We start from the raw sequence: 115343 nt of genomic DNA on the forward strand, positions 1-115343 counted from the left end.
GTGTCACTTTCGCTTTGGCAGCAGTGTCTTGCCCGATTGCAGGATGAGTTACCAGCCACAGAATTCAGTATGTGGATCCGCCCGTTGCAGGCGGAACTGAGCGATAACACGCTGGCTTTGTATGCGCCAAACCGTTTTGTGCTCGATTGGGTAAGGGACAAGTACCTTAATAACATCAATGGACTGCTGAACGATTTCTGCGGGTCAGATGCCCCACAGCTGCGCTTTGAAGTGGGTACAAAGCCGGTCACCCAAACCGTTCGTGAAACCGTGAACGTCGCAGCGCCTGCTCAGGCCGCTCCTGCTCCGGCCCCTCGCGTCGTCCCCGCTCGTCAGGGCTGGGATAATGTTCCCGCACCGGCTGAGCCAACCTACCGCTCTAACGTTAACGTGAAACACACGTTCGATAACTTCGTTGAAGGTAAGTCGAACCAGCTGGCGCGCGCGGCGGCTCGCCAGGTTGCTGATAACCCCGGTGGGGCCTACAACCCGCTGTTCCTTTATGGCGGCACGGGTCTGGGTAAAACGCACCTGCTGCATGCGGTGGGCAACGGCATTATGGCGCGCAAGCCCAATGCCAAAGTGGTGTATATGCACTCCGAGCGCTTCGTTCAGGACATGGTAAAAGCCCTGCAAAACAATGCGATCGAAGAGTTTAAACGCTACTATCGTTCCGTTGACGCGCTGCTGATCGATGACATTCAGTTCTTTGCCAATAAAGAACGATCGCAGGAAGAATTTTTCCACACCTTCAATGCCCTGCTGGAAGGTAATCAGCAGATCATTTTGACCTCGGATCGCTATCCAAAAGAGATCAACGGCGTTGAAGATCGTCTGAAATCCCGCTTCGGCTGGGGCCTGACCGTGGCGATCGAGCCACCGGAGCTGGAAACCCGCGTCGCGATCCTGATGAAGAAAGCCGATGAAAACGACATTCGCCTGCCGGGCGAAGTGGCGTTCTTCATTGCCAAGCGTCTGCGCTCCAACGTGCGTGAGCTGGAGGGGGCACTGAACCGCGTTATCGCCAATGCCAACTTCACCGGTCGTGCGATCACCATCGATTTTGTGCGTGAAGCGCTGCGCGATTTGCTGGCATTGCAGGAAAAACTGGTCACTATCGACAATATTCAAAAGACAGTGGCTGAGTACTACAAGATCAAAGTGGCAGATTTACTGTCTAAACGTCGTTCCCGCTCGGTGGCGCGTCCGCGTCAGATGGCGATGGCGCTGGCAAAGGAGTTAACCAACCACAGTCTGCCGGAAATCGGGGATGCGTTTGGTGGCCGTGACCATACGACCGTGTTGCACGCTTGTCGCAAGATTGAGCAGTTACGCGAAGAAAGCCACGACATAAAAGAAGATTTTTCCAATCTAATCAGAACATTATCATCGTGACGCTATGAAATTTACCGTTGAACGTGAACATTTATTAAAACCGCTGCAACAGGTGAGTGGCCCATTAGGTGGCCGCCCAACGCTGCCTATTCTCGGAAACCTGCTGCTTCAGGTCGCGGACGGTACGCTGTCGCTGACCGGTACAGATCTGGAAATGGAAATGATCGCGCGCGTTACGCTGACGCAGCCGCACGACGCGGGCGCGACCACGGTTCCGGCACGTAAATTCTTTGATATCTGCCGCGGGCTGCCGGAAGGCGCTGAAATCGCCGTGCAGCTGGAAGGCGACCGTATGCTGGTGCGCTCTGGCCGCAGCCGTTTCTCGCTCTCCACGCTGCCTGCTGCGGACTTCCCGAACCTGGACGACTGGCAGAGCGAAGTTGAATTCACTCTGCCACAGGCGACGATGAAGCGTCTGATTGAAGCCACGCAGTTCTCCATGGCGCATCAGGACGTTCGTTACTACTTAAACGGCATGCTGTTCGAAACCGAAGGTGAAGAGCTGCGTACCGTGGCCACCGACGGCCACCGTCTGGCGGTCTGTTCTATGCCGATTGGCGATTCACTGCCAAACCATTCGGTGATCGTGCCGCGTAAAGGGGTGATTGAGCTGATGCGTATGCTCGACGGTGGCGACACGCCGCTGCGCGTGCAGATCGGCAGCAATAACATCCGCGCCCACGTGGGCGATTTTGTCTTCACATCGAAGCTGGTTGACGGTCGTTTCCCGGATTATCGCCGCGTATTGCCGAAGAACCCGGACAAAACGCTGGAAGCAGGCTGCGACAGCCTCAAGCAGGCCTTTGCCCGTGCCGCGATCCTCTCTAACGAGAAATTCCGCGGCGTGCGCCTGTACGTGAGTGAAAACCAGATCAAAATCACCGCTAACAACCCGGAGCAGGAAGAGGCAGAAGAGATTCTGGACGTCACCTACGCCGGGGCTGAGATGGAAATCGGCTTCAACGTCAGCTACGTGCTGGATGTGCTGAACGCGCTGAAATGCGAGAACGTGCGCATCCTGCTGACCGACTCCGTTTCGAGCGTACAGATTGAAGATGCCGCATCACAGTCGGCTGCCTATGTTGTCATGCCAATGAGACTGTAATGTCGCTCACCCGTCTGTTGATCCGCGACTTTCGCAATATCGAAAGCGCGGATCTCGCTTTATCCCCTGGCTTTAACTTCCTGGTTGGCGCGAACGGCAGCGGCAAAACCAGCGTGCTTGAGGCCATCTATACGCTCGGCCATGGCCGGGCGTTTCGCAGTTTGCAGATTGGTCGCGTCATCCGCCACGAACAGGAATCTTTTGTTCTGCACGGGCGTTTGCAGGGGGCGGAGCGGGAAACCGCCATCGGCCTGACCAAAGACAAGCAGGGCGACAGTAAGGTGCGCATCGACGGTACCGACGGCCATAAGGTGGCGGAGCTGGCGCTGCTGATGCCAATGCAGCTGATAACGCCGGAGGGGTTTACTTTACTCAACGGCGGCCCCAAATACAGAAGAGCGTTCCTCGACTGGGGATGCTTTCACAACGAAGCCGGATTTTTTAACGCCTGGAGCAACCTGAAGCGTCTGCTCAAGCAGCGTAACGCCGCGCTGCGCCAGGTGACGCGCTACGCTCAGCTGCGTCCGTGGGACATGGAGTTAATTCCTCTTGCGGAACAGATCAGCCGCTGGCGTGCCGAATACAGCGCAGGTATCGCCGAAGACATGGCCGACACCTGCAAACAGTTTTTACCCGAATTCTCTCTCACCTTCTCCTTCCAGCGCGGCTGGGAGAAAGAGACGGATTATGCCGAGGTGTTAGAGAGAAACTTCGAGCGCGACCGCATGTTGACCTACACCGCGCACGGCCCGCACAAGGCGGATTTCCGCATTCGTGCCGACGGCGCGCCGGTGGAAGACACGCTGTCGCGCGGGCAGCTCAAGCTCCTGATGTGTGCGCTACGTCTGGCACAGGGGGAGTTTCTCACCCGCGAGAGCGGGCGGCGCTGCCTGTACCTGATAGATGATTTTGCCTCGGAACTTGACGACGCGCGGCGCGGGCTGCTTGCCAGCCGCTTAAAAGCCACGCAGTCGCAGGTTTTCGTCAGCGCCATTAGCGCTGAACACGTTATAGACATGTCGGACGAAAATTCGAAGATGTTTACCGTGGAAAAGGGTAAAATAACGGATTAACCCAAGTTGAAATGAGCGAGAAACGTTGATGTCGAATTCTTATGACTCCTCCAGTATCAAAGTCCTGAAAGGGCTGGATGCGGTGCGTAAGCGCCCGGGTATGTATATCGGCGACACGGATGACGGCACCGGTCTGCACCACATGGTATTCGAGGTGGTAGATAACGCTATCGACGAAGCGCTCGCGGGTCACTGTAAAGACATCGTGGTCACCATCCATGCGGATAACTCCGTCTCCGTCACCGATGACGGTCGTGGCATACCAACCGGTATTCACCCGGAAGAGGGCGTCTCCGCGGCGGAAGTGATCATGACCGTCCTGCACGCAGGCGGTAAGTTCGACGATAACTCCTATAAAGTATCCGGCGGCCTGCACGGCGTAGGTGTTTCGGTAGTAAACGCCCTGTCGCAGAAGCTGGAGCTGGTTATCCAGCGCGAAGGCAAAATCCACCGTCAGCTCTATACGCACGGCGTGCCGCAGGCACCGCTGGCCGTTACGGGCGACACCGACAAAACCGGTACCATGGTGCGTTTCTGGCCGAGCCTCGAAACCTTCACCAACGTCACCGAGTTCGAGTACGACATCCTGGCGAAACGCCTGCGTGAACTGTCGTTCCTGAACTCCGGCGTCTCGATTCGCCTGCGCGACAAGCGTGACAACAAAGAAGACCACTTTCACTACGAAGGCGGTATCAAGGCGTTCGTTGAGTATCTGAACAAGAACAAAACGCCTATTCACCCGAATATCTTCTACTTCTCCACCGAAAAAGACGGTATCGGCGTGGAAGTGGCGCTGCAGTGGAACGACGGTTTCCAGGAAAACATCTACTGCTTCACCAACAACATTCCACAGCGTGACGGTGGTACTCACCTTGCAGGCTTCCGTGCGGCGATGACCCGTACCCTGAACGCCTACATGGACAAAGAAGGCTACAGCAAGAAAGCGAAAGTCAGCGCCACCGGTGACGATGCCCGTGAAGGCCTGATTGCCGTTGTCTCCGTGAAGGTGCCGGATCCGAAGTTCTCCTCACAGACCAAAGACAAGCTGGTCTCTTCTGAGGTGAAATCAGCGGTTGAGCAGCAGATGAACGAACTGCTGAGCGAATACCTGCTGGAAAACCCGTCCGACGCGAAAATCGTGGTGGGCAAAATTATCGATGCGGCGCGTGCCCGTGAAGCGGCGCGTAAAGCCCGTGAAATGACCCGTCGTAAAGGCGCGCTGGACTTAGCCGGCCTGCCGGGCAAGCTGGCTGACTGCCAGGAACGCGACCCGGCGCTGTCCGAACTGTACCTCGTGGAAGGGGACTCCGCGGGCGGCTCTGCGAAGCAGGGCCGTAACCGTAAGAACCAGGCTATCCTGCCGCTGAAGGGTAAAATCCTCAACGTTGAGAAAGCCCGTTTCGACAAGATGCTCTCTTCTCAGGAAGTGGCGACGCTAATCACCGCGCTGGGCTGCGGCATTGGCCGTGACGAGTACAACCCGGACAAACTGCGCTACCACAGCATCATCATCATGACCGATGCGGACGTCGACGGCTCGCACATTCGTACGCTGCTGTTGACCTTCTTCTATCGTCAGATGCCTGAAATCGTTGAACGTGGCCACGTCTACATTGCCCAGCCGCCGCTGTACAAAGTGAAGAAAGGCAAGCAGGAACAGTACATCAAAGACGATGAAGCGATGGATCAGTACCAAATCGCAATTGCGCTTGATGGCGCGACCCTGCACGCAAACTCGCACGCCCCTGCGCTGGCCGGTGAGCCGCTGGAGCGTCTGGTGTCCGAGTTCAACGCCACGCAGAAAATGATCACGCGTATGGAACGCCGTTATCCGAAAACGCTGCTGAAGGAGCTGGTTTATCAGCCAACCCTGACCGAAGCCGATCTGAGCGACGAGCAGACCGTGACCCGCTGGGTGAACGCTCTGGTGACCGATCTGAACGAGAAAGAGCAGCACGGCAGCCAGTGGAAATGCGATGTTCAGCAGAACGCCGATAAGCAGTTCGAGCCTATTATTCGCGTGCGCACCCACGGCGTTGATACCGACTACCCGCTGGAGCACGAGTTTGTCACCGGTCCGGAATACCGTCGTATCTGCACGCTCGGCGAGACGCTGCGCGACCTGATCGAAGACGATGCGTTCATCGAACGTGGCGAACGTCGTCAGCCGGTAGCCAGCTTCGAGCAGGCGCTGGACTGGCTGGTGAAAGAGTCCCGTCGTGGCCTCGCGATCCAGCGCTATAAAGGTCTGGGCGAAATGAACCCGGAGCAGCTGTGGGAAACCACCATGGATCCGGAAAGCCGCCGCATGCTGCGTGTCACTGTTAAAGACGCGATTGCTGCAGACCAGCTGTTCACGACCCTGATGGGTGATGCGGTTGAACCACGTCGTGCCTTCATCGAAGAGAACGCCCTGAAAGCGGCAAATATCGATATTTAATCGGTTTGAAACCGCACGATAACTGGCCGCGCTTTTAGCGCGGCTTTTTTATGGGCGCAGGCATATTCAGCGACATTGCGGACGGTAAACGGCTCGCCAGCGTATCTATCGCCATTCTTACCCTCAGCGGCAGATGCGGCGTCTGCTGCCACACCGCATGAACGTCGAAATGCACGTCCGGTGCCTGCTTCAGGAGCGGGACGAGTTTACCCTGGTGAATATCTTTAACGACCATCCAGCAGGGCAGCCATGCAATGCCGTGTCCGGCCAGCGCAGCGTCGCAGATCGCCTGCAAATCATCCATATTAAGTGATGACCGGGGAGTAAAGGTGTGCGACGTTCCTTCGTTATCCATCAACTGCCAGGACAGCACTCTGCCTGCGCGCAGATAGTTAATCGCCGTATGCTGGGGTAAATCAGCTACGCTTTGCGGTTGGCCTTTCTTCTGCAGATAATCCGGCGCGGCGCATAGCACCATGCGGTGTTCTCCCAGCCTTCTGGCGACCAGCACGCTGCTGTCCTGAAGCGTGCCGTTACGCACCGCCATATCAAACCCTTCCTCGACGAGATCCACCACCCGGTCGCTGAATGACATTTCCAGTTCAAGCCCGGGGTGTTCCTGCGCCAGCGCTATCAGCAGCGGGGCGACACACTGGCGACCAAACAGCACCGGCATGGCAACGCGCAGGCGGCCACTGACCTGCTGTTTCCCTGTTTCAAGCAGCGATTCCGCGCCCCGAATCTCCTCCAGCGCGCGCAGGCAGCGTTCATAAAAAAGAGCGCCGTTATCGGTCAGCCTCTGGCTACGGGTGGTGCGGTGAAAAAGACGTACCCCCAGCCGCTCTTCAAGGCGAGCGATGCTTTTCCCTACCGCCGAGCGTGACAAATGCAGGCGAATTGCGGCCTGAGCGAAACTTCCCGCCTCAACGGCGGCCACAAAAACAGGAATATCCTTCAGCGTATCGGTCATGGATTGTATCGATTATGGCGTCAATAAAGAGAAAACTTATCGCCACTGGTGACCTTTAGTCAACGGTAGACTGTCAGGACTAAAGCTCATCTGATGGCAGGAGAAATAAAATGACAGAGACAATGCAACGCTGGTCCATGGACGCCCTCGGGCGCGAGAACCTCAAGCTGACTCAGGCACCCGCTCCACAGCCAGGCCCGGGTGAAGTGCGCGTGCGGGTGAATGCCGTTGCGCTTAACTATCGCGATAAAATGGTTGTTGAAGGCACAATGCCAATCCCGCTTTCCTTCCCGTTTACCCCGGCGTCTGACATGGCGGGCGTCGTAGACTGCGTGGGTGAAGGCGTCACGCGCTTCCAGCCCGGCGCTCGCGTTATCTCAACCTTCTTCCCGGAATGGATCGACGGTAAACCGCAGGCGGACGCGCGCAATTTGCCCTATAAAACATCCGGCGGATACTTCCAGGGAATGCTGGCCGAGTATGTGATTGTGAAGGAAGACGCGCTGGTGGCCTCCCCGGAGACCCTGGATGACGCCGAGGCCAGTACCTTACCCTGCGCAGGGCTTACCGCCTGGTTCGCGCTGGTGGAACGCGGACAGCTGCGCCCCGGGCAATCGGTCCTGGTGCAGGGCACGGGCGGGGTGGCGATTTTCGCCCTGCAAATTGCAAAAGCGCACGGCGCAGAGGTATTTGTCACGTCCGGGAGCGATGAAAAGCTGGCGCTCGCCAAAAAACTGGGGGCCAGCCAGGGCATCAACCGCCTGAAAGGCGACTGGGCTGAAAATACGCTGGCGCTCACGCAGGATCGCGGCATCGACCATATTATTGAAACCGTGGGGGGAGAGAACCTGAAGCACTCCCTGCGTGCCGTTGCCGTTCACGGACGTATCTCCGTTATTGGCGTGCTGGCCGGGACGGAGATTACCCTCTCTGCTGGCGAGCTGTTGCTGAAATCCCCCGTCATTCAGGGGATCGGCGTGGGACACCGCCGGGCGCTGGAAGATTTCGTCCGCGCTGTTGACGTCACCGGACTGAAACCCGTGATTGAGCATCGCTACCGTTTTAACGAGCTTGAACAGGCGTTTGAACATCTCGATCGCGGCGCGTTCGGTAAAATCGTTCTCACCCGCGAGTAGGTCTTTGTTCTCCGGGATAAGCGTAAAAGGGGGCTTTTGTTGCGCAATGTAGCTCTATTTTTGTGTGCTTAATCGCGTTAGCATGAGGCAGCACTCATTTATCCCGGGGAACTCATGGCTATCAAACTTATTGCAATCGATATGGACGGCACGCTGTTGCTGCCAGACCACACTATCTCTCCAGCCGTTAAGAACGCGATCGCTGCGGCACGCGCAAAGGGCGTGAATGTGGTCCTGACCACGGGGCGTCCGTATGCGGGCGTGCACAGCTACCTGAAAGAGCTGCACATGAATCAGCCTGGCGACTACTGCATCACCTATAACGGTGCGCTGGTGCAAAAAGCCGCGGATGGCAGTACGGTTGCGCAAACCGCGCTGAGCTACGATGACTATCTGTTCCTGGAAAAACTGTCCCGGGAAGTGGGGTCCCACTTCCACGCCCTCGATCGCAATACGCTTTACACCGCCAACCGTGATATCAGCTACTACACGGTGCATGAATCCTACGTTGCGACCATTCCGCTGGTGTTCTGTGAAGCGGAGAAAATGGACCCTGCCACCCAGTTCCTGAAAGTGATGATGATCGACGAGCCGGAGATCCTGGATAAAGCGATTGCACGCATTCCGGCCGAGGTGAAAGAGAAATACACCGTGCTGAAAAGTGCGCCGTACTTCCTCGAAATCCTTGATAAACGCGTCAATAAAGGCACCGGTGTGAAATCGCTCGCTGATGCGCTGGGGATTAAACAGGAAGAGATCATGGCGCTGGGCGACCAGGAAAACGACATCGCGATGATTGAATTCGCGGGCATGGGCGTGGCGATGGATAACGCCATTCCGTCGGTGAAAGAAGTGGCCAACTTCGTGACCAAATCCAACCTGGAAGACGGCGTTGCCTACGCGATCGAGAAGTTTGTGCTGCAGTAACGCTTATTTCTAATCATCGGCCTCGGTTATCAACCGGGGCTTTTTTTTGCGCTGAATTTATCGAATTGTTCTTTTTGTGATCTTGATTGTAGTACAACAATTATTAATTGTACTACATTTTCACTACAGCAAAGTCGAACGCCCTCACGTTTGTACTGCAAAAGTGAGGTGAAATTCAGCGGTCGCGGTAAAGTAGTGATGGACATACAGAGCACAAGGACTCTCCATGACTCTCAATAAAACCGATCGCATCGTCATTACGCTGGGTACCCAGATTGTGGGTGGCAAATACGTTCCCGGTTCGCCGCTGCCTGCAGAGGCCGAACTGTGTGAGGAGTTTGAAACCTCGCGCAACATCATCCGGGAAGTCTTCCGCTCGCTGATGGCGAAGCGGCTGATTGAAATGAAGCGCTATCGCGGCGCGTTTGTTGCCCCGCGCAATCAGTGGAACTACCTCGATACCGACGTACTGCAGTGGGTGCTGGAAAACGATTACGACCCAAGGCTTATCGGTGCGATGAGCGAAGTCCGAAACCTGGTTGAACCGGCCATCGCCCGCTGGGCGGCGGAGCGCGCAACCTCTGGCGATTTGGCGCAGATTGAGTCGGCTTTAAACGACATGATCGCCAATAACCAGAACCGGGAGGCGTTTAACGAGGCGGATATTCGCTACCACGAAGCGGTGCTGCAGTCGGTGCATAACCCGGTATTACAGCAGCTTAGCGTGGCGATCAGCTCGCTACAGCGAGCAGTATTTGAACGTACCTGGATGGGCGATGAGGCCAACATGCCGAAAACGCTCCAGGAACATAAAGCGCTGTTCGATGCGATACGGCATCAGGACGGCGATGCGGCAGAGCAGGCGGCGCTTACCATGATTGCCAGCTCGACACGAAGGCTGAAGGAAATCACATGACATCTCGCTACATCGCAATTGACTGGGGATCGACCAATCTGCGCGCCTGGCTGTACCAGGGCGAGCAATGCCTGGAGAGCAGGCAATCAGAAGCAGGCGTGACGCGCCTGAACGGTAAATCCCCCGAGGCGGTGTTAGCAGAGGTCACACAAAACTGGCGCGATAGCGCCACGCCGGTGGTCATGGCGGGAATGGTCGGCAGCAACGTTGGCTGGAAGATAGCGCCTTATCTACCGGTTCCTGCCCATTTCTCCGCGATTGGCGAGCAGTTAACGTCCGTTGGCGACAATATCTGGATTATTCCCGGTTTGTGCGTCTCTCGCGACGATAACCACAACGTGATGCGCGGCGAAGAGACGCAGCTGCTTGGCGCGCGCACGCTTTCTCCTTCTTCTGTCTACGTCATGCCCGGAACGCACTGCAAGTGGGTCCAGGCCGACGCTGAGCAAATCCACGATTTTCGCACCGTGATGACCGGCGAGCTGCACCATTTGCTGCTCAATCATTCACTGGTGGGAGCCGGTTTGCCGGAGCAGGAAGCCTCGTCAGAGGCGTTTGCTGCCGGGCTTGAACGTGGGATCGCTTCTCCTGATGTTTTGCCGCAGCTTTTTGAGGTTCGCGCCTCGCACGTGCTGGGAAATCTCCCGCGCGAGCAGGTCAGCGAGTTTCTCTCCGGCCTGCTGATTGGCGCAGAGGTCGCCAGCATGCGTGATTTCGTCGCGCACGGGCAGGCCATCACCCTTGTCGCTGGCACATCGCTAACGTCGCGCTATGAGCAGGCGTTTCGCGCCGTTGGACGTAACGTTTCAACGGTATCCGGCGACACGGCATTTCAGGCAGGAATAAGGAGCATCGCTCATGCAGTGGCAAACTGATCTTCCCCTTATCGCGATTTTGCGCGGCATCACGCCCGACGAGGCGTTAGCCCACGTCGGCGCGGTTATCGACGCCGGGTTCGACGCTGTGGAAATCCCGCTTAACTCTCCGGAGTGGGAAAAAAGCATTCCGGCCGTGGTGGAGTCCTTCGGCGATAGGGCGCTGATTGGCGCAGGCACCGTGTTACGGCCTGAGCAGGTAGATCGGCTGGCAAAGATGGGCTGTAAGCTTATCGTCACGCCCAACATTCAGCCTGAGGTGATCCGCCGCGCGGTGGGTTACGGCATGACCGTCTGCCCTGGATGCGCCACCGCCACGGAAGCCTTTACTGCTCTGGACGCGGGCGCACAGTCGCTCAAAATTTTCCCGTCATCGGCTTTTGGAGCGGACTACATCAAAGCGCTGAAAGCGGTATTACCCGCCAGCGTGCCGGTCTTTGCCGTGGGCGGCGTAACGCCAGAAAACCTGGGCCAGTGGATGAGCGCGGGCTGTGTGGGCGCGGGGCTGGGCAGCGATCTGTATCGCGCCGGTCAGTCCGTGGAACGTACCGCACAGCAGGCGGCAGCATTTGTGAAAGCGTATCGAGAGGCAGTGAAATGAAAATAACCAAACTCACCACGTACCGTTTACCCCCGCGCTGGATGTTCCTGAAAATCGAAACCGATGAAGGGGTCGTGGGCTGGGGCGAACCGGTAATTGAAGGACGTGCGCGCACCGTAGAAGCCGCGGTGCACGAGCTGGGGGAATACCTGATTGGCCAGGATCCGGCTCGCATCAACGACCTGTGGCAGGTGATGTACCGCGCGGGCTTCTACCGCGGGGGGCCGATCCTGATGAGCGCCATCGCCGGTATCGACCAGGCGCTGTGGGATATCAAAGGCAAAGTGCTGAACGCGCCGGTCTGGCAGCTGATGGGCGGCCTGGTGCGCGACAAAATTAAAGCCTACAGCTGGGTCGGCGGCGACCGTCCTGCGGAAGTGATCGACGGCATCACGCAACTGCGCAACATCGGTTTTGACACCTTCAAACTCAACGGCTGCGAAGAGATGGGCGTTATCGACAACTCGCGCGCGGTGGATCGCGCGGTGAATACTGTCGCGCAAATCCGTGAAGCCTTCGGCAACGAGATCGAATTTGGCCTGGACTTTCATGGCCGCGTTAGCGCGCCGATGGCCAAAGTGCTGATCAAAGAGCTGGAGCCGTATCGTCCGCTGTTTATCGAAGAGCCGGTGCTGGCCGAACAGGCCGAGTACTATCCGAAACTGGCTGAACAGACGCACATTCCCATCGCAGCGGGTGAACGCATGTTCTCGCGCTTCGAGTTTAAACGCGTGCTGGAAGCGGGCGGCATTGCCATCCTGCAGCCGGACCTCTCTCACGCGGGCGGCATCACCGAATGCTACAAAATTGCCGGGATGGCCGAAGCCTACGATGTGGCGCTGGCGCCGCACTGTCCGCTTGGACCGATTGCGCTGGCGGCCTGCCTGCACGTCGACTTTGTCTCCCGCAACGCGGTGTTCCAGGAACAGAGCATGGGGATTCACTATAACAAGGGCGCGGAACTGCTCGATTTTGTGAAAAATAAAGAAGACTTCAGCATGGAAGGCGGTTTCTTTAAACCGTTAACGAAGCCGGGCCTTGGCGTTGAGATTGATGAAGCCAAAGTCATTGAGCTGAGTAAACATGCGCCGGACTGGCGTAATCCACTGTGGCGTCATGAAGACGGTTCCGTAGCCGAGTGGTAACTCTCCGGCTGGCGCTTCGCCACCGGGCAAAAATCGTTAATACAAAAATATAACCCTCTGTAAATTACAGGGCATGGTGAGCGGCTTCGCTATGCCCAAAATCTGGAGACAGATTGCGATGGATATTCCAGTTACCGCTACAAAAACCGGGCGTCGCCGCTACCTGACGCTGATTATGATCTTTATTACCGTGGTCATTTGCTATGTCGACCGCGCCAACCTTGCCGTGGCATCGGCCCATATTCAGGAAGAGTTTGGCATCACCAAAGCGGAAATGGGTTACGTCTTCTCGGCGTTTGCCTGGCTGTATACGCTCTGCCAGATCCCCGGCGGCTGGTTCCTTGACCGCGTGGGTTCACGTCTGACCTACTTTATCGCCATTTTCGGTTGGTCCGTGGCGACCCTTTTCCAGGGCTTCGCGACCGGGCTGATGTCGCTGATTGGCCTGCGCGCCATTACCGGGGTTTTCGAAGCGCCCGCGTTTCCGACCAATAACCGCATGGTGACCAGCTGGTTCCCGGAACACGAGCGCGCTTCCGCCGTTGGCTTTTACACCTCCGGGCAGTTTGTTGGTCTGGCGTTCCTGACGCCGCTGCTGATTTGGATTCAGGAGCTGCTGAGCTGGCACTGGGTGTTCATCGTCACAGGGGGGATTGGCATTATCTGGTCGCTGATCTGGTTCAAGGTCTACCAGCCGCCGCGTCTGACCAAAAGCATCACCAAAGCCGAGCTGGACTACATCCGCGACGGCGGTGGCCTGGTGGACGGTGATGCGCCGGTGAAAAAAGAGGCGCGCCAGCCGCTGACCAAAGCGGACTGGAAGCTGGTCTTCCACCGTAAGCTGGTGGGCGTTTATCTGGGCCAGTTCGCGGTGACCTCCACGCTGTGGTTCTTCCTGACCTGGTTCCCGAACTATCTGACCCAGGAAAAGGGCATCACGGCGCTGAAGGCGGGCTTTATGACCACCGTGCCGTTCCTCGCGGCGTTTTTCGGCGTACTGCTCTCCGGCTGGCTGGCCGATAAGCTGGTGAAAAAAGGCTATTCGCTGGGCGTGGCGCGTAAAACGCCGATTATCTGCGGGCTGCTGATCTCCACCTGCATCATGGGCGCCAACTACACCAACGATCCGGTGTGGATTATGGCCCTGATGGCGGTGGCGTTCTTCGGTAACGGTTTCGCCTCTATCACCTGGTCGCTGGTGTCTTCCCTCGCGCCGATGCGGCTGATTGGCCTGACCGGCGGCGTGTTCAACTTTGTCGGCGGGCTGGGTGGGATCACCGTACCGCTGGTCATCGGCTACCTGGCGCAGGACTACGGCTTCGGCCCGGCGCTGGTCTATATCTCTGCCGTGGCGCTGATCGGCGCGCTTTCCTACATCCTGCTGGTGGGTGATGTGAAACGAGTAGGCTAATCCCTGCGGATGTTTTACCCTGATGCACTCACCGTGCATCAGGGTATCCTCATGAAACAAATCACCTTCGCTTCCCGCAACCACCAGCTGACCAACATCAATACCTGGACGCCAGACAGCCAGTGGCTGGTCTATGACGTGCGCCCGTCCGGTGCATCGTTCACCGGTGAAACCATTGAGCGGGTCAACGTCGCGACGGGTGAGGTGGAGGTGATCTATCGCGCCACCGATGGCGCGCACGTTGGCGTGGTGACCGTTCATCCTGCACAGGACAAATACGTCTTTATCCACGGCCCGAAAAACCCGGATGCAGACTGGCACTATGATTTTCATCATCGTCAGGGAGTCATTGCCTGTAACGGTCAGGTGAGCAATCTTGACGCGATGAATATCACTGCGCCCTACACCGCAGGCGCGCTGCGCGGCGGCAGCCACGTCCATGTCTTCAGCCCGAATGGCCGGCTCGTCAGCTTTACCTATAACGACCATGTCCTGCACGAGCGCGATCCGAAGCTCGATTTACGCAACGTCGGCGTGGCGGCGCCTTACGGCCCGGTGAACCCGCAGGGGAACCATCCCCGCGAATACCCGGGCGCTTACTGGAGCGTGCTGGTCAGCCGCACGACGCCCGACCCGCAGCCGGGCAGCGACGAGATTAACCGCGCCTATGAAGAGGGCTGGGTGGGCAACACCAGGCTGGCGTTTATCGGCGATACCCTCTCTGCGCAGGGCGAAAAAGTCCCGGAACTGTTTATCGTCGACCTGCCGGAAGACGAGCAGGGCTGGAAGCGTGCGGGCGATGCGCCGCTGCAGGGCACGGCAGAGACCCTGCCAGCTCCGCCTGCCGGGGTGATGCAGCGTCGTCTGACCTTTACGCATCAGAGGGCCTATCCGGGCCTGGTGAACGTGCCGCGTCACTGGGTTCGCAGCAACCCGCAGGGGACGCAGCTCGCGTTTCTGATGCGCGACGATAACGGCATTGTGCAGCTGTGGCTGATCTCGCTTGAGGGCGGTGAGCCTCGGCAGCTGACGCGTAACGGGAGCGATATTCAGTCTGCGTTTAACTGGCATCCGGCGGGTGACCGACTGGGATTTGTGCTCGAAAACCGGATCGCCTGCTGCGACGCGCAGACCGGAGAGGTGACGTTTTTGACGTCCGATCACGGCAATCCGCCGTCTGCTGATGCCGTCGTGTTTTCCCCGGACGGGCGCTTTATTGCGTGGATGGAAGAGACAGGGGGTTTCCGTCAACTTTGGTTAACGGAAACCGCGCAGAACTAGCGTGGAGGCATCTCTGCGGGCGGGATAACGGCGTTTGTCGCCAGATTCTCCTGCTCGCTTTTTTCTACCCGTGAGCGCACGGAGTTGTCCTTACGAAACATATCCCACGGCAGCAAAAGCGTATCCGCCACGGCCGTAAACGGCATATCCAGGATAACCAGGGATTTGGTGCCCCAGTTTGTATCGTCATCGGAGATCATCGCCGCGCTGGCGCGCGTCCCCGGATATGTTCCTTCTTTACCGCCGGTGTGAGACATCACGCTCGAACACCCGCAAAGTAAAACAACCCCGCTGAACGTCGTCAGCTTTATCAGAACATTTTTCATCATCACTCAGTCATCGTTAATGGCACTGCATAGACCTGCAACTCAGGGTTATAACGAGCCTTAACCAAAATGGATAGCCCGATAACCCCGCACTGTGGCAGCCATCGCAATTTAACCCTTTGTGCTGTTGTCCCAGTCTAAGCGAGATGCAGGAAAGTGCAAAAAAAAGTGCAGTCGTCGCGCTTGAAAAGCCCGGTTGCAGACCCATTTTAAGAATACGACCCGATAACGAACTCGCCTGATGGGTGTTCGGGGGGCGCAAAGGCCTGTCCATGGTGGAAGGCTACATTTTCTCGCTGATTTCAGGAGTTTTATTTATGCGTAACTTCGATCTTTCTCCGCTATACCGTTCTGCAATTGGTTTTGACCGCCTGTTTAACCATTTAGAAAATAACCAAAGCCAGAGCAACGGCTACCCTCCATACAATGTTGAGCTGGTTGACGAAAACCACTACCGCATTGCCATTGCCGTCGCCGGTTTTGCAGAAAACGAACTGGAGATCACCGCGCAGGACAACCTGCTGGTGGTGAAAGGTTCCCATACGGCCGAGCAGAAAGAGCGTACTTACCTTTACCAGGGCATCGCTGAGCGCAACTTTGAACGTAAGTTCCAGTTAGCCGAGAACATTCACGTGAAAGGCGCGAACCTGGTCAACGGCCTGCTGTTTATCGAACTGGAACGTGTGATTCCGGAAGAGAAAAAACCGCGTCGTATCGAAATTAACTAATTATGCGGGTCGCGCGAGCGGCCCACCCAGACTAGCTTGCCGTAACGGGAGCATATGCGAATCCATCAGGATTTGCAGGAACAACTGCGCACAAAATTAAACTGTGCCGAACTCGCTTCTCAGAAGGAGATTTAGTATGCGTAACTACGATTTATCCCCCCTGCTGCGTCAGTGGATTGGTTTTGACAAACTGGCTAATGCCCTGCAAAACACCGCTGAGCAACAGACGTTCCCGCCGTACAACATCGAAAAAAGCGACGATAACCACTATCGTATCACCCTGGCGCTGGCTGGCTTCCGTCAGGAGGATCTGGATATCCAGCTCGAAGGCACGCGTCTGACCGTAAAAGGTACGCCGGAGAAACAAGAGACCGAGACCAAATGGTTGCATCAGGGGCTGGTTAATCAGCCGTTTAGCCTGAGCTTTACCCTGGCAGACCATATGGAGGTGTCCGGGGCCACGTTTACCAACGGGCTGCTGCATATTGACCTGACCCGCAACGTGCCGGAAACCATCCCGCCGCAGCGTATCGCCATTAGCGACCGGCCGGCGTTAAACAGTTAACAGTGTGCGGGTTGATGCCCTCACCCCGGCCCTCTCCCATAGGGAGAGGGTGAAAAGATAAAGCCCTGCCCCGGCAGGGCTTTTTTGTGCGCCATCGCCCATACAACCGCCCACGGCTCTGAGAGAATCCTTAGCATAACTAAGGTTATGCCAAGGAAGTGGATCATGAGTGATATCGCGTTAACCGTCAGCGTGTTGGCCCTGGTCGCTGTTGTTGGCCTGTGGATAGGGAATATCAAAATCCGCGGCGTCGGGTTTGGGATAGGCGGGGTGCTGTTTGGCGGCATTTTTGTCGGCCACTTCGCCGACCAGCTCGGGCTGGTGCTGAGCGCCGAGATGCTCCACTTTACTCAGGAGTTCGGCCTGATCCTCTTCGTCTATACCATCGGGATTCAGGTGGGGCCGGGGTTTTTCGCCTCACTTCGGGTTTCCGGATTGCGGCTCAACCTGTTTGCCCTCGGCATTGTGGTGATGGGCGGGCTGGTCACCGCCATTCTGCATAAAATCTTTGCTATCCCGCTGCCCGTGGTGCTGGGCATTTTCTCCGGGGCGGTCACCAACACGCCCGCGCTCGGTGCCGGACAGCAAATCCTGCGCGATTTGGGCATCGAACCCGGCATCGTCGATCAGATGGGGATGAGCTACGCCATGGCCTATCCGTTTGGCATTTGCGGCATTCTGCTCTCCATGTGGCTGGTCCGCGTCCTGTTTCGCATTAACGTTGATAAAGAGGCGAAAGACCACGAAACCACGCTCACCAACGGCCATATGCCGATCAAAACCATCAATATTCGGGTTGATAACCCCAACCTGAACAATATGGCGATTCAGGACGTACCGATCCTGAACAGCGCCAATATCATCTGCTCGCGCCTTAAGCGCGACGATACGCTGATGGTGCCCGCGCCTGGCACCATCATTCAGCAGGGCGATCTGCTGCATCTGGTCGGCCAGCCCGGCGATTTAAACAACGCGCGGCTGGTGATTGGTCAGGAAGTGGATACTTCGCTCTCAACCCGCGGTACCGATATGCGCGTGGAACGCGTTGTGGTGACTAACGAGCATGTTCTTGGCAAGAAAATACGCGATCTGCAGGTAAAAGAGCGCTACGACGTGGTGATCTCCCGTCTCAACCGTGCGGGCGTTGAACTGGTCGCCAGCCCGGAGGCCAGCCTGCAGTTCGGGGATATCCTCAACCTGGTTGGGCGCCCGTCGTCCATCGACGCCGTGGCGGATATGGTGGGTAACGCCCAGCAAAAACTGCAGCAGGTGCAGATGCTGCCGGTGTTTATCGGTATCGGGCTTGGCGTACTCCTTGGCTCCATCCCGCTGTACGTGCCGGGCTTCCCGGTGGCGCTCAAGCTGGGCCTGGCGGGCGGGCCGCTGATTATGGCGCTGATCCTCGGGCGTATCGGCTGCATCGGTAAGCTCTACTGGTTTATGCCGCCGAGCGCCAACCTGGCGCTGCGCGAGCTGGGCATCGTCCTGTTCCTGGCGGTGGTCGGGCTGAAGTCCGGCGGGGATTTTGTCGATACCCTGGTCAAAGGGGAAGGGATGAGCTGGGTCGGCTACGGCATCTTTATCACGGCGATTCCGTTGCTGACGGTGGGCATACTGGCGCGGATGTTCGCCAAAATGAACTACCTGACGCTGTGCGGCATGCTGGCGGGCTCCATGACAGATCCGCCCGCGCTGGCCTTTGCCAACAACCTGCACGCCACCAGCGGCGCGGCCGCGCTCTCCTATGCCACCGTCTACCCGCTGGTGATGTTCCTGCGCATCATTACGCCGCAGCTACTGGCGGTGCTGTTCTGGGGGATGGGCTAGCAGGTCGTCCGGGTGGATGCGCCGCAGATGGTAGTCCACCTGGTAATCGCTGGTATTTCGGAACATCACGGAATAATTGAGGAACTCGCCGCTGTCGCTGTAGGAGAGGGACGTAATGCGCAGCAGCGGCGTCTGTTCCGGCAGGTTCATATAACCGGCCAGCGTTTTATCTGCCAGCACCGGCGTCAGGCTCTCGTAGTTCCCGCTGATGGTAATCCCGCACTCCTTCTCGATGTAATCAAACTTTGACCCTTCAAGATGCGCCAGCGACAGATTGCGAAACAGCTTCACCGGCATAAAACTGTCCTCCAGCATCAGCGGCTTCCCGTCCACGTAGCGCACCCGTCGGGAAAAGTAGATCCGCTCATCCACCTGAATTCGCAGCTGGCTGGCGATGGCGGGTGGGGCGGGCATCACTTCGAACTGCAGCACCTTGCTCTGCACCTCTTTTCCCTGCTGGCGCAGCACCTCCACCAGCCCGGTCAGGTTGGTGGTTTCGTGGTGAACGTCTTTACGTGACACAAACGTGCCGCTGCCGTGCCGCCGCTCAACCAGCCCCCAGCTCACCAGCAGATCCAGCGCCTTGCGGATGGTCATTCGCGCCACACCGAACTCCTGCGCCAGCGCTTTTTCGCCGGGCAGCGGGCTGCCGATGTTGTAGTCCGACGAATTCAGCCGCAGCCGCAATCTGTCGGCAATAGATTTGTAGATCACTGGTAGACCTCTCTGCCCTTATCAGGGCGTGGGTGGCGTCCTGACATGTCTATATTTACCGCAAAAAGTAGACCTGATTGGTCAAAATAAAACCATGAATGCGATCACGAATCGCAGCGGCACGCCATGTTCGCGCATCAGTAAGTTCTTATGCTCACCTCAGGCCAGCAAAAAATCATAAAGGCCTCTACCCCTACAGGTTGTTTCATGAGGATTTAAAAATGCTCAGTCAAATACAACGTTTTGGCGGTGCCATGTTTACCCCGGTGTTGCTGTTTCCGTTCGCCGGGATCGTGGTGGGAATCGCCATCATGCTTCGCAACCCGCTGTTTGTCGGCGAAGCCTTAACGGCCCCCGATCATCTTTTCGCGCAGATTGTTCACATCATTGAAGAGGGCGGCTGGGCGGTGTTTCGCAATATGCCGCTGATTTTTGCCGTCGGCCTGCCGATTGGCCTGGCGAAGCAGGCCCAGGGCCGCGCCTGTCTGGCGGTGCTGATTAGCTTCCTGACCTGGAACTACTTCATCAACGCGATGGGGATGACCTGGGGCCACTTCTTCGGCGTCGACTTCTCCGCCGAACCGACGGCGGGAAGCGGGCTGGCGATGATTGCCGGCATCAAAACGCTCGATACCAGCATCATCGGCGCTATCGTGATTTCAGGCATCGTTACCGCCATCCACAACCGCTATTTTGACAAGCCGCTGCCGGTGTTTCTGGGGATTTTCCAGGGCAGCTCGTTTGTCGTTATCCTCGCATTCTTCGTAATGATCCCCTGCGCCTGGCTGACGCTGCTGGGCTGGCCGAAAGTGCAGATGGGCATTGAGTCCCTGCAGGCGTTCCTGCGCTCTGCCGGGGCGCTGGGCGTGTGGGTCTATACCTTCCTGGAACGCATTCTGATCCCAACCGGATTGCACCACTTCGTCTACGGTCCGTTTATCTTCGGCCCGGCGGCGGTTGAGGGTGGGATTCAGGTCTACTGGGCGCAGCACCTGCAGGAATTCAGTCAGAGCACCCTGCCGCTGAAAACCCTCTTCCCGGAAGGCGGCTTCGCTCTGCACGGTAACTCAAAAGTGTTTGGTTCGGTCGGGATTGCGCTGGCGATCTGGTACACCGCGTCGCCGGAAAACCGCGTCAAGGTCGCGGGGCTGCTGGTCCCGGCCACGCTTACCGCGGTGCTGGTGGGCATTACCGAACCGCTCGAATTCACCTTCCTGTTTATCTCGCCGCTGCTGTTTGCCGTTCACGCCGTGCTGGCGGCGACCATGGCGACGGTGATGTACACCTTTGGCGTGGTCGGGAACATGGGCGGCGGCCTGCTGGATCAGTTCCTGCCGCAAAACTGGATCCCGATGTTCCATAACCACGCCGCGACGGTCTTCACCCAGATCGGCATTGGCGTCTGCTTCACCGGAATTTACTTCGTGGTCTTCAAAACGCTGATTGCACGTCTGAACCTGAAAACCCCGGGCCGGGAGAAGAGCGAAATCAAGCTCTACAGCAAGGCCGACTATAAGGCGGCGCGTGGGCAAACTACAGCTCCGGCTGCGGCCAGCCAGCAGGTCGGGCAGGCCGCCGGATTCCTGCAGGCGCTGGGCGGTGCGGCCAACATCGAAAGCATCAACAACTGCGCCACCCGCCTGCGCATCGCCCTGGTCGATATGGCGAAAACGCAAAGCGATGACGTCTTCAAAGCCCTCGGCGCCCACGGCGTGGTGCGACGCGGCAATGGCATTCAGGTGATTGTCGGCCTGCACGTTCCTCAGGTGCGCGACCAGCTGGAATCGCTGATGAAAACCCCCTTAACGAATGAACAAACCACCTTGACAGAGGCTATATCATGAAAAAATTCTCAGTTGTCATTGCAGGCGGCGGCAGCACCTTTACGCCTGGTATCGTCCTGATGTTGTTAGCCAACCGTGACCGTTTCCCGCTGCGCGCCCTGAAGTTCTATGACAACGACGGCGCGCGTCAGGAGACCATCGCCGAAGCGTGCAAAATCATCCTTAAGGAGCAGGCGCCGGAGATTGAGTTCAGCTACACCACCGACCCGAAAGCGGCCTTTAGCGATGTCGATTTCGTGATGGCGCATATCCGCGTGGGTAAATACCCGATGCGCGAAAAAGATGAAAAAATCCCGCTGCGCCACGGCGTGCTGGGTCAGGAAACCTGCGGTCCGGGCGGGATTTCCTATGGCATGCGCTCTATCGGCGGCGTGCTGGAGCTGGTGGATTATATGGAGCAGTACTCTCCAAACGCGTGGATGCTGAACTACTCCAACCCGGCGGCGATTGTCGCGGAAGCCACGCGCCGCCTGCGTCCGAACGCCAAAATCCTCAACATCTGCGATATGCCGATCGGCATTGAAGGGCGCATGGCGCAGATCGTCGGCCTGAAAGACCGCAAAGAGATGCGCGTGCGCTACTACGGCCTGAACCACTTCGGCTGGTGGACGTCGATTGAAGATCTGAACGGCAACGATTTGATGCCGAAACTGCGCGAATACGTGGCGAAAAAGGGCTATGTTCCGCCTTCAGAAGATGCGCATACCGAAGCGAGCTGGAACGATACGTTCGCTAAAGCAAAAGACGTGCAGGCGCTGGATCCGGACACCATGCCGAACACCTACCTGAAGTATTACCTGTTCCCGGACTACGTGGTCGCGCATTCCAACCCGGAACGCACCCGCGCCAATGAGGTCATGGATCACCGTGAGAAGCACGTGTTCAGTTCCTGCCGGGCGATTATCGAGGCGGGTAAATCCTCTGCCGGTGAGCTGGAAATCGACGAACATGCGTCGTACATCGTCGATCTGGCGACGGCAATCGCCTTCAACACCCAGGAGCGGATGCTGCTGATTGTGCCCAACAACGGCGCCATCCATAACTTCGATGCCGACGCGATGGTGGAGATCCCGTGTCTGGTGGGCCATAACGGGCCGGAGCCGCTCACGGTGGGAGATATTCCGCACTTCCAGAAAGGGCTGATGAGCCAGCAGGTGGCGGTGGAAAAACTGGTGGTGGATGCCTGGGAACAGCGCTCGTACCAGAAACTCTGGCAGGCGATTACCCTGTCAAAAACCGTGCCGAGCGCGTCCGTCGCGAAGGCGATTCTGGATGACCTGATCGAGGCCAATAAGGGGTTCTGGCCAGAGCTGCACTGATCGTCCTGACCGGCATCGCCCGATGCCGGTCTCCTTGTCCTTGTCGATTTACGCTATGCTGAAGCCTGCCCGTAGCACGACAAGGAACCTTCATGAAAATTTCCCGCCTCGGCGAAGCACCGGACTACCGCTTCTCGCTGGCTAATGAACGCACGTTTTTAGCGTGGATCCGCACCGCGCTGGGATTCCTTGCCGCCGGGGTGGGGCTCGACCAGCTCGCGCCTGATTTCGCCACGCCGCTGATCCGCGAGGTGCTGGCGCTGCTGCTGTGCCTGTTCGCGGGCGTGCTGGCGATTTACGGCTACCTGCGCTGGCTGCGCAATGAGAAGGCGATGCGTCTGAAGCAGGATCTGCCCTATACCCGCGGGCTGCTTATCATCAGCGGGATTTTGCTGGCGGTGGCGGGCGTAGTGATGGTGCTGGTGTTCTATGGCGGATAGCCGCAAAGCGCGACGCGAAGCGGACCCCGGCCTGCAGCCGGAGCGGACGTCACTCGCCTGGCTGCGCACGCTGCTGGGGTATGGCGCGCTGATTGCCCTGGCGATTAAGCACAACTGGCACCGCACCGGGATGCCGTTCTGGATCTCGCTTGTCGTGCTGGCGCTGGTGGCGATTATTTTATGGCGCTATACCCGCAGTCGAAACCTGATGGACGTGGCGCAGAACGATTTTGTGCAGCCGAAGGCGGTGAGGGATAAGTTCCTGATCGCCCTGGCTGTTCTCTCATTGTCATTGTTGTTTGCGGTAACCCACATTCAACAAATTTTGCAGTTGTAGGCCGGGTAAGGCGTAGCCGCCACCCGGCATAATTACTTCCCTTTCGCCAGATACTTCGCCATCTCGTCTTCCGGCACCATCCCGCCGCCGGTCGCCCACACCAGGTGGGTAACGTTGGTATGCGAATGAACGCGCACCGGCCCGGCCATACCCGCCAGCGCCGACGGCTCCAGGCGGATCCCTTCCTCCTGCGCCAGCCAGCCGAGCATGTCGTACATGCTCTGATCGGAAAGCGTATAGAACCCGTCAAGCAGGCGTTCCATCGCACGCCCCACGAAGCCGGACGCGCGCCCTACCGCCAGACCGTCCGCTGCCGTGACGTTATCAATGCCCAGATCCTGCACGGCAATCTCATCGTGCAGGCCGGTGTAAACACCCAGCAGCATGCACGGGGAGTGCGTTGGCTCCGCGAAGAAGCAGTGGACGTTATCGCCAAAGGCCAACTTCAGGCCAAACGCCACGCCGCCAGGGCCGCCGCCGACGCCGCACGGCAGATAGACGAACAGGGGATGATCCGCATCCACCACGCGGCCCTGTGCGGCAAACTGCGCCTTCAGTCGCTCGCCTGCCACCGCGTAGCCCAGGAACAGTGTGCGGGAGTTTTCATCGTCAATGAAGAAACAGTTCGGATCGCTTTCCGCCGCTTTTCGTCCCTGCTCCACCGCCACGCCGTAATCCTGCTCATATTCCACGACGATGACGCCGTGGCTGCGCAGTTTGGCTTTCTTCCACTCGCGGGCGTCGGCGGACATATGTACCGTCACCTTAAAGCCGATGCGTGCGCTCATAATGCCGATGGACATCCCGAGGTTGCCGGTTGAGCCCACCGCAATGCTGTACTGGCTGAAGAAGTCCTTAAAGCGCGGCTCCAGCAGGATGCTGTAGTCGTCTTCAACGCTCAGCAACCCGGCTTCCAGCGCCAGTTTCTCCGCGTGGGCCAGCACCTCATAGATACCGCCGCGCGCTTTAATCGAGCCGGAAATCGGCAGATGGCTGTCTTTTTTCAGCAGCAGGGTGCCGGGAATAGACTTAGCAGATTCTTTCTCCAGCCGCGCCTGCATTGCCGGGATCGCGACCAGCTCGGATTCGATAATCCCGCCCGTGGCGGCCGTCTCCGGGAATGCTTTCGCCAGATACGGCGCGAAGCGTTTCAGGCGAGCGTGCGCGTCGTCCACGTCGGCTTTAGTCAGCCCGACATAGGGCAGTCCTTCCGCCAGCGTGGTGGTACGCGGGTTAAGCCAGGTGGTTTCTTTCAGGGCAATCAGATCCTCAACCAGAGGAAACTGTGCGGTTAAAGTAGTGATAGTTGCGTTTTCCATAATACGTCTCTTCGCGCTCAGATAATGAAGGAAAGCAGGAATGTGCTGCCAAGTGCAAGCACCGAGGCGATAAACGTCGCCGTCGTATAGTATTTGAAGGTCTCATTCAGGGTCGCGCCGCAGTACTGCTTCACCAGCCAGAAGAGGGAATCTGTCACGATCGTGCAGCCAATGGCGCCGGAACCGATGGCAATGGTGATGATCTCCGGGCTGACGTTCGGGTAGAGCGGCAGCATCGGCGCGACTATCGCCGTCGCCCCCATCATCGCGACCGTGGCGGAGCCGACAGCGGCATGCAGCACCAGCGCCACCAGCCAGGCAAGCAGGATAGGGTGCATGTGCAGGTTCGAGAGAATATGCGCCAGTGAGTCCGCCAGCCCGCTGGTTTTCAGGATGGCGTTAAACGCGCCGCCTGCGCCGATAATCAGCAAAATGTTGGCGATAGAGCCGAAGCCGTGCTCGGTGTGCGTCAGCATCGCGCCCATGCCCATATGCTGGCGGATCCCCAGCAGGTAATAAGCGACAAACACGGCGATAAACATCGCGGTGATCGGGTTGCCGATAAACTCCAGCAGCGTATACAGCGTGCCTTCTTTTGCCATATTCAGCTCGGCGATGGTTTTCACCAGCATCAGGGCAATCGGCAGCAGTACCGTGAACAGCGTGGCGCCCAGCGACGGCAGGGTGTGCTCTTCCCGCACCTTCAGGTCTGAAAATTCCGCCGGAACCGGTTTAAACGGCAGACGATTGCCGAGCAGTTTCAGGAACAGCGGGCCGCCGATCAGCGAGGCCATCAGGCCTACCATCAAACCGTAGACAATGACCGTCCCGACGTCCGCACCTAATTTATTGGTCACAAACAGGGCAGCAGGATGCGGCGGCACCACGCAGTGCACCGCCATCAGCGCGGTACAGAGCGGAATGGCCAGCTTGAGCAGCGACGTGTGGGTCTTTTTGGCGATGGAAAACGCCAGCGGGATGAGCAGGACTACGCCCACTTCCACGAACAGCGTGATGCCGCAGATCAGGCCCACCAGCACCATAATCACGTCTGCTGACAGCCAGCGGCAGCGCTGTAAGGTGATCCCGATGCGCTCTGCCGCGCCGGAGACTTCCATCATCTTGCCGAGAATGGTGCCCAGACCGATCACCGCCGCCAGGAAGCCCAGCGTGCCGCCAATCCCGCTCTCAATGGCGTTCACCATATCCAGCGGGCTCATCCCCATCATCGTGCCGACGAAAAAGCTCGCCAGCAGCAGCGCGAGGAACGGGTGAAACTTCAGTTTTACGATGGTTAAAACAATCAACACAATGCTGACCAGCAGCGTTGCCACAACCCAGACCTGAGATCCCATATCTCACCTCACCCTTATGTCATCTGAGGGTATTGGACGAAAAATCGGCGTGGGCTGACAAACGATATAAATTGGCGTTCAGGTGAGCCAGATTGGATCAACTGAGTGACTGCGCTCTAAAAAGCGCACTTAATTCGTATTAGGTTCACATAAATTCACCCTTAAACGGTATGCTGAGCGCAGCAACCACGCGTGAGAATTGTGATGACCGATGCAAATGAAGCCAGAAACCGGCTGTTAAACGGCTGGCAACTGTCGAAAATGTACACCTTTGAAGTGGCCGCCCGGCATGAGTCCTTCGCGCTGGCGGCGGAGGAACTGTCGCTTAGCCCCAGCGCGGTGAGCCACCGCATCAACCTGCTGGAAGAGGAGTTGGGCATTCAGCTGTTCGTCCGCTCGCACCGTAAAGTCGAGCTGACGCAGGAGGGAAAGCGCGTCTACTGGACGCTAAAATCATCCCTCGACACCCTGAATCAGGAGATCCTGGATATCAAAAACCAGGCGCTCTCCGGCACGCTGACGGTCTACTCCCGGCCGTCGATCGCCCAGTGCTGGCTGGTACCCATGCTGGGTGATTTTACCCGCCGCTATCCATCGATTTCGCTCACCATCCTGACCGGCAATGATTACGTCAATATGCAGCGAACGGGTATCGATCTGGCACTTTATTTCGACGATACGCCGCCTAACCATCTCTCTCATCACTTCCTGATGGACGAGGAAATTTTGCCCGTCTGTTCACCACAATATGCCCGTGAGCATGAACTGTTGAAAAACCCCGATAACCTCAGCCACTGCACGCTGCTGCATGACCGTCAGGCCTGGAGCAATGATTCCGGTACGGATGAGTGGCTGAGCTGGGCGCAGCACTTTGCGGTGAACATGCCGCCATCGTCTGGTATTGGTTTCGATCGTTCTGATTTGGCGATTATTGCGGCCATCAACCACGTCGGCGTCGCGATGGGGAGAAAGCGGCTTGTGCAGAAACGGCTGGAACGAGGCGAGCTGATCGCCCCGTTTGGCGAAAAGACCCTGAAATGCCATCAGCACTACTATATTTCGACGCTTTCTGGCCGTCAGTGGCCGAAAATTGACGCCTTTATCGGCTGGCTGAGAGAACTGGCAGGTTGAAGAATTATTACGCTTTCGCTCTACACCAAATATGAAAAAGCGTGCTAAATACAGGTAATGCTTTCGATTTATCCAGGGTAAACCGTGTTAAAGCCTTTTATTGTCTCTGCATTACTGATCTCTTCCGGCTGGGCGATTGCCGCTGAGCCGCCGCTGACGGCTGCCCATTATGCGCAGCAGCTTGGCGTCGGGATGGATGTGGACTGGGCGCGAACCGAGCGCGGCATACGCGAATTCGACCCGCTGGTGGTCCGCGATTTTCGTGCAAAAGGCATTACTCACGTGCGCATCCGCGTGGCCGATGAGCCGACGGAAGCGCGGCTGATTCACCTGCGCAAGCTGGTGGAAGCCTGCGAGCAGTATGGCGTGATCCCGATAATCGCTTATCAGGCTGATGAATATAAAAACGACCCAAAAGCCGACAACGAAAAAGAGACGATCAACTGGTGGATTGCCGTTGCGCACTATTTCGGTCAGAGCTACCCGCTGCTGGGTTTTGATCTCATTTATGAGCCAGCCGACAAGCTTAACCACAACCTCGCGTCGCTAAACCGCGTGTATGAAAAAACCATTAAAGCGATCCACGACATGGACCCGCAGCGCATGATCTTTATTGCGCCGCGCCTGCGTGCCGCACCGGAGGATTTATCCAGCCTGAAGCTGCCTGCGCACAGCCAGAACTACCTGCTGGCGGAGTGGCATATTTTCCCGTGGGGGCCGCTGAAAAATAGCGGTAAATACCCGTGGACGTCCGGCACGGCGGCGGAGAAAGCGGCTATCCATAACCGCATCAACGCCGCGCTGCACTGGCAGCAAAAAACCGGGCACGTTAGCTGGGTCGGGGGCTGGGGCGTGGGAGAATCAAGCCGCTTTACGCCAACCGCTTCGCAGCTGGCCTTCGCCACCTTTATGGCCTGCGAGCTGCAAAAGGCGAAAATCCCGTATGCGCTTAACGCGGATTTCCAGTTTTACGACGGAGAAGAGGGCGCCTGGCGGCCAGCGCCAGAGCCGTTATTACAGGCGATGATCGCCCCTGTCTGTGAAAAGCCCGGCGAGAAGCCGGGCCATCATGCGGTTAAACCGGCTGCTCGTGATGCGGGACACGCGACGCCAGCGGCAGCCAGCACAGTAAAATCAGCAGCCCCATCAGCGTCATCAGCAGGCCCAAACTAGCCTGCCCGGTCTGCGGCATCATCGCCGAGAGCCAGGCCAGCGCGCCGGAGCCGATATTCTGCAAGCCGCCCACCAGTGCGCCAGCCGTACCTGCAAGGAACGGGAACGGCTCCATCGCGCCGCTGGTGGCGAGCGGGAACAGCATCCCCGCGCCGAAGAAGAACAGCGCTGCCGGGATGAGCAGCGTCCAGACCGACATCACGTCAAACAGCCCCGGGATCCACATCATCAGACCCGCCAGCAGACAGCTGATCACCGACTGCCACATCAGGGTGGAGAAGCGCTTGTTTGGTCGCCCGGCAAACCACGCGCCGAAGAACGCCGCCGGGATCGGCAGAATAAACAGAATACTCACCACCATGCTGCTCAGGCCCAGCCCCGCGCCCAGCAGCACGCCGGAACAGGCTTCGAACACCGCAATGCCCGCCAGGCCGCCGATCAGCATCAGCAGATAGCAGGTAAACGCGCCGTTGCCGAACAGCGTTTTATAGCTGGTGATAAGCTTCGTGCGCGGCGCGTCCTGCGGGCGCGTTTCGGGCATCCAGCGCGCCATGCTGAAGGTGACAATCACGCAGAGCACCAGCAGGAAGGCGTAGCAGGCGCGCCAGGACCACATCGTGTCCAGCAGGCCGCCGATCAGCGGGGCCAGCAGCGGGCTGACCAGAATACCCATGTTTAACAGGCTGTTGGCATGGCGCAGCTGGGTACCCTGATACATATCGCGCGGTAAGGTACGCGCCATCACCCCGCCGACGCCGGTCCCGACGCCCTGAAGGGCGCTGGCGGCAATCAATACGGTCAGGCTGTGGGTGGTAATGGCAATTACCGTCGCCACCATGAAAATGCTCATGCCCACCAGGATCACCGGGCGACGCCCGACGCGGTCGGACAGCGGGCCGTAGAAGAGCTGCGAAACGCCATAGGTCAGCAGATAGGCTGCCATTACGCTCTGTACCGCGCCCTCGCGGACGTTTAATTCCTTTGCCATGTCGGCAATCGCCGGAATGTAGATGGTTTGCGCCATCTGACCGACGGCCACCAGTAACACCAGCATCAACAATAAGTTAACGTTCCGTTGCTTTTTCATGTCGCTGAATACTTTTGCCAAAAGAGAAAAATGAAGAATAAGTGACTGCGCATTCCCATAAATGCGCGAGGAATCTACCACAGAGAGATGACAATTTAAGCATTGTCTTGGTGAATGAAAAAACCGGCAAAGGCAGGATTTGTAAACAAGAACGGCAACTAATGTTGCCAGTGCTTTACGCCAGGCGCAGCAGAATGGCGCCGCCGGCAATGCCCAGCGCCGCCGCGATGCGCAGGCCCGCAACCTTCTCTTTTAAAAGCAAAAAAGCGATCAGCGCGCCAAAGAGTATGGAGGTTTCCCGCAGAGCCGCGACCACCGCCAGCGGTGCCTGCGTCATTGCCCACAGCGCCAGACCATATGAGCCCATCGTGCCAACGCCGCCGAGCAACCCCTTTTTCCAGTGCAGACGCAGGTAGCCGGACGCCTCGCGCCGACGCGCCACCATCGCCCAGCTCAGCAGGCAGAAACCGTTCATAAAGAAGGTCCATAGCGTATAGCCCAGCGCGGTGTCCGACAGCCGTACGCCGGTGCCGTCCACCAGCGTATATCCGGCAATAAAACAGGCGTTCAGCAGCGCCAGCCAGATCCCTTTCCGCGACTGCGTGCGCCCGTTCATCGCCATCGCCAGAATCGACAGGCAAATTACCCCGATCCCGGACCAGGCGAGCCACGAAAGGCTATCGCCGAGCGCCAGCACGCTGATCAGCGCCACCAGCAGCGGGGCGGTGCCGCGCATCAGCGGGTAGGTCTGGCTCATGTCGGAGACCTGATAGGTTTTCGCTACCAGCACGGTGTACACCACCTGCAAGGCGCAGGAGACAATCAAAAACGGCCAGCTTGCGGCAGAGGGCTGTGGAGAAAACGGCAGTAAGACCAGAGCGATAACCGTGGCGGAGCCGCTGACGCTTATGGCGGAATAGAGCTTGTCCGTTCCGGCCTTAACGATGGCGTTCCAGCTGGCATGCAGCAGTGCGGCGAACAGCAAAATGCAGAAAACGGTGATGGTCATGGCGTATCGGGTGATGAATTGTCACTCAACTGTAACATTCACACCCTGATGCTGCCAGCCGCTTACACCGCACAAAAAAGGCGGTGCGTCACCCGCGGTTCGTCCGAGACCAGCGTAAAACCTGCCCGGCGATAAAACCCATAGGCAGCGTCCGGTGCATGGGTATTGAGGAAATCAAACCAGATGCTGGCATCGGCCATCACGACGGTTAAAAGCTGCTTGCCAATGCCCAGCCCGCGGCACTTCTCGCTGACGTAGAGATGGCGAATACGTCCGGCGCGCGGCTGCTGGCTGAACGGATCGCGGTTGAGGCCGCACACGCCGACCAGCTTGCCGTTGAGAAACGCACCCAGCAGCTTTTCACCCGGTGCGTTAAAGCGGTTCTCACCACGCTGCCAGTTCTCTTCCAGCCTGCGCAGCATGTTGAAATTCAATGCGATACTTTCCGCCTTCAGGGCGATATAACCCGGCTCATCCGGTGTGACAGGCTCAATCAACAGACGCGACATAGCATTCCCTCGTTATTAAAGAGGGGCGGTTGCCCGCCCCTCTCAGGTGCGACTTGAACCTGAATTACCGAAGGAATTTCAGGACAGCATCAAGCAGTTGCAGTACAGCAACAATGAGTTTGAGGATAAGTATCACCATATCCACTACGCTCATACGCGTCTCCTTTTGGTTAAAAGGAGCACGATGCTGGCGTACCTTTCCGCCGCCTGTTGCCAGCACCTGGATTGACGTAACACAGTGTGCTCACTTCAGGGGTTAAGGCACTGACGGCACCACCCGTTTCAGCCAGGACTTCGTTGCGCCGGTAGAACTGCGGCCCCCTCGCTCACTGCGAACACCCTCAGTATAGATAAATACTGTATGTATGAACAGTATTTTTTGGACAAAAATCGAAAGGCGATCCATACTCAAAAACGTCAAAATCCGTGCCGGAATTGCGCGTTCGTCTTCGATCGCGTATACTTTTTGCGTTGACGTAACACAGTGTGTTCTGCGGCGACCAACCGCAAAACCCTGATAAAAACCTCGCTCCCGCGGGGTTTTTTGTTTTCACCACCCAACAAACGAAACGTGATCTCTGACGCATTTTTGCGCAGATGAAAATTTTTCCATTGTCACGCTCGAAAACCTGTGTTTGTATAAATTCAATCAATGAATCCAAACACAGGTCCCCAATGACTTCATCCATCTTCACTTCGACTCTACTAAAAACTGCGCAACCAGCCGCAGTGGTCGTCGTGCGTGTGGTGGTGGTCGTCGGCAATGCGCCGTAGGGACTGGATCAACACACGAATCCAAAACCCCGCCGGCGCAAACCGGGCGGGGTTTTTCGTTTAAGAGCCTCCCCGGAAAGTCGGCCCAGAAGAAAAGGACTGGAGCATGGCAAGTTCGGGCATAACATCCAACAAGACGCGTTTTACTGGCGCGCAGCTGATCGTTCATCTGCTGGAGCGACAGGGCATCACCACGGTTGCGGGCATCCCCGGCGGCACGGTGCTGCCGCTGTACGATGCGTTAAGCCAAAGCACGCAGATCCGCCACGTGCTGGCGCGTCACGAGCAGGGGGCAGGCTTTATCGCTCAGGGCATGGCGCGTACCCAGGGTAAACCGGCGGTCTGTATGGCCTGTAGCGGGCCGGGCGCAACCAACCTGGTGACCGCCATCGCCGACGCGCGCCTCGACTCCATTCCGCTGATCTGCATTACCGGCCAGGTGCCGTCCTCGATGATCGGCACCGATGCGTTCCAGGAAGTGGATACCTACGGCATCTCTATCCCCATCACCAAACATAACTATTTAGTTCGCGATATCAGCGAACTTCCTCAGGTTATCAGCGATGCGTTCCGCATTGCGCAGTCCGGCCGCCCGGGCCCGGTGTGGATAGACATTCCTAAGGATGTCCAGACCGCAGAGATCGAGATCGACGTGCTGCCGGAGCCGGGCGACCGTGCCCCCGCGCCAGCATTCAGCGCTGAGAGCGTGCGCGATGCCGCAGCCATGATCAACGCCGCCAAACGTCCGGTGCTCTATCTGGGCGGCGGGGCGATTAATGCTGCGGATGAAATCCGTGAGTTTGCGGAAAAAGCCAACCTGCCGACCACCATGACCCTGATGGCGCTGGGCATGCTGCCAAAAGCGCACCCGCTGTCCCTGGGGATGCTGGGCATGCACGGCGCGCGCAGCACCAACTACATCCTGCAAGAGGCGGATTTGCTGATTGTTATGGGCGCGCGTTTTGATGACCGGGCGATCGGCAAAACCGAGCAGTTCTGCCCGAATGCCAAAATCATTCACGTGGATATCGACCGCGCCGAGCTGGGTAAAATCAAGCAGCCGCACGTGGCGATTCAGGGCGACGTGGCCGAAGTGCTGGCGCAGCTGATCCCGCAGACGGACGCAACCGACCGCGCCGACTGGCGTCAGCTGGTGACCGATCTGCAGCGCGAGTTCCCGGGCGCCATCCCAACCGAAGGCAATCCGCTGAGCCACTATGGTCTTATCAACGCCGTCGCCGCCTGCGTGGACGACAGCGCGATTATCACCACCGACGTCGGCCAGCATCAGATGTGGACCGCCCAGGCCTACCCGCTGAACCGTCCGCGCCAGTGGCTGACCTCCGGCGGTCTGGGTACTATGGGCTTTGGTCTGCCTGCAGCAGTAGGTGCGGCGCTGGCGAATCCGGACCGCAAGGTCATCTGCTTCTCCGGCGATGGCAGCCTGATGATGAACATTCAGGAGATGGCGACCGCGGCCGAAAACCAGTTAGACGTGAAAATCATCCTGATGAATAACGAGGCGCTGGGGCTGGTGCATCAGCAGCAGAGCCTGTTCTACAAGCAGGGCGTGTTTGCGGCGACCTACCCGGGAATGATTAACTTTATGCAGATTGCCGCCGGTTTTGGCCTGCATACCTGCGATCTGAACGCCGAAGAAGACGCGCAGGCGGCGCTGCAGGCGGCGATTTCTCGCCCCGGCCCGGCGCTGATCCACGTGCGTATCGACCCTGAACAAAAAGTGTATCCGATGGTGCCGCCGGGTGCGGCAAATACTGAGATGGTGGGAGAATAAGCCATGCAGAAACAACATGATAACGTCATTCTGGAACTCACCGTCCGCAACCACCCTGGCGTCATGACCCACGTCTGCGGGCTGTTTGCCCGCCGGGCGTTTAACGTGGAAGGCATTCTCTGTCTGCCGATTCAGGGCAGCGAGCACAGCCGCATCTGGCTACTGGTCAACGATGACCAGCGTCTGGAGCAGATGATGGCGCAGATCGACAAGCTGGAAGATGTCACCAACGTGGCGCGTAACCAGTCCGATCCCACCATGTTTAACAAAATTGCGGTGTTTTTCGAATAGATCGCTTAAGGTAAGCGTCTTTCGCTCTTGTAGGCCGGATAAGCGCAGCGCCATCCGGCGTTTTCAGACCGCAGGAAGACACATGACCACCATCGCCCTTATCGACGACCACCTTATCGTCCGCTCTGGCTTTGCCCAGCTTCTCAACCTCGAACCAGATTTCCAGGTCGTGGCCGAGTTTGGCTCCGGTCGCGAGGCGCTGGCGGGCCTGCCGGGGCGCGGGGTGCAGGTCTGTATCTGCGACATCTCGATGCCGGATCTCTCCGGGCTGGAGCTGCTAAGCCAGCTGCCGAAAGGAATGTCGACGATTATGCTGTCTGTCCACGACAGCCCGGCGCTGGTCGAGCAGGCACTCAACGCGGGGGCGCGCGGGTTCCTCTCCAAACGCTGTAGCCCGGACGAGCTGATTGCCGCGGTGCGCACCGTCTCCACCGGCGGCTGCTACTTAACGCCGGATATCGCCATCAAGCTGGCGGCCGGACGTCAGGATCCGCTCACCAAACGCGAGCGCCAGGTTGCGGAAAAACTCGCGCAGGGAATGTCGGTAAAAGAGATTGCCGCCGAGCTGGAACTGTCCCCGAAAACCGTACACGTTCACCGCGCCAACCTGATGGAAAAACTTAACGTCAGCAACGACGTCGAACTGGCGCGCCGCATGTTCGACAGCTGGCAATGAGTCCCGTCTTTTCGCGGCTGATCGCCGTCGTTGCCAGCTTTTTTATCTTCTCCGCCGCATGGTTCTGCTTATGGAGCATCAGCCTGCACCTGGTGGAACGCCCCGAGCTGGCGGTGCTGCTGTTTCCCTTCGGCCTGCGACTGGGGCTCATGCTCCAGTGCCCGCGCGGATACTGGCCGGTTTTGCTGGGCGCAGAGTGGCTGCTGCTGGTCTGGCTGGCGCAGGAAGTCGCTCTGGCGCACCTGCCATTATTGATGACCGGAAGCCTGCTCACGCTGCTCCCTGTTGCCCTCATTTCCCGCTACCGTCACCAGCGCGACTGGCGCACGCTGCTGCGACAGGGGGCGGCGCTGATTGCCGCCGCGCTGCTGCAGTCCCTGCCGTGGGCGGGTGATAAGGAGATGCTCAACGCGCTGCTGCTGACCCTGACAGGCGGCCTGACCCTCGCGCCGACCTGCCTCGTCATCTGGCATTACCTCACCAGTACCGTCTGGCAGCCGCTCGGCCCGGCGCTGGTTTCCCAACCGGTGAACTGGCGCGCCCGGCATCTCATCTGGTATCTGCTGCTGTTCGTGGTAAGCCTCTGGCTTCAACTGGGTCTACCTGCCGAGCTTTCACGCTTTACCCCATTTTGCCTTGCGCTGCCGATTATCGCCCTGGCCTGGCACTACGGCTGGCAGGGGGCGCTGATCGCCACCCTAATGAACGCCATCGCGCTGATCGCCAGCCAGACCTGGCACGACCATCCGGTGGACCTGCTGCTTTCCCTGCTGGCCCAGAGCCTGACCGGGCTGCTGCTCGGCGCAGGCATTCAGCGCCTGCGCGAGCTGAACCAGTCCCTGCAAACCGAGCTGGCGCGCAACCGGCGTCTGGCTGAACGCCTGCTGGAGACCGAAGAGAGCGTGCGGCAGGAGGTCGCCCGCGAGCTGCACGATGATATCGGCCAGACGATCACCGCCATCCGCACCCAGGCGGGCATTGTCCAGCGTCTGGCGGCGGAAAACGCGGGCGTGAAGCAGGGCGGAGCGCATATCGAGCAGCTTTCGCTGGGCGTGTATGACTCGGTGCGACGCCTCCTCGGCAGGCTGCGTCCGCGCCAGCTCGACGACCTGTCGCTGGAGCAGGCGGTGCGTTCCCTGATGCGCGAGATGGAGCTGGAAAGCCGCGGCATTGTCAGCCATCTCGACTGGCGAATTAACGAATCTGTCCTGAGCGAAGGCCAGCGCGTGACGCTGTTCCGCGTCTGTCAGGAGGGGCTGAACAATATCGTCAAACACGCCAGTGCCAGCGCGGTCACGATGCAGGGCTGGGAGCAGGACGAGCGCCTGATGCTGGTAATTGAAGACGACGGCTGCGGCCTGCCGCCGGGCTCCGGCCAGCAGGGCTTTGGCCTGGCGGGCATGCGCGAGCGCGTGAAGGCGCTCGGCGGCACGCTGAACCTCTCCTGCACCCACGGGACGCGCGTCAGCGTCAGCCTGCCGCTAAGGAGCCACCATGTTTAAGACCCCCGCGAACGCCGCACCGATAGGTAACAAAGCGGAAATCGACGCCCGCTACCGCTACTGGCGTCGCCATATTCTGATCGCTATCTGGCTCGGCTACGCGCTTTTCTACTTTACCCGCAAAAGCTTCAACGCCGCCGCGCCGGAGATCCTCGCCAGCGGCGTGATGACGCGCACCGATATCGGCCTGCTGGCGACGCTGTTTTACATCACCTACGGCCTGTCGAAGTTCTTCTCCGGCATCGTCAGCGACCGCTCTAACGCGCGCTATTTTATGGGCGTTGGGCTGATCGCCACCGGCGTGGTGAACATTCTGTTTGGCTTCTCCACCTCGCTGTGGGCCTTCGCCCTGCTGTGGGCGCTGAACGCCTTTTTCCAGGGCTGGGGCGCGCCGGTCTGCGCCCGCCTGCTCACCGCCTGGTATTCGCGCAACGAGCGCGGCGGCTGGTGGGCAATCTGGAACACCGCGCATAATGTCGGCGGGGCGCTGATCCCGATGGTGGTGGGTGCCGCAGCGCTGCACTACGGCTGGCGCACGGGGATGATGATTGCCGGTGGCCTCGCGATTGTCGCCGGGCTGTTCCTCTGCTGGCGCCTGCGCGACAGGCCGCAAACCGTTGGCTTGCCCGCGGTGGGCGACTGGCGGCACGACGAGATGGAAATGGCGCAACAGCAGGAGGGGGCAGGGCTGACGCGCAAAGAGATCCTCACCAAATATGTGCTGAAAAACCCGTATATCTGGCTGCTGTCGCTCTGCTACGTACTGGTTTACGTGGTGCGTGCGGCCATCAACGACTGGGGTAATCTGTACATGTCCGAGACGCTCGGCGTGGACCTGGTGACCGCCAACTCGGCGGTGACGATGTTCGAACTGGGCGGGTTTATCGGCGCGCTGGTGGCGGGCTGGGGCTCGGACAAGCTGTTCAACGGCAACCGCGGCCCGATGAACCTGATCTTCGCCGCCGGGATTTTGCTCTCCGTCGGCTCGCTGTGGCTGATGCCGTTTGCCAGCTATGTGATGCAGGCGGCGTGCTTCTTCACCACCGGCTTCTTCGTGTTCGGCCCGCAGATGCTGATCGGCATGGCGGCGGCAGAGTGCTCGCACAAAGAGGCTGCTGGTGCGGCGACGGGCTTTGTCGGGCTGTTTGCCTACCTTGGCGCATCGCTCTCCGGCTGGCCGCTGGCGCGGGTGATCGACATCTGGCACTGGAGCGGTTTCTTCGCGGCGATCGCCATCGCGGCGGGGATCTCCGCCCTGCTGCTGCTGCCGTTTTTGAACGCGCAGGCGCCGCGCGAAGCGTGACGCGCCTCACCTTTTGCTGCCGAGTGGCGCAAAACTAAGAAATTTTCCCGGTTTCACCTGGACGCTGTCTCAGGCATCTCTCCCGGCTGGTTTTTACAATGCTGCAAAAATCAGCTCAGGAGTAACTCAGTCATGCTGGCCTTCTTAAATCAGGTGCGCAAGCCGACCCTGGATCTGCCGCTCGACGTGCGGCGCAAAATGTGGTTCAAACCGTTCATGCAGTCTTATCTGGTGGTCTTCATCGGCTACCTGACCATGTACCTGATCCGTAAAAACTTTAACATCGCGCAGAACGACATGATCTCCACCTACGGGCTGAGCATGACGCAGCTGGGGATGATTGGCCTGGGCTTCTCCATCACCTACGGCGTGGGTAAAACCGTCGTTTCCTACTACGCGGACGGCAAAAACACCAAGCAGTTCCTGCCGTTTATGCTGATCCTCTCCGCCATCTGTATGCTCGGCTTCAGCGCCAGCATGGGCGCAGGGTCCGTTAGCCTGTTCCTGATGATCGCCTTCTACGCCCTGAGCGGTTTCTTCCAGAGTACCGGCGGGTCCTGCAGCTACTCCACCATCACCAAATGGACGCCGCGCCGCAAGCGTGGTTCGTACCTCGGCATGTGGAACATCTCCCACAACCTCGGCGGTGCCGGTGCGGCTGGCGTGGCGCTGTTTGGCGCTAACTACCTGTTCGACGGCCACGTGATCGGCATGTTTATCTTCCCGTCGATTATCGCCCTGATTGTCGGCTTTATCGGCCTGCGCTACGGCAGTGACTCCCCGGAATCGTACGGCCTCGGCAAAGCCGAAGAGCTGTTCGGCGAGGAGATCAGCGAAGAGGACAAAGAGACCGAAGAAAACGAGATGTCCAAATGGCAGATCTTTGTTGAGTACGTGCTGAAAAACAAAGTGATCTGGCTGCTTTGCTTCTCGAACATCTTCCTCTACGTCGTGCGTATCGGCATCGACCAGTGGTCGACCGTGTATGCCTTCCAGGAGCTGAAGCTTTCTAAAGAGGTGGCGATTCAGGGCTTCACCCTGTTCGAAGTGGGCGCGCTGGTTGGTACCCTGCTATGGGGCTGGCTCTCCGACCTCGCCAATGGCCGTCGCGCGCTGGTGGCCTGCGTCGCGCTGGCGCTGATTATCGCCACGCTCGGCGTCTACCAGCACGCCAGCAACCAGTACGTTTACCTGGCGTCACTGTTCGCGCTCGGCTTCCTGGTGTTTGGTCCGCAGCTGCTGATTGGCGTGGCAGCAGTGGGCTTCGTCCCGAAAAAAGCGATCGGCGCCGCCGATGGGATTAAGGGCACCTTCGCCTACCTGATCGGTGACAGCTTCGCCAAGCTGGGTCTGGGGATGATTGCTGACGGCACGCCGATTTTCGGCCTCACCGGCTGGGCGGGCACCTTCGCGGCGCTGGATGCAGCAGCGATTGGCTGTATCGTCCTGATGGCGATGGTAGCCGTGCTGGAAGAACGTAAAATTCGCCGTGAGAATCGTGCGCAGAAATTAAAAACAGCCTGAGTGTGCAGGTAACTTCTTTGCCCGGTGTGTGATGCCGGGCTTTTTTATTAGCTGAGTTAAGACCTACCCCAGAACAAAAATATCCCCTGTTGCCGGGGTAACCGCGTCCGGCAACCACAAATTGCCCCATTTACCCGTACAATGGCAGCCCATTATTTTGTCGGGTTGTAGGCCGTGCAGAAACTGCCTGAGTGCCCAGAGCTTACGCGGTGACGCACAGCGAAGATGGAAACCACCGAAAATTGCATGAATATGGTTGATGCCGGTTATTCTCTGACAGTGACGCACAATATCGATCAGACCTCGGTGCCCACAGCCGATAAAAATGACCAGGCCACGGTCAGATTTATAAATTAGAACCCCTTCATCTTTCACATAATCCACATTCGCATTTTTACTACCGATAACACCGTATGCGTGCGGTTTGGCGACAGGGATCTCCCCTGACCATATAAAGCGCTTCCCAATCTGGAGCGGGGTGCTGCTGTATTCCATGCGATAGTGTGAATAATCATTTTTCAGCGACAACTTTTTTAATCTGGCGGTATACCCTGAAAACTGTATTGCCGAGTAGCGCTCGCAGGCCACGTGGGGATGGCAGACGATCCGGCAATTATCCGGTAACCACGGAACGCCGCCGCAATGGTCATAGTGCCCGTGAGAAAGTACAGCTGCGGTCAGGCGGGTCAAATCGACTCCCATCAGAGCTGCGTTATGTATGAAGCTATCATCCGGACCGGTATCAAACAGAATGGAATCATTTTCATCCTGTATAAACAGGCTGAGTCCTGCTTTAGCTCGCAGTAAATTTTTAGCGCCGGGATTAGGTCTGTTCTCCAGCAGGACACTGATTGTTATGGACATGTTCGCTCTTTCCCTGAAGTGAAGATTCGTTACCGCCAGGCATTGACCATACACCGTGTATATATAATCGTCCCCATAAAAACTAAAACGACTTTCCTGCCGTTTTTCCAGCGCTTTTCCATTCACTATTATGCTTCTACCCGCTGTCGACGCCGTGCGTTTCCCGCTATGATGAGCGGCTAGTCTAAGGAGAACGCATGGTCTGGATAATGCTGGCAACGCTTGCCGTGGTGTTTGTGGTGGGATTTCGCGTCCTGACCTCAGATTCCCGCCGCGCCATCAAACGTTTAAGCGAGCGTCTTGGGATCACCCCGATGCCGGTTGAGTCGATGATCGACCAGTTTGGTAAAACGTCGGGCAATGAGTTTATCCGCTACCTTGAGCGCCCGGACGAAGCGCATCTGCAAAACGCCGCACAGGTGCTGCTCATCTGGCAGGTCTGCATTGTCGACGGCAGTGAAGAGAACCTGCACACGTGGCACCGCCTGCTGCGTAAAGCCCGCCTGGCTGCGCCTATCACCGATGCACAAATTCGTCTCGCGCTTGGCTTTATGCGCGAGATGGAACCCGATCCGCAGGAGCTGAACGCCTTCCAGCTGCGCTATAACCAGCTCTTCCTGCCGGAAGAGGGCGTGTTTTACCTGCACTGATCCCCTGTAAAAACGACAAAAGTTGTCTAAACGTTAAATTCGTCACACTTTTGATGATAAACTGCGCGACTTTTCCGCACGTTTTTATCTTCAGGTGACGCCATGACAGAACATATCCAGCCCACGACCAGACCGCAGACCAACGAGGTTTCACGCCCCAACTGGTCGGCCGTTTTCGCCGTGGCGTTCTGCGTCGCTTGCCTGATTACCGTTGAGTTTCTGCCGGTCAGCCTCCTGACGCCGATGGCGCAGGATCTGGGTATTTCCGAGGGCGTGGCGGGTCAGTCCGTTACTGTCACCGCCTTCGTGGCGATGTTCGCCAGCCTGTTTATCACCCAGGTGATTGGCACCATCGACCGCCGTAAAGTGGTCATCCTGTTCAGCGTGCTGCTGACGCTCTCCTGCCTGCTGGTCTCCTTCGCGGAAAGCTTCACCCTGCTGCTGCTGGGGCGCGCCTGTCTGGGGCTGGGATTAGGCGGCTTCTGGGCGATGTCGGCCTCGCTCACCATGCGCCTGGTGCCCGAGCGTACGGTGCCAAAAGCGCTTTCCGTTATCTTCGGTGCGGTCTCTATCGCGCTGGTGATTGCCGCGCCGCTGGGCAGTTTCCTGGGCGGGATTATCGGCTGGCGTAACGTCTTCAACGCGGCGGCAGTGATGGGCCTGCTCTGCATTATCTGGGTGTGGAAGGCGCTGCCGTCCCTGCCGGGCGAAGCGGCGCATCATAAGCAGAACATGTTCAGCCTGCTGAAGCGCCCCGGCGTGCTGGCAGGGATGACCGCGATCTTTATGTCCTTTGCCGGGCAGTTTGCCTTCTTCACCTATATACGCCCGGTGTATATGACCATGGCGGGCTTTGACGTCGACGGCCTGACGCTGGTGCTCCTGAGCTTCGGTATCGCCAGCTTTGTCGGCACGTCGCTGTCGTCACAGTTCCTGAAGCGCTCCCTGAAGGTGGCGCTGGCGGGTGCGCCGCTGGTGCTGGCAGTGAGCGCCACGGTGCTGGTGCTGTGGGGCAGCGATAAGTGGGTTGCGTCAGCCATTGCGATTATCTGGGGCTTTGCCTTTGCGCTGGTGCCGGTGGGCTGGTCGACGTGGATCACCCGCTCGCTTGCCGATCAGGCGGAAAAAGCCGGGTCGATTCAGGTGGCGGTGATCCAGCTGGCAAACACCTGCGGTGCGGCCATTGGCGGCGTGGCGCTCGACCATCTGGGGCTGACGTCACCGCTGGTGATTTCCGGCACGCTGATGCTGCTGACGGCACTGCTGGTGGCGGGGAAGGTGAAGGCGAAGTAGTGTTTTTCTCCCTCTCCCGTGGGAGAGGGTTGGGGTGAGGGCATCAGGCTACGCCGATGTCCTCACCCGTCTTCTTGAATCCATCGAAATCAGCACCACCGACGACACAATCAGCAGCGTTCCCAGCCAGTCCGGCAGGGTGAACGCCACGCCCAGCAACATCACCGACAGCAACGCGCTGCTCAGCGGCTCGGCGCAGCTCAGAATGCTCGCCTTCGGCCCGCCGATCATCTGTGCGCCTTTCAGGTACAGACTGAACGTCAGCGCCGTGCCAATCACCACCAGGTAGAAAAACGCCAGCAGCAGGCTGCCGTCAATTACGAAGGTCGTCCCGCGTCCGGCGTAGAACGGCGTCAGCATTAACCCGGCAATTAACATACTCCAGCCGACAATCGGCAATGTGCCGTAGCGGGCAATCAGCGTTGACGGATAGGTGGTGTAAAACGCGGCGGCAAACGCCGAGGCGATGCCGAAGAACAGTGCGGCAGGCGAGATGGAGAGCGAGGTTGGGTCGCCGTGGGTCACCAACAGGAAGGTGCCAACAAGCGACGTCATGATGGCCGACAGCACAAACACGCCGGGACGCTTTTTCCGCGCCAGGGCAAACCACGCCACAATGATGGTCGGTGACAGAAACTGCAGCACGGTAGCGGTCGCTGCGTTGGATTTTTCAATCGTCAGCAGGAAGGTGAGCTGCACGGTGAGCGCGCCGACAAGTGAGAATATCAGCAGGCTGAGGGCGTCTTTGCGATGTTTGATGACCGAGAAAATCTTGTCGCCGTGAACGAAGGAGAGCGTCAGCAGGATCACGCCGGTAAACAGCAGGCGAACCATGGTCAGGTAAGGCGAAGAAATGTGGCTTTTCTCCATGATGTACTGCGCGCAAACGCCTGAACTGCCCCATAAAACGGCGGCGATCAGAACGTTCAGCATCCCTTTACGTGTGGAACCCATGTTCTCCCCTGCTATGTTGTCGTTAATCCGGCCAACAGCATAGCATGGTTGTGTGCGGGCTGGTGCCCTCACCCCGGCCCTCTCCCACGGGGAGAGGGAGCAAACACTAAAAACGGCAACTCTCGTTGCCGTTTTGCTTCTACCTTGCTTAGAACCACGCCTCCCACATCGCGCCAACGTTGAAGTCGTCGAGCGTTTCGTCTTTGGTGTTGTTCACGCGCGCGGTGCGTGCGTTATCCACTTTGCCGCCGGTCACGTAGAAGCGCAGCATCGGACGGAACTCTGGCCCCATGGCGATAGACATGTTCTGCGACAGGGTCAGCTTCCAGCCCTTGTTGTCGCCGCCGTTATCGTAGTCAACGTGCTGCCAGCCTGCTTCCAGCCAGGTGGAGTGAACGTCGTTCCACCAGTGCATCGGGCGCACGATGGCGTTGTAGTTCTTACGGTTGTCGGTCTTATCGCGGCTGTTGTCATAATCGTGGAAGGCGAGAATGTACTCCACCTGCGTCGCCTGGGTGAATTTGTACAGCCCTTCGAAGCTGGCGTAGACCGTGGTCAGATCCTCGGTTTTGTTGAACACGCTGTTGTCCGCGTTATCGGAGTAGCGGGCAATCACCTTGTTCACGCCGCTGTCGTTGGTGTGGCTCAGCACCACGCCGCCCTGCCAGGCGTTCAGACGCTCGTCGCTCTCCACCGCTTTCGAGTCAAAGCCGTAGTTGGCGTACAGCTCCAGATCCAGCGGACCGAGCTTCATGCCATGGATTTTTGAGGTCGCAGCGTAGTTACCTTTGTCGCCCGTGCCGGAACCGCCGGTACAGGTGATGCGCGACGGGTTCGCTTCGTCCTCCATCACTTCCGGGCTACAGGATTCCACAGCCGCCACGGCGGCCACGTCGAACTGCACGCCGCCGATGTTGAAGTTCTTCACCCCGGCGCCCTGGCCGTCGTGGTTCATCCAGAAGTAATCGTTGATGCCCTGCTGCGGACGCTGGTGGAAGTCACGACCGGCCCAGAAATAGGCGTTCGGGTTGGAGGCCATAATGTTGGTCACGCCCGCGTAGGCTTTTTTCAGGTTAACTTCGTCGCCCCAGTGGTCGATCATCACGTTGATGTCCCAGATGGCACCGTTTTCACCCTTGAAGGCCTTGGAGAGCTGGAATTCCCCGCCGTTGCCTTCGTTACCCAGGCGACCAATGGCGGACGCGCCGTTGTAGGAGCCATCGACAGCCACGTATTTCTGATCGGCGGCCTGGAAGTGCGCGCCGTAGCGGGCGTAGCCGGTAAATTTAATCCCGAACGGGATCGCCATATCCGGGGATTGCGCCGCGCTTTGCGGCTCGGTCACCACGTCGGCTTTTTTCGCAACCGCCGCATCCATTTTGGCCTGACGTTCGGCCAGGGCTTTATCCACCGCTTTCGCCACAATGGCGTCGATTTGCTCCTGGGTGAATTCTTGTGCGAGCACGGAAATTGGGCAAAGCGCGGCGATAACCGCCATGGTTAATGGAAGTTTTTTAATCGTATTCATGGTTATCTCAATATAGTTTAATTTTATTCAGACAATAACCATCCCGCTCCGATCTGACAGAATATGTCGCTATCATCAGAACAAGTGGAATTCTATTTAAGGTACAGAGGTATTACATTAGTTTATTTCGCCATAGACTATCTCTGATATAAATGAATAATTTCTTCGGATAATTCACGCGCTAATAACGAATTCATTAAATGATCCTGCGCGTGCACCATAATTAAGGTCATCGGCTGGCGGGCTTCACCCGCGTCCTGCTCGATCAGTTTGGTCTGCATCTTGTGCGCCTGGCGCGCATAGCCGTCGGCTTCGCGCAGCAGGCTTTTGGCTTCGTCAATGTTGCCCTGGCGAGCCGCATGCAGCGCCTCAAAGCACAGGCTGCGGGACTGGCCAGCATTGACGATAATTTCCATAACGGCTTCTTCTAGTGCGATCATTATCATTACTCTTTTTCAAAACTATTATTTAAGGCGGTGGAGGCAAACCACTCTCCGCTTTTCTTAATGGTGCGCTGCTGCGTCTCCAGATCGAGCTGGATAAATCCGTAGCGATTTTTATAGGCATTGCACCACGACCAGTTATCGATAAATGTCCACATATGGTAGCCAAGACAATTACACCCTTCGCTAATGCCTTTATGCAGCCAGGTTAAATGCTCAGAAATAAACTCAATGCGGTATTGATCGTTAATCTGGCCATTTTCAATAAAGCGCTGCTCGTTTTCGACGCCCATCCCGTTTTCAGAAATAAAGCAGCGGGGGTTACCGTAATTGTCGCGCAGGTTAATCAGAATATCGTAGATACCTGGCGCGTAGATTTCCCAGCCGCGGTACGGATTCATCTTGCGGCCCGGCATCTCGTAGTTATCAAAGAACCACTCCGGCATAAACGGCGCCTGCGGGTTCACCGCGTTGTCACGACACTTCACGCGGCGCGGCTGATAGTAGTTCACCCCAAGCAGGTCGATTTTCCCTTCCGCAATCAGGAAACCGTCTTCCGGCTTGCAGGCGGGCAGCTGGTCGTAAGATTTCAGAAGCGCTACCAGATCCGCCGGGTATTCGCCGCGCAGGACCGGGTCAAGGAAGCTGCGGTTAAACATCAGGTCCGCAACGTGCGCCGCCTTCACGTCCGCCGGGTTTTGCGAGCGCGGATACGACGGCGTCAGGTTCAGCACGATGCCGATCTCCCCCGCGTAATGTCCGGCGCGGTAGGCCTGAACCGCCTTCGCATGCGCCAGCACCGTGTGATACGCCACGGTGGCCGCCCGGCGGAAATCCACCACGTTCGGATAGTGGAAGTCGTACAGATAACCGCCTTCCACCGGCACAATCGGCTCGTTGAAGGTAAACCAGTGCAGCACGCGGTCGCCGAACAGCTCGAAGCAAATCTGCGCATAGCGGGCGTACGCGTCCACCACGTCACGGTTTTCCCAGCCGCCTATCTCCTGCATCGCCATCGGCATGTCGAAATGGAACAGGGTGATAAACGGCGTGATGCCCTGTTCATTCAGTTCATCAATGACCTGATTATAAAAATCGACCGCTTCCGGGTTCACTTCACCGATACCGTCGGGGATCAGGCGCGCCCAGCTAATCGAGGTGCGAAAGCTGTTGTGGTTCAGCTGCTTTAACAGCTGAATGTCCGTTTTCCAGTTCTGATAAAACGTGGAGGTCTGCTGCGGCCCCACGCCGTTGTAAAAACGGTTTAGCTCGCGGGCAAACCAGTAATCCCATGTGGTTTCCCCCTCTCTTGCCCCTTCGGTCTGGAGAGCGGAGCTTGCGCTGCCCCACCAGAAGTTATCGGGAAATGCGTATTTCATGACTCTTCCTCTTTGACTTAATTGCTGGCGGCTTCAGCGTTGCCGACGGTTGCCTGGGCCTTCTGCTCTTCGTTTTTGATGAGCGTACGCTCATAGGCGCGCAGGAAAGGCAGGTACATCAGCGCGGACATCACCATGCAGACCAGGCACATCACCACCGGGCTGAGCGCCCAGTTGGCCGCCCATGACGCGCCAATCGGTGCAGGGGTGGTCCACGGGGTCAATGACACGACCTGTGCCAGCCAGCCGAGTTTAGTTGCGCCGTACGCCAGGCAGGCGTTGACCAGCGGAACGCACACGAACGGGATAAACAGCATCGGGTTCATGATGATCGGCGCGCCGAACAGAATCGGTTCGTTGATGTTAAAGAAGCTTGGCACCACGCCCATTTTGCCGATGGTGCGCAGATGGGTCACGCGGCTGCGCAGCAGCAGGAACGCCAGCGGCAGGGTCGAGCCTACGCCGCCAATCAGCAGATAGTGATCCCAGAAGCCCTGCAGATAAACGTGCGGCAGCGCCGCGCCAGCCGCCAGCGCCGCCTGGTTTGCCGATAGGTTCGCCATCCAGAACGGGTTCATGATGCCGGTGACAATCAGCGAGCCGTGGATACCCGCAAACCAGAAGATCTGGCACAGCAGCACGGAGAGCAGAATGGCGGGCAGGGAGTCAGAGGCGGACACCAGCGGCTCCAGCAGGTGCATGATCGCCTGCGGGATAATCATCCCGGTCTGCGCTTCAATGAACAGGTTCAGCGGGTGCAGGGTACCGATCACCACCATCACCGGGATCAGGATCTCAAACGAACGCGCCACGCCGGTGGGCACTTCTTTCGGCAGGCGAATGGTGACGTTGTTCTGCTTCAACCACGCATAGACGCGGGTGGAGTAGATGGCGGTGATAAGCGCGGTGAAGATGCCCTGGCCGGAGAGATACTGGGTCGAGATTTTGCCGTCGGCATAGGGCGCGGCGACCAGCAGGAAGGCCATAAAGGCCAGCAGGCCGGACATTACCGGGTCAAGGTTGAACTGACGCCCCAGGCTCGCTCCAATCCCCACCGAGATGAAGAAGGTCATCACGCCCATGCTGAGGTTAAACGGCAGCATCAGCTGCTCGCGGTAGGTCTGGGAGAAATCCAGCCAGCCGCGGGCGAAGCTGTTGGTGGTATCCGCCGAGAACGGCGGGAAGATGAACACCAGCATAAACGAGCCGATGATCATAAACGGCAGCGCGGCGGTAAAGCCGTCGCGGATGGCAATCACGTACTTTTGCTGGCCCAGCTTTGCGGCCAGCGGGGTAATTGACTGCTCAATCACCGCGACCATGGATTGATATAACGAACTCATGTGAACACCTTTTAGTGTGCCGCTTCGATGAGCGACAGAGCATAGTCCAGTACCTTATCGCCACGCTGCATGCCGTAGTCCATCATGTCGATGGGCTGCACCGGAATGCCATGCGTCGCCGCCTTGTCTGAGAGTGTCTGTAACATGTATTTCACTTGCGGTCCGAGAAGTACCACCTGGTATTGCGGAAACTGCGTATCAAATTCGGAAACACCGTACGCATCAATCTTCACCGGCAAACCACGTTCTTTCGCGACATCGACCATTTTGCTGACCAGCAGGCTGGTGGACATCCCGGCAGAGCAGCACAGCATAATCTTGAACATCGACAACCATCCTCTAAATGTAAATAGTTATTGCGAGGATGATTGGACATGATACGGAAACCGGTTTCCATTCATAAAAGACAGAAGTGTGATACCCATCAAGATCCATTACTTATGAGGCTAATTAACCGGATGTGCATCACATAATTTGGCTGTTTTGACATCATTTTGAGTGGAAACGGAAAATCGGTTTCCATGAAAAGGGGAAACGGATATACTCCGTTCTGGCTATAATCTGAGCCGTAGCGGTGATGGAATTTGCAGGCGCGAGGTAAGCCTGTCAGGGGAAAGAGATGTCGACAATCAATGATGTATCACGTCTTGCCGGGGTGTCGAAAGCCACGGTATCGCGAGTGTTGAGTGGGTCGCGCGGCGTTAAAGAAGCCAGCCGTCAGGCCGTTCTGAAGGCCGTGGATGAGCTGAATTACCGGCCTAACGTAATTGCCCAGTCGCTGCTGAGCCAGTCGACGGGCTGTATCGGGGTGATTTGCGCACAGGAAAACATTAACCAGACCACCGGTTATCTGTACGCGCTGGAAAAACAGCTCAGCCAGCATCAAAAACACCTGCTGCTGCGCTTCGCGCACAGCAAAGCGGAAGTGATGCACGCCCTTGAAGAACTCTCTCGCGGGCTTTGCGATGACATCCTGGTGATTGGCGCGCGTTTCCCGCTGGACGTCGATATGGACAACGTCATCCTGGTTGACTGCATGGAGTCTGATAATTCCAACAGCATTCAGTTCGATCACGCCTTTGCCGCCGAAACCGCCTGTAACTACCTGACCAGCCAGGGTCGACGCCAGATTGCCCTAATCCATCCGCACGGCAGCGGGTTTGCCGACCAGGTGCTGCTTGGCTACAAGCACGCGCTGGAGAAAAATTTCCTGCCCTTTAATCGCAACCTTGTTTTTATGGACGCGACCTCCTCCTCCGTTGCGCTGCAGGAGCTGCTTAACAACGCCAGCACCCTGAATTTCAACGCGCTGCTGGTGGCGGACGAGCAGGAAGCCCAGCGGGTGATCCCGCAGCTGCAGGCGTTTAATAAATCGGTGCCTGAGGACATTATGGTCTTCAGCCTTGCCGGATCGCTGCACCTGCCGGGTATTCCGGTGATCCCTGCGATTGAATATTCAATGGATGCGATGGCGGCGCGTATCGTGAGTTGGCTGACGGAGAAAACGCAGATGCTGGGCTCGTATGTGCTGCGCGGGGATTTGATCATTCCCGACGTGCGTAAGCGTTAAAAATGTTGTGTAGGCCGGGTAAGGCGCAGCCGCCACCCGGCGAGAAGCACGTTTCCAGCCCTCAATAATCTTCCATACAATCCACCTGACCAATCGCCGCCCAGTAGGCGTCCAGGTTGTCGCGCTTTACGGCGGTAACGGCATTTTTGATCAGCAACTGATTGGCCTCTGACGACAAAATCATCGCCTGCCAGGCCTTATCGCTCTGCTTTTTCTGTGGCGTACAGGTTTTCTTTATATCTTTCAGGACCTGCTGCTTAATCTGCGCCTCTTTCGCCGGATCCTCCTTTTCCTGAGCATGGGCAAACGCGGCGAAGAGCAGACAAACCAGCAGGCAGACCAGATGCGCAGCTTTCATCAACAACCCCCTTTAGAAGTCACAGGCTTCCCATGAAATATATCGTTACATTCAGTGTAGCGACTCCAGTCGAAAGTATGAATTTTCTCCACGATGCGTGTGTGAGATAGTGAAACGGCACAGATAACAAGGAGAAAAATATGCACCTGAGTATTACTCATGCGGTTACGGCGCCCGAAAAAGAAGAGTTGCTTGTCGGCCTGAGAGCGTATAACGGACAGTTTCTCGATCTGACAAACTTTAGCGGCGACATTGGCGTTTACGTGCGCGACGATAAAGGCGTCATGCTCGGCGGGCTCATTGGGGTGCGTAAAGGCGACTGGTTGAATATCGACTTTCTCTGGGTGAGCGATGCCGTGCGCGGATCCGGCGTGGGCAGCCAGCTCATCAAAACGGCTGAAGATGAAGCCAGACGCAAAGGCTGCAAGCACGCGCTGGTCGATACCGCCAGCTTCCAGGCGCGTCCGTTCTATGAAAAGCAGGGGTACCAGCTGCAGATGTCTTTGCAGGATTATCCGTACCCGGGCATGCAGCGGCATTATCTGGCGAAAGCCCTTTAAGCCCTGAATCTGTAGGCCGGGTAAGCGCAGCGCCACCCGGCAACAGACCGCATATAACTTATCCTTCTTATTGATTCTTTTTCGGTTTTTATTTCCCCGCCTCGTTGTCGATATAGTCACTACAACATTCAGCAAAAGGAACTGTCTTGTGAAACGTCGATTGGGTGCTCTGGTACTGGCTGGCCTGCTGCTGGCAGGGTGCGATCAAAGTGGCAGCGATGCCAAACACATTAAAGTCGGCGTCATCAACGGCGCCGAACAGGACGTAGCGGAAGTCGCCAAAAAGGTGGCAAAAGAGAAATATGGCCTGGACGTGGAGCTGGTGGGCTTCAGCGGCTCGCTGTTGCCTAACGATGCCACCAACCAGGGGGAACTGGATGCCAACGTCTTCCAGCATCGCCCGTTCCTTGCAGAGGATAACAAGGCGCATGGCTACAAGCTGGTGGCCGTGGCGAACACCTTTGTTTTCCCGATGGCCGGCTATTCCCGCAAAATCAAATCCGTGTCTGACCTGAAGGACGGGGCAACCATTGCCATTCCAAACGACCCGACCAACCTGGGCCGCGCGCTGCTGCTGTTGCAAAAAGAGAAGCTCATTACCCTGAAGCCGAATACCGGGCTGCTGCCGACCGCGCTGGATATTACCGCCAACCCTAAGCAGCTGAAAATTATGGAGCTGGAAGGGGCGCAGCTGCCGCGCGTGTTGGACGACCCGAAAGTGGATGTCGCCATCATCAGCACCACCTATATCCAGCAAACCGGGCTGTCACCGGTGCATGACAGCGTCTTTATTGAAGACAAAAACTCGCCGTACGTGAACATCGTGGTTACGCGCGAAGACAACAAAGACGCGGAGAATGTGAAGGCGTTTATCGAGTCGTATCAGTCACCTGAAGTGGCAAAAGCGGCTGAGACGATCTTTAACGGCGGGGCAGTGCCGGGCTGGTAAACGATGTGACAGAAAACGGGTTGCTTATCTTGGCCCGATTCCATCGGTAATCGCCCTTTAGCCCACAGCGTCAATTGCGACGGCTGGCTATCCTCCTTATCACACCAACAGGAGGATAGCCCATGAACATTACCCACATTCGCAACGCCACCCAGCTGATTTCCTACGCCGGAAAACGTCTTTTAATCGACCCGATGCTGGCCCCAAAGGGTGCTTATCCGGGCTTCCCCGGCACGGCGTATGCCGAACGCCGTAACCCGACGGTTGAACTCCCCGTTGACGTCAACACGCTGCTGGACGCCGACGCGGTGATCGTCACCCATACCCATGACGATCACTGGGATCGCGCCGCGGTGGAGCTGATCGCCAAAGATAAACCGATCTACGTGCAAAACGACCGTGACGCAGCGCTGCTGCGCAGTCAGGGATTTAACAACCTGACGGTCATGACCGACGCGACCACCTTCGGCGATATTCAGATTACGAAAACCCGCGGCGGCCAGCACGGGACCGATCGCGCTTATGCCGTGCCGGAGCTGGCAGAACGGCTGGGCGAGGCCTGTGGCGTGGTGCTGCGTCATCCTGATGAGAAGACGCTCTATCTTGCAGGGGATACCGTCTGGCGTGACGAGGTGGCGGCCGATCTGCAAAAACACCAGCCGGACGTGGTGGTACTGAACGCCGGCTATGCCCACGTCATTGGTTTTGGGCCCATTATTATGGGGCAGGAGGACGTGCTTAACGTTCATTTCCTGCTGCCGCAGGCCAACATTGTGGCGAGCCATATGGAGGCCATTAACCACTGCCTGTTGACCCGCAGCGCGCTGCGTGAGTACGTTGAAGCTAATCAGGTGAGTGACGCAGTGAGCATTCCCCAGGATGGCGAAACCGTTATATTCTGAGTGCGTTAAAGGGAAAGGAGAGACAGATGTCGCTAATCAACGTCGCGATTGTCGCGGTAGACGGGTTCAGCCCGTTTCACTACTCCGTTCCCTGCATTCTGTTTGGCGATTCGGTCTCCGGCGAAAAGCGCTTTAACGTGACGATTTGCGCCGAAACGCCGGGGTTACTTACCTCAAAAGACGGATTTGCTCTCAACGCCACGCAGGATTTTACCGCCATTGGGCAGGCCGATATTGTTGTCGTTCCCTACTGGCAGCACGTTCTGGAACGCCCGCCGCAGGTGCTGCTCGAGAGCCTGGTGCAGGCGAGAGACCACGGTGCAGAAATCGTCGGGCTGTGTCTGGGATCGTTTGTGCTGGCCTGGGCGGGGATCCTCGACGGCAAACGTGCGGCCACCCACTGGGAGTTCGAACGTCAGTTTCAGTCGCTCTTCCCGAACGTTCAGCTGGATATTAATGCCCTTTACGTGGATGACGGCAATATCATCACCTCCGCCGGTACTGCCGCTGCCCTCGACTGCTGCCTGTATATCATTCGCCAGCGCTTTGGCAGCGTGGTTGCTAATCAGATTGCCCGTCGGATGATTGTTCCGCCCCACCGCGAGGGCGGGCAGGCGCAGTTCATCGCCCAGCCGGTACCCAAAGATACCCGCGACGGACGCATTAACTGCCTCATCGACTACCTACAGCAGCACATCACCGAACCGCATAGCCTGGACTCCCTGGCGGAGGTGGTTTCGATGAGCCGCCGCACCCTGACCAGTCATTTTATTAAAGCCACGGGATTGAGCGTCGCCGACTGGCTTACCGCCGAGCGCCTGCGGCGCAGCCAGATCCTGCTTGAAGCCGGAAATATGCCGATTGAGCGCGTTGCTGAGCTGGTGGGATTTAATTCCGCCGTCACCTGGCGACAGCAGTTTAAGGCGCGTTTTGGGGTGAGCCCTGCTGAGTGGCGAAAAACGTTTCGGCTTCATGCCTAGTGTATTACGACTAACTCAAGATTTAAGGGTGAGTTAAATCATTTCTCATATTTTCTTAATCAACCTCTCACTTTTCTGAAAAAGTATTTTCTTTGATGTCCCTTAAAGCAAATTAGATATACTCGCATTAAGAATGGTCCTATATTTCGGAAATATTAATTGCGAATAAATTTTGTGGCATGGATGAATAGCAATAAAATAAAAAAAATAATAATTTCATTAGCAAATTATATTGTTTTTATCTTATCTTTTGCGCTTTTTTCAGCGAGCGTGAACGCTGCCCCCTTGTCACCAGCCGATCGCGATTCCATTCAACAGCAACAGCAGCAGCTTTTATTACAGAACCAGCAACAGCGTGAAGAGCTGGAGCGCAGTATTCCTCGCCCCGCGCCTGCCAGACCGCTGCCTGTTACCGGCTCCGGACCCTGTTTCACCATTCATACCATTACCCTTTCCGGTGCGACCTTAATCTCCCCGAAAACCCGGCAGACCCTTGTCGCGCCGTGGCAGGGCCGCTGTCTGGATATGGCGAAAATAACGGAACTTCTCGCCCATATTTCTGACTGGTATATCAGCCGGGGCTATATCACCAGCCGCGCTTTTCTTACCGAGCAGGATCTCTCCGGCGGCCAGCTGAATATTGTTGTGCTGGAAGGTCGGCTGGAAGCGATCCGTCTGGAAGGCGAAACGCCGCGCATGCTGAAAATGGCGTTTCCGGGACGGGTGGGCGGCATTCTTAATTTACGCGACATCGAACAGGGCATGGAGCAAATTAACCGTTTGCGTACAGAGCCGGTTCAGATTGAAATTCTTCCGGGGACGCAGGCCGGATATTCCATCGTTAATCTCACGGCAAAACCGGAATTTCCCTTAAGTGCATCCGTAAGCCTGGATAATAGCGGGCAGAAGAGTACCGGGGAAGATCAGCTGAGTGGCGTGCTCACCGCCAATAATATGCTGGGGCTGGCGGATAAATGGTTTGTCAGCGGCGGGCGCAGCAGTGATTTTGCCAGCGCGTACGATGCGCAGAATTTCCAGGCGGGCGTCAGCGTGCCGTTTGGTTACGGATTACTGGACTACAGCTACGCCTGGAGTAACTACCGGACCACCATCAGTAACCAGGGGTTCAACTGGCTCTCCACGGGCGATACCAAAACCCACCGTGTTAACGCGTCCTGGGTGGTCTTCCGCAACGGGGATGTCAAAACCGGCATTGCGGCAGGCGTGGTTCAGCGCTCCAGCCGCAACTGGCTTAACGACGCGCCGCTTCAGAGCAGCACGCGCAACCTCTCCAGCCTGGTCCTGGGCATTACGCATACGCAAAAAATGCTGGGCGGCGTGGCGACCTTCAACCCGACCTGGAGCCACGGCATGCCGTGGTTCAATGCCGAAACCGACGAAGATAAGTCCGGGGATATGCCGCGGGCGGAATTCCGCAAATGGAGTCTGAACGCCAGCTTCCAGCGTCCTGTCACCCGTAACGCGTGGTGGCTGACCAGCGCCTACGGCCAGTGGTCGCCCGACCGGCTGTACGGCTCCGAGCGCCTGACGCTCGGCGGCGAAAGCTCCGTGCGCGGTTTTAAAGAGCAGTACCTGTCCGGGGACAACGGCGGCTACTGGCGTAACGAGCTGGGGTATTCCCTCTTCACCCTCCCGGTGATTGGTGCGGTGAGCGCAACGGTCGCCGTTGACGGTGGCTGGCTGGAAAAAGACCGTCAGGACCGCTTTGCCTCCGGCACGTTATGGGGAGGCTCGGTGGGGCTGAGCAGCGCAGGGCGCTGGTACAGCAGCCAGATTTCGGTCGGTACGCCTTTGCACTACCCCGACTGGCTCGGCCCGGATCATGTGAGCGTTAACTGGCGCATTGCCTTCATGCTTTAAGAGACTCTACGACTATGGATACCCGCCACCCACCCGTTCGTTTCTCGCAGCGTCTGATCAGCTGGATTGTCTGCGGCCTGATGGTCTGGCAGCCGATGGCACCTGCCGTCGCGGCGGCGCTTACGCCGACCGGGCAGACCACGGTCGATCGGGCGGGGAACGGGGTTCCGGTCGTCAACATCGCCACGCCGAACGGGGCGGGTATTTCGCATAACCAGTTCGGTGAGTATAACGTCGGCAAAGAGGGGCTTATCCTCAACAACGGCACGGACCGTTTAACCCAGACCCAGCTGGGCGGGCTTATCCAGAACAACCCCAACCTGCAGGCCGGGCAGGAAGCGAAAGGCATCATCAACGAAGTCACGGGGGCAAACCGCTCGCAGCTGCAGGGCTATACGGAAGTCGCCGGCAAGGCGGCAAACGTTATGGTGGCCAACCCGTACGGCATCACCTGTAACGGGTGCGGATTTATCAACACCCCGAACGTCACCCTGACCACGGGGAAACCGCAGTTCGACGCCAGTGGTAACCTGCAGGCGCTGGAGGTGACGAAAGGCGCCATCACGGTTGAAGGCCAGGGGCTGGATGCCAGCAAGAGCGACGCGCTGTCGATCATTGCGCGCGCGACGGAAGTGAACGCCGCGATACATGCGAACGACCTGACGGTAACGGCAGGGGCGAACCGCGTGGGCGCAGACGGCAGCGTCAAACCGATTGCCGGTGAGGGCGCCGCGCCCGTGGTGGCCGTGGATACCGGCGCGCTCGGCGGGATGTATGCCAACCGTATCCGCCTGGTCTCCAGCGAGACGGGCGTGGGGGTGAACCTCGGCAACCTCACCGCGCGCCAGGGCGACATTCAGCTGGATGCGGGCGGCAAACTGACGGTCACGAACAGCCTGGCCAGCGGTTCGATTACCGCGAATGGCGCGGGGGTGGCCCTCAGCGGCAGCCATCAGGCCGGGGGCGCGCTAAATGTGACCAGCTCGCAGGATGTGGAACTCAATAACAGCACGCTCGCCAGCCAGGGCGATATGCGCCTTTCCGCTGCGGGGAAAGTGCAGACGACGGGCGGCGGGACAAACAGCGCGGGCGCACTGTCGGTGAGCAGTGGGCAGGGGATGACGCTCAGCAATACCTCCCTGGTCTCCCGCGGCGCGGCGACGCTGGACAGTAAAGATACCCTGACCGTCAACGGCGGCGGCGTGTCGGCACAGGGCGGGGCGCTGACCGTCACGAGCAATCAGGGAATGGCGCTTTCGGATGCAACGCTGACGGGTCAGGCCGACACTGCGCTGTCCACCGACGGCAGCCTGACGCAGCGCGGCGGCAGCGTCACCAGCAAGGGCGCGCTCAGCGTGGCGGCCGGAAAAGATATCACGCTGACGAATACCCGCAGCGGTAACGATGCCCGGGCGACCCTCAGCAGCGGCGGTACGCTGACATCCACGGGCAGTGCGGTCTCGGCAGGAGAGAGCCTGGCCCTGAGCGGCGGACAGCTGGTGCTGGACGGCCAGAGCCGGGCCGATGCCACGGGCGATATCCGCCTGACGGGCAGCACCGTCAGTAACCTGGGCCAGGTGAATGCGGGGCGCGACGTTGCGCTCTCCGGCGACAGGGTGTCCAACAGCGGCCAGCTGGCGGCGAAAGGCCATCTGGATGTGAAGGCCGGAGACCTGACAAACGACGGCACGGCGCAGGGTAACGAAGTCACCCTCAGGGGGCAGACGGTCACCAATAACGGCACCCTGCAGAGCGCCGGTAACCTGGCATTAAGCGCCGGAACCCTGGAACAGCGGGGCACGCTGAGCGCGAAAGGCAATGCAAACGTCACGGCGCAGCAGACCCTGCGTAACAGCGGCAGCTTGCTGGCTGACGGCGCGATGTACGTGACCGCAGGCTCGCTTGAACAGAACGGCACCCTGTCCGGCGCGACGGCGCTGACGGCGCAGGTCGGCACCCTGACCAGCGGTGAGGCGTCCCGCACCACCAGCCAGGGCAATGTACAGCTTACCGCGACCCGCAGCGCCAGCCTGAACGGGCAAACGGACGCGGCGGGGGTATTAACCGTCAGCACCGGCAACCTGACCACCGGCCAGGATGCGCATCTGCAGAGCGGGCAGGGGCTTACCCTGCAGGCGCAGAATGCCGCGCTGAACGGCACGCAGGCGGCGAAGGGGGCCCTGTCGGTGACGGCGGGCACGATTGCGCACGCCGGGAAATCCACCGGTAACACGCTGAGTTTTAACGCGACCGGCGACCTGACCAGCGACGGAGAGCTTACCGCCAGCGCCATCGCGCTCAGCGGACAGAACATCCTTCAGTCCGGCGTCGCAAAAGCGGACCGCATGACCCTGACGGCCCCCGGGCGCATCACCAGCAGCGGTACGCTGGTTGCCGGTACGCTGGCGCTGGACGCTGCCTCGGTGGAGAACAGTGGACTGCTGCAGGGGACCACCCTGCTCGGCCTGAAGACCGGGTCACTCACAAACCTCGCGGGCGGATCGGTCTACAGCACGCAGGATTTAACGCTGAACGTTCCGGTGCTGGCTAACAGCGGGCTTATCACCACTGACGGCACATTGCGCCTCCGGGGTGACACGCTGACAAACCAGGGCGAAATCAACGGCGTCAGCCTGAGCAGCGACTACCTCAGCATGACCAACACCGATACCGGACGCCTGCTGGCGGACGACCGGCTCACCCTGAACGGCACTGCGTTTGCTAACGCGGGCAATATTACGGCCAGCGACCTGCACATCACGGCGGACAGCCTGCAAAACCAGGGCACCGTTGAAGGGGACTCGGCGCTGACGCTCGGCGTGGCAGACCTCATTAACCGTGGCGCGCTGCGCAGCAGCGGAACGCTGACGCTCGGCGGTGAAACGCTGGTCAACAGCGGCGAGCTCAGCGCCACCGCGCTGCTGCTGAACCTGACCCGCCAGGCCAGCAACGATGCCGGTGGGCGAGTGATTGCCCGGAACGGCCTGACGCTGACCACCGCCAGCCTGACGAACAGCGGGCTGATGGCCGGTACCGACGCGCAGTTTAACAGCGCATCGGTGACCAACGGCGGCACGCTGCAGGGGACACATTCCCTCACGGCGACCGGGGCACAGCTCAGCAACCAGCAGGCGGGCATGCTGCTCTCCGGCGGCGCGCTCGACCTGCACCACACCACCCTGAACAACGCCGGGCTGCTGCAGGGCAACACCCTGAACCTGGCCACCGGCGAGTGGATCAACACCGGTAATGCGCTGGGGGAAGCAGGCGTGACGGCGGCGGTGACCGGCAAGCTGACCAGCAGCGGTAAGGTACTCAGCCAGCAGGCGCTGGACGTCCAGGCCGGCAGGACCGATAACCGGGGCCAGCTGCTGGCAAAAGTGCTGACCCTGCGGGGCGACCTGCAGAACAGCGGTCTGCTTCAGGGGAGCAGCACGCTTGCCTGGTCCGGGAACACCTTCACGAACCAGGCTCAGGGCCAGGTAACGGGCGGCGATACCCTGACCCTGAGCGGACAAACCCTCAGCAACGCGGGCAGCCTTCAGGGGCGCAGCGCGACGCTTGACGCCGGGAGCCTGAATAACCAGGGCAGCATTCAGACGCTGGATGCCCTGACGCTTTCCACGACCGGCAGGCTGGATAACACGGGCGCCCTGCTCAGCCAGAACCTGTTCACGCTGACGGCGGCGCAGCTGTTCAACGACGGCCAGCTGGCCGGGAAAGCGCTCACGGTGAAGGCCGCGCAGCTTAACAACACCGGGATTCTTCAGGGCAACGACACGCTGGCGCTGACCACCCGCGCGCTGAGCAACGGCGCCACCGGGCAGCTGGTGAGCGGCAGTCCTCTGGACTTATCCCTCGACACGCTCGATAACGCCGGTCTGCTGCTGGTGAATGGCGGGTTCACCCTGCGGGGCAGCGACCTGACGAACCGGGGCGATATTCAGGCGCAGAGCCTGGATTTGGGCCTGAGCAATGCCCTGACCAATACCGGGAACATCGTTGCCACCGACGATGCCGTGCTTAACGCGACGACGCTGACCAGCAGCGGCACGGTGGCGGGCAAAACGCTGACAGCAGGCGGTACTGAGCTGCGCAACAGCGGCCTGATGCAGGGCAGCAACGCAGTTAACGCCTCCGCCGACCGCTTTATCAACGAGCTGAACGGTAAATGGCTCTCCGGCGGCGGCTTCACGCTGACGGGCGGACAGCTGACCAACGCCGGTACGCTGCAGGGTGCGACGCTGGGCATGACCGGCACCGCCCTCACCAACAGCGGCACGGTGAACGGGCAGACGGGACTCAGCGGCACGCTCAGCGGGGCGTTAACGAATACCGGACTATTGCAGAGCGGCGGCGCGACCGCCTTCACCGCGGATACCCTGGCGAACCCGGGGCGCATCACAGGCGGTACGCTGTCCCTCACTGCCCGCGATATGAACAACGGCGGGCTGATGCAGGGAACGAACGGCCTGGCGCTCACCGGCACCACGCTAACCACGGGCGCGACCTCGCGCACCCTCTCCGGCGGCATGCTGACGCTGGATGCAGGCCAGCTGACCACGCAGGGCACGCTGCAGGGGAACGGTGCAGACATCCGCGCCACCGACTGGACGCACGGGGGGTCTCTGCTCAGCCAGGGAACGCTGACGGCCACGACCGGCGGCACGCTGACCTCAACCGGCTCGCTGATGAGCCAGGGCCGGGCGGATATCACCGCTCAGACGCTGGATAACCGCGGGCAGCTCCTCAGCGAGGGTGATGTGACGCTCGGCGGCAGCACGCTTAAAAACAGCGGCACCGTGCAGGGGAGCACCCTCGCGCTGCATCAGAGCAGCATTAACAACCAGGGCACCTTAACCGGTCTGCAGAGCCTGACCGTTCAGGGTCGGCAGCGGCTGATGGCGCGCATGGCAATGGCCGCGCCGCAGCAGGAGCTGATTAACGGCGCAGGCGGCAAGCTTCTCACCCAGGGTACTCTGACGATTGCGTCCGGCGCGGTGACCAACGCCGGCAGCTGGCAGGCACAGAACATCCTGCTTAACGCCCGGTCACTCACCAACAGCGGGGCGGTGCAGAGCGCCGACGCGCTGCAGATGACGCTGGCCGACACGCTCACCGGAACCGCAGGCAGCAGGATCATCGCGCTGGGTGCGGCAACGCTGCAGGCCGCGACGCTGGCGAACCAGGGCCATTGGGCGGCGAAAAACCTGACGCTGACAGGCGGCACGCTCAGCAACAGCGGCGCCATCAGCGGCGTGAATGGCCTGACCCTCAGCCAGACCGGCGCGGTCAGCCAGCAGTCTGGCGGGACCCTGCTGTCCGGCGGGGCGCTGAACGTCACGGCGGCCTCCGTCACCAGCGACGGCAAAATGCAGGGGGGCACGCTCGGCATCACCACCGGGGCGCTCACCAACAACGGACGTCTGCAGGGCGATAACGGCGCGACGCTGGCCCTCAGCGGGACGCTGACCAACAACAGCGGAGGCGAAATCGTCAGCCGCGATGCGCTGACGCTGACCACGCCCGCGTTGTTTAACTACGGCCTGATCCAGGGCGGCGGCGAGACGCGCGTGACCGCCTCCTCCCAGGCGCGTAACGACGGCAGGCTGCTTTCCGGCGCGCGCCTGACGCTCGGCACCCCGCAATTCACCGGCACTGGCTGGCTGCAGGCCACCGACCTGATACTCAATGCGGCAAACGCCACCAACGGCGGCACGTGGGTGGCCGATCGCGCCACCCTGACCGGCACCAACTTCGCCAGCCAGGGCACCACCCAGGCGGGACAGCTGACGGTTAACTACGGCCAGCTGAACAACAGCGGCACGCTGCTCGGCAACACGCAGCTGAATATTGGCGCGGACCAGGTAACCCAGAGCGCGGGCGGCAAGCTGCTGAGCGGCGGCAACCTGTGGCTGCAGAGCCGGGGGCTGGACCTGACCGGCCAGCTGGTGTCCTTGGGGGACTTAACGCTGCAGCTGACGAACGCGTTTACCAGCCGGACCGCCGTGGCGGCAGGCAGAACCCTGACCATCAACAGCGGCGGCGACATCGATAACCGCAGCGTGCTGCAGGGGCAGGCGGTCAACCTGAATGCGGGCGGGCAGCTCAGCAACAACGGACAAATCACCACCGGCGGCGGCGCGAGTACGCTCTCCGGCAGCAGCGTGGCGCTGAACGCCGCGGGCTCGGTGCAGGGCGGGGGCGACATCACCGTTGCCAGCCGGAGCAACATTACCGTCGACGGCTTCACCGGCACGCGCGGCTCGCTGACCCTGAGCGCGCCGGGCACCATCGTCAACACCGCGCTACTGTACGCGGCGAATAACCTGGCGCTGTTTGCCGACAGCATCACCAATCAGCGCGGCGACATCATGGCGGGGAACAACCTGTGGATGCAGCGGGATGCGGCGGGGAATGCGAACAGCCAGGTGGTAAATACGTCGGGGAATATTGAGACGCAGAATGGTGATATTACGATCAGAACGGGGCATTTGCTGAATACCCGTGATGGACTTTCGGTAAATAGCTGGACGGAGACTTCACAACTGGCTGAAAACGTCGGTGATGCAACGATTGAACTTCTTGTCCTGAGTCTTCCTTCAACGTCTTACAGCATTAGCAATACGAAAAGCAAAGGGTATCGCAACTGTACATGTGCAATTGAATACGATATTTACAGTTCATCATTTGTTCCTACTGCAGAGAGCAGCCAAATGCGCTTTGCTGGCTCAGTGGTGCATCTTGATGTGAGTGCGAGCGGTGGTGCGGGGCGCATCGCTTCGGGACGCGATTTGGTTATCAATGCTGGTACTCTGGAAAATAAATCAAGTCAAATACTGAGTGAACGTAACGCATCTCTTTCAGGGTCACAGCTGAACAATGAGAGCTATCAATCAGGAACCTCGGGGACTTTTTATAATTACAAATATCTCAGGTCTACGGGGGGAGCATCTTCGGAATCGGGATATCCGGGACCAAAAGCTAACTCGACCTTTATTTATGAGTTACAAGGTCTGACGACTGAATCGGTGGAAGGCGAAACCTTACGTGCCGTCATCCAGGCGGGCGGTAACGTCACCGCAAACTTCACCAGTAACATCAGCAACACCAATACCACCGCTAACGCGGGCGGCGTCAGCAACGTCATCTCCACCCCGTCGCTTAACACCCTCAGCAACCAGAGTGTCGGCAGCGGCGTACAAAAACAGGGGTTGAGCAATACCGGCACCGTGGCGGTGAACTCGCCGCAGTGGAACGATCAGCTCCAGGGTGCGCTGCAGCAGATTAACGGCGGCGGCGCTCTGGAAAACGGCGGCGCGTCCGGCACGCCTCTCAGCAACATTGGCACCACGCAGAAAGGCAACGCCAACCTCGGCCAGCTGGGCGCGCTGGCGAACGCGGGGGTCACCACCGCCGATCTCAGAACCGCTCAGGGCGGAGCCGTCGGGCATTATCAGGGACAGCGCGTCGATACCAGCGCTTACCCGCTGCCGTCGGGCAACAACGGCTATTTTGTTTTCTCCGACAATCCGAAAAGTCCGTACCTGATCAGCATCAACCCGAAACTGAACGGTCTCGGGCAGCTTGATCCCGCCCTGTTTGCCGACCTGAACGCGATGCTCGGGGTCAAACCGTCGTCCACGGCGCCGCAGGAGACGCGGCTGGCGTTTACCGACGAGAAGCAGTTCCTCGGCTCATCCTACATGCTCGGCCGCCTCAACCTGAACCCGGATTACGACTACCGCTTCCTCGGCGATGCGGCGTTCGATACCCGCTATGTCTCCAACGTGGTGCTCAACCAGACCGGTAACCGCTACCTGAACGGCATCGGCTCCGATCTGGATCAGATGCGCTATCTGATGGACAACGCCGCGGCGGCGCAGCAGTCGCTGGGCCTGCAGTTTGGCGTCTCGCTGACCGCCGATCAGATTGCCGCGCTCGACCACAGCCTGCTGTGGTGGGAGAAAGCCACCGTCAACGGCGAAACCGTGATGGTGCCGAAACTCTACCTGTCGCCGAAGGACGTCACCGTCAATAACGGCAGCGTAATCGCGGGTAACAACGTCACCCTGAAGGGCGGCGACATCACCAACAGCGGCAGCTCGCTGCTGGCGAAAAACAGCCTGACGCTCGACAGCCAGAACAGCATCAGCAACCTCAACAACGGCCTGATGAAAGCGGGCGGCGACCTGAACCTGAGCGCCATCGGCGATATCAATAACATCAGCTCAACCATCAGCGGCAAAACGGTCGCGCTGGAGAGCCTGGACGGCAGCATCAACAACCTGACCCAGGTTGAGCAGATTGATATCAACGCCGGAGGGAAGTACGGCAAGATCGGCCTGAAAGACACGCTGCTGGGCAACACGGCGTCGATTACCGCGCAGGATGGCCTGTCGCTTGAGGCGGGGAAAAACATCACCGTCACCGGGGCGAACCTGGCCTCCGGCGGCGATATGCTGCTGAACGCGTGGGGCGATATTGCCGTCAACGCGAATCAGATCAACGACGCATTCAGCTCCAGCCGGGCGAAAACCAGCCGTTCGTCCGTCACGTATCAGGGCAGTAACGTCACCGCGGGCGGCAACCTGCTGGTGAATGCCGGGCACAACCTTGACGTGACCGCCAGCGACCTGAAGGCGGGCGGCAGCGCGGGGCTGAGCGCGGGCAACGATCTCAATCTGAACGCGGCACAGACCAGCGAAAGCAGCCGTAAAGGGAAAAGCGAATCCCACAGCACCGGGCTCGACCGCACCACGATTTCCGCAGGCGATAACCTGGTCCTGAAGGCCGGACAGGATATCAACGCTCAGGCCGCCGCGCTGGCAGCGGAGAAAAGCGTCGGGCTGCAGGCGGGTCGCGACGTGAATCTGGCGGCGGAAGAGACCACGCAGGGCGACAGCTATAAGTCAGGCAAGAAAACCGTTATTAACGAGTCCGTACGCCAGCAGGGAACCGAGATCGCCAGCGGGGCGAATACTCAAATCCTCGCCGGGCGCGATGTCACCACCGAAGCCGCGCAGGTGACGGCGAAGGGCGATATCGGCGTGGCGGCAGGCCGCGACGTCAATCTTAATACCGCAACCGAAAGCGATTATCACTACAAAGAGCAGACCAAAACCAAAAAAGGGTTCCTGAGCAAGAAAACCACCCACACCATCGAGGAGGACAGCGCGACGCGTGAATCCGGCTCTTTGCTGAGCGGCGATGACGTGCAGGTCGTTGCGGGCAATAACCTGCTGGTGAACGGTTCCGCCGTGGCGGGCGACGGCGACGTGAAGCTTAAGGCGGGCAACAACGTCGATATCGTGGCAGCGACGAACAGCGACACCTCCTGGCGCTTTAAGGAAGAGAAAAAATCCGGCCTGATGGGCTCAGGCGGGATTGGTTTCACCATCGGCAGCAGCAAAAGCACGCACGATCTTCGTGAGAAGGGCACCACCCAGAGCCAGAGCTTCAGTACGGTGGGTTCGACGGGCGGTAACGTCGCGATTTCTGCAGGAAACCAGGCCCACATCGGCGGCGCGGATCTTATCGCCGGGAAGGATTTAAGCCTCAGCGGCGACAGCGTCATCATCGAGCCGGGGCACGACAAGCGCACCCGGGATGAGAAGTTCGAACAAAAATCTACTGGCCTGACGGTTGCACTGTCTGGCGCGGTAGGTAGCGCAATCAACAGCGCCGTTACCACCGCGCAGGAGGCGACCAAAGAGAGTGACGGGCGCCTGGCGGCACTGCAGGCAACGAAAACTGCACTCTCTGGCGTGCAGGCGGCGCAGGGCGCGGTTGTTGCGCAGCAGACGGGCGATCCAGCGAACGGGTTTGGCGTCAGCCTCTCTTTAACCAGTCAGAAATCGAAATCTCAGCAGCATGCTGAAAGCGACACGGTAGCGGGTAGCACGCTTAATGCAGGAAACGATCTTTCCATTAACGCTACGGGCAAAGGCAAAAGCAAAAGCGCAAACAGCGGGGATATCCTGATCGGCGGTAGTCAACTGAAGGCGGGAGGCGACACTGCGCTGAATGCGGCAAACGACATCCTGCTGACGGGAGCGGCCAACACGCAGAAAACCACCGGCAAAAACAGCAGCAGCGGTGGTGGTGTGGGTGTAAGTATTGGGGGCGGCAGCGGCGGGATGGGGATCAGTGTTTTCGCCAATGTGAATGCGTCTAAAGGTAATGAAAAAGGTAACGGCACCGCCTGGACCGAAACCACGCTGGACAGCGGCGGTACGGTCTCCATGACCAGCGGTAGAGATGCCATTCTGAACGGGGCGCAGGTCAACGGTGAGAAGATTGTCGCTGATATTGGCCGCGATCTTTTGATGAGTAGTCAGCAGGACAATAATGATTACAAATCTAAGCAGACCAGCGTAGCGGCGGGCGGCAGCTTCACGTTCGGAAGTATGACTGGCTCCGGCTACATCAGTGCCAGTCAGGATAAGATGAAGAGCACGTACGACTCCGTTCAAGAGCAGACGGGGTTGTTTGCCGGTAATGGTGGATTTGACGTCACGGTTGGCCGTCACACACAGCTGGATGGCGCGGTTATTGCCTCCACGGCGACGGCTGACAAAAATTCGTTAGACACGGGAACGCTGGGCTTTAGCGACCTTCACAACGAGGCGGATTATAAGGTCAGCCATACGGGTGTGAGCCTGAGTGGGAGCGGTAGTTTTGGCGATACCTTTAAAGGCAAAATGCCGGGCGGCATGATTTCAGGCGCAAGCCACGGCGGCCATGCGGAAGGCACCAGCCAGGCGGCGGTGGCAGACGGCACCATTATCGTTCGCGATCGGGATAATCAGAAGCAGGATGTGGCAAACCTGAGCCGGGATACCGAACATGCCAACGACAGCATCAGCCCAATCTTCGACAAGGAGAAAGAGCAAAATCGCCTGAAAGCGGTCGGGCTTATCAGTGATATCGGCAGCCAGGCGGCGGATATCGCGCGGACGCAGGGTGAGATAGCGGCACGGAACGCCATGACCGATCCGGAGGCGCTTAAGGCGGCCAAAGAGAAGCTGAAATCGGAAGGTAATGCTAACCCAAGTGATAAGCAAATCGTGAATCAGGCTGGCCAGACGGCAATGGCGAAGTACGGTACAGGCAGCGATATTCAGCGCGGTATTCAGGCGGCAACGGCGGCACTTCAGGGACTGGCGGGAGGTAATATTGCGGGTGCGTTGGCAGGCGCGTCGGCGCCTGAGCTGGCGCATCTGCTTAAATCAACCGAAGGCGATCCTACCGTTAATACCGTTGCGCACGCTATTCTGGGCGGCGCGGTGGCGGCTCTTCAGGGTAACAGCGCCGCTGCGGGAGCTGCAGGGGCGGCAACGGGCGAGCTAGCTGCGCATGCTATAGCCAGCCTGCTCTATCCGGATGTTAAAGACTTGTCGAAACTGAGCGAAGATCAAAAGCAGACGGTCATTACTTTGGCATCAATATCGGCGGGGATGGCTGGAGGAATTGCGGGGAATAAGACGGTCTCGGCAGCAACGGGTGCGCAAAGCGGGAAGAATGCGGCTGAGAATAATGCCAATTCTTTCCCTCTACCTGATGGTCTGGCCAAATATATGACTTCTGCAGGCTCATTGAACAATTATGCGGAAGACAAAGGTGCATCTGCGGATGAAAAGCAGGCCATGTTGAATAAGCTGGCAAAAGGAGACTTGCCTGAAAATCAGCAACCCGCTACAGGGCTAGTTAAAGCATGGGGTGCGGGAATGTCAAGTGTAGTTGCTCCCGCACTATTACCTGGAGCGGCAACGGCAGGATCCGTCGTGGCTTCTGGAATGATTGGTGGCACAGCAAATGTGTGGTCTCAATTAAACAGTAATGATCCCTTCAGCGTAACCGACGCACTTGTAGCAACAGGGGTTAGTGGATTAACGCAAGGGCGTGGATTCTGGTTTACCGAAGGTGCAAGCATGGCTGGTGCTTATGCGGGGGCTGTGTTGCAAGGGAAAGATCCACTTGCTCCCACCATTGGTGCAGGAATAGGAACAGCGGGAGGGGTATTAACAGGCAAGGGTTATGAGAAAGTACAAGAAATGCTCCCGCAATATGTGATTCCGAAATTTACAGGAACGGTTCTGGAGTCATTGAGTTCTGAATATTTAGGAAGCAAAGGACAGGCTGCCACTGAGGCTATACAAAACAAATTAAGCGAGAAAAAATAATGTTTACTACGAGGATAAAATTATTCCTATTGCTGGTAGCTGTTTGGATCGCTGGCATTTTTGCCACGCTTTTGTGCGGCCGTTTGCTGATAGCCTTTGTTACCTATTTTTTCATCGGGCAATTTGATTTTCCAATGAGTGATCTTGTTGAAGCCGTTAACCTTTCCATTAGTGGTGGGGTAATCATTGGAGGAATACAATGCTTTATGTCGAAAGAAAAGAATCCACCCCGGTGAGTAAGAGATGAGGATATAGAGCTACCCCAGCCTCTCCACCCTCGTCTCCCCCTCCGCCATCGACAGCTGATACAGCGAAAACGATCGCTGCTTCTCAATCAATGTCGCCAGCTCCGGCGAGTGGCTGGTGAGCCAGATCTGCGAGTAGCGGCTGGCCTCGGCGATTAAGCTCGCCAGCGCGGGCAGCATCTGCGGGTGCAGGCTGTTTTCCGGTTCGTTCAACGCGATAAACGCCGGTGGGCGCGGGCTGAGCAGCGCTACCGCCAGGCACAGGAAGCGCAGGGTGCCGTCGGAGAACTCCGCCGGTTCCAGCGGCCTGCTCAGCCCCTCCCGCTGCATCATCATGCGAAAACGTCCGCCGGTGTTGTCGCTGTAAAACACGCAGCCGGGGAAGGCCTGGTCGAGGATGCGCATCAGCAGCAGCTCGTCGCCAATCTCGATGATAGTCTGAAACGCGGCAGCCAGGTTGGCACCGTCGCTGGCCAGCACCGGGGAGCGGAAACCGACCTGCGGAGCCCGCATCGCCGAGCCGGATGAAACAGAAAACTCATGATAAAAGCGCCAGTTACGCAGGGATTCGCGCATCTGGGACACTTCCGGGTAAAGGTGCGGTTCGCCGAGCTGTCCGAATACCGATTCGTTCTCGTACAGCGTGCCGCTGTGGGTCACCTTCTCGTGATGCACGTTGTTCAGAAACACCGCCTGATTTTTACGCTTCATCAATTGCGACGAAGGCCGACGGTGCTGGCCGCTCAGCCAGATGGACTCCTCTTTGATCACCGGGTCGAGCTGAAACTGCGAGGGATAGGGCAGCTTCTCCACAAACCCGACCTGCAGCTCGTATTCGTAGGTCTCTGTTTCCACCGCGAGGTTCATCCGCCGCAGCTGGTCGCTGCGGGTTTTGCCTGCCCAGAACACCTTCAGAATGCCGCCCTCGTTCGCCAGCGCCTGGGAAAACTGCCCCTGGGCGGCGCTGTGCATCAGGTGTATCGCCTTGTAGATATTCGATTTCCCGGTACCGTTCGGCCCGAAGACGATGTTGAGCTGCTCCAGCTCCAGCGACATCTCGCGGATGGAGCGATAGTTTTGAATGTGCAGGGTGTTGATCACAGGCAGGCCCCTTTTGCAGAATAGGCCTGTATATAATCACAGCCTTTGAGATAAAATGCAAAAAAGAGACGACAGTGAGGATGTCGTCTAAACGGGGTACTGCTTTGGGCCTCTATGGGTCAATGGGGCCTTCGCATTTTTATGATCACTTGACTGCCAGACGCAGACCCAAATCATCAGGATAGGGATCAAAGTAGTTTTGCGTCATCAGATATCGGTCGGGGTATTCGGCCAGGTAGTGCTTCAGCAGCGTGATCGGGGCGAGAATAGGCAACTGCCCGTTGCGATAGTGCAGGATCACGTCGCGCAGCTCGCCGCGCTGGCGGGTGTTCAGCTGGCTACGGAAATACCCCTGAATATGCATCAGCACGTTGGTGTGATTTTTCCGCGAGGCGGGTTTTTTCAGGATGGTCATCAGCTTTTCCCGATACGCCACGAAGAAGGCGTCCAGGTCTTCCCACTCGTGCAGCGAGGCAACGAACGGGCCTATTTCACGGTAGCCTGCCTGATGGTGCGCCAGCAGCTGAAGTTTGTAACGGCTGTGGAAGTCCAGCAGCGCGCGGCGCGTGAGGCCATTTTTACGCAGCGCGTTCAGTTCGTGCAGGGCAAAAACACGTTCGACAAAGTTTTCCCGCAGCACCGGATCGTGCAGACGTCCATCCTCTTCCACGGGCAGCCACGGCCAGGTTTCAAGGAGGGCGGCGGTGAACAGCCCGACCCCCTCCTTGCGGCCCCGGTTGCCGTTTTCATCATACAGACGCACGCGTTCCATGCCGCAGCTTGGGGATTTAGCGCAGACGATAAAACCAGCGAGATCGCCGATTTTCGGCAAAAAATCTGCCGTAAAGTCCGCCATTTTCTGCGTAACGTCTTCGTGAGGCGCATGGCTAAAACGCATCTGCGTTTCACCGTGTTCCGTCACGATCAGACGCAGCGCCGGGCGAGGGGTCGGCAGGCCGATGGCCATTTCCGGGCAGACGGGCCTGAAATTCACCCACTGGGCCAGCTCATCCATGACGAAGCCCATACGCTTGTGTCCGCCGTCAAAGCGAACGGCGGATCCGGTCAAACATCCGCTAATACCGAGCACAGGTTTCGTTGTCATGGTGTTGTCCTCCCGTTCATATAACTAAAACTTACACAACATGACTAATTTGTCCAAGTATTCGCGGAACTATTTTTTATAATCCTTTAAAATCAATGCGTCTTAACTGCCCTTGTAGGTCGAGTAACCGTACTGGCTGAGCAGAGGGGCAGGTTTTTTCATGGTGTTTTCCTGTGGAATTATTCGTCACTGGAAAACGTTAGCATCTGCGGCGCGGGAAAATATTCAACTTTTCGTGAAGATCCCCGCAGGAGAAAATGATTAGAGGATAATCACTTCAAGCGATACCTGCTGCTGCCACTGCTCCAGCTGCTTTTTCCGCCCGGCGGTGAGTTTGCCGCTGGTGACCAGCATCCATTTGCGCTCCGGGAAAATTTCCGGTGCCAGCGCGTCAGGCGGAACCGGCAGGATGTCGATCCGATGGCCCTGTCCGGTGCGCGTCAGGGCTTCGAGCCAGATCTCGCACGGGTCGTTGAGGTGCCAGCCGCTGAGCAGAATATTATCGCCCGGCGCTTTTTTATCGCCTTCGAGGCAAAACGAGGTGTAGGCGATGATGATGCCGTCGAGGATCGCGCGCAGGGTCATGGCGGCGGCGACGTTGGCCGAGACCTGGCTGCGCAGCGGGCGCAGCACGTTCGCGACCAGCTCCGGCCTTGGGTACTCGCGTCCGGCGTCGTAAATCATCTGGCGCAGGGACTCGACTTTGCCGTCCTGCAGGCGTTGCAGCATGTTCTGCTGCAGGGTTTGCCAGTTGTTGGTCCGTCCCGGCGTCGGGCGTTCCAGCAGCGGTTTGACCTGGCCAATCGGAACGCCTTTTTTTACCCAGTCGAGGATTTTGAGCGCCTGCTGGACGTCCTCATCGCTGTACTGGCGGTGTCCGCCTTCCGTGCGCTGTGGCTTGAGTAAACCATAGCGACGCTGCCACGCCCGCAGGGTGGTGGCGGTGATGCCGCTGAGTCGGGCGAATTCGCCGATGGAGTAAGCCATGTCCGTGTCCAGAGTGGAGGAATACTCTCAATATACTACGAATTTTCCCGAACGGGATGAAGCGCCGAAACGGTGCACTACACTTAACGTCCAACCGTGCAAATGAAAGGAATTCTCATGAAGCTATGGCCTGTTGTGACCGGTGTTGCCATTGCGCTGACGCTGGTCGCCTGTAAATCCCCCACCCCGCCGAAGGGCGTGCAGCCTATTTCCGGTTTTGACGCCAGCCGCTATCTCGGTAAATGGTATGAGGTCGCCCGTCTGGAAAACCGCTTTGAACGCGGGCTGGAGCAGGTAACCGCCACCTACGGCAAACGCAGCGACGGCGGCATCAGCGTCCTCAACCGGGGTTACGATCCGGTGAAGAACAAATGGAATGAGAGCGAGGGGAAAGCGTACTTTACCGGCGAACCGACCACGGCCGCGCTCAAGGTGTCGTTCTTCGGCCCGTTCTATGGCGGCTATAACGTGATCAAACTGGATGAGAAGTACCAGTACGCGCTGGTCAGCGGCCCGAACCGCGATTACCTGTGGATCCTGTCGCGCACGCCGACCATCCCGGATGCGGTGAAGCAGGATTACCTGAACACCGCGCGCAGCCTGGGCTTCCGGGTTGACCAGCTGGTGTGGGTGAAGCAATAAAAATCGTGCTTTCTTCCTGGGGCATTACTGGCTCGCCTGGATAGACTTCCGTTAAAAGCCTAACGGAGGGAAGACGACATGAACTGGCAGCCTTTTCGTGGCGATGCGCCGGAAAATATGACGATTTTTAGCGCGTCATTTCCCGACGTCAGCGACCAGTGGCCGATGAAAGACGACGCTGCCCGTGAGATCGCCTCCCTTGACCGCGCCCTGAAAGCCGAGCCAGCGCTCCGGCCGCCGCGGGTGGAGTACGACGAAGGGGGGCAGGCCGTGCTTGTCCCGCAGAACCGCTATTCCGAACAGGCCTTTCGCAACCGCCCGGCGCTCACCGCGTGGCGCACCCGGCTGGTGCCCTCGGCGCTGGCGCTGTTTGTGGTGCAAAACCCGCTGGAAGATCGCCTGCCTGACGGCACTAAAATGGACAGCGACAGCCGCCAGTGGTTTATCCACGCGAACGATGCGGTTGGCGTGCGTTCCCGCGCCAGGGTGCTGGCCGCGCTGGTGGATAAGTACATTCACAATGAGAGCGAGAACAACTGGGTCAGCCTCGCGAGCGGTGCCGCCATTCCGGTGCTGGAGGCGCTGCGTGAAGCAAAGCTCGACGGCCAGCAGGTCTATCTCACGCTGGTGGACAAAGACCCGGTGGCGCTCAGCTGGGCCGAAACCATGGCGGCGCAGGAAGGCATTGTGGTGGGTGAACAGCTGACGCTGCTCAGGCGTAACCTGCTCCATACGCTGGTGCGTAACGAGGACCTGCTGCTGGAGCTGGGCGAGCATCAGGCCGAACTGGTCGACGCGCTGGGGATTTTCGAATACTTCAACGATACCGACGCGGTGATTTTTCTCCAGCGCGCGCTGCGGCTGGTCAAGCCCGGCGGGGCGGTGATTGTGTCGAACATGCTCACCAGTAGCCCGCACATTGACTTTGTGCTGCGTGGTATCGGCTGGGAGGATATTCACCCGAGAACGCTGCAGCAGCTGCAGGATATCCACCTCGCGGCGGGCGTGCCGGTGGAAAACGTCACCGTGGTCGTGCCTAAGGACGGGGTGTACGCGGTGATGGAGATTAGGGTTTAGCGCGATCTGTTCCCTCTCCCTTGAGGGAGAGGGCTAGGGTGAGGGGGTAATAGCCAGCAAAGCGTGGCTTGAAATAATTCGGTTTTCCAATCATGATCCCGCCCATGAAAATAGAAACCGCACTCCCCACACACTTCGAACGTCTGGTCGCGATCTGGGAATCCTCCGTCCGCGCCACCCACCACTTTTTACAGGAAAGCGATATTGCGGCGCTGCGCCCGTTATTGCTTAACGCGTATTTACCAAACCTCACCGTCATGATGGCCCGCGATGATGCAGGCGTTATTCACGGCTTTTTAGGCGTGGATGAAAACCGCATTGAAATGCTGTTTGTTGACGATGCGAGCCGCGGGAAGGGTGTCGGGAAATTGCTGTTGCAACACGCCATCGCAGCGTTCGGCGCGAACGAAGTGGACGTGAATGAGCAAAATCCGCAGGGCGTCGCGTTTTATCGCCATATGGGGTTTGAGCGGGTCGGACGCTCGGAACTGGATGGGCAGGGGAATCCGTTTCCGCTGTTGCATATGAAGCTGAGCAGGAATACTGGGATTAGCGCTTAGCCTGCTTATCCCATTTTAATAAGCCGATGATATCTTTCTCACCTTCGGCTTCTTTCAGCAGGCGCTGCTTTTTTTCAAACTCAATGTATTCTGAGCACGCCTTTTCATCAGCCGCTTTCTTGCTGATTTTTCCTGCTCCTTCTAATACGTCCCGGTCGTTAAATTGCAGGAACTGATCGAGCTTAGTTTGCCAGTCTCGTAAAAATACCTGCTTGCGGCGTTTGGCCTGATCTTCGGCAAAATCGAGCCACATATTAACGACGCGATTTAGTTCGCTGACTTCATCCTGAGACAGATAATTTTTTGCGGTGGTGACATCGCTTTTACGGACTTCTTCGCCTTTATAGCTGGTCAGCCCCATATGCGGTTGAGTGGCGTCCGCACGCTGGTGAATCAACTCAGCAGCGGTGTGGCCCGTACAGGCAAAATGCAGTTTATTCTGGATGGTCTGGAAGAATTGCGTGGTTTCTTTGAGTGACGGCTGATAGTCAGCGGCTAATGCAAAAATTTCCCTTATGCGAAGGTAGACCCGGCGTTCGCTGGCCCGTATATCGCGAATGCGTTCCAGCATTTCATCGAAATAGTCAGGTACGGCGGATGATCCGACAGGTGGATTTTTCAGGCGCTCGTCGTCCATAACGAAGCCTTTTACCAGATATTCCTGCAGCGTTTGGGTGGCCCACTGGCGGAACTGTGTCCCTCGCGTGGAGCGGACGCGATAGCCTATGGCGAGAATGACGGGCAGGCTAAAGTATTGAACGTTATATACTTTACCATCGCTGGCAGTTGTTCGGTAAAACCGAACAACTGAATTTTCGGCCAGCTCACCCTCATCAAAAATATTCTTGATATGCCCGCTGATCGTGGCTTTGGCTTTGCCGTATAACTCACAGATTGTGGCCTGTGAGAGCCACAACGTATCGCTTTCGAAGCGGCATTCAATGCGAACTTTTCCATCTTTGCTGGCAAACATGACAAACTCACCGGCTGGTGAATTTATTAATTCTTCATATGTCATGCTGCCTCCGCGTCATAAGGTTGATGCCTGTAAGCTCGTAGTATGCCAGAAACAGCCGCTAAGCCAGGTGGTTTGTATTTGATTTTGCGAGGCGCTTTCCAGCATGCGGAATTTGGATCGCTGCAAGCGCGTTCTCTATCTCAACGAGCTTTGCTTTGGTCCGTTTATAATCATCCTGCAACCTCTGCTCCTGCTCGTTATACGCCACCAGAACGATGCAACCTTTCATGACTTTTATCGTGACCTGTTGTCCGGTATCAAAACCCGCCGCGCGCAGCCACTTGCCTGAAAGGATGATTTTCGGCGTGGATTTGTCGAAAACATTCGGGCGGTATCCCACAATTAACGAACGCTCGGTTCCGGATTGGTCGGTGTCTGGGGTAGAATGCGAGTCAGCCATAATCAACTCCTTGATAGTTGGTGAGGTTAGACGCCCTTTAGTGCTCCAACACTGCTGGGCGTTGTCAGAATTCCAAATCCATGTGGTAGGTACCATATGCAGATAAATTAACCGAAGTGGTACCTACCATGCAAGAGAAAAAGAAACCAAATTTTGACCGTACCAAAAGCACTATGAAGAACATCCGGTTCGAGGATGAGCTTTTGGAACAGATTGAAAAGGCTGCGGGAAAAGGGAATTTTAGTAAGTGGGTGAAGGAAGCCTGTAAAATGAGATTAAAGAATGAGCATTAATTTATCTACTCACGTAGCATAGAATAATGCTCGAAATAAAACGCGTCTAAAAACATTCTCTAAAAAAATGTTATTAATCTCATTTTTTTGTCATGAGGCATGTATTCCATTGCTGCAAGCAGTTTAACTGCCTTATTATCTTTGTTAAACTCTAACATAATATTAAACTTTGCGACATTATAGGTTGCATTATATGACATAGAATATATGTAGCTTGAATTAATTCTCGTTTTTATCTCATTTGCTAGTTCTTGTGCGGTTAAGTTACTTAATCCTGCGACTTCTAAAGATCCTGCTTTATTGCTTTGAATATATCCGAGTTTTGCATCTTCTACTTGAATATCCATAGAATCTAATTCATGAATGTCTAAATGAATTGTATTCAAAGCGAAATGAGTATCATCTTTGAAACCATCAATAACTGGCCTCTCTATTTTATACGATAAAAATAACCCAAAAAGATCTGAGCTTATACTCAAGCAGTTAAATCCATAACTCTCAAATGGATATCCATAAATATTAATGTTTTCTAAATTGTCGCGATCTGGTTCATGACCTTGTATTATCTTATTCTCATACTTTATGCAGCAATTTACTAACATTGTAGATAAAATTGTTTTTAAAGTAGAATTATACGACATATCAGCGAACCCAATGTATGGGGTATAATTTATCAGTTCAGCATCTAATTGGTTGAACATTTCATCAGATAAATTATTAATATATATAATGTAATATTGAGAGCTGTGCTTATATTCTGTCTTATGTCGGATTGTTAATTTTTTAAGGAGTGATTTTTGTAAAATTGTCTGTGCGAAATTTGATCCTATATAATCACCCGCTAATATACTGTGGCTGCTTTCTTTTTTTAAAAGAGGTATGAGTTTATTAAAAGATTCGTAACCATACCAATCACTTTCAATTTGTAAAGTGTCAAAGAATAAAGCTATTTCTTTTTTCTTTTTATCTGGTGTTAAGGCATTTTTAAGATTGTTATAATTTATTCCTTTTTTTAAAAGATAGTGTTCAAGTACTTTTTTTTGATTGATAATTTCAGCATGCATTTGTTTTGGTGATAAATTGAAGTAATCACGCATAACTTCTAGCATTATATTTCCCCTAGCGTCTAGGGTGTGAATGATTGTATCCATCTTATTCCTAAGCTGTTTTTAATACAGAAAGAATTTAAGTAAAGCTAACGATGTTATTTCAAGAGAGATAATAAGGATTTATTACAAAAATTAAAAAAAGATTTGATGAATTTTGGCGGAAGATCACAGGAGTCGAACCTGCCCGGGAACGCTGGCGTCCCCAACTGGATTTGAAGTCCAGCCACCTCACCGGAGATGACGATCTTCCGCGCCTCGATTGCTACATGGAGGCGGGGCGCATTATAGCTACTTTCAGGCATTTACCACATACCCCACACCACTTTTTTCACCTCTCTTTTGACCTGTACACCCCTGTTTCAGGTAATTCCTAAGAAAATCCTCATGTTAGCCCTTCTGCTTCCCAACATTTACCGTGATCACAAAAAACAAGAAACGTAATCTGCTAATCAGAAAACGCAATACCCGCTCCTGAAACAATGGTTTAAAACTCTGTAACCGGTCTCAGCGCCCCCTACAGCGTGAAGGATAAAAAAGATGAGCGAAGTATTGTCAGTAAAAGAGAAGATTGGCTACGGCATGGGTGACGCCGCCAGCCACATCATTTTTGATAACGTTATGTTGTACATGATGTTTTTCTACACCGATATTTTCGGCATTCCCGCCGGGTTTGTCGGCACCATGTTCCTGCTGGCGCGCGCGCTGGATGCGATCTCCGACCCGTGCATGGGCCTGATTGCCGACCGCACCCGCAGCCGCTGGGGCAAGTTCCGTCCGTGGATTTTGTTTGGCGCCATCCCGTTTGGCATCGTCTGCGTGCTGGCATACACCACGCCGGACCTCAGCCTCAACGGCAAAATGGTGTATGCCGCCATTACTTACACCCTGCTGACCCTGCTTTATACTGTGGTCAACATCCCCTACTGCGCGCTGGGCGGCGTGATCACTAACGACCCGACGCAGCGTATCTCCCTTCAGTCCTGGCGCTTTGTGCTGGCGACCGCGGGCGGCATGCTCTCCACGGTGCTGATGATGCCGCTGGTGAAGCTGATTGGCGGCGACGATAAGGCGTTCGGCTTCCAGGGCGGCATCGCCGTACTGTCGGTGGTTGCTTTCCTGATGCTGGCGTTCTGCTTCTTTACCACCAAAGAGCGCATCCAGGTGCCGCCGAGCACCACCTCCATGCGGGAAGACTTGCGCGACATCTGGCAAAACGACCAGTGGCGCATCGTTGGCGTGCTCACCATCCTCAACATCCTCGCCGTCTGCGTGCGCGGCGGCGCGATGATGTACTACTGCACCTGGATCATGGGATCGCCGGAAGTGTTCGTCGCGTTCCTTACCACCTACTGCGTCGGCAATCTGATTGGCTCCGCGCTGGCGAAACCGCTTACCGACTGGAAGTGCAAGGTCAGCATCTTCTGGTGGACCAACGCCGCGCTGGCGGTAGTCAGCGTGGCGATGTTCTTCGTCCCGATGCATGCCACCGTGCTGATGTTCGCCTTTATCTTCGTCATTGGCGTGCTGCACCAGCTGGTGACGCCGATTCAGTGGGTGATGATGTCAGATACCGTCGACTACGGCGAATGGACCAACGGCAAACGCCTGACCGGCATCAGCTTTGCGGGCACGCTGTTCGTGCTGAAGCTCGGTCTGGCGCTGGGCGGGGCGATGATCGGCTGGATGCTGGCAGGCGGAGGCTACGACGCGGCAGCTAAAACCCAGAACAGCGCGACCATCAGCATCATTATCGGTCTGTTTACCCTGGCCCCGGCGGTCTGCTACGTGCTGAGCGCCATCATCGCCAAACGCTACTACACGCTGAAAACGCCATTCCTGACCAAAATCATGGGCGAGCTGGCGCAGGGCGCGCGCCGCAATCAGCAGGAGTTTGAAAACCTGCCGGTCAGCAAAGAATTGCAGAACTAAGAGGACGAGAGTATGAAAATCAGTGATGGAAACTGGCTTATTCAACCGGGCCTGAACGTGACCTGTCCGGTTCAGGTGTTCGACGTGGAGCAGCAGGGTAATGACCTGGTGGTCTTTGTTGCCCCGCGTGACGTGCGTGAACGCACCTGGCAGCTCGACACGTTGATGTTCACGGTGCGCCTGTTTGCCCCGCAGGAAGGGATTGTCGGGGTGCGCATCGAGCATTTCCAGGGCGCGCTGAACAACGGCCCGCACTATCCGCTGAACGTTCTGAAGGACGTGAAGGTAGAGATTGAAAACAACGCCGAGTTTGCCGAGCTGAAAAGCGGCAGCGTCAGCGTGCGCGTCACCAAAGGCGAGTTCTGGGCGCTGGATTTCCTGCGCAACGGCCAGCGCATTACCGGCAGCCAGCTGAAAAACAACGGCTACGTGCAGGATGCCAACGCCGACCGCAATTACGTGTTCGAACGTCTGGATCTGGGCGTGGGGGAAACGGTCTACGGCCTGGGCGAGCGCTTTACCGCGCTGGTGCGCAACGGCCAGACGGTCGAAACCTGGAACCGCGACGGCGGCACCAGCACCGAGCAGTCCTACAAAAATATCCCGTTCTACCTGACCAACCGCGGCTACGGCGTGCTGGTGAATCATCCCGAGAACGTCTCGTTTGAAGTCGGCTCCGAGAAGGTCTCCAAAGTGCAGTTCAGCGTGGAAGGCGAATATCTTGAGTACTTCGTGATCGACGGCCCGATGCCAAAAGAGGTATTAAACCGCTATACCCGTTTCACCGGGCGTCCGGCGATGCCGCCTGCCTGGTCGTTCGGCCTGTGGCTGACCACCTCGTTTACCACTAACTACGACGAAGCGACGGTAAACAGCTTTATCGACGGCATGGCCAAGCGCGACCTGCCGCTGCACGTCTTCCACTTCGACTGCTTCTGGATGAAGGCCTTCCAGTGGTGCGATTTCGAGTGGGACCCGGTGACCTTCCCGGATCCGGAAGGCATGATCCGCCGCCTGAAAGAGAAAGGGCTGAAGGTCTGCGTGTGGATTAACCCGTACATCGGCCAGAAATCCCCGATCTTCCAGGAGCTGAAAGCGAAGGGCTACCTGCTCAAGCGCCCGGACGGCTCCCTGTGGCAGTGGGACAAATGGCAGCCGGGGCTGGCGATTTATGACTTTACCAACCCGGACGCGTGCCGGTGGTATGCCGACAGGCTGAAAGGCCTGGTGGATATCGGCGTCGACTGCTTCAAGACCGATTTCGGCGAGCGTATCCCGACGGACGTGCAGTGGTTTGACGGGTCCGATCCGCAGAAGATGCACAACCACTACGCCTACATCTATAACGAGCTGGTGTGGAACGTGCTGAAAGAGACGGTGGGGGAAGAAGAAGCGGTGCTGTTCGCCCGCTCCGCATCCGTCGGGGCGCAGCAGTTCCCGGTGCACTGGGGCGGCGACTGCTACGCCAACTATGAATCCATGGCCGAGAGCCTACGCGGCGGGCTGTCGATTGGCCTGTCCGGCTTCGGGTTCTGGAGCCACGATATTGGCGGGTTCGAAAACACCGCCCCGGCGCACGTCTACAAACGCTGGTGCGCGTTCGGGCTGTTCTCTAGCCACAGCCGCCTGCACGGCAGTAAATCCTACCGCGTGCCGTGGGCCTACGATGACGAGTCCTGCGACGTGGTGCGCCACTTCACGCAGCTGAAGTGCCAACTAATGCCGTACCTGTACCGTCAGGCGGCGCTGGCCCGCGAGTTCGGCACGCCGATGCTGCGCGCGATGATGCTGGAGTTCCCGGACGATCCGGCGTGCGATTACCTCGATCGTCAGTACATGCTGGGGGATGCAATGATGGTGGCACCGGTGTTCTCCGAGGCGGGCGACGTGCAGTTCTACCTGCCGGAAGGCCGCTGGACGCACCTGTGGCACAACGACGAAATTCAGGGCAGCCGCTGGCATAAGCAGCAGCACGATTTCATGAGCCTGCCGGTCTACGTGCGCGACAATACGCTGCTGGCGCTGGGCAGCAACAACCAGAAGCCGGACTACGCGTGGAATGAGGGGACGGCCTTCCAGTTGTTTAACCTGAGCGACGGCGCAACGGCGGTGAGCGAAGTGCCTGCGGCGGACGGCGCGGTGGCGTTTACGCTGAAGGCATCGCGTCAGGGCGATATCGTGACCTTTACCGGCGCGGGAGACGCGAAAAACTGGTCGGTGTGCTTGCGCAACGTGCAGAAGGTGAATGGCGTGAAAGGCGGCTCACAGGCGGGTAGCGAGTGGGGCGTATTGGTGAAAGCGGAGGGGAATGAGGTGGTGGTTCACCTCTGAGCCGTAAAAATGCCCGGTGGCGCTTCGCTTACCGGGCCTACATGGGATCGTAGGCCGGGTAAGGCATAGCCGCCACCCGGCTATTTACTGTGCCGGAGCCACCGTCGACACCACGCCACCCGTCATCGTCTGCTGCACCTGCTGTTTATCCATATTCACCGCGTTCAGCTTGCCGTTCACCGTCGGCTTAAGCGGGGTATTCGCCTGCACGCTGCCGCTGGCGGTGAGCTGAATATTGCCGTCGCCCGTAATCGGCAATGCGGGCCAGCCCCACTGCTGCAGTACGTTGAGCGGCACGCCGCGCCCGTTCAGGCTCACCGTAGTCTGCCGCTGCGGAAGCTGCGAAACCGTCGCCGTTGCTTCCAGAATACCTTTCTCGGTAAACGCGCTCAGGTCGGTAATGTTCAACGTGGCGGCGTTGGCATTCAGCGCCAGCGACGGACGGCGCACGTCCACGCGGTTAAAGGTCGCCGCCGCGCCGTTCAGGGTTGCGCTGCCGCCCCAGACGCCCCACTGGCGATCTTTCACCAGCTGCAGGTTTGCACCATAGCCGTCCAGAGAGGTGATCTGCCACGGGAAGGCGGGATCGATGTCGATCACCAGGTTGCGGCTCAGGCCGAATTTTTGCAGCGTGACGCTGTTCAGCCATTCCGGCAGAGGCTCCATCCACAGCGTCTTCCAGTTCTGCGGCAGGGTGTATTCCAGCCCGGCGATGGCGACATCGTCCAGCACCAGCGCTTTACCGTCGCGCAGCCAGTTACCGGAGGTGCGCACCATGCCGCCCTCCCAGCGGGAAGTGAACTGACGCAGCGCCATGCCCTGCGGGGAAAACTCTGCATTCAGAATCGGGTCGAAAAGATGCAGCGAGCCGTAGATAAACTCGCTGGCGTTCATCGACAGGCGGCCCTCCTGGCTCTGCCAGTCGCCTTTGCTGAGAGTCAGGTTGCGCAGGCTTAAATCGAGATCGGTCACCGCCCAGTCCGGGCCCTGAAGCCGGGCGTCGGTCACGTCCAGACGACCAATCTGCAGAGAGGGAATGGTGGCCAGCGGCGCGAAGAACGCCATCAGCGTTTTATCGCTCTGCAGGCGGATTTCGTTCAGACGCATGGTGTCGATAATCCAGCTCCCGTCGGCGTTGCGCAGGGCGGAGCCGGTGAGTGACCCGCGGGCCATATCGGCGCCAATCGTGTTCAGCACCACCTCCTTGCCGTTAAGCTGGCCCTCGATCAGCACGTTGGTGGCCGGTACGCCGTTCAGGGTCAGCGAGCCTGCGCTCATCTGAATCTGCGCGTTGTTCCCCAGCACGTTGCCGGCTTCCGGCTGCCACGGGCTGACACCGCCCGTCACCTTCTGCGCGCTCAGGTCCCATTCGGTATTCGGGCTGTTAAAGGCCATGTTGTTCAGCTGCAGGCGATCCGCCTGGAAAGGCAGCGGCGCCGTCTGCGGCGAGAGATTCAGCGTGCCGTCGAACAGGGTGATGGTGTCCATATGCAGCGGATCGGTTACCTGGCGGCTGCTCAGGCCAATATCGACTTTTTTGGCGACCAGCGTGGCGGGTTTACCGTCCCGACCAAAGATGACGTTTTCCAGAATAATGTGGGAAGGCGACGAAAAGCGGTGATTCATCTTGTCGAAACTGAGTTCGTAATCGGTATTCACCGTCACCCAGCTGCTGACCTGAGACGCGCCCCAGCGGGTCTGGAGCAGAATGTAGAGCGCCAGCATCACAATGAGCAGGGCTACCAGAAGATAGATGAGGAGCTTTCCAATAAATTTCATGGCCTTCCATCCCGCAAAACGCACATAAGGGAGTTATGCACGATTTATGCGCAATCCTCAAGGCGGGAATGGTGTAATTAGATGTCACGGCAGGCATTGACTGCCTGCCGTGAGAGAAATCAATTTTTCTCAGGCGGGAAAACGAGGTTCAACACGATAGCGGTGATACCGCCTGCGGCAATGCCGGAAGAGAGCAGGTTTTTCACCCAGTCAGGTGCAAACTGCAGGATCAGCGGCTGCTGGGAAACGCCCAGACCGACGGCCAGCGACAGGGCGATAATCATGATCGCGCGGCGGTTCAGCGGCTCGCGGGAGACGATACGCACGCCGGAGGCCGCGATCGTCCCGAACATCACCAGCGTTGCGCCGCCCAGCACCGGCTCAGGGATGTGCTGCACAAAGCCGCTCACCGCCGGGAACAGGCCGAGGACGATCAGCATCAGCGCCACCACGAAGCCAACGTAGCGGCTGGCCACGCCGGTCAGCTGGATCACGCCGTTGTTCTGACCGAAGCAGGAGTTCGGGAAGGTGTTGAATACCGCAGAGACAAACGAGTTCAGGCCATTCGCCAGCACGCCGCCTTTCAGGCGCTTCATGTACAGCGGGCCGGACACCGGCTGCTCGGAGACGTCGGAGGTGGCGGTGATATCACCGATGGTCTCCAGAGAGGTGATCATAAAGACCAGCATCAGCGGCAGGAGCAGACCCCAGTCAATGCCCAGACCGTAGTACAGCGGCGTAGGAACGGTGATCAGCGCGCTGTTGGTCGGCGCGGTGTTCTCCGGCAGCATGCCCAGCGCCCACGCCAGCAGGTAACCCGCCGCCATGGCGATCACCAGCGAGGCCACGCGCAGGTAAGGGTTACGCTGACGGTTAAGCAGAATAATGATCGCCAGCACGACGCCTGCCAGCAGCAGGTTTTTCGGCGCGCCGAAGGTGTGGTCGCTCATTGCGGCATAGCCGCCGCCGATGGAGGTAAGACCCACCTGAATCAGCGACAGGCCGATAATCATCACGACGACGCCGGAAACCAGCGGGGTGATAACGCGGCGAGCCAGATGCAGAACGCGGGATATCACCATCTCCGTACAGCTGGCCAGCATCAGCGTGCCGAACAGCGCCGCCATCATGGTCGGGACATCCGCACCGCCGGTTTTCAGCGCCGTACCGCCCATGATCAGGGGCGCCACGAAGTTAAAGCTGGTGCCCTGAATCGACAATAATCCCGACCCCACCGGCCCCCATGCTTTAATTTGAATAATCGAGGCCACGCCGGAGGCAAAAAGAGACATGCTGATAATGTGCTGCGTGTCCTGCGCCGGTAAACCGAGCGCCTGGCAAATCAGCAGCGCCGGGGTGATCACCGCAACAAACATCGCCAGAAGATGCTGGCAGGCGGCGAACAGCGTTTGCGGCAGCGGCGGGCGGTCTTCAAGGCGGTAAATCAGTTCGCTATTTTGCTTCTGCGCAATCGGTTGCGCATCAGGCGACTCTATGGTGTTAACGGACATCGGCGGCAATCCCACGGTGGAAAAGCGGGCATTTTATCTGACCACCTGGTAAAAGCAAACGATTGCCAGCAAAAAAAGGGAAGAAAATCTGCCGCTGTGAGCAGGTTTTCTACAACGCATCGGGAAAAAAAATTACACTTTTTCGCGCCGGGAGCTCATGAAGAGCGCAAACCGGCCCAGGATAACGCCGCGTGTGTATGGAACACGCGCAAAACAGGAGCCTTCTATGATTCATCTCGATACGTTGTCGACACTTGTTGCCGCAACGCTGGTCTTACTGCTTGGCCGTAAGCTGGTACATAGCGTTTCCCTTCTGAAGAAATACACCATTCCTGAACCTGTCGCCGGTGGCCTGCTGGTGGCGCTGGCCCTGCTGATACTGAAAAAAAGCATGGGCTGGGAAATCGATTTTGATATGTCCCTGAAGGACCCGCTGATGCTGGCCTTCTTTGCCACCATCGGCCTGAACGCCAACCTGGCGAGCCTGCGGGCGGGCGGTAAAGTGCTCGGCGTATTCCTGATTGTGGTGGTGGGGCTGCTGCTGATGCAAAACGCTATCGGCATCGGGATGGCGACACTGCTGGGACTGGATCCGCTGATGGGGCTGCTGGCGGGGTCAATTACCCTTTCGGGCGGCCACGGTACCGGGGCCGCATGGAGCAAGCTGTTTATCGAGCGCTACGGGTTTGAAAACGCGACGGAGGTGGCGATGGCCTGCGCGACCTTTGGGCTGGTGCTGGGTGGCCTGATTGGCGGCCCGGTGGCACGCTATCTGGTGAAGCACTCCACCACACCGGACGGCAGGCCGGACGATGAGCTGGTGCCGACCGCATTTGAAAAGCCGGACGTCGGGCGCAGCATTACCTCGCTGGTGCTGATTGAAACCATCGCGACGATCGCCATCTGCCTGACCGTGGGCAAAGTGGTTGCGCAATGGCTGGCGGGCTCAGCGTTTGAACTGCCGACGTTTGTCTGCGTGCTGTTTATCGGGGTGATCCTGAGCAACGGCCTGGCGCTGATGGGCTTCTATCGCGTGTTTGAACGGGCGGTGTCGGTGCTCGGCAACGTCTGCCTGTCGCTGTTCCTGGCGATGGCGCTGATGAGCCTCAAGCTGTGGGAGCTGGCCTCGCTGGCGCTGCCGATGGTGGCGATTCTGGCGGTGCAGGCCCTGTTTATGGCGCTGTATGCCATGTTCGTGACCTGGCGCATGATGGGTAAAAACTACGATGCGGCGGTGCTGGCGGCGGGTCACTGCGGGTTTGGTCTGGGGGCTACCCCAACGGCTATCGCCAACATGCAGGCGATCACCGAACGCTTCGGGCCTTCGCACATGGCGTTTCTGGTGGTCCCAATGGTCGGGGCGTTCTTTATTGATATTGTCAACGCGCTGGTGATTAAGCTGTACCTGATGCTGCCGATGTTTGCCTGAATCAGGCGTTGGAATAGCGTTCGGTTTCCGGCATCCAGCGCTCAATTAACGCTGCCGCCTGTTCGGGGTAGCGTTCATGAATGTGGCGGGCGAGGCGCTGAACCTCGGGGATCATGGCCTGATCGCGCAGCAAATCCGCCACTTTGAATTCCGCGTTCCCCGTCTGACGCGTGCCCAGCAGTTCGCCCGGGCCGCGGATCTCCAGGTCTTTTTGCGCAATCACAAAACCGTCGTTGCTGTCGCGCAGCACCTGCAACCGCATCTGGGCTGTTTTTGAGAGCGGGGCTTTGTAGAGCAGGACGCAGTGGGACGCTACCGCGCCACGGCCAACGCGCCCGCGCAGCTGGTGGAGCTGGGCAAGGCCCAGGCGCTCCGGGTTTTCGATGATCATCAGGCTGGAGTTCGGGACGTCCACGCCCACTTCAATGACCGTCGTGGCGACCAGCAAATGCAGCTCGCCCTGCTTAAACGACTGCATCACCGCCTGTTTTTCGGCAGGCTTCATGCGTCCATGAACCAGGCCCACGTTCAGCTCCGGCAGTGCCAGCTTAAGCTCTTCCCACGTGGCTTCGGCAGCCTGCGCTTCCAGCAGTTCCGACTCCTCAATCAGCGTACAGACCCAGTAGGCCTGACGGCCTTCGTGGGTGCAGGCGTTGCGCACGCGGTCGATGATATCGCTGCGGCGCGTGTCGGGAATGGCGACCGTTGTGACCGGGGTACGGCCCGGCGGCAGTTCGTCGATGGTGGAGGTATCCAGATCGGCGTAGGCGGTCATCGCCAGGGTGCGCGGGATCGGCGTAGCGGTCATGATCAGCTGATGCGGGTGGAAGCCCTGCTGCAGGCCTTTCTCCCATAATGCCAGACGCTGGTGCACGCCGAAGCGGTGCTGCTCGTCGATAATCACCAGCGCAAGGCCGTTAAACTGCACCTGCTCCTGGAAGATGGCGTGCGTGCCGACAATCATCTGCACCTGCCCGCTGGCAATAGCCTCCTGTTGCGCAAGGCGCGCTTTGCCTTTTTGCTTCCCGGCAAGCCAGCCCACTTCAATGCCCAGCGGCGCGAACCAGGCGCGGAAATTGTTGGCGTGCTGTTCCGCCAGCAGTTCGGTCGGTGCCATCAGCGCGACCTGTTTGCCGTGGGCAATCGCACGCAGGGCGGCCAGCGCGGCAACCAGCGTTTTGCCGGAACCCACGTCGCCCTGCACCAGGCGCATCATCGGCACGTCGAGCGCCATATCGCGTTCGATTTCGGCGGTGACGCGCGCCTGCGCGCCGGTGGGCTTAAACGGCAGCGAGGCCAGCAGCTTATCTTTGAGTTCATCATTCTGGCTTAAGGGCTGGGCGTGGAAACGCTGCGCGCCGGCGCGAAGCGCCAGCATGCTCAGGTTATGGGCCAGTAATTCCTCAAGGATAAGACGCCGTTGGGCGGGGTGTTTGCCGCTTTCTAAATCGCTGAGCTGTAGCGTTGGCGGCGGGCGGTGCAGGGTGCGCAGCGCCTCGGGCAGGCTCATCATGCCCTGCGCCAGCTCGGGCGGCAGCAGCTCGGTAATGGCGCAGGTATCCAGCAGCTCCAGCGCCTGATCGGTGAGCTTACGCAGCGTCGCCTGCTTGATGCCTTCCGTCGTCGGGTAAACCGGGGTGAGCGTCTCCTGCAGCTCCGGCGTGCTGAGATCGCCCTGCACGCGGTACTCCGGGTGGATCATCTCTGCGCCGTATTTCCCGCGTTTGGCTTCGCCATAGGCCAGCACCCTGCGGCCCGTCGCCAGGCTGTTTTTCATCGCCGCGCTGAAGTTGAAAAAACGCATGGTGAGAATGCCGGTGCCGTCGCTGATCTGGCAGGTCATCATCCGGCGCCCGCCGAAGGTGATGTTGCAGTTCAGGACTTCGCCTTCAACGGTGGCGTAAATGGCAGGAAGGAGATCGCCAATCTTGTATAGCTGGGTGCGGTCTTCGTAACGCAGGGGGAGGTGAAGCAGGAGATCCTGCACCGTGTGCAGGCCAATTTTTGCCAGCTTATTGCTTTGCGCCGCGCCCACGCCCGTCAGGCTGTTGAGCGGGATGGCATCCAGCAGGCGGCCTTTCATCGCTTACCCGGCGTACTGCATGGTGGCCCACCACTCGGCATCGGCTTCAATTTCGCCCTGCGCGTTGACGTGGGGGTAAGGCAATTTTTTCTGCTTCGCAACGCGAGCCAGCACCGGATAGCCACCTTCAAACAGCAGGCGCTGCTGTTCCTCTTCCGGCAGCATGCTGTTGCTGCGCTCGTACATCCCGGCGTTCTGACGCTGGCGCTGCGCTTCATACAGAATGAGCGCGGACGCCACGGAGACGTTAAGAGACTGGACCATGCCGATCATCGGAATGATGATGTCCCGATCCGCCAGATCCAGCGCTTCGTTGGTGATCCCGGTTTTCTCCTGACCCATCAAAATGCAGGTCGGGCGGGTGTAGTCGATCTCGCGGAAATCTACGGCTTTAGCGGACAGGTTAGTGGCCAGGATCTGCATCCCGCGCCCTTTCAGGTGCGATACGGCTTCGCCAATGGTGTGATGATTTTTAACAGACACCCAGCTGTTGCTGCCTGCCGCCGCCGAGACCGTATTTCGCATACGGCCGTCCGGCCAGACGGCGTGCACTTCATGCACGCCGACGGCATCTGCGGTACGAACGATAGCAGAGACGTTATGAGGTTTATGCACCTGCTCCATGCAGACCGTCAGGTCAGGCTGACGCCTGGCGAGCATTTCGCAGATACGTGCATAACGTTGTGAATTCATAAACCTAGTTTCGGTTTCGGGTGACTTTAATCACGTCCGGCATGACGCGGATCTTGCGCATAATATTCGCCAGATGTACGCGGTCGCGAGCGGTCAGACGAATAAAGGCGCTATACACGCGGCCATCTTTCTCTTCCGTATTCAGGCTCTGAATGTTGGACGAAGCCGTGTTGATCGCTGCCGTCAGATTCGCCAGGGCACCCTGGTGGTTGAACATATCCACCTTAATTTCGGTGATAAATTCCTGCGCGGTCTCTTTATCCCACTCGACCGCCATAAACTTCTCGGCTTCTTTCTGATAGCCGCGAATGTTACGGCAGGATTCGTGGTGGATAACCAGCCCTTTGCCCGGGCTGACGTGCGCAATAATCGGATCGCCAGGAATTGGACGACAGCATTTTGCGAAGGTGATCAGCACGCCGTCCGCGCCTTTAATCGGCAGGTGTCCGTGGCTTTGCGTGGTTGCAGGCACCGCTGTTGTATCGCCTTGCTGCAGGTTCTTCGCCACCACCACGCTCATGGCGTTGCCGAGGCCAATCTCTGCCAGCAGGTCGTCAAGCGACGTAAGCTTCATGCGCTCCAGCTCACGCTGGACGTTCTCCTGCGGAATTTCAGCCAGCTTGCGACTGCCGCCCAACGCGTGGTTGAGAAGACGACGCCCAAGGCTGACGGAATCATCACGCTTGAGGTTTTTCAGCAGCTGGCGAATTTTGGCGCGTGCTTTGGAGCTCACGACAAAGTTCAGCCAGGCCGCGTTCGGACGTGCGCCCGGCGCGGTAATAATTTCTACCGTCTGGCCGCTGGAAAGCGGCTGAGACAGCGGATAAGGCTGTCTGTCGACGCGCGCGCCGACGCAGGCATGTCCGATATCGGTATGCACGGCGTAAGCGAAGTCGACCGGCGTTGCGCCCGCAGGCAGTTCGACAATGCGACCTTCTGGGGTGAAAACGTAAATCTCATCCGGGAAGAGATCGGATTTAACGCTCTCGATAAATTCAAACGAGCTGCCCGCACTCTGCTGAAGCTCCAGCAGGCTCTGCATCCAGCGCTGGGCGCGGATTTGTGCGGTCGTGCTGCTTTCGCCACCGTGCTCTTTATACGCCCAGTGTGCGGCAACCCCCATCTCTGCCATCTGGTCCATGTCTTCGGTGCGGATCTGCACCTCAACAGGTACACCGTGCGGACCAATCATCGAGGTGTGCAAAGATTGATAGCCGTTCGCTTTTGGAATGGCGATGTAATCTTTCATGCGCCCCGGACGCGGTTTATAGAGGCTGTGCATCTGCCCCAGCACGCGATAACAGGTGTCCGAGTCATGGACAATGACGCGGAAGGCGTAGATATCCATGATCGAGTGAAAACGCTGCTCTTTGAGCACCATTTTGCAGTAGATGGAGTAAAGGTGTTTCTCGCGACCGCTGACGCGGCACGGGATCCCCGCTTCCTGTAAGCGCCCTTCGATTTCAGAGAGGATCTTTTGAATCATCTCTTTACGGTTACCGCGTGCGGCTTTCACCACCTCTTTAATCACGCGATAGCGGTTCGGATACAACGCTTCAAAACCCAGCTCTTCCAGCTCGGTTTTAATGTGATGAATACCTAAACGGTGCGCCAGCGGACTGTAGATTTCGAGGGTTTCACGGGCAATGCGGCGACGTTTATCCGGGCGAAGTGAGCCCAGCGTGCGCATGTTGTGGGTACGGTCAGCGAGTTTGATGAGAATGACGCGGATATCCTGCACCATCGCCATAATCATCTTGCGGAAGTTTTCGGCTTGCGCCTCTTTCTTGTCGCGGAAATTCAGCTTATCAAGCTTAGAGACCCCTTCCACCAGTTCGGCAACGCTTTTGCCAAACAGCTGTTCCATGTCCTGGTAAGTGGCAGGGGTATCTTCGATCACGTCGTGCAGCAGAGCGGCCATGAGCGTTTCGTAGTCGAGTTTCATCTCGGCCAGAATACAGGCCACCGCTACCGGGTGCGTGATATAGGGTTCACCGCTTGAACGTGTCTGGCCCTCGTGAGCGTCACGTGCAACGAGATACGCCTGCTGAAGACGCTTAATCTGGTCTTCAGGCAGGTAGGTTTGAATCAGTTGATTCAGGCTTTCAAACAGATACAAGGGCGACCCGCAGGTTTAATTAACGACGACCTTCAGCAATAGCGGTTACGGCCTGCAGTTCTGCGGCTTCCTGCTCTTGCTGCTCCTGGCGCTCACGCACGTCGAGGATCTGGTTGTTGATCAGACCTTCTTCGATTTCGCGAAGTGCAATAACGGTGGTTTTATCGTTTTCTTCCGGTACCAGCGGATCTTTACCGCCTACCTGCATCTGACGAGCGCGACGCGCGGCGACCAGCACCAGGTCAAAACGGTTACCAATTTTCTCTACAGCGTCCTGAACAGTTACGCGTGCCATACTTAAAATGCTCCACAGGTGAAGAAATGACTGGGCATGATACTGAAAGTGGGTTCAGTCTGCCAACAGTTTGGTGATTAATGCGTCATGTCGCTGCTTCTGGCGGCTCATACGCAGACGTTCTGCACGAAGAATGGTTTTGAGATCGCTCAGTGCGGCATCAAAATCATCATTCACAATAAGGTAATCATATTCAGCGTAATGGCTCATTTCTGCAACAGCCTGTTCCATACGCTTTGCGATCACTTCTTCGCTGTCCTGACCGCGGCCACGCAGACGGCGATCCAGCTCATCTTTCGATGGCGGTAAAATAAAGATACTGCGCGAGTCAGGCATTTTCTTGCGAATTTGCTGTGCGCCCTGCCAGTCGATATCCAGGAACACATTCACGCCCGTGGCCAGAACCTGCTCAATGGTTTCCCGCGAAGTACCGTAGTAATTACCGAATACTTCAGCGTGTTCAAGAAACGCGTCTCTGCCGATCATCGCTCTGAATTCGTCGTGATCCACAAAGAAATAGTGTTCACCGTGCACTTCACCCGGACGCGGTTGGCGCGTGGTGTGAGAAACAGAAACCTGTGTGTCGTACAACGGTTGGGTTTTTAACAGTGCCTGAATAAGGCTGGATTTACCCGCGCCACTAGGGGCAGAAACAATATAAAGCGTGCCTTGAGCCATGAGAGTCTTTTGTATGTGTTAACGAAGAAGTCCTACATACGGGCTTATTATACACGTCACCGCCGTGTGACGTAGCCTTTGTCACACTTTTTCCCCTCGATTATTGAATTTTGCGTGCCGTTTTCAGGTTTTATCTGTGGTTTTCAGCAACCAAAAGAAATACCGGATAGCGTCTCGCATTGCGAAACGTTGCCGTTAGCGTTGTTTCAGGCATCCGGGTATACCTCCTGCAACGCAAAGGAGGGGTAGCGATGTTGCGATGGATAAGCGGGTTAATGCTGTTGTGGTGCGGTTATGGCGCGGCGATGTGTCCGGTGTGGTCGCAGGCAAAAGCAGAGAAAGAGATGGCGTCGTTAAGCACGCAAATCAAACGCTGGGATGAGGCTTACTGGAAGCAGGGCGTGAGCGAGATCAACGACGAGGTTTACGACCAGCTTCACGGGCGTTTAACGCAGTGGCAGCGCTGTTTTGGCAGTGAGCCTTCAGAAGAGAGACTCCCCGCGCTGACGGGGAGCGTAAAACATCCTGTTGCCCACACGGGCGTGCATAAGGTGGCCAGCAAAGAGGAACTGAGACAGTGGATGCGTGCGCGCCAACATCTGTGGTTGCAGCCGAAAGTTGACGGTGTGGCGGTGACGCTGGTCTATCGTGACGGGAAGTTAACCCAGGCCATCAGTCGCGGTGATGGCCTGAAAGGGGAAGACTGGACCGGGAAGGTGCGTTTAGTCCCGTCTGTTCCGCAAAAGCTCACCGGCAAGCTGGCGAACAGCGTCTTACAGGGCGAGCTCTTCTGGCTGCGCGACAACCACATTCAGCAGCAGATGGGCGGAATGAACGTTCGTGCAAAGGTGGCGGGGGCGATGATGCGGCAAAAGGATAACTCGCTATTGAGCAAGATCGGCGTATTCATCTGGGCCTGGCCGGACGGACCGAAAGATATGCAGACCTCTTTAGCTGAACTGTCTCAGGCTGGTTTTACGCTGTCGGCACGGTATACGCTTCCCGCCGAATCTGTTGATGGCGTCGAGAAACAGCGCGCGGCCTGGCACGCGACCGCATTACCCTTTGCCACGGATGGCATTGTGGTGCGTTCGGAGGATGAACCCGCGGGCGAAGATTGGTTGCCGGGAGAAGGCAACTGGGTTGTTGCGTGGAAATATGCGCCTACAGCCCAGGTTGCTGAGGTGATTAATATTCATTTTTCCGTGGGGCGAACGGGCAAAATTTCCGTTGTAGCCGCGCTGGAACCCGTGCAACTGGATGATAAACAGGTGCAGCGGGTGAGCCTGGGCTCGGTTGGGCGCTGGCAGAGAATGGATATTGCCCCGGGGGATCAGATACAGATCAGCCTGGCCGGGCAGGGTATCCCCCGGTTTGATAAAGTGCTCTGGCGCGGGACGGACAGACATAAACCAGAGCCTCCGGCCTCGCGTTATCATTCGCTTAGCTGTTTCTACGCTTCCCCGGAGTGTATGGAGCAGTTCTTTGCCCGGCTGACCTGGCTCAGTTCAAAGCAGGTACTTGATATTGAAGGATTAGGTGAGTCAGGCTGGCGTACCCTCTGGCAGGCACATCATTTTGAACATCTCTTTTCATGGCTGTTATTAACTCAGGCGCAGTTGCAGTCTACACCGGGGTTTTCCTCAGCACGCGGGCTGGCGCTCTGGCACCGATTTAATCTGGTGCGCGAGAAGCCGTTTATCCGCTGGCTCATGGCATTGGGTGTGCCAATGACGCAGGCTTCGCTGAAGGCGATGGGAGACATATCGTGGCAGAAGATGAGCGGGCGCAACGCAAAGGACTGGCAGGCCCTGCCGGGAACGGGAGAGGAAAAAGCGCGACAAATCGTTAACTGGATGCTCGCGCCTCAGATTGATGTGCTGGCGAAATGGCTCGCTGAACAGCACATCAACGGGTTCTGAAACTAGTGTGTGCTGTGTTTGTAATGAAAAACGGGCAGCCCGAGCTTCAGACGCAGCGCCAGCATGCGGGCCGTAAAGCCAAACAGTAGCGTCGAGATGACCACCACATCATGGTTAGAAACGTAATGCTGCAGGGCGATATAAAGCACCGCTGCCGCAAAGGAGATGCCGGCATACAGTTCTTTTTGAAAGACCAGAGGAATGCGCTTGCAGAACATATCGCGCAGCACACCGCCGAATACGCCTGTGACCACGGCGGCAATGGTAGCGATAACCGGTCCTTCCCCCATATCGAGCGCGATTTGCGCACCGATGATCGAAAAGACGATCAGCCCCAGCGCATCAAGCACCAGGAACAGGCGGCGAAGATGGGGCATAACGGGCGCCACGATGGTGGTTAACACGGCAGCAGTCGCCACAATAATCACGTATTCAGGGTGTTTAACCCAGCCGAGCGGGTAATGGCCAAGCAGGATATCGCGCACGGAACCACCGCCAAGCGCGGTCGCGGTAGCAATAATGATTACGCCGAAGGTGTCCATACGGCGACGTCCGGCGGCAAGCGCGCCGGTCATGGCTTCTGCGGTGATGCCAATGAGATAAAGGATGTGAAGCAGCATATACCCTCCGGTGTGAACGCGGGGAGGTTAGCGATTTGTGCGCAAGATCACGATTGAGATTTTCTAAGGCGAGTCAGGTTGCCCTATAAAATTTTATTAATTTATTTTGAGTAGGCTTGGTGATAGGCGGTAAAACGTAAAAACGGATGTTGATATGGATTAGAAAAAATAATGGGTGGTGCAGTCGACACCACCCGAAAGGCATTACTCGATGTTCTGAATCTGCTCGCGCATCTGCTCAATCAGCACTTTCAACTCAATCGCTGAATTCGTCACGTCTGCATTGATCGACTTAGACGCCAGGGTGTTCGACTCGCGGTTGAACTCCTGCATCATAAAGTCCAGACGGCGGCCCACCGCTTCCTTCTTCTTCAGAATGTTGTAGGTCTCTTTAACGTGCGCTTCCAGACGGTCCAGCTCTTCAGCGACATCAATACGCTGCGCCATCAGCACCAGCTCTTGTTCCAGACGGGTGTTTTCCAGCTGAACTTCCGCTTCTTCCAGTTTGGCGACAAGGCGTTCGCGCTGCCACTGCAGCACTTCCGGCATATGGGCGCGGACTTTCGCCACTTCGGTGCTCACACCTTCAAGACGCTGCTCAATCATCGCTTTCAGCGCCTGACCTTCGGTTTCGCGGGCAACGATAAAGTCGTCCAGCGTGCCGTCGAGGGCTGCCAGGATTTCAGCGGCAATGGCATCCAGATCCTGCTCACCGGCGGCCATGACGCCAGGCCAGCGCAGAATATCAACCGGGTTGATTTCACCTTCATCGCTCTGCATTTTGACCCAGTTCGCCGCATTCACGAGCTGTTTCGCCAGTTTTTCGTTGAGGATCAGCTCGCCCTGTGCGCTGGCATCAGGCTCAAAGCGCAGGTTACATTCCACTTTACCGCGCGTCAGACGCGTACGAATACGCTCGCGTACAACAGGCTCAAGGCTGCGGAACTGCTCCGGCATACGGAAATACGTTTCCAGGTAACGCTGGTTTACCGAGCGCATTTCCCATGTGGCGCTACCCCAGCTACCCTTGATTTCACGCCGGGCGTAGGCGGTCATACTGCGGATCATAGACATTCCCGTTTTTAAAGGAGAGATGGGGGGATTATAGCTTTCGGGGGCTTCTCAGGATAGGAATAAGCGTCCTTTATCCGTATAATGCGCAGCCACATTCGTTTCAAGCCGGAGAATCCATCATGCGTCCATCAGGTCGTAGCGCCAACCAGGTGCGTCCCGTCATCCTGACCCGTAACTATACAAAACACGCTGAAGGCTCCGTGCTGGTTGAGTTTGGTGACACTAAAGTGCTGTGCACTGCCTCCATCGAAGAAGGTGTTCCGCGCTTCCTGAAAGGTCAGGGTCAGGGCTGGATCACCGCAGAATACGGCATGCTGCCGCGTGCGACCCATACCCGTAATGCCCGTGAAGCGGCAAAGGGGAAGCAGGGCGGTCGTACCATGGAGATTCAGCGTCTAATCGCGCGCGCGCTTCGCGCCGCCGTTGACCTGAAAATCCTCGGCGAATTCACCATCACTCTCGATTGCGACGTAATTCAGGCAGACGGCGGTACGCGTACCGCATCCATAACCGGTGCCTGCGTGGCGCTGGCGGACGCTCTGAACAAGCTGGTTGCGGCCGGCAAGCTGAAAACCAACCCAATGAAAGGCATGGTTGCGGCGGTTTCAGTCGGTATCGTTAACGGCGAAGCGCTTTGCGATCTGGAATACGTTGAAGATTCCGCAGCCGAAACCGACATGAACGTGGTGATGACCGAAGACGGTCGCATCATTGAAGTACAGGGTACGGCGGAAGGCGAGCCGTTCACTCACGAAGAGCTTCTCTCTCTGCTGGCGTTGGCCCGAGGGGGAATCGAATCTATTGTAACGACGCAGAAAGCGGCGTTAGAAAATTGATTTTAAAGGCGACCAATGAGTCGCCTTTTTTTTGCCTGTAAGACAGAAAAACCAAAGGAGCAAATCCATGAAATCGTATCAGCGCCAGTTTATTGAGTTTGCGCTCAACAAGCAGGTACTCAAGTTTGGCGAATTTACGCTGAAATCCGGGCGTAAGAGTCCCTATTTCTTCAACGCCGGGCTGTTTAATACCGGGCGCGATCTGGCATTGTTAGGCCGTTTCTATGCCGAAGCGCTGGTGGATTCCGGGATTGATTTTGACCTGCTGTTTGGCCCGGCCTATAAAGGCATTCCGATTGCGACCACCACCGCGGTGGCGCTGGCGGAACACCATGACCGTGACGTGCCGTACTGCTTTAACCGCAAAGAGGCTAAAACCCACGGTGAAGGCGGGAATCTGGTTGGCAGCCCGCTGCAGGGCCGCGTGATGCTGGTGGACGACGTGATCACCGCGGGTACGGCGATCCGCGAATCAATGGAGATCATTCAGGCCAACGGTGCGACGCTTGCTGGCGTGCTGATTTCTCTGGATCGTCAGGAACGTGGTCGCGGGGAAATTTCCGCTATTCAGGAAGTCGAGCGCGATTACAGCTGCAAAGTGACGTCGATTATCACTCTGAAAGACCTGATTGCGTATCTGGAAGAGAAGCCTGAGATGGCGGACCATCTGGCGGCGGTACGTGCGTACCGGGAAGCGTTCGGGGTGTAGTTAAATTGCCCGGTGGCGCTACGCTTAACGGGCCTGCGCATTTCGTAGGCCCGATAAGGCGAAGCCGCCACCCGGCAACGGTGTTACTGCAACTGAGCAGCCACTAACGGCCAGCGGGCGTCAAAATCGTCCGTTGGACAGTATTTGAACTCGCTGCGCACAAAGCGAGAGAGCATCCCTTCACAAAACGCCAGAATCTGGCTCGCCAGCAGTGTTTCATCAATGCTGTAACCTTCGCCTTCACGCATTTTCTTTTCGCGCAGTACCTGGCGCAGCTGAGCTTCAATGCGTTCGAAAAGCTGGTTAATGCGGCCCTGTAGTCTGTCCTGCTCAAACATCAGCGCGTGGCCGGTGAGGATACGAGTTAAGCCCGGATTGCGTTCACCGAAGCCCAGGATTAACAGCACAATCAGACGCAGACGCGCGGTGGTGTCTTTTTCGTCTTTCAGAATCAGGTTGATGCGCGTGATCAGGCTGTCTTCAATAAACTCGATCAGACTGTCGAACATCCGGGTCTTGCTCGGAAAATGACGGTACAGCGCCGCCTCAGACACGCCCACAGAGGCGGCCAGTTTAGCGGTGGTGATGCGTTGACTGCCATCGCTGGATTCAAGCATCAGAGCCAGAGATTGAAGTATTTCTTCGCGACGATTCCTTTTCGCGGTTTGTTTTTCTGCCATGTTACAAAATACCCCTGAAAATAAGCACTTGCCAGGCTGGCATCCACACAGCGACCGCAAACGGGCGTTTGCGGTTTGTTATTGCATTATGACGCTGTGAGATACGTGTCTGTCGGGCCGTTATTTGCGCCCGGAATGGCCGAAGCCGCCTTCGCCGCGGTCGGTGGCGTCAAAGTCTGCCACCAGGTTAAATTCTGCCTGTACCACCGGTACAAAGACCATCTGTGCGATACGCTCACCCGGTTCAATGGTGAAGCTGTCCTGACCACGGTTCCAGACGGAGACCATCAGCTGACCCTGGTAGTCGGAGTCGATCAGGCCGACCAGGTTCCCCAGCACAACGCCGTGCTTATGGCCCAGGCCAGAACGCGGCAGGATCACCGCCGCCAGCGACGGGTCAGCAATGTGAATGGCCAGGCCAGTTGGAACCAGGGTAGTGGCACCCGGAGCCAGTTCTACGGCGTCATCGAGACAGGCGCGCAGGTCAAGACCGGCAGAGCCGGAGGTGGCATAGGTTGGCAGCGGGAATTGCTCGCCAACACGCGGGTCCAGAATCTTAACGTCGATTTTTTTCATCATAACGGGTAACGATCTCGTCGAGTAATTGTTGGCCCAGGAGTTCCTTGCGCTCAAGCGGTAAGACTTTATCTCCATCCTGCCAGAAAAGGTGCAGTGCGTTGCTGTCGCTGTTAAATCCTTGTGTGGCCAGCGATACGTCGTTCGCGCAAATCAAATCGAGGTTTTTGCGGGTACGTTTTTGCCGGGCATATTCTTCCACATTATTCGTTTCTGCGGCAAACCCAACAACGTATGGACGGTGGCTTTTTAGTGCGGCGACACCGGCAACAATGTCCGGGTTTTTTACCATTTTTATTGTTAATTCATCGCCTTGCTTTTTAATTTTAGCCTCGGCGATCGTCTCGGCACGATAGTCTGCGACGGCAGCACAGCCGATAAAAATCTGCTGGCTTTGCGCATGAGCCTGTACGGCGGCTTCCATCTCCAGCGCGGTAGTAACGTCAATTCGCTTCACAAACGCAGGGGTAGGCAGCGAGACCGGGCCGCTCACCAGCGTGACGTTCGCGCCACGCTTCGCAGCGGCGGCGGCAATCGCAAAGCCCATTTTACCGGAGCTGTGGTTGGTGATGTAGCGCACCGGATCCAGCGGCTCGCGCGTGGGGCCCGCGGTAATCATGATGTTGAGATGTTGCAGATCGTTGACAGGCGAAAAATGGGCTGCGGCCATATCAACAATCGTCAGCGGGTCAAGCATGCGACCCGGGCCAACATCGCCGCAGGCCTGGCTGCCGCTGTCCGGACCCCAGATAAGCAGGCCGCGTGAGGCCAGCGTCTCCAGATTGTGCTGGGTGGCCGCGTTACGGTACATCTGCTGGTTCATGGCAGGAACGACGGCAACAGGGGCAGGCGTGGCCAGACAAATGGTAGAGACCAGATCGTTTGCCATACCGGCCGCCACCCGGGCGATTAAATCAGCCGTGGCGGGGGCAAGGATAACCAGGTCAGCCCATTTACCCAGCTCAATATGGCCCATCGCGGCTTCGGCGGCCGGATCGAGCAGGCTGTCAGATACCGGGTATCCTGAAACGGCCTGCAGGCTCAGGGGAGTGATAAAGGCTTTACCGCCTTCGGTTATCGCGACCCGCACATCTGCCCCGCGCTCGCGCAGACGACGCACCAGCTCTGGCGCTTTGTAGGCAGCAATGCCGCCGCTCACGCCAAGAACGATTTTTTTACCGGCCAGGCTCATCATGATTCTTTCCTGTTGGGTTTCACCAGAGAGCAGGCATTTTATCACAATCCCCAAAGCGGGGTGATTTTGTCCTTCGACCACTTTGCGAGGCGCTACGCAAGAACGCAACATGGCCGTCGAGCGCCGGATTGGCGTGTGGCAGCATGCGGTTAAAAAAGGGAGAAAGAGCATGGAAGAAGAGGATGAACAGCTGCTGCCGCGTGAAAAACTGCTGCGCTACGACGTCACCTTGTTAAAAGATGACGAACTGCTGGCGCTCTTTTTACGTACCGGAACGCCCGGCAAAACGGTATTTACGCTGGCAAAAGAGCTGATAGCACGTTTCGGTTCGCTGTACAGTTTACTGACCGCCGATCTGGCGCAGTTTACGCACGTTGAGGGGATCGGCGTGGCGAAATATGCCCAGTTGCGGGCCATTGCCGAACTTGCCCGCCGTTTTTACAATGTCCGCATGGAGAAGGACGATCCGATCCTGACGCCCGCAATGACGCGCGAATTCCTGCAAAGCCAGTTAACCGATATTGAACGCGAGATCTTTATGGTGATCTTTGTTGATAACAGAAATCGGGTGCTGAAACATAGCTGTCTCTTTGCGGGCACATTGAGCCACGTTGAGGTGCATCCGCGTGAAATTGTGCGGGAAGCGATAAAAGTGAATGCAGCGGGCGTGATCCTCGCGCATAATCACCCCTCTGGCTGTGCAGAACCGAGCAGAGCGGACAAAGAAATCACCGAACGCATTATCAAATGCTGTCAATTCATGGACATTCGTGTGCTGGACCATCTGATAATTGGCCGCGGTGAGTACATTTCTTTCGCAGAACATGGCTGGATTTAGGCTATTTCTCGCGATCCATCGGGATCTTTGTCTGTTCGGGACTTGAGCACACCGCCGAGTCAGCGTATACTACGCCACCTTTGAGAATCTCGGGTTTGGCATTTGGGCCTGGCAATCGAGAGTTCACTTAGAACTATGCGATGACCGGGCTGTAAAGCCTGACGAGGCGCCGATACCCCATACGAAGCTCGAGCTAATTTGATTTTTGGAGAATAGACATGTCCCGAGTCTGCCAAGTTACTGGCAAGCGTCCGGTGACCGGTAACAACCGTTCCCACGCACTGAACGCGACTAAACGCCGTTTCCTGCCGAACCTGCACTCTCACCGTTTCTGGGTTGAGAGCGAGAAGCGTTTTGTCACCCTGCGCGTATCTGCTAAAGGTATGCGTGTAATCGATAAGAAAGGCATCGATACAGTTCTGTCCGAACTGCGTGCCCGTGGCGAAAAGTACTAAGTACTTAAAGAGGAAATAAATCATGGCTAAAGGTATTCGCGAGAAAATCAAGCTGGTTTCTTCTGCTGGTACAGGTCACTTCTACACCACCACGAAGAACAAACGTACTAAGCCGGAAAAACTGGAACTGAAAAAGTTCGATCCAGTTGTACGCCAGCACGTACTGTACAAAGAAGCTAAAATCAAATAATTTTAGCCTCCTTGTATCGAAAAACCCCGCAACTGCGGGGTTTTTTGCATTCTGTATCTCAACGGAGGAACCATGCCTGAATTACCTGAGGTAGAAACCAGCCGTCGCGGCATTGAGCCCCATCTGGTCGGCGCGACGATTCTTCACGCGGTTGTCCGTAACGGACGTCTGCGCTGGCCGGTGTCCGATGAGATCCATGCCCTGAGCGATCAACCCGTCCTTAGCGTGCAGCGCCGCGCGAAATACCTGCTGCTGGAACTGCCCGACGGCTGGATCATTATCCACCTGGGGATGTCCGGGAGCCTGCGCATTCTTACCGAAGAACTGCCTGCTGAAAAGCACGACCACGTCGATCTGGTGATGAGCAACGGCAAAGTGCTCCGTTACACTGACCCACGGCGCTTTGGCGCGTGGCTGTGGACGAAGGAGCTGGAAGGACATAACGTGCTGGCGCATCTGGGCCCGGAGCCGCTTTCAGACGCGTTTAACGCGGAATATCTTAAGGCGAAGTGCGCGAAGAAGAAAAGCCCGATTAAGCCCTGGCTAATGGATAACAAGCTGGTGGTCGGCGTGGGGAATATTTATGCCAGCGAATCGCTGTTTGCCGCCGGGATCCATCCCGATCGGCTGGCCTCTTCGCTGTCGGCGCAGGAGTGTGAGTTGCTGGTCCGGGTGATTAAAGCCGTATTACTTCGCTCGATTGAGCAGGGCGGGACAACGTTGAAGGACTTCCTGCAAAGTGACGGCAAGCCGGGCTATTTTGCCCAGGAGCTTCAGGTGTATGGCCGTAAGGGCGAACCGTGCAGAGTCTGCGGCACGCCCGTTATTGCCACGAAGCATGCCCAGCGCGCCACGTTCTACTGCCGTCAGTGCCAGAAATAGGGCTACTTTAGCTTTTCCATCAACGCCTGGTGGACGTTAACCGGCAGGAAATGGGTAACGTCCCCGTGATGACGCGCCACCTCTTTCACCAGCGTGGACGAGATAAACGACCACTCTTTGGAGGGCATCAGGAACACGCTCTCCAGCTCCGGCATCAGGTGGCGGTTCATGTGCGCCAGCTGCATTTCATACTCGAAGTCTGCCACCGCGCGTAAACCACGGATCAGAATGTTTGCCTGCTGAGCGCGGGCGAAGTTAGCCATCAGGTCGCTAAACCCGACCACCTCAACATTCGGCAGGTGCGAAATGGCATCGGTGGCGAGCTGTACGCGCTCGTTGAGGTCAAACATCGGCTTTTTGCTGGGGCTGGCGGCTATGGCCAGGATCACCTTGTCGAACATGCATGCCGCACGGGTGATGATATCAAGATGACCGTTGGTGATCGGATCGAAGGTACCCGGATAAATCGCTTTTGTGCTCATGGCTCACGTTTTCTCTGAGTAGCCGCGGCAGAGCGCCCACAGCTCGGTGTATTTGTTGAAAGTATACTGGGCATTCACTACCGCGAGTAACCAGCCCTGCTTACCGTCCAGTACGCCGCCGCGCAGCAGCAGTGTTTTCAGGAACGCGCCCAGCGTGTGGGTAAAGATACCCGTCAGCGAGGCCTTCTTGCCGCGCTGGTGACGCTCCTGCGCCCATGCGGTGGCATAGTTGAGTTGTTTACGCTGGAAGCTGGCGAAATCGCGGCAGGTCAGGTGCAGCAAATCGCCCGTCAGGGGGATCACCTGGGCGTTATCGCAGCTCAGGGATTCATGCACCAGATTATCGTTGTACTGATACCGCTCGCGCTCGTAGAGGCGCATCACGCGGTCAGGATACCAGCCGCTGTGGCGCATAAAACGGCCAAGGAAGTAGTTGCGGCGGGCAATGCTGTATACGGCGCCAGGCTGGGGCGAGGAAAGTACCGCCAGAATGGCCTGCTGAAGTTCTGGCGTAATGCGCTCGTCAGTATCGAGCATCAGAACATACTCACCGGTGGCATACCCCTGCGCGCGCTGGCGCTGGATGCCATAGCCTTGCCAGTCAGTGTCGACAAAGATTTTTGCTCCCGCTGCCCGGGCAACGTCTACCGTGTTGTCCGTACTTCCGGAGTCAAGAATGACTATCTCGTCAGCCCAGGCAACGGAGGCCAGGCAGTCCGGAAGCAGGTCGGCGGCGTTTTTGGCGATCATCACGACCGACAGACGCGTTGACATTAATGGCTCCGCTGGGGCAGGTAAGGTTGCAGAAGCTGCAGCAGACGGGTCAGGGCGCCCTGGTTCTGGTGCAGCACTTCGACCGCATGGCGCCCGTACCACAGGCGATAATCTTCGTCAGTCAGAAGGGTCGATACCTCTTTGACTACTGAATCTGCATCGGTCACGGTAATCAAACCATCGGCCTGCTGTAATTTCGCGCAGATATCTTTGAAGTTAAACGTGTGCGGCCCCATCAGCACCGGAATGGCGTGGGCTGCTGGCTCCAGCGGGTTATGTCCGCCGCGCTCGACCAGGCTGCCACCGACAAACGCGAGGTCAGCAATGCCATACAGAAGCATCAGCTCGCCCATCGTATCGCCAATCACCACCTGGGTGCTGCCAGACGGGATCTCACCGCTGCTGCGCAACGTGAAGCTGAAACCGCCTTTCTGCACCATTTCACGGGCATCTTTGAAACGCTCCGGATGGCGGGGCACGAGGATCAGCAGTAAATCAGGGAAGCTTTCCAGCAGCTTGCGGTGAGCCTGCAGGATGATCTCTTCTTCACCGTCATGGGTACTGGTCGCAATCCAGACCTGACGACGCGGGGCCCACTGGCGACGCAGCGTGATCGCACGGGCAGCAAGCTCAGGGGTAACAGAAATATCGAACTTCAGGCTGCCCGTTACCGCAAGCTGGTTGCGTTTGAGGCCCAGAGAGACAAAGCGTGCCGCATCTTCTTCATTCTGCGCGGCAATCAGCGTGATCTTGCTCAGCAGGCGGCGCATAAATTTACCCAGCTTGCCGTAGCCTTTCGCCGAGCGCTCTGACAGGCGCGCGTTGGCAATCACCAGCGGAATTTTGCGGGCATGCAGGGCGGAAATCATGTTCGGCCACAGTTCGGTTTCCATCACAATCACCAGCTTCGGGCGCACGGTGTTGAGGAAACGATTCATGGCGCAGGGCAGATCGTAAGGAAGATAGACGTGATGGACGTCTTTGCCAAAAGCGGATAACGCGCGCTCCGAGCCGGTTGGCGTCATCGTCGTGACGGTAATTGGCAGCGACGGGTAGCGGTGACGCAGGGCGCGAACCAGCGGGATTGCCGCCAGCGTTTCACCGACAGAAACGGAATGCAGCAAAATACCGTCCGGAGCGACTTTATTGCGGCAGAAGCCATAGCGTTCAGCCCAGCGTTTACGATACGCAGGCGCTTTACGGCTACGAAGCAACAGCCTCAGCCACACCAGTGGCTGAATGATGTAGAGCAGAGCGGTATACAACAATTCCAAGCGATTATCCGTTTTTTTAGTTTCGGCGGGCAAATTCTAAGCATTTAAGCCAGGTAAAGCTATCTCTTATGCCAGATACCGTTTCAAACGGAAATAACGGCGACCCAGCCGCCAGCGCAGACGCGGACTTTTTGCACTTTTCCAGATGAGTTTCCAGATGCCTGTTTCGAAGAACTCTTTAATAATCATTGATTTCTTCTTCTCATCCTTCATGTTGTCGAAGGTGTGAATAATTCCCAGCCCCTCTTTGGCAATTTGCCAGTGGCAGGCAGGGATCCCTTTCACTTTATCCGGATAACGCTGATTAATGTCATCGAGCATCTGCAGGATTTTCATGTAGTGACGCGCAGAGCGTATCAGCGTGTCGTCATTGTCCGGCATATGGGACACCGATGCAGAGTGAATGTAGTAGTCGTAATAGCGTTCACTGGTGTACTGAACCCGCTCTGCCGCGAGCAGCACTTCGGTGGTCCACGGGATATCCTGATGGCGCAGGCCGGGTTCGAAATGGAAACTGTGTTGACGGATAAAGTCGTGGCGATAAATGTTCAGCCAGGTGACGTGAAGGAATTTACGCGAATCCAGCGCCATTTTTAACCACGCTGGGCCAGCCATGACTCCTGTCGACGCCAGTTTGTCTTCCGGGAAGATCGGGCGTGAGGGTTTCTTGTTGTTCTCCCAGACGTAGTTCCCGTTACAGGTGGCGACATCCAGATCCTGCGTGACGGCCATCTCCAGCAGGCGCTGGTACATGCCGGGTTTAAAGACATCATCAATATCCGGGAAAGAGAGATATTGCCCTGTCGCAACGGCCAGACCGGTATTACGCGCGATGGATACGCCCTGGTTTTGTTGTTCTATGACCTGCAGCTGCGGCAGTTTTTCTCGCCAGTTTTCGACGATCTCCATCGAGCGGTCAGTAGAGCCATCATTGACAATGATGACTTCCATGCTGTCGATGCGTTGATTCACAAGGCAGGTAAAGAACTGATCCAGGAAAGCTTCACCGTTATAAACGGCAACCACCACGCTCAACAATGGGGCTGAATTTTGCATAAGAAACCTGATTATTTTTGATTGTCGACCAGAGCAATATATTGCTGGCAAATGGCATTGATACCGAACGACGCGATGGTGGCATCACCAACGACCGGCGGGGCGGTATAAATATCCGCCATCGTTTTTGCCAGTGACGCGTCATTTAACTCTGCCAGCCCGCGCGCTAAGGCTCCGGTAAGGATTTCGGCGGGACCACCTGGGCAATTTGTACTGACTGGTGGCGTCTGGCAGATAATGGCTTCAACCAGTACATTACCAAAACCTTCGCAGTCAGAACTTAACACTAAAAGGCGTGCCCCTTTAATCCAGGGATAGGGATTGGAATCGAACGGGCGGAAAACCGTTTTGTTTTCAATACCCAGCTCGGCAGCAAGCTGCTTGAGTTTTTGAATTTGAGCTTCAGATCCATTGCCCATCATGACCAGCGTTGTGTCAATTTTACTCAGGGCGAACGCACGTAAAAGGCGGTCGTGGCGTTTGTGCTCATGGAAGCGGCCAACATGAATGATGTAATCCTTTCCCTGCATCTCGAAGGGAGTATCTGCCAGACGCTGAATTTCAGGAATATCGAAAGGATTATGGATAACCGCTTTGCCTCGAAGATTGAGTACCAGCGTTTCGGAAAGATCTTTCAACACGGCGCCTGAGACGGCGACAACGTTTCGGTTTTCGTAGGTATGACGAATTTTAAGATGTTTAAACCAGCGTGAAAGTCCGCTGCGATGGCGAAGATAGGAGAACGAGAACATGCCATGCACGCAGAACCAGACTTTGTCTCGTTCCAGCGCGCGGCAGTGCGCCACAATGCGATCTGTTTTGTGCAAATGAGAGAAAACCACATCAAATTTGCCGCTGCGCTCAGCCCGTTCAATCGCCTGATCCAGCAATTGGGCACGGCGCGGGATCTCCGTCAGCTTTCGCCACGGTTTTTTACATGTGTCCTGAACAACCTGATAATCGATGCCTTCCGGGATGGCGTAATCGCACACTTTCCGCAGAGAGAAGAGCGAGACCTGATGTCCCATTTCTATCAATCCGCTGGAAAGTGTCAGAACCGTTTTTTCAGCTCCGCCACCGGGTAAACCATCAATAATCATTAGGATGCGCATTTTTAATCCAGTAATTTTTGATAAAGCGAAATAAGCTGACTTGACAGTTTTTCGGGAGTGGCGTCTTTGACACGTTCCCGTGCCGCGCGTCCCATATTGTTATTTTTTTCCAGTGAAGGGATGGTTGCTACCGCTTCCTTCAATGTACTGATATCAAGGGCGTCACAATAAAATCCGTTCTGGCCTTGCTGAATAAATTCTGCTCCACCGCAACTCTCTGAAGTAATGACGGGCAAGCCACAGGCCATCGCTTCAAGAATGACGTTAGGAAAGGGATCATACAGCGTTGGCAACAGTAAACCATCGGATAGCTGATAAAAAGGCAGAGTTTCTTTTTGCACCCCCAGAAAACGGATTTGACCCTCGCAGCCTAACGAACGGGCGAGGTCGCGATAACGACTTTCTGCTTTATCTTGTCCAACCACAATCAGCCACGCTGATGTTCCCGCGATAGCGCGTATGGCGCTGGCCAATCCTTTTCGTTCAAACCCTGAGCCGACAAAGCAGAACACAACGGCATCGGTTGGCAAACCAAATTGTTGGCGCAAAATCGCACGCTGTGCCTCCTGGGCCGGAATGAAGCGGCTGGAATCAATAGAATTATAAATCACATGAATTTTATTTGCGTCAATATCAAAGTCTTCGACGATTTCGCGTTTGATCATCTCCGCATTACAGATTACGGCTTTTAACTCAGGCGCCTGATACATTTCCCGTTCCGCACGCATCACGTAGCGGTGATAGCGGTCATACATCAGCATTTGCGCACGCCAGGCAGGTAAAATGCGCGCGCGCTGCAGCAGCCAGCGGCGATGGACCCCATCACCCGCGCGATAGATATCGCAACCCGGGATGCGCTCATGGCTTTGAACAATATCAAACTGCTGTTGCTGCCACAGCGCGCGGGCGGCCTGTGCAAATCCGCGTTCACGACTGATGCGACCCCATTTTTGAGGGTTGCAAATGTGAATATGCCAGTCGTCTTGCTTCTCTCCCTGCCACTCACGCGTGATGACGTTGAGTTCAAGGTTCTGATTGCTCAGAGCGGTGAGGGCGCGCGAAACGAAGCGTTCGGCTCCGCCATCAGGGCGATACTTTTGGCGAACAATGGCCAGGCGATGGTGTTTCATGACAGGTATCTCCTTGCGGCGGAGACGACAGCATCAACGGGAATAGCGTCGAGATAGCGTTCTTTCGTCCTGGTATCAATGGCATCCGGATCGGGTAGCGGGCCGTAATCGCCTGCCCAGATCACTTCCCCTTTAACCTGCCACGGTGACCAGAACGTTAGTTTTGATGGACCAAACAATGCCACGCAGGGCGTTTGCAGCGCGGCGGCCATATGCATCGGCACGGAGTCGACACCAATAAACAGCGAGGCATGGTCGATAAGCGACGCCAGCTGACGCAGTGTCAACTGGCCCGCGAGCGAAACGACACCGTTCTTCGGTGCGGCAGCGAGAATGCGATCGATCATCGCCAGCTCTTTTTTATCCGGGCCCGCGGTGAGCACAACCGTATGACCATCCTGCTGCAGTGCAGTGATGGTTTGCGCCATTTTGTCTTCGCTCCAGCATTTAAAGAACCATCGGGACGTTGGCTGGATCACGATATAGCGCTCGCCCACACCCGTCTGCGTCAGTCTTTGACGGGCATAATCCCAATCCTCTGTGGCGTAGGCCATGGTGACGGCAGGCTGCGGCGCGACCGGTAATGGCGTCAAAATGGAGAGATTCTGTTCGACTGTATGCAGGGATTTGTGGCCGTCGACAGAGACCAGATCGGTATGACAAAAACGCCAGAATGCACTTTTGCGCTTGTTAAACGCGAATCCGAGGCGAACGGGTGCACCGGTAAAACGGGTGACGATAGCGCTACGCCATTGATCGGCAAGGTTAATGACCAGATGATAATGCTGATTTCTTAACGTACACAGCAGCTGCCACTCTTTTTGAAGATGCTTCAGCGTGCCCAGCTGCTTCCATTTACGATCGATTCCATAAATTGTACCGATCGCCGGATGCGCGGCGAGCATATCGCGCGTTTCTTCATACAGCAGGACATCAATCTGCGCCTGCGGCCATTTTTGACGTAACGAATCAATGACGGGAGTGGTCAGCAACATGTCGCCATGATGGCGGAGTTTGATAAGTAAAATGCGCAGATCAGGTGTGTCAGGTAAGTTATTCATCATTATCTTATCGGCGTTGTACTGATGGCAATTCTAATAGACCTGATAGCGACTTGCACTCTTTCTCCATAATCTCAGTAATTTCCCAGGAAGGGTTTACTCATGCTTTGGAGAGTGCGTAACATAGCGCTAACTTTCCTGTCTTGCGGACTCATTATGAACAAACCAGCGTTTATCATCACAATTGATACTGAGGGCGATAATCTCTGGCAAAATCACCGCGTCATTAAAACGGAAAACGCGCGCTATCTGGCTCGGTTCCAGACGCTTTGTGAGCGTTTCGGCTTTAAGCCTGTGTGGCTGACCAATTACGAGATGGCGATCGAGCCCGTTTTCATTGAATTCGCCAGGGATGCGATCGCCCGTGGTCAGGGCGAAGTGGGAATGCACCTCCACGCGTGGAATAGCCCACCGGAACACGATCTCACGGGAGATGACTGGCGCTGGCAACCTTATCTGATTGAATTTTCAGATGAGGTGATGCGTGAAAAAGTGCTGTTCATGACCCGCCTGCTGGAAGAGACCTTCCAGACCAAAATGTTAAGCCACCGTGCCGGACGTTGGGCATTTGATAGCCGCTACGCAAAATTGCTCGTTGAACTGGGTTACCAGGTGGATTGCTCCGTGACGCCGCGGGTGAACTGGCGCAATGCGAAAGGTGCGCCGCAGGGTAATGGCGGAACGAATTATCAGCATTTCCCCGACCAAGCCTATTTTATGGATTTAGATAATATTTCCCGGGCGGGCAATAGCCCATTACTCGAAGTGCCGATGAGCATTCAGTATAAACACCCGGCCTGGTTGAACACGATCAAACAGGGTTACGACAGGCTTCGCGGTAAATACCGCTCACCCTCTGTTAACTGGCTAAGACCGTCCGGTGGGAATGCGGCGCAGATGATTCAGGTCGCACAGCAATGCCTGTCTCAGGGAAGTGAGTACGTGGAGTTTATGCTTCATTCGTCGGAATTTATGCCTGGCGGAAGCCCCACGTTTAAAGATGAGGCGGCGATCGAAGGGCTGTATCAGGATTTAGAAACGCTCTTTAGCTGGTTATCCGATAAAACGGTGGGGATGACGCTGGCGGAGTTTTATCAGTACAAGAAAAAATAATGCCCGCGACGCGGGCATTATCACTTATTGACGTTGTCTGGTTTGCGAGAAAAGTGTGCTCAGCGCAAATACAGTGACAAAGAAGATTAAGGCTTCTGAACTCAACAGTATGACGTCCGTCAGGCCATAGAGTAATAAAAGGAGTATGGTCGTCAGCAGCAGGCCATTTCTGTTTTTAAGGGCATAAACGATCATCGAGGCATAGAAAAAGAATAATATCGCCAGGCCGGGGATCCCCTGTAGAGAATATTTTTCGATAAACTCATTGTGCAGATGCACCCTGATATAATCGAGTGCGGTCGCGAGATGTGGATGCCCATTTGTCACATATTGCTGTGTCCATACTTCGCGGTCTTCAACTGACTGTCCCAAAGGATGGGCAAGCCCGTTTTGAATCCCAACACTCCACATAGAGAAACGTGCGCCTAGCGACGTGGCATCATTACCTTTTTGGTAACTTTCAACTTCAACTTGTGTTTGTTCTATCTTTGGTAAAATTAATGGCTTGTAGCTAACGACAACAATACCCGCCACGATACATAAGAAAATCAGCGTTGATTTCAGGTGTATTCTTCTGAAGTGGTAAAGCGTGAGTACAATCGCCAGGAGTAGATATAATCCCATTGCGGCACGAGTACCCGTAAGAAGAATGACGAAATAAGATATTAAGATGATGAGTCCTGCGGCTACATACAGTTTTATATTTTTCTGTAGATAAAGGCTGTATACAAACGCCAGCGACAGTACAGAGTAAACATAGGCCGACACGGTCGCACGGTTTATGGCCATCTCGATACGCCCCATACCCTGTGATGCCTGCCATAAGCCATAGCCAGTGGCAAGTATAAACCCTGCGCCAGAGGCGTATAAGAAATATTTCTGGAAAGCTGCTTTATCAATATATGACTTAAACCGGTCAAGATAGAAAATGAGGATGCTTGCCAGAATCAATTTTTTACTTGCGCCGAGATAATCGCTATAAACGTTCAGACCTTCGCTATGATATTCATACACCATGTACCAGCCAAGATTAAGCAACCCAATGAGCAAAATCGGTAGTGCGATAGAAAAAGGACGCAATGTGATTTTTTTATATTCGCACGCTAAGCCTATAATGCTGGCATAAATCGCAATATAGAAAAACTCTCGTTGCTTACCTGAACTCAGCAGCGCGAGCGCAAGCGAAATAAGGCTCAAAATCAGCGTAAGCTGATAAAGCCGCAGTTTTACTTTTTCCATAATGCCTCAATGACCCTTTTTTTGTAGCTGAAACGTACATCTCTGGAGAAGAAGAAAGAGAAAGAATAAAGTTCTTTTACCCGCTGTTTAACCAGTTTGAGTTGCATCTCGGTCAGATGTTGCCGGTGGTTACTGTAGATATCAAACCAATGACAATTAATAAGATGTTTGAATAATATCGGGAATGCTTTTTCCATCTGTAAGGTGCATTCGATAAGCGTAGCGATTTTACTGGCATCGAGTCGGCTCGACAAACTGTCGCTACGTTTGATGTAATAATAGAGTCCCTGACGCTGATAAACTATTTTACTCGATTGCATCAGCATGCCGGGGAATACGGCGAAATCTTCATAGCAGACCATCGAAGGAATCGGGTTGCTTACGTACAATTTCCGATGAATGAATTGCCCGATGAGATGTGCCTGAAAATCTTTGTGTTGCAGGAACCGTTTTATTGCCTCATGTTGTGACAAAGCAACAGGAGCGAACCCCTGCCAGTCGGCGGTGATTTTTTTGGTGTCGCGAATTTCCAGCAGGCGCGTCAGGAGCATATCAGGGCGCTCTGTTTTGAGGAACGCCACGGCGTCCCTGATGCTGCCCGGTTTCAATCGGTCATCGCTATCCAGCATGGTGATGTATTCACCTGAGGCCAGCGAGAGGGCACTGTTTCGAACATGACCTACATTACGATACTCAACGTATCGGGATTGCGCATTCGGAAACGCTGGCAGCCACGCCTCAATAATATCCTGTGTTGAGTCATTGGAACTGTCGTTAAAGATAATGATCTCTACATCATCGCCCGCGCCATCAATCGCGTTTTGCAGGCTTTCTAGCGTGGTGTGAAGTGTATCTTTGGCGTTATGCGCGGCAATAATGATGCTTAGAAAAGCCATAATAATCAGTTTCCCTGAGCATCAAAGACAGAATTTGCTGTTGGCAGCCCGCAAATGAAATGTTTGAGTTCGTCCAGCGATTCGTCTGTTACCGCGAAGAGTTCTTCCCGGCTCTGTGAGAAGTAATATCGTGTTTCAAAAACATACGAGCATATATTGGCATCGTTGCCAATCAGCAACACGTTGCCAAGCGGACGCTGCTCGTAGTGGCAGCACGGCCCGAACAGTAAGATGACCGGCACGTCCACCGCATCGGCGATGTAGACATTTCCTGAGTCAGACGCGATATAGCAGTCCATCTTAGAAATGGCCCACGGAAGCTCTTCCAGCGAGAGCTTGCCAATCAGATTAATAAAGTTGGGCAGTTCACCGTAGGCGCGGGTGATATCATCCATCCACGATTGTTCATTTGGGGCACCAAACACGTAAAACTCGCAGGGCAGGTCGGCGAGGTGATCGGCAATCCGTTTCCAGATGCCTGGTGGAACGGTTTTCGCTTTGTTCCCTGCGGCGATACTGATGCCAATGCGGATAACGCCCGGTTTATCGAGGATTGCCGGATAGGTCGCGGGTTTAAACAGTGGCTTTGTGGCGTGCTTGGGAGAGTCTTGCCAGCTCAGAGCGCGATCGGCCAGTCTCAGATAGTTCGTGACCGACAGCGTCTTTCTACCGTGTTCAACAGTCCCGTCCGCCGTTGCATAGAAAATACCGTGATACCATCTGCGCGTGTAAGTGCTTAAAAACTGTTTGTTTTTAGCATTACACACGGAGGCGAAAAAGAGGTTCACACTGTTAGGTTGCAGGAGATAGACATTGTCATAGCGGTTCATGATCCGGCAGGCAAAGACCAGCTTTCGCCACAGGTTACGCTTATGCTGCTCGATAAAAAAAATCTCGTCGATCGTCTCATCATGCTTCGCCAATGCACCCACGCTACGACTGACGAGCACGTCGCTTTTTTGCAGGTATGCCAGGAGGGGCGTTGCATTAACAAAATCGCCGATTTTTGCTGTCTGAATGACCAGGTTTTTACCTGTCTCTTTGCGGAACAGCTTCCGGATGAGTTTCACCGGAAAGAGTAAAATCAGCAGAAATACGTAACTCATGCGTTAGATATCCCTGTTGGAAAGCCAACGGCTGCCCTGTAAAAATGAAAAAATAGCATCTGCGCTGATATCCTTCGTTTGCTGGGTCGGGCTGACCATCTGATGCTGGTTTTTACCGTAACCCCCGATCAATCCAGGATCGGTCGGACCAAAAATCGTAATATTCGGACGATCCAGCGCCGCGGTTAAATGGCTTAAGCCAGTATCAACGGAAACAACAGCATTCGCCCCCGCCAGCTGCGCTGCAACCTGTGCCAGGGTTAGTTTCGGCAATACCTCGACGTGCGAAAAGCCTGCTGCCAGACGCTCTGCGCGCTGCCGCTCATGTTCGGCGCCCCACGGGAGTTTAATATGGATGCCGGTAGGTTGCATTAGTTCAATCAGGCTTCGCCAGTGCGTTTCCGGCCAGTGTTTATCATCGCGCGTTGTGGCATGCAGGAAGACAAGATAAGGCTGAGCACTGGGCTCTGTATTGCGCAAAAAGTGCTGCGCGATGGCGTAGTCGCCCTGGGTTTCCGGTTTCGCATACCCCAGGCTTTTTGCAAACAGCTCGCGGGTACGTTCGACGGCATGCTGTTGCTTTGCGATGTGGTGACGGCGGTTATAGAACAGGCTCGCCAGCGGTTCGCGGGCGGTGTGCCAGTCCATCCCGTGCTTTACGCCGTGTGCCAGACGCGTCACCAGCGCAGCGCTTTTCACCAGCCCCTGGGCGTCGATGATGGCGTCGTAACGCTGTGCCTGCACCGCCTCACGGAAGGCTTTGCGTTCGGCTTTAATCGGCGCGGAGAACCACGCTTTGCGCCAGCGGCGAATCGCCACCGGGATCACGCGGTCAACCGCTTCATGCCAGGTGGGGATCTGCGCGAAGCCTTCCTCCACCACCCAGTCAAAACGAATACCGGGAATAGCCCGCATGGCGTCCGTCAGTGACGGCAGCGTATGCAGAACATCGCCCATCGAAGAAGTTTTAACGATCAGTACCCGCATTCGTTATCCTTCTTCGCTCAACAGCAGCTCGTTAAGCTCTTCGAGAACGCGCGCTGGCGTAATGTCGATCAGGCTCTGATGGTAGCCTTCTGCGGCATCGCCTTTGCGCACTTTGTGGTAGCCGGTGATCAGGCGGATGACGCGCGCTTTATGAGAAAGCGGGGGCGTGAAGTCCGGGCTACTTGGGCCATACAGCGCCACCAGTGGGCGGTTGAGCGCAGCGGCGACGTGCATCAGGCCAGAGTCGTTAGTGACCACCGCTTTACAGGCGGCAATCAGGATAACAGCCTGTTCAAGCTGCGTTTCTCCCGCCAGATTGCGGCACCAGGCCTGCTGTTCGTTACTGAGCGTGGCAAGAATTTCGTTGCCAGCCTCGTGATCTTTTGCCGAACCGAACAGGACAATCTGGTAGCCTTCGTCAATCAGCTGTTTCGCCAGCTCGGCATAGTGATAGTGCGGCCAGCGTTTTGCCGGGCCGAACTCGGCGCCTGGGCAGAAGCCAATCATCGGGCGTTCAGACGAAAGACCAAACGCGTTACAGGTCTGGGATTTTTCACCGTCGTTAACCTGAAGCTGTGGCCAGAGCAGCGGCTGCGGCAGATCTTTCGCGCTGCGCATCACGCCTTTGTCATAGGCCAGCGCCACATAGCGCTCCACCATCAGCGGCCAGGCTTCTTTATCCAGCACTCGCGCATCGTTCAGCAGACCGTAGCGCATTTCACCGCGCCAGCCGGTACGGTGCGGGATGCCCGCAAAGAAAGGTACGAGGGCGGATTTAAAGGAGTTGGGCAGCACGTACGCGCGATCGTAGCGCTTCTCGCGCAGGCTATGACCGAGCTTGCGGCGTTCGCCGATTTCCAGCGCCCCGTGGCCGAGTGGCATCGGGATGGCTTCATTCACTTCCGGCATACGCGACAACAGCGGACGGCACCATGCGGGTGCCATCACGTCGATTATCGCCTGGGGATAACGCGCCTTGAGCGTGCGATAGAGACTTTGCGACATCATCATGTCGCCCACCCATGACGGGCCGATCACCAGAATTCTCATACTTACGCGTCGCGGTTCAGCCAGGCCATATATTCCGTTACGCCTTCGGCAACGGTCTTGAACGGCTTGTCGTAGCCTGCGGCGCGCAGGTTGGTCAGATCGGCCTGCGTGAACGCCTGATAACGGCCTTTCAGTTTTTCCGGGAACGGAATGTACTCGATGCTGCCTTTTTTATGATACGCCAGCGTGGCGTCAGCCACTGCCTGGAAGGATTCCGCACGGCCGGTACCGAGGTTGAAGATGCCGGACACGCCGTTTTCCCAGAACCACAGGTTTACGGCCGCAACGTCCCCCACGTAAACGAAGTCGCGCTTAAATCCGTCGCTGCCTTCGAACAGTTTCGGGCTTTCGCCGTTATTCAACTGGGTGTTCAGGTGGAACGCCACGCTTGCCATGCTGCCTTTGTGGCCTTCACGCGGTCCATAGACGTTGAAGTAACGGAAACCAACGATCTGCGAGTTCGCTTCTGGCAGAACCTGACGTACGTACTCGTCGAACAGGAATTTAGAATAACCGTAGACGTTGAGCGGCTGCTCATATTCGCGGGATTCGATGAAGTCCGAGGTGCGGCCGCCGTAGGTTGCCGCGGAGGAGGCGTACAGGAACGGAATCTCACGCTCCAGGCAGTAGTGCAGGATCTCTTTAGAGTACTGATAGTTGTTGTCCATCATGTACTTACCATCCCACTCGGTAGTGGAAGAACACGCGCCTTCGTGGAAGATGGCTTCGATCTCGCCGAACTCTTCGCCTGCCATAATCTGGATAAGGAAGTCTTCTTTATCCATGTAGTCAGCGATGTTCAGATCCACCAGGTTGACGAACTTAGTGCCATCTTTCAGGTTGTCAACCACCAGGATGTCGGTGATGCCTTTGTCATTGAGAGCCTTAACAATATTACTGCCGATAAAGCCTGCGCCGCCGGTAACGATGATCATAACTGTAACCTTTGAAGTGTGGAGCCCGGGGACAATCCCGGACGCTAATGTCTCTATCATATCATTAGTATGGCTGCCCTTCAGCCATTCACCTTCACAGCGCAGGGGTACGCGTGATTTATGCTGCAAAAACGATAAGAGATGACGTGTCATCTCGTCATGAACTATAGGTTTGGGTAATATGTCCCGAAATTTGCCGAGTCTGGAGAATTGCAATGCGTGGTGATTTTTACAAACAGTTAAACAGCGACCTCGACACCGCACGTGCGGAAGGGTTGTTCAAGGAAGAGCGTATTATCACGTCTGCCCAGCAGGCGGACATCACCGTTGCCGACGGCAGCCATGTGATTAACTTTTGTGCGAACAACTACTTAGGTCTTGCGAATCATCCTGAGCTGATTGCCGCTGCAAAAAACGGCATGGACACCCACGGTTTCGGCATGGCCTCCGTACGCTTTATCTGCGGTACCCAGGACAGCCACAAGCAGCTTGAGCAAAAGCTGGCGAATTTCCTCGGAATGGAAGACGCGATTCTGTACTCCTCCTGCTTCGACGCCAACGGCGGTCTGTTTGAGACCCTGCTCGGCGCAGAAGATGCGATTATCTCCGATGCCCTGAACCACGCTTCCATCATCGACGGCGTACGCCTGTGTAAAGCGAAGCGTTTCCGCTACGCCAACAACGACATGGTTGAGCTGGAAGCGCGCCTGAAAGAGGCTCGTGAAGCGGGGGCTCGCCACGTACTGATCGCCACCGACGGCGTGTTCTCCATGGACGGTGTGATCGCTAACCTGAAGGGCGTGTGCGACCTGGCAGACAAATACGACGCGCTGGTGATGGTCGATGACTCTCACGCGGTCGGCTTTGTTGGCGAAAACGGCCGCGGTTCCCACGAATACTGTGACGTGATGGGCCGCGTGGACATCATCACCGGTACGCTGGGCAAAGCGCTCGGCGGCGCCTCCGGCGGCTATACCGCCGCGCGTAAAGAGGTGGTTGAGTGGCTGCGCCAGCGCTCCCGACCGTATCTGTTCTCCAACTCCCTGGCGCCGGCGATTGTTGCTGCCTCCATCAAAGTGCTGGAGATGGTGGAGTCCGGCGCTGA

At 57.0% G+C, this 115343-nt stretch carries 101 protein-coding genes, 1 tRNA gene and 1 other annotated feature (1 of these 103 running past the window's edge); of the genes, 53 read left to right on the forward strand and 49 right to left on the reverse strand.

Annotation, left to right across the window (positions count from 1 at the left end):
- From dnaA to gyrB, 4 genes are read left to right on the forward strand one after another with little or no spacing between them, the layout of a single operon-like run.
- Positions 1–1395: a chromosomal replication initiator protein DnaA gene (gene dnaA / locus AC4IC4_RS00005; protein WP_491471932.1), complete on the forward strand. Its 1395-nt coding sequence runs from the start codon at positions 1–3 to the stop codon at positions 1393–1395.
- Positions 1396–1399: 4 nt separating this feature from the next.
- Complete coding sequence (dnaN, locus tag AC4IC4_RS00010; protein WP_008500170.1) at positions 1400–2500, forward strand: DNA polymerase III subunit beta; 1101 nt, start codon at positions 1400–1402, stop codon at positions 2498–2500.
- On the forward strand, positions 2500–3573 hold the full coding sequence (gene recF / locus AC4IC4_RS00015; protein WP_032648574.1) for a DNA replication/repair protein RecF: 1074 nt from the start codon (positions 2500–2502) through the stop codon (positions 3571–3573). The genes dnaN and recF overlap by 1 nt, the downstream gene beginning before the upstream one ends.
- 28 nt (positions 3574–3601) lie before the next feature.
- Positions 3602–6013, forward strand: coding sequence for a DNA topoisomerase (ATP-hydrolyzing) subunit B (gene gyrB / locus AC4IC4_RS00020; protein ID WP_024907871.1), 2412 nt, complete (start codon positions 3602–3604; stop codon positions 6011–6013).
- Positions 6014–6047: 34 nt separating this feature from the next.
- On the opposite strand, the gene AC4IC4_RS00025 is transcribed toward gyrB, so the two are convergent.
- On the reverse strand, positions 6048–6983 hold the full coding sequence (locus tag AC4IC4_RS00025; RefSeq protein ID WP_491471933.1) for a LysR family transcriptional regulator: 936 nt from the start codon (positions 6981–6983) through the stop codon (positions 6048–6050).
- Between the two features lie 110 nt (positions 6984–7093).
- Here AC4IC4_RS00025 and AC4IC4_RS00030 point away from each other — a divergent pair, with 110 nt between their 5' ends.
- The 8 genes from AC4IC4_RS00030 to AC4IC4_RS00065 all read left to right on the forward strand — a co-directional run bounded on the left by AC4IC4_RS00030 (position 7094) and on the right by AC4IC4_RS00065 (position 15275).
- Positions 7094–8119: a zinc-dependent alcohol dehydrogenase family protein gene (locus tag AC4IC4_RS00030; RefSeq protein WP_491471934.1), complete on the forward strand. Its 1026-nt coding sequence runs from the start codon at positions 7094–7096 to the stop codon at positions 8117–8119.
- Positions 8120–8233: 114 nt separating this feature from the next.
- Positions 8234–9046 (forward strand): sugar-phosphatase, encoded by an 813-nt coding sequence (gene yidA, locus AC4IC4_RS00035; protein WP_023309809.1) that lies wholly within the window; start codon positions 8234–8236, stop codon positions 9044–9046.
- 226 nt (positions 9047–9272) lie between these two features.
- The gene (gene dgoR / locus AC4IC4_RS00040) at positions 9273–9962 is read left to right on the forward strand and encodes a D-galactonate utilization transcriptional regulator DgoR (RefSeq protein WP_003861109.1); all 690 of its coding nucleotides are present in this window, start codon (positions 9273–9275) and stop codon (positions 9960–9962) included.
- A complete protein-coding gene (locus tag AC4IC4_RS00045; protein WP_491471935.1) occupies positions 9959–10837 on the forward strand; it encodes a 2-dehydro-3-deoxygalactonokinase in 879 nt (292 codons plus the stop codon). Before dgoR ends, AC4IC4_RS00045 begins: the two co-directional genes overlap by 4 nt.
- The gene (locus AC4IC4_RS00050; protein WP_491471936.1) at positions 10821–11438 is read left to right on the forward strand and encodes a 2-dehydro-3-deoxy-6-phosphogalactonate aldolase; all 618 of its coding nucleotides are present in this window, start codon (positions 10821–10823) and stop codon (positions 11436–11438) included. Before AC4IC4_RS00045 ends, AC4IC4_RS00050 begins: the two co-directional genes overlap by 17 nt.
- Complete coding sequence (gene dgoD / locus AC4IC4_RS00055) at positions 11435–12583, forward strand: galactonate dehydratase (protein ID WP_024907394.1); 1149 nt, start codon at positions 11435–11437, stop codon at positions 12581–12583. The genes AC4IC4_RS00050 and dgoD overlap by 4 nt, the downstream gene beginning before the upstream one ends.
- A 73-nt stretch (positions 12584–12656) precedes the next feature.
- Complete coding sequence (locus tag AC4IC4_RS00060) at positions 12657–13994, forward strand: MFS transporter (RefSeq protein WP_080350511.1); 1338 nt, start codon at positions 12657–12659, stop codon at positions 13992–13994.
- Between the two features lie 51 nt (positions 13995–14045).
- A complete protein-coding gene (locus AC4IC4_RS00065; protein ID WP_491471937.1) occupies positions 14046–15275 on the forward strand; it encodes a YidR family protein in 1230 nt (409 codons plus the stop codon).
- Here the strand turns inward: AC4IC4_RS00065 and AC4IC4_RS00070 are convergent.
- On the reverse strand, positions 15272–15604 hold the full coding sequence (locus AC4IC4_RS00070; RefSeq protein ID WP_024907391.1) for a YceK/YidQ family lipoprotein: 333 nt from the start codon (positions 15602–15604) through the stop codon (positions 15272–15274). The two genes, AC4IC4_RS00065 and AC4IC4_RS00070, sit on opposite strands and share 4 nt — an antisense overlap.
- A 249-nt stretch (positions 15605–15853) precedes the next feature.
- Positions 15854–15925: a sequence feature (ROSE (Repression Of Heat Shock gene Expression) occurs in the 5'-region of heat shock genes and acts as an RNA thermometer to modulate expression.), on the forward strand.
- On the opposite strand from AC4IC4_RS00070, the gene ibpA reads away from it, so the two are divergent.
- From ibpA to AC4IC4_RS00085, 3 genes are all read left to right on the forward strand, one after another.
- A complete protein-coding gene (gene ibpA / locus AC4IC4_RS00075) occupies positions 15919–16329 on the forward strand; it encodes a small heat shock chaperone IbpA (protein WP_008500162.1) in 411 nt (136 codons plus the stop codon). It overlaps the preceding feature by 7 nt.
- 136 nt (positions 16330–16465) lie before the next feature.
- On the forward strand, positions 16466–16894 hold the full coding sequence (gene ibpB / locus AC4IC4_RS00080) for a small heat shock chaperone IbpB (RefSeq protein WP_024907389.1): 429 nt from the start codon (positions 16466–16468) through the stop codon (positions 16892–16894).
- Between the two features lie 165 nt (positions 16895–17059).
- Entirely contained in the window at positions 17060–18721 is a 1662-nt protein-coding gene (locus tag AC4IC4_RS00085) for a putative transporter (RefSeq protein ID WP_491471938.1), read from the forward strand.
- Here AC4IC4_RS00085 and AC4IC4_RS00090 read toward each other — a convergent pair.
- A complete protein-coding gene (locus AC4IC4_RS00090; protein WP_024907387.1) occupies positions 18689–19435 on the reverse strand; it encodes a GntR family transcriptional regulator in 747 nt (248 codons plus the stop codon). The genes AC4IC4_RS00085 and AC4IC4_RS00090 overlap by 33 nt on opposite strands.
- 221 nt (positions 19436–19656) lie before the next feature.
- Between AC4IC4_RS00090 and AC4IC4_RS00095 the strand changes: the two genes are divergently transcribed.
- From AC4IC4_RS00095 to AC4IC4_RS00110, 4 genes are all read left to right on the forward strand, one after another.
- Positions 19657–21279 (forward strand): alpha-glucoside-specific PTS transporter subunit IIBC, encoded by a 1623-nt coding sequence (locus AC4IC4_RS00095; RefSeq protein WP_491471939.1) that lies wholly within the window; start codon positions 19657–19659, stop codon positions 21277–21279.
- Positions 21276–22598, forward strand: coding sequence for a 6-phospho-alpha-glucosidase (locus tag AC4IC4_RS00100; protein ID WP_032648560.1), 1323 nt, complete (start codon positions 21276–21278; stop codon positions 22596–22598). The genes AC4IC4_RS00095 and AC4IC4_RS00100 overlap by 4 nt, the downstream gene beginning before the upstream one ends.
- 92 nt (positions 22599–22690) lie before the next feature.
- Complete coding sequence (locus AC4IC4_RS00105) at positions 22691–23038, forward strand: YidH family protein (RefSeq protein WP_032648558.1); 348 nt, start codon at positions 22691–22693, stop codon at positions 23036–23038.
- Positions 23028–23375 (forward strand): DUF202 domain-containing protein, encoded by a 348-nt coding sequence (locus AC4IC4_RS00110; protein WP_491471940.1) that lies wholly within the window; start codon positions 23028–23030, stop codon positions 23373–23375. Before AC4IC4_RS00105 ends, AC4IC4_RS00110 begins: the two co-directional genes overlap by 11 nt.
- 32 nt (positions 23376–23407) lie before the next feature.
- On the opposite strand, the gene dsdA is transcribed toward AC4IC4_RS00110, so the two are convergent.
- Both dsdA and dsdX read right to left on the reverse strand, forming a co-directional pair.
- Positions 23408–24694 carry a D-serine ammonia-lyase gene (dsdA, locus tag AC4IC4_RS00115; RefSeq protein ID WP_491471941.1) on the reverse strand — a complete coding sequence of 429 codons (1287 nt, stop codon included), beginning with the start codon at positions 24692–24694 and terminating at the stop codon, positions 23408–23410.
- 17 nt (positions 24695–24711) lie between these two features.
- Positions 24712–26049 (reverse strand): D-serine transporter DsdX, encoded by a 1338-nt coding sequence (dsdX, locus tag AC4IC4_RS00120; RefSeq protein ID WP_491471942.1) that lies wholly within the window; start codon positions 26047–26049, stop codon positions 24712–24714.
- A gap of 204 nt (positions 26050–26253) precedes the next feature.
- On the opposite strand from dsdX, the gene dsdC reads away from it, so the two are divergent.
- Complete coding sequence (dsdC, locus tag AC4IC4_RS00125; protein WP_024907380.1) at positions 26254–27180, forward strand: DNA-binding transcriptional regulator DsdC; 927 nt, start codon at positions 26254–26256, stop codon at positions 27178–27180.
- Positions 27181–27264: 84 nt separating this feature from the next.
- Positions 27265–28353 (forward strand): cellulase family glycosylhydrolase, encoded by a 1089-nt coding sequence (locus AC4IC4_RS00130; RefSeq protein ID WP_032648552.1) that lies wholly within the window; start codon positions 27265–27267, stop codon positions 28351–28353.
- On the opposite strand, the gene emrD is transcribed toward AC4IC4_RS00130, so the two are convergent.
- From emrD to tisB, 4 genes are all read right to left on the reverse strand, one after another.
- The gene (emrD, locus tag AC4IC4_RS00135) at positions 28256–29440 is read right to left on the reverse strand and encodes a multidrug efflux MFS transporter EmrD (protein WP_032648550.1); all 1185 of its coding nucleotides are present in this window, start codon (positions 29438–29440) and stop codon (positions 28256–28258) included. The genes AC4IC4_RS00130 and emrD overlap by 98 nt on opposite strands.
- A 175-nt stretch (positions 29441–29615) precedes the next feature.
- On the reverse strand, positions 29616–30449 hold the full coding sequence (locus tag AC4IC4_RS00140) for an EamA family transporter (RefSeq protein WP_032648548.1): 834 nt from the start codon (positions 30447–30449) through the stop codon (positions 29616–29618).
- Between the two features lie 62 nt (positions 30450–30511).
- Positions 30512–30958, reverse strand: coding sequence for a GNAT family N-acetyltransferase (locus AC4IC4_RS00145; RefSeq protein WP_024907376.1), 447 nt, complete (start codon positions 30956–30958; stop codon positions 30512–30514).
- Between the two features lie 64 nt (positions 30959–31022).
- The gene (tisB, locus tag AC4IC4_RS00150; RefSeq protein WP_023309830.1) at positions 31023–31112 is read right to left on the reverse strand and encodes a type I toxin-antitoxin system toxin TisB; all 90 of its coding nucleotides are present in this window, start codon (positions 31110–31112) and stop codon (positions 31023–31025) included.
- Positions 31113–31633: 521 nt separating this feature from the next.
- Between tisB and ivbL the strand changes: the two genes are divergently transcribed.
- The 7 genes from ivbL to uhpT all read left to right on the forward strand — a co-directional run bounded on the left by ivbL (position 31634) and on the right by uhpT (position 38823).
- Positions 31634–31732 carry an ilvB operon leader peptide IvbL gene (gene ivbL / locus AC4IC4_RS00155; RefSeq protein WP_057979964.1) on the forward strand — a complete coding sequence of 33 codons (99 nt, stop codon included), beginning with the start codon at positions 31634–31636 and terminating at the stop codon, positions 31730–31732.
- Between the two features lie 106 nt (positions 31733–31838).
- On the forward strand, positions 31839–33527 hold the full coding sequence (gene ilvB / locus AC4IC4_RS00160; protein ID WP_491471943.1) for an acetolactate synthase large subunit: 1689 nt from the start codon (positions 31839–31841) through the stop codon (positions 33525–33527).
- 3 nt (positions 33528–33530) lie between these two features.
- A complete protein-coding gene (gene ilvN, locus AC4IC4_RS00165) occupies positions 33531–33818 on the forward strand; it encodes an acetolactate synthase small subunit (RefSeq protein WP_008500144.1) in 288 nt (95 codons plus the stop codon).
- An 82-nt stretch (positions 33819–33900) separates the two neighbouring features.
- The gene (uhpA, locus tag AC4IC4_RS00170; protein WP_108417255.1) at positions 33901–34494 is read left to right on the forward strand and encodes a response regulator transcription factor UhpA; all 594 of its coding nucleotides are present in this window, start codon (positions 33901–33903) and stop codon (positions 34492–34494) included.
- A complete protein-coding gene (gene uhpB, locus AC4IC4_RS00175; RefSeq protein WP_491471944.1) occupies positions 34491–35996 on the forward strand; it encodes a signal transduction histidine-protein kinase/phosphatase UhpB in 1506 nt (501 codons plus the stop codon). Before uhpA ends, uhpB begins: the two co-directional genes overlap by 4 nt.
- The gene (locus tag AC4IC4_RS00180; RefSeq protein WP_491471945.1) at positions 35989–37299 is read left to right on the forward strand and encodes an MFS transporter; all 1311 of its coding nucleotides are present in this window, start codon (positions 35989–35991) and stop codon (positions 37297–37299) included. The genes uhpB and AC4IC4_RS00180 overlap by 8 nt, the downstream gene beginning before the upstream one ends.
- 132 nt (positions 37300–37431) lie before the next feature.
- The gene (gene uhpT / locus AC4IC4_RS00185) at positions 37432–38823 is read left to right on the forward strand and encodes a hexose-6-phosphate:phosphate antiporter UhpT (protein WP_023309834.1); all 1392 of its coding nucleotides are present in this window, start codon (positions 37432–37434) and stop codon (positions 38821–38823) included.
- A 63-nt stretch (positions 38824–38886) separates the two neighbouring features.
- On the opposite strand, the gene AC4IC4_RS00190 is transcribed toward uhpT, so the two are convergent.
- Positions 38887–39687 carry an MBL fold metallo-hydrolase gene (locus tag AC4IC4_RS00190; protein WP_157189896.1) on the reverse strand — a complete coding sequence of 267 codons (801 nt, stop codon included), beginning with the start codon at positions 39685–39687 and terminating at the stop codon, positions 38887–38889.
- Positions 39688–39884: 197 nt separating this feature from the next.
- Between AC4IC4_RS00190 and AC4IC4_RS00195 the strand changes: the two genes are divergently transcribed.
- Both AC4IC4_RS00195 and nepI read left to right on the forward strand, forming a co-directional pair.
- Positions 39885–40337 (forward strand): DUF1198 domain-containing protein, encoded by a 453-nt coding sequence (locus AC4IC4_RS00195; RefSeq protein ID WP_024907368.1) that lies wholly within the window; start codon positions 39885–39887, stop codon positions 40335–40337.
- 102 nt (positions 40338–40439) lie between these two features.
- Entirely contained in the window at positions 40440–41630 is a 1191-nt protein-coding gene (nepI, locus tag AC4IC4_RS00200) for a purine ribonucleoside efflux pump NepI (protein WP_491471946.1), read from the forward strand.
- Between the two features lie 48 nt (positions 41631–41678).
- Here the strand turns inward: nepI and AC4IC4_RS00205 are convergent, their stop codons facing one another.
- The 6 genes from AC4IC4_RS00205 to AC4IC4_RS00230 all read right to left on the reverse strand — a co-directional run bounded on the left by AC4IC4_RS00205 (position 41679) and on the right by AC4IC4_RS00230 (position 47603).
- Positions 41679–42584 (reverse strand): DMT family transporter, encoded by a 906-nt coding sequence (locus AC4IC4_RS00205; protein WP_473721666.1) that lies wholly within the window; start codon positions 42582–42584, stop codon positions 41679–41681.
- A 148-nt stretch (positions 42585–42732) separates the two neighbouring features.
- Positions 42733–44112, reverse strand: a complete 1380-nt coding sequence (locus AC4IC4_RS00210) for a carbohydrate porin (protein WP_491471947.1) — start codon at positions 44110–44112, stop codon at positions 42733–42735.
- A gap of 137 nt (positions 44113–44249) precedes the next feature.
- A complete protein-coding gene (locus AC4IC4_RS00215) occupies positions 44250–44552 on the reverse strand; it encodes a PTS lactose/cellobiose transporter subunit IIA (RefSeq protein ID WP_008500136.1) in 303 nt (100 codons plus the stop codon).
- 5 nt (positions 44553–44557) lie between these two features.
- Positions 44558–45934 (reverse strand): glycoside hydrolase family 1 protein, encoded by a 1377-nt coding sequence (locus AC4IC4_RS00220; protein ID WP_491471948.1) that lies wholly within the window; start codon positions 45932–45934, stop codon positions 44558–44560.
- Between the two features lie 17 nt (positions 45935–45951).
- The gene (locus AC4IC4_RS00225) at positions 45952–47277 is read right to left on the reverse strand and encodes a PTS sugar transporter subunit IIC (protein ID WP_032648525.1); all 1326 of its coding nucleotides are present in this window, start codon (positions 47275–47277) and stop codon (positions 45952–45954) included.
- Positions 47278–47288: 11 nt separating this feature from the next.
- Entirely contained in the window at positions 47289–47603 is a 315-nt protein-coding gene (locus AC4IC4_RS00230) for a PTS sugar transporter subunit IIB (protein ID WP_032644367.1), read from the reverse strand.
- Between the two features lie 293 nt (positions 47604–47896).
- Here AC4IC4_RS00230 and AC4IC4_RS00235 point away from each other — a divergent pair, with 293 nt between their 5' ends.
- Positions 47897–48847, forward strand: a complete 951-nt coding sequence (locus AC4IC4_RS00235) for a LacI family DNA-binding transcriptional regulator (RefSeq protein WP_491471949.1) — start codon at positions 47897–47899, stop codon at positions 48845–48847.
- A 61-nt stretch (positions 48848–48908) separates the two neighbouring features.
- On the opposite strand, the gene AC4IC4_RS00240 is transcribed toward AC4IC4_RS00235, so the two are convergent.
- Positions 48909–49205, reverse strand: a complete 297-nt coding sequence (locus AC4IC4_RS00240; protein ID WP_491471950.1) for a YicS family protein — start codon at positions 49203–49205, stop codon at positions 48909–48911.
- Between the two features lie 140 nt (positions 49206–49345).
- On the opposite strand from AC4IC4_RS00240, the gene AC4IC4_RS00245 reads away from it, so the two are divergent.
- From AC4IC4_RS00245 to AC4IC4_RS00270, 6 genes are all read left to right on the forward strand, one after another.
- A complete protein-coding gene (locus tag AC4IC4_RS00245) occupies positions 49346–49765 on the forward strand; it encodes a GNAT family N-acetyltransferase (protein ID WP_048992763.1) in 420 nt (139 codons plus the stop codon).
- Between the two features lie 148 nt (positions 49766–49913).
- A complete protein-coding gene (gene nlpA / locus AC4IC4_RS00250; protein WP_491471951.1) occupies positions 49914–50714 on the forward strand; it encodes a lipoprotein NlpA in 801 nt (266 codons plus the stop codon).
- Between the two features lie 122 nt (positions 50715–50836).
- Complete coding sequence (locus tag AC4IC4_RS00255) at positions 50837–51616, forward strand: MBL fold metallo-hydrolase (protein ID WP_491471952.1); 780 nt, start codon at positions 50837–50839, stop codon at positions 51614–51616.
- A 26-nt stretch (positions 51617–51642) separates the two neighbouring features.
- Positions 51643–52596, forward strand: a complete 954-nt coding sequence (locus AC4IC4_RS00260) for a GlxA family transcriptional regulator (RefSeq protein ID WP_491471953.1) — start codon at positions 51643–51645, stop codon at positions 52594–52596.
- 183 nt (positions 52597–52779) lie between these two features.
- Complete coding sequence (locus tag AC4IC4_RS00265; RefSeq protein WP_491472855.1) at positions 52780–54477, forward strand: ShlB/FhaC/HecB family hemolysin secretion/activation protein; 1698 nt, start codon at positions 52780–52782, stop codon at positions 54475–54477.
- 14 nt (positions 54478–54491) lie between these two features.
- Positions 54492–66662: a hemagglutinin repeat-containing protein gene (locus AC4IC4_RS00270; RefSeq protein WP_491471954.1), complete on the forward strand. Its 12171-nt coding sequence runs from the start codon at positions 54492–54494 to the stop codon at positions 66660–66662.
- A 257-nt stretch (positions 66663–66919) separates the two neighbouring features.
- Here AC4IC4_RS00270 and AC4IC4_RS00275 read toward each other — a convergent pair whose 3' ends face one another.
- The 3 genes from AC4IC4_RS00275 to AC4IC4_RS00285 all read right to left on the reverse strand — a co-directional run bounded on the left by AC4IC4_RS00275 (position 66920) and on the right by AC4IC4_RS00285 (position 70100).
- Complete coding sequence (locus AC4IC4_RS00275; protein ID WP_491471955.1) at positions 66920–68008, reverse strand: AAA family ATPase; 1089 nt, start codon at positions 68006–68008, stop codon at positions 66920–66922.
- A gap of 145 nt (positions 68009–68153) precedes the next feature.
- Positions 68154–69113: a YbgA family protein gene (locus AC4IC4_RS00280; RefSeq protein ID WP_024906657.1), complete on the reverse strand. Its 960-nt coding sequence runs from the start codon at positions 69111–69113 to the stop codon at positions 68154–68156.
- A gap of 261 nt (positions 69114–69374) precedes the next feature.
- Positions 69375–70100 carry a MerR family transcriptional regulator gene (locus tag AC4IC4_RS00285; RefSeq protein ID WP_491471956.1) on the reverse strand — a complete coding sequence of 242 codons (726 nt, stop codon included), beginning with the start codon at positions 70098–70100 and terminating at the stop codon, positions 69375–69377.
- Between the two features lie 117 nt (positions 70101–70217).
- Between AC4IC4_RS00285 and AC4IC4_RS00290 the strand changes: the two genes are divergently transcribed.
- The 3 genes from AC4IC4_RS00290 (at position 70218) to AC4IC4_RS00300 (ending at position 72379) form a co-directional block, all read left to right on the forward strand.
- A complete protein-coding gene (locus AC4IC4_RS00290) occupies positions 70218–70742 on the forward strand; it encodes a lipocalin family protein (protein WP_208763379.1) in 525 nt (174 codons plus the stop codon).
- A 78-nt stretch (positions 70743–70820) separates the two neighbouring features.
- A complete protein-coding gene (locus tag AC4IC4_RS00295) occupies positions 70821–71819 on the forward strand; it encodes a class I SAM-dependent methyltransferase (protein WP_491471957.1) in 999 nt (332 codons plus the stop codon).
- Positions 71820–71923: 104 nt separating this feature from the next.
- Positions 71924–72379, forward strand: a complete 456-nt coding sequence (locus tag AC4IC4_RS00300) for an acetyltransferase (protein ID WP_491471958.1) — start codon at positions 71924–71926, stop codon at positions 72377–72379.
- Here AC4IC4_RS00300 and AC4IC4_RS00305 read toward each other — a convergent pair.
- Together AC4IC4_RS00305 and AC4IC4_RS00310 are read right to left on the reverse strand one after the other, a co-directional pair.
- Positions 72369–73397 carry a virulence RhuM family protein gene (locus tag AC4IC4_RS00305; RefSeq protein ID WP_032650688.1) on the reverse strand — a complete coding sequence of 343 codons (1029 nt, stop codon included), beginning with the start codon at positions 73395–73397 and terminating at the stop codon, positions 72369–72371. The two genes, AC4IC4_RS00300 and AC4IC4_RS00305, sit on opposite strands and share 11 nt — an antisense overlap.
- Positions 73398–73455: 58 nt before the next feature.
- Positions 73456–73797: a SymE family type I addiction module toxin gene (locus AC4IC4_RS00310; RefSeq protein WP_334755331.1), complete on the reverse strand. Its 342-nt coding sequence runs from the start codon at positions 73795–73797 to the stop codon at positions 73456–73458.
- Positions 73798–73925: 128 nt separating this feature from the next.
- On the opposite strand from AC4IC4_RS00310, the gene AC4IC4_RS00315 reads away from it, so the two are divergent.
- Complete coding sequence (locus tag AC4IC4_RS00315) at positions 73926–74090, forward strand: YlcI/YnfO family protein (RefSeq protein ID WP_421511322.1); 165 nt, start codon at positions 73926–73928, stop codon at positions 74088–74090.
- Between the two features lie 59 nt (positions 74091–74149).
- On the opposite strand, the gene AC4IC4_RS00320 is transcribed toward AC4IC4_RS00315, so the two are convergent.
- Together AC4IC4_RS00320 and AC4IC4_RS00325 are read right to left on the reverse strand one after the other, a co-directional pair.
- On the reverse strand, positions 74150–75241 hold the full coding sequence (locus tag AC4IC4_RS00320) for a hypothetical protein (RefSeq protein ID WP_491471959.1): 1092 nt from the start codon (positions 75239–75241) through the stop codon (positions 74150–74152).
- Between the two features lie 113 nt (positions 75242–75354).
- Positions 75355–75449: transfer RNA gene (locus AC4IC4_RS00325), tRNA-Sec, on the reverse strand.
- Between the two features lie 287 nt (positions 75450–75736).
- Between AC4IC4_RS00325 and AC4IC4_RS00330 the strand changes: the two genes are divergently transcribed.
- Positions 75737–77128, forward strand: coding sequence for a glycoside-pentoside-hexuronide family transporter (locus AC4IC4_RS00330; protein ID WP_491471960.1), 1392 nt, complete (start codon positions 75737–75739; stop codon positions 77126–77128).
- 12 nt (positions 77129–77140) lie between these two features.
- Positions 77141–79459, forward strand: coding sequence for an alpha-xylosidase (yicI, locus tag AC4IC4_RS00335; protein ID WP_491471961.1), 2319 nt, complete (start codon positions 77141–77143; stop codon positions 79457–79459).
- An 84-nt stretch (positions 79460–79543) separates the two neighbouring features.
- On the opposite strand, the gene AC4IC4_RS00340 is transcribed toward yicI, so the two are convergent.
- A complete protein-coding gene (locus tag AC4IC4_RS00340; protein ID WP_491471962.1) occupies positions 79544–81238 on the reverse strand; it encodes an AsmA family protein in 1695 nt (564 codons plus the stop codon).
- A gap of 119 nt (positions 81239–81357) precedes the next feature.
- Positions 81358–82749, reverse strand: coding sequence for a xanthine/proton symporter XanP (gene xanP, locus AC4IC4_RS00345; RefSeq protein ID WP_014881972.1), 1392 nt, complete (start codon positions 82747–82749; stop codon positions 81358–81360).
- A gap of 226 nt (positions 82750–82975) precedes the next feature.
- Here xanP and gltS point away from each other — a divergent pair, with 226 nt between their 5' ends.
- Positions 82976–84178, forward strand: coding sequence for a sodium/glutamate symporter (gltS, locus tag AC4IC4_RS00350; protein ID WP_061716221.1), 1203 nt, complete (start codon positions 82976–82978; stop codon positions 84176–84178).
- Between the two features lies 1 nt (position 84179).
- On the opposite strand, the gene recG is transcribed toward gltS, so the two are convergent.
- Genes recG through gmk form a run of 5 tightly spaced genes read right to left on the reverse strand, consistent with a single transcriptional unit; the run spans position 84180 to position 90046 of the window.
- Positions 84180–86261: an ATP-dependent DNA helicase RecG gene (gene recG / locus AC4IC4_RS00355; RefSeq protein WP_290094233.1), complete on the reverse strand. Its 2082-nt coding sequence runs from the start codon at positions 86259–86261 to the stop codon at positions 84180–84182.
- Between the two features lie 3 nt (positions 86262–86264).
- On the reverse strand, positions 86265–86954 hold the full coding sequence (gene trmH, locus AC4IC4_RS00360; RefSeq protein WP_491471963.1) for a tRNA (guanosine(18)-2'-O)-methyltransferase TrmH: 690 nt from the start codon (positions 86952–86954) through the stop codon (positions 86265–86267).
- A 4-nt stretch (positions 86955–86958) separates the two neighbouring features.
- Positions 86959–89073, reverse strand: a complete 2115-nt coding sequence (gene spoT, locus AC4IC4_RS00365; RefSeq protein ID WP_024906643.1) for a bifunctional GTP diphosphokinase/guanosine-3',5'-bis pyrophosphate 3'-pyrophosphohydrolase — start codon at positions 89071–89073, stop codon at positions 86959–86961.
- Between the two features lie 19 nt (positions 89074–89092).
- Positions 89093–89368: a DNA-directed RNA polymerase subunit omega gene (rpoZ, locus tag AC4IC4_RS00370; RefSeq protein ID WP_000135058.1), complete on the reverse strand. Its 276-nt coding sequence runs from the start codon at positions 89366–89368 to the stop codon at positions 89093–89095.
- Positions 89369–89422: 54 nt separating this feature from the next.
- Positions 89423–90046: a guanylate kinase gene (gene gmk / locus AC4IC4_RS00375; RefSeq protein ID WP_008502674.1), complete on the reverse strand. Its 624-nt coding sequence runs from the start codon at positions 90044–90046 to the stop codon at positions 89423–89425.
- A gap of 251 nt (positions 90047–90297) precedes the next feature.
- Here gmk and ligB point away from each other — a divergent pair, with 251 nt between their 5' ends.
- Complete coding sequence (ligB, locus tag AC4IC4_RS00380; protein ID WP_491471964.1) at positions 90298–91968, forward strand: NAD-dependent DNA ligase LigB; 1671 nt, start codon at positions 90298–90300, stop codon at positions 91966–91968.
- A gap of 2 nt (positions 91969–91970) precedes the next feature.
- On the opposite strand, the gene AC4IC4_RS00385 is transcribed toward ligB, so the two are convergent.
- Together AC4IC4_RS00385 and AC4IC4_RS00390 are read right to left on the reverse strand one after the other, a co-directional pair.
- The gene (locus AC4IC4_RS00385) at positions 91971–92588 is read right to left on the reverse strand and encodes a trimeric intracellular cation channel family protein (protein WP_048980250.1); all 618 of its coding nucleotides are present in this window, start codon (positions 92586–92588) and stop codon (positions 91971–91973) included.
- Positions 92589–92792: 204 nt separating this feature from the next.
- Positions 92793–93656 carry a YicC/YloC family endoribonuclease gene (locus AC4IC4_RS00390; RefSeq protein ID WP_032650708.1) on the reverse strand — a complete coding sequence of 288 codons (864 nt, stop codon included), beginning with the start codon at positions 93654–93656 and terminating at the stop codon, positions 92793–92795.
- 125 nt (positions 93657–93781) lie between these two features.
- Here AC4IC4_RS00390 and rph point away from each other — a divergent pair, with 125 nt between their 5' ends.
- Both rph and pyrE read left to right on the forward strand, forming a co-directional pair.
- Complete coding sequence (gene rph / locus AC4IC4_RS00395; protein WP_024906632.1) at positions 93782–94498, forward strand: ribonuclease PH; 717 nt, start codon at positions 93782–93784, stop codon at positions 94496–94498.
- Between the two features lie 67 nt (positions 94499–94565).
- Positions 94566–95207: an orotate phosphoribosyltransferase gene (gene pyrE / locus AC4IC4_RS00400; protein ID WP_024906631.1), complete on the forward strand. Its 642-nt coding sequence runs from the start codon at positions 94566–94568 to the stop codon at positions 95205–95207.
- 83 nt (positions 95208–95290) lie between these two features.
- Here the strand turns inward: pyrE and slmA are convergent, their stop codons facing one another.
- The 3 genes from slmA to coaBC all read right to left on the reverse strand — a co-directional run bounded on the left by slmA (position 95291) and on the right by coaBC (position 97655).
- Complete coding sequence (gene slmA, locus AC4IC4_RS00405; protein WP_024906630.1) at positions 95291–95887, reverse strand: nucleoid occlusion factor SlmA; 597 nt, start codon at positions 95885–95887, stop codon at positions 95291–95293.
- A gap of 120 nt (positions 95888–96007) precedes the next feature.
- Positions 96008–96466, reverse strand: a complete 459-nt coding sequence (gene dut / locus AC4IC4_RS00410) for a dUTP diphosphatase (RefSeq protein WP_008502691.1) — start codon at positions 96464–96466, stop codon at positions 96008–96010.
- Positions 96444–97655, reverse strand: a complete 1212-nt coding sequence (gene coaBC / locus AC4IC4_RS00415) for a bifunctional phosphopantothenoylcysteine decarboxylase/phosphopantothenate--cysteine ligase CoaBC (RefSeq protein WP_491472856.1) — start codon at positions 97653–97655, stop codon at positions 96444–96446. The genes dut and coaBC overlap by 23 nt, the downstream gene beginning before the upstream one ends.
- A 172-nt stretch (positions 97656–97827) precedes the next feature.
- Here coaBC and radC point away from each other — a divergent pair, with 172 nt between their 5' ends.
- From radC to mutM, 4 genes are all read left to right on the forward strand, one after another.
- Positions 97828–98496 carry a RadC family protein gene (gene radC / locus AC4IC4_RS00420; RefSeq protein ID WP_048992806.1) on the forward strand — a complete coding sequence of 223 codons (669 nt, stop codon included), beginning with the start codon at positions 97828–97830 and terminating at the stop codon, positions 98494–98496.
- Positions 98497–98714: 218 nt separating this feature from the next.
- On the forward strand, positions 98715–98951 hold the full coding sequence (gene rpmB / locus AC4IC4_RS00425) for a 50S ribosomal protein L28 (RefSeq protein ID WP_002436699.1): 237 nt from the start codon (positions 98715–98717) through the stop codon (positions 98949–98951).
- A gap of 22 nt (positions 98952–98973) precedes the next feature.
- On the forward strand, positions 98974–99141 hold the full coding sequence (rpmG, locus tag AC4IC4_RS00430; protein WP_003024094.1) for a 50S ribosomal protein L33: 168 nt from the start codon (positions 98974–98976) through the stop codon (positions 99139–99141).
- A gap of 72 nt (positions 99142–99213) precedes the next feature.
- Positions 99214–100023, forward strand: coding sequence for a bifunctional DNA-formamidopyrimidine glycosylase/DNA-(apurinic or apyrimidinic site) lyase (gene mutM / locus AC4IC4_RS00435; protein WP_032643723.1), 810 nt, complete (start codon positions 99214–99216; stop codon positions 100021–100023).
- Positions 100024–100025: 2 nt separating this feature from the next.
- Here the strand turns inward: mutM and coaD are convergent, their stop codons facing one another.
- From coaD to rfaQ, 7 genes are all read right to left on the reverse strand, one after another.
- Positions 100026–100505: a pantetheine-phosphate adenylyltransferase gene (gene coaD / locus AC4IC4_RS00440; RefSeq protein ID WP_024906627.1), complete on the reverse strand. Its 480-nt coding sequence runs from the start codon at positions 100503–100505 to the stop codon at positions 100026–100028.
- 3 nt (positions 100506–100508) lie between these two features.
- Positions 100509–101279 carry a glycosyltransferase family 2 protein gene (locus AC4IC4_RS00445; RefSeq protein ID WP_491471965.1) on the reverse strand — a complete coding sequence of 257 codons (771 nt, stop codon included), beginning with the start codon at positions 101277–101279 and terminating at the stop codon, positions 100509–100511.
- Positions 101279–102553, reverse strand: coding sequence for a lipid IV(A) 3-deoxy-D-manno-octulosonic acid transferase (gene waaA, locus AC4IC4_RS00450; RefSeq protein WP_024906625.1), 1275 nt, complete (start codon positions 102551–102553; stop codon positions 101279–101281). Before waaA ends, AC4IC4_RS00445 begins: the two co-directional genes overlap by 1 nt.
- A gap of 66 nt (positions 102554–102619) precedes the next feature.
- Positions 102620–103609, reverse strand: coding sequence for a glycosyltransferase (locus AC4IC4_RS00455; protein ID WP_491471966.1), 990 nt, complete (start codon positions 103607–103609; stop codon positions 102620–102622).
- 11 nt (positions 103610–103620) lie between these two features.
- A complete protein-coding gene (locus tag AC4IC4_RS00460; protein ID WP_491471967.1) occupies positions 103621–104721 on the reverse strand; it encodes a glycosyltransferase in 1101 nt (366 codons plus the stop codon).
- A 2-nt stretch (positions 104722–104723) separates the two neighbouring features.
- The gene (locus tag AC4IC4_RS00465) at positions 104724–105851 is read right to left on the reverse strand and encodes a glycosyltransferase family 4 protein (RefSeq protein WP_491471968.1); all 1128 of its coding nucleotides are present in this window, start codon (positions 105849–105851) and stop codon (positions 104724–104726) included.
- Positions 105848–106918, reverse strand: a complete 1071-nt coding sequence (gene rfaQ, locus AC4IC4_RS00470; RefSeq protein ID WP_491472857.1) for a putative lipopolysaccharide heptosyltransferase III — start codon at positions 106916–106918, stop codon at positions 105848–105850. Before rfaQ ends, AC4IC4_RS00465 begins: the two co-directional genes overlap by 4 nt.
- A 150-nt stretch (positions 106919–107068) precedes the next feature.
- Here rfaQ and AC4IC4_RS00475 point away from each other — a divergent pair, with 150 nt between their 5' ends.
- On the forward strand, positions 107069–108025 hold the full coding sequence (locus tag AC4IC4_RS00475) for a polysaccharide deacetylase family protein (protein WP_491471969.1): 957 nt from the start codon (positions 107069–107071) through the stop codon (positions 108023–108025).
- Positions 108026–108049: 24 nt separating this feature from the next.
- Here the strand turns inward: AC4IC4_RS00475 and AC4IC4_RS00480 are convergent, their stop codons facing one another.
- Genes AC4IC4_RS00480 through rfaD form a run of 6 tightly spaced genes read right to left on the reverse strand, consistent with a single transcriptional unit; the run spans position 108050 to position 114238 of the window.
- Positions 108050–109264 carry an O-antigen ligase family protein gene (locus AC4IC4_RS00480; protein ID WP_491471970.1) on the reverse strand — a complete coding sequence of 405 codons (1215 nt, stop codon included), beginning with the start codon at positions 109262–109264 and terminating at the stop codon, positions 108050–108052.
- The gene (locus AC4IC4_RS00485; protein WP_491471971.1) at positions 109252–110160 is read right to left on the reverse strand and encodes a glycosyltransferase family 2 protein; all 909 of its coding nucleotides are present in this window, start codon (positions 110158–110160) and stop codon (positions 109252–109254) included. Before AC4IC4_RS00485 ends, AC4IC4_RS00480 begins: the two co-directional genes overlap by 13 nt.
- A gap of 5 nt (positions 110161–110165) precedes the next feature.
- On the reverse strand, positions 110166–111266 hold the full coding sequence (locus AC4IC4_RS00490; RefSeq protein ID WP_491471972.1) for a glycosyltransferase family 9 protein: 1101 nt from the start codon (positions 111264–111266) through the stop codon (positions 110166–110168).
- Between the two features lie 3 nt (positions 111267–111269).
- Positions 111270–112253 (reverse strand): lipopolysaccharide heptosyltransferase RfaC, encoded by a 984-nt coding sequence (rfaC, locus tag AC4IC4_RS00495; RefSeq protein ID WP_491471973.1) that lies wholly within the window; start codon positions 112251–112253, stop codon positions 111270–111272.
- 3 nt (positions 112254–112256) lie between these two features.
- Positions 112257–113303: an ADP-heptose--LPS heptosyltransferase RfaF gene (gene rfaF / locus AC4IC4_RS00500; protein ID WP_032650733.1), complete on the reverse strand. Its 1047-nt coding sequence runs from the start codon at positions 113301–113303 to the stop codon at positions 112257–112259.
- 2 nt (positions 113304–113305) lie between these two features.
- Positions 113306–114238 carry an ADP-glyceromanno-heptose 6-epimerase gene (gene rfaD / locus AC4IC4_RS00505; RefSeq protein ID WP_024906618.1) on the reverse strand — a complete coding sequence of 311 codons (933 nt, stop codon included), beginning with the start codon at positions 114236–114238 and terminating at the stop codon, positions 113306–113308.
- A 215-nt stretch (positions 114239–114453) separates the two neighbouring features.
- On the opposite strand from rfaD, the gene kbl reads away from it, so the two are divergent.
- A protein-coding gene (kbl, locus tag AC4IC4_RS00510; RefSeq protein ID WP_491471974.1) for a glycine C-acetyltransferase crosses the window boundary here: on the forward strand, positions 114454–115343 show its 5' portion. Its footprint extends 307 nt past the window's final position; only the first 890 of its 1197 coding nucleotides appear in the window; the start codon lies at positions 114454–114456; its stop codon lies off the right edge, out of view.

It is taken from the genome of Enterobacter sp. Taxon_2 (genome assembly GCF_058355295.1).

Bases quoted from the DNA above. Each gene is read 5' to 3' on its own strand.
- dnaN (WP_008500170.1), top strand. From the start codon at position 1,400: ATGAAATTTACCGTTGAACGTGAACATTTATTAAAACCGCTGCAACAG.
- recF (WP_032648574.1), top strand. From the start codon at position 2,500: ATGTCGCTCACCCGTCTGTTGATCCGCGACTTTCGCAATATCGAAAGC.
- gyrB (WP_024907871.1), top strand. From the start codon at position 3,602: ATGTCGAATTCTTATGACTCCTCCAGTATCAAAGTCCTGAAAGGGCTG.
- AC4IC4_RS00025 (WP_491471933.1), bottom strand. From the start codon at position 6,983: ATGACCGATACGCTGAAGGATATTCCTGTTTTTGTGGCCGCCGTTGAG.
- AC4IC4_RS00030 (WP_491471934.1), top strand. From the start codon at position 7,094: ATGACAGAGACAATGCAACGCTGGTCCATGGACGCCCTCGGGCGCGAG.
- yidA (WP_023309809.1), top strand. From the start codon at position 8,234: ATGGCTATCAAACTTATTGCAATCGATATGGACGGCACGCTGTTGCTG.
- dgoR (WP_003861109.1), top strand. From the start codon at position 9,273: ATGACTCTCAATAAAACCGATCGCATCGTCATTACGCTGGGTACCCAG.
- AC4IC4_RS00045 (WP_491471935.1), top strand. From the start codon at position 9,959: ATGACATCTCGCTACATCGCAATTGACTGGGGATCGACCAATCTGCGC.
- AC4IC4_RS00050 (WP_491471936.1), top strand. From the start codon at position 10,821: ATGCAGTGGCAAACTGATCTTCCCCTTATCGCGATTTTGCGCGGCATC.
- dgoD (WP_024907394.1), top strand. From the start codon at position 11,435: ATGAAAATAACCAAACTCACCACGTACCGTTTACCCCCGCGCTGGATG.
- AC4IC4_RS00060 (WP_080350511.1), top strand. From the start codon at position 12,657: ATGGTGAGCGGCTTCGCTATGCCCAAAATCTGGAGACAGATTGCGATG.
- AC4IC4_RS00065 (WP_491471937.1), top strand. From the start codon at position 14,046: ATGAAACAAATCACCTTCGCTTCCCGCAACCACCAGCTGACCAACATC.
- AC4IC4_RS00070 (WP_024907391.1), bottom strand. From the start codon at position 15,604: ATGATGAAAAATGTTCTGATAAAGCTGACGACGTTCAGCGGGGTTGTT.
- ibpA (WP_008500162.1), top strand. From the start codon at position 15,919: ATGCGTAACTTCGATCTTTCTCCGCTATACCGTTCTGCAATTGGTTTT.
- ibpB (WP_024907389.1), top strand. From the start codon at position 16,466: ATGCGTAACTACGATTTATCCCCCCTGCTGCGTCAGTGGATTGGTTTT.
- AC4IC4_RS00085 (WP_491471938.1), top strand. From the start codon at position 17,060: ATGAGTGATATCGCGTTAACCGTCAGCGTGTTGGCCCTGGTCGCTGTT.
- AC4IC4_RS00095 (WP_491471939.1), top strand. From the start codon at position 19,657: ATGCTCAGTCAAATACAACGTTTTGGCGGTGCCATGTTTACCCCGGTG.
- AC4IC4_RS00100 (WP_032648560.1), top strand. From the start codon at position 21,276: ATGAAAAAATTCTCAGTTGTCATTGCAGGCGGCGGCAGCACCTTTACG.
- AC4IC4_RS00105 (WP_032648558.1), top strand. From the start codon at position 22,691: ATGAAAATTTCCCGCCTCGGCGAAGCACCGGACTACCGCTTCTCGCTG.
- AC4IC4_RS00110 (WP_491471940.1), top strand. From the start codon at position 23,028: ATGGCGGATAGCCGCAAAGCGCGACGCGAAGCGGACCCCGGCCTGCAG.
- dsdA (WP_491471941.1), bottom strand. From the start codon at position 24,694: ATGGAAAACGCAACTATCACTACTTTAACCGCACAGTTTCCTCTGGTT.
- dsdX (WP_491471942.1), bottom strand. From the start codon at position 26,049: ATGGGATCTCAGGTCTGGGTTGTGGCAACGCTGCTGGTCAGCATTGTG.
- dsdC (WP_024907380.1), top strand. From the start codon at position 26,254: ATGACCGATGCAAATGAAGCCAGAAACCGGCTGTTAAACGGCTGGCAA.
- emrD (WP_032648550.1), bottom strand. From the start codon at position 29,440: ATGAAAAAGCAACGGAACGTTAACTTATTGTTGATGCTGGTGTTACTG.
- AC4IC4_RS00140 (WP_032648548.1), bottom strand. From the start codon at position 30,449: ATGACCATCACCGTTTTCTGCATTTTGCTGTTCGCCGCACTGCTGCAT.
- AC4IC4_RS00145 (WP_024907376.1), bottom strand. From the start codon at position 30,958: ATGTCGCGTCTGTTGATTGAGCCTGTCACACCGGATGAGCCGGGTTAT.
- tisB (WP_023309830.1), bottom strand. From the start codon at position 31,112: ATGAGCGTAGTGGATATGGTGATACTTATCCTCAAACTCATTGTTGCT.
- ivbL (WP_057979964.1), top strand. From the start codon at position 31,634: ATGACTTCATCCATCTTCACTTCGACTCTACTAAAAACTGCGCAACCA.
- ilvB (WP_491471943.1), top strand. From the start codon at position 31,839: ATGGCAAGTTCGGGCATAACATCCAACAAGACGCGTTTTACTGGCGCG.
- ilvN (WP_008500144.1), top strand. From the start codon at position 33,531: ATGCAGAAACAACATGATAACGTCATTCTGGAACTCACCGTCCGCAAC.
- uhpA (WP_108417255.1), top strand. From the start codon at position 33,901: ATGACCACCATCGCCCTTATCGACGACCACCTTATCGTCCGCTCTGGC.
- uhpB (WP_491471944.1), top strand. From the start codon at position 34,491: ATGAGTCCCGTCTTTTCGCGGCTGATCGCCGTCGTTGCCAGCTTTTTT.
- AC4IC4_RS00180 (WP_491471945.1), top strand. From the start codon at position 35,989: ATGTTTAAGACCCCCGCGAACGCCGCACCGATAGGTAACAAAGCGGAA.
- uhpT (WP_023309834.1), top strand. From the start codon at position 37,432: ATGCTGGCCTTCTTAAATCAGGTGCGCAAGCCGACCCTGGATCTGCCG.
- AC4IC4_RS00190 (WP_157189896.1), bottom strand. From the start codon at position 39,687: ATGTCCATAACAATCAGTGTCCTGCTGGAGAACAGACCTAATCCCGGC.
- AC4IC4_RS00195 (WP_024907368.1), top strand. From the start codon at position 39,885: ATGGTCTGGATAATGCTGGCAACGCTTGCCGTGGTGTTTGTGGTGGGA.
- nepI (WP_491471946.1), top strand. From the start codon at position 40,440: ATGACAGAACATATCCAGCCCACGACCAGACCGCAGACCAACGAGGTT.
- AC4IC4_RS00205 (WP_473721666.1), bottom strand. From the start codon at position 42,584: ATGGGTTCCACACGTAAAGGGATGCTGAACGTTCTGATCGCCGCCGTT.
- AC4IC4_RS00210 (WP_491471947.1), bottom strand. From the start codon at position 44,112: ATGAATACGATTAAAAAACTTCCATTAACCATGGCGGTTATCGCCGCG.
- AC4IC4_RS00215 (WP_008500136.1), bottom strand. From the start codon at position 44,552: ATGATCGCACTAGAAGAAGCCGTTATGGAAATTATCGTCAATGCTGGC.
- AC4IC4_RS00220 (WP_491471948.1), bottom strand. From the start codon at position 45,934: ATGAAATACGCATTTCCCGATAACTTCTGGTGGGGCAGCGCAAGCTCC.
- AC4IC4_RS00225 (WP_032648525.1), bottom strand. From the start codon at position 47,277: ATGAGTTCGTTATATCAATCCATGGTCGCGGTGATTGAGCAGTCAATT.
- AC4IC4_RS00230 (WP_032644367.1), bottom strand. From the start codon at position 47,603: ATGTTCAAGATTATGCTGTGCTGCTCTGCCGGGATGTCCACCAGCCTG.
- AC4IC4_RS00235 (WP_491471949.1), top strand. From the start codon at position 47,897: ATGTCGACAATCAATGATGTATCACGTCTTGCCGGGGTGTCGAAAGCC.
- AC4IC4_RS00240 (WP_491471950.1), bottom strand. From the start codon at position 49,205: ATGAAAGCTGCGCATCTGGTCTGCCTGCTGGTTTGTCTGCTCTTCGCC.
- AC4IC4_RS00245 (WP_048992763.1), top strand. From the start codon at position 49,346: ATGCACCTGAGTATTACTCATGCGGTTACGGCGCCCGAAAAAGAAGAG.
- AC4IC4_RS00255 (WP_491471952.1), top strand. From the start codon at position 50,837: ATGAACATTACCCACATTCGCAACGCCACCCAGCTGATTTCCTACGCC.
- AC4IC4_RS00260 (WP_491471953.1), top strand. From the start codon at position 51,643: ATGTCGCTAATCAACGTCGCGATTGTCGCGGTAGACGGGTTCAGCCCG.
- AC4IC4_RS00265 (WP_491472855.1), top strand. From the start codon at position 52,780: ATGAATAGCAATAAAATAAAAAAAATAATAATTTCATTAGCAAATTAT.
- AC4IC4_RS00270 (WP_491471954.1), top strand. From the start codon at position 54,492: ATGGATACCCGCCACCCACCCGTTCGTTTCTCGCAGCGTCTGATCAGC.
- AC4IC4_RS00280 (WP_024906657.1), bottom strand. From the start codon at position 69,113: ATGACAACGAAACCTGTGCTCGGTATTAGCGGATGTTTGACCGGATCC.
- AC4IC4_RS00285 (WP_491471956.1), bottom strand. From the start codon at position 70,100: ATGGCTTACTCCATCGGCGAATTCGCCCGACTCAGCGGCATCACCGCC.
- AC4IC4_RS00290 (WP_208763379.1), top strand. From the start codon at position 70,218: ATGAAGCTATGGCCTGTTGTGACCGGTGTTGCCATTGCGCTGACGCTG.
- AC4IC4_RS00295 (WP_491471957.1), top strand. From the start codon at position 70,821: ATGAACTGGCAGCCTTTTCGTGGCGATGCGCCGGAAAATATGACGATT.
- AC4IC4_RS00300 (WP_491471958.1), top strand. From the start codon at position 71,924: ATGAAAATAGAAACCGCACTCCCCACACACTTCGAACGTCTGGTCGCG.
- AC4IC4_RS00305 (WP_032650688.1), bottom strand. From the start codon at position 73,397: ATGACATATGAAGAATTAATAAATTCACCAGCCGGTGAGTTTGTCATG.
- AC4IC4_RS00310 (WP_334755331.1), bottom strand. From the start codon at position 73,797: ATGGCTGACTCGCATTCTACCCCAGACACCGACCAATCCGGAACCGAG.
- AC4IC4_RS00315 (WP_421511322.1), top strand. From the start codon at position 73,926: ATGCAAGAGAAAAAGAAACCAAATTTTGACCGTACCAAAAGCACTATG.
- AC4IC4_RS00320 (WP_491471959.1), bottom strand. From the start codon at position 75,241: ATGGATACAATCATTCACACCCTAGACGCTAGGGGAAATATAATGCTA.
- AC4IC4_RS00330 (WP_491471960.1), top strand. From the start codon at position 75,737: ATGAGCGAAGTATTGTCAGTAAAAGAGAAGATTGGCTACGGCATGGGT.
- yicI (WP_491471961.1), top strand. From the start codon at position 77,141: ATGAAAATCAGTGATGGAAACTGGCTTATTCAACCGGGCCTGAACGTG.
- AC4IC4_RS00340 (WP_491471962.1), bottom strand. From the start codon at position 81,238: ATGAAATTTATTGGAAAGCTCCTCATCTATCTTCTGGTAGCCCTGCTC.
- xanP (WP_014881972.1), bottom strand. From the start codon at position 82,749: ATGTCCGTTAACACCATAGAGTCGCCTGATGCGCAACCGATTGCGCAG.
- gltS (WP_061716221.1), top strand. From the start codon at position 82,976: ATGATTCATCTCGATACGTTGTCGACACTTGTTGCCGCAACGCTGGTC.
- recG (WP_290094233.1), bottom strand. From the start codon at position 86,261: ATGAAAGGCCGCCTGCTGGATGCCATCCCGCTCAACAGCCTGACGGGC.
- trmH (WP_491471963.1), bottom strand. From the start codon at position 86,954: ATGAATTCACAACGTTATGCACGTATCTGCGAAATGCTCGCCAGGCGT.
- rpoZ (WP_000135058.1), bottom strand. From the start codon at position 89,368: ATGGCACGCGTAACTGTTCAGGACGCTGTAGAGAAAATTGGTAACCGT.
- gmk (WP_008502674.1), bottom strand. From the start codon at position 90,046: ATGGCTCAAGGCACGCTTTATATTGTTTCTGCCCCTAGTGGCGCGGGT.
- ligB (WP_491471964.1), top strand. From the start codon at position 90,298: ATGTTGCGATGGATAAGCGGGTTAATGCTGTTGTGGTGCGGTTATGGC.
- AC4IC4_RS00385 (WP_048980250.1), bottom strand. From the start codon at position 92,588: ATGCTGCTTCACATCCTTTATCTCATTGGCATCACCGCAGAAGCCATG.
- AC4IC4_RS00390 (WP_032650708.1), bottom strand. From the start codon at position 93,656: ATGATCCGCAGTATGACCGCCTACGCCCGGCGTGAAATCAAGGGTAGC.
- rph (WP_024906632.1), top strand. From the start codon at position 93,782: ATGCGTCCATCAGGTCGTAGCGCCAACCAGGTGCGTCCCGTCATCCTG.
- pyrE (WP_024906631.1), top strand. From the start codon at position 94,566: ATGAAATCGTATCAGCGCCAGTTTATTGAGTTTGCGCTCAACAAGCAG.
- slmA (WP_024906630.1), bottom strand. From the start codon at position 95,887: ATGGCAGAAAAACAAACCGCGAAAAGGAATCGTCGCGAAGAAATACTT.
- dut (WP_008502691.1), bottom strand. From the start codon at position 96,466: ATGATGAAAAAAATCGACGTTAAGATTCTGGACCCGCGTGTTGGCGAG.
- coaBC (WP_491472856.1), bottom strand. From the start codon at position 97,655: ATGAGCCTGGCCGGTAAAAAAATCGTTCTTGGCGTGAGCGGCGGCATT.
- radC (WP_048992806.1), top strand. From the start codon at position 97,828: ATGGAAGAAGAGGATGAACAGCTGCTGCCGCGTGAAAAACTGCTGCGC.
- rpmB (WP_002436699.1), top strand. From the start codon at position 98,715: ATGTCCCGAGTCTGCCAAGTTACTGGCAAGCGTCCGGTGACCGGTAAC.
- rpmG (WP_003024094.1), top strand. From the start codon at position 98,974: ATGGCTAAAGGTATTCGCGAGAAAATCAAGCTGGTTTCTTCTGCTGGT.
- mutM (WP_032643723.1), top strand. From the start codon at position 99,214: ATGCCTGAATTACCTGAGGTAGAAACCAGCCGTCGCGGCATTGAGCCC.
- coaD (WP_024906627.1), bottom strand. From the start codon at position 100,505: ATGAGCACAAAAGCGATTTATCCGGGTACCTTCGATCCGATCACCAAC.
- AC4IC4_RS00445 (WP_491471965.1), bottom strand. From the start codon at position 101,279: ATGTCAACGCGTCTGTCGGTCGTGATGATCGCCAAAAACGCCGCCGAC.
- AC4IC4_RS00455 (WP_491471966.1), bottom strand. From the start codon at position 103,609: ATGCAAAATTCAGCCCCATTGTTGAGCGTGGTGGTTGCCGTTTATAAC.
- AC4IC4_RS00460 (WP_491471967.1), bottom strand. From the start codon at position 104,721: ATGCGCATCCTAATGATTATTGATGGTTTACCCGGTGGCGGAGCTGAA.
- AC4IC4_RS00465 (WP_491471968.1), bottom strand. From the start codon at position 105,851: ATGAAACACCATCGCCTGGCCATTGTTCGCCAAAAGTATCGCCCTGAT.
- AC4IC4_RS00475 (WP_491471969.1), top strand. From the start codon at position 107,069: ATGAACAAACCAGCGTTTATCATCACAATTGATACTGAGGGCGATAAT.
- AC4IC4_RS00480 (WP_491471970.1), bottom strand. From the start codon at position 109,264: ATGGAAAAAGTAAAACTGCGGCTTTATCAGCTTACGCTGATTTTGAGC.
- AC4IC4_RS00485 (WP_491471971.1), bottom strand. From the start codon at position 110,160: ATGGCTTTTCTAAGCATCATTATTGCCGCGCATAACGCCAAAGATACA.
- AC4IC4_RS00490 (WP_491471972.1), bottom strand. From the start codon at position 111,266: ATGAGTTACGTATTTCTGCTGATTTTACTCTTTCCGGTGAAACTCATC.
- rfaC (WP_491471973.1), bottom strand. From the start codon at position 112,253: ATGCGGGTACTGATCGTTAAAACTTCTTCGATGGGCGATGTTCTGCAT.
- rfaF (WP_032650733.1), bottom strand. From the start codon at position 113,303: ATGAGAATTCTGGTGATCGGCCCGTCATGGGTGGGCGACATGATGATG.
- rfaD (WP_024906618.1), bottom strand. From the start codon at position 114,238: ATGATCATCGTTACCGGCGGCGCAGGCTTTATCGGCAGTAATATTGTT.